The organism is Pseudomonas sp. TR47 (assembly GCF_044143025.1).
Lineage (GTDB): Bacteria > Pseudomonadota > Gammaproteobacteria > Pseudomonadales > Pseudomonadaceae > Aquipseudomonas > Aquipseudomonas putida_E.
In genome coordinates, this window is the sequence record NZ_JBHFCS010000002.1 from 224,905 (window position 1) to 340,247 (window position 115,343).

Genomic DNA, 115,343 nt, shown 5'->3' on the forward strand with positions numbered 1-115,343 from the left:
GGTACCACGATGTATCACGCCAATGCCATCGTGCTGGACGCACCGCAGGCGTACTTCATCCCCAACTCGCAGCTCAAGGCCCTGCGCCGCGAAGCCATAGAGGCGCTGACCCAGGCGCGCATCAAGGCCCACCCGCGTGGCGGGCGCAAGGCCGAGACCACGCCGCCGCCGGTGTACCCGGAGTCGCACCTGTCGTTCCTGGCCAACGTCTACAACCAGAAGGCCCGCGACTTCTACCACCGCCACGGCGTGCAATTGATCGATGCTGCGTACGAAGCGCACGAGGAGCACGGCGAAGTGCCGGTGATGATCACCAAGCACTGCCTGCGTTTCTCGTTCAACCTGTGCCCCAAACAGGCCAAGGGTGTGACCGGCGTGCGCACCAAGGTGGCGCCGATGCAGTTGATCCAGGGCGATGAAGTGCTGACCCTGAAGTTCGACTGCAAGCCGTGCGAAATGCACGTGGTCGGCAAGATGAAGAGCCACATCATCGACCTGCCGACACCCGGCAGTGCGGTGGCTCAGGTGGTCGGGCACATCAGCCCGGAAGACCTGCTCAAGACCATCCCGCGGGCACCGCACTGAGAGTGATACGCCCCTGTGCCGGCCTGTAGGAGCGGCCTTGCCGGGGCGCCGGACCGGTCGGAAAGGGCCGCGAAGCGGCCCCAGGTTTTTGCATCGCTGCCGGTGAGATGGGGCCGCTTCGCGGCCCTTTCGCGACACAAGGCCGCTCCTACGGTGACCACTGGACCTGCGCAGCGGCCGTCTTTACACCATCACAAAATTCCCAGCCCCCGCGCCGTCCGGTCCACGGCAATGCGCGTCTTGTCCACCAGCTCATCGAGCTCGCCATGCGTGGCCACCAGCGCCGGCGCCATGATCATCCGCCCCAGCGTCGAACGGATGATCACACCTTCCTCGAACCCGTAGGTGCGGCACTGCCAGGCCAGGTCGTTCTCGTTGGCGTAACGCTTGCGGCTGCCCTTGTCCTCGGCGAACTGCAACGCCGCCACCAGCCCCGCGCCCTGCACCTGGCCAATCAACGGATGGTTGGCAAACACCTCACGCAGGATGCGCTGCAGGTACGGGCCGGTATCGTCCTTGACCTGGCGCACGATGCCTTCGTCGCGCAGCGCCTTGAGGTTGGCGATGGCCACTGCGGCCGCCACCGGGTGCCCGGAATATGTCAGGCCGTGGGCGAATACCCCGCCACGCTCCACCAGCGCTTCGGCGATGCGCTTGCTCAGCACCAGGCCGCCCATGGGCACGTAACCCGACGTCAGGCCTTTGGCGATGGACAGGGTGTCCGGCTCGAAGCCAAAGTACTCGTGGGCGAACCATTCACCGGTACGGCCAAAGCCACCGATCACCTCGTCGGCGCACAGCAGCACATCATACTGGCGGCAGATGCGCTGGATTTCCGGCCAGTAGCTTTCCGGCGGGAAGATCATGCCGCCCGCGCCCTGGAACGGCTCGGCCACAAAGCCTGCGACATTCTCTGCGCCCAGCTCGAGGATCTTCTCTTCCAGCTGCAAGGCGCAGCGGCGGCCGAACTCGGCCGGCGTCAGCTCGCCACCCTCGGCGTACCAGTACGGCTCGTCGATGTGTGCCACATCCGGAATCAGCCCGCCCATCTCGTGCATGAACTTCATGCCGCCCAGCGCTGTGGCGGCCAGGGTCGAGCCGTGGTAGCCGTTCCAGCGGCCGATCATGACCTTCTTGTTCGGCTGGCCGACCACCTGCCAGTAACGGCGCACGGTGCGGATCAACACCTCGTTGGCCTCGGAGCCGGAGTTGGTGTAGATCGCGTGGCTGTAGTGCCCGGGCAGCAAGCTGAAGAGCAGTTCGGACAGCTCGATCACCGCCGGGTGGGTGGTGTGGAAGAACATGTTGTAGTACGCCAGCTGGTCCATCTGCGCGGCGGCGGCGGCGGTCAGGTCCTTGCGCCCGTAACCCAGCTGGGTGCACCACAGCCCGGACATGCCGTCCAGGTAGCGCCTGCCGTCGTTGTCCCACAGGTACAGGCGTTCGCCGCGGGTGATGACCCGTGGGCCTTCGGCGTTGAGCGCCTTCTGGTCTAGGAAAGCGTGGATGTGGTGGGCCGCGTCGCTGGCCTGGTAGTCGCGGGTGTCGCGTTGCGGCTGGAAGGGTGCGTTCATTGTTGTTCTCCGTGAGTGAGGGTCAGCGCAGCTGGAACCAGGTGGTCTTGAGCTGGGTGTACTTGTCGAAGGCGTGCAGCGACAGGTCGCGGCCAAAGCCCGACTGGCGGCCGCCGCCAAAGGGCACCGCCACATCGAGGGCATCGACCGTGTTGACCGAGACGGTGCCCGCCTTCAACTGCCGGGCCACGCGGTGGGCGCGGTTGAGGTCGTCGCTCCACAGCGAAGCGGCCAGGCCATAAACGCTGTCGTTGGCCAGGCGTACGGCCTGCGCTTCGTCGTCAAAGGCAGTGATCGCCAGCACCGGGCCGAACACTTCTTCGCGGGCCAGGGCCGAATCCGGGCGCACGTCGGCGAACACCGTTGGCGCGATGAAGTTGTTCGAGCCGTTGAAGGTCAGCCGCTGGCCGCCGCACAACAGGCGTGCGCCGTCGCCCTGGGCCTGCTCGATGGCAGCCATGACACGTGCGCTCTGGGCGTCGTCGACGATGGCACCGGCGCGGCTGGCCGGGTCCAGGGGGTCGCCGGGCAGCCACTGGCGGGCCTTGGCCAGCAGGCGCTCGACGAACTCGTCGTGGACCGAGCGCTGCACATACAAGCGCGAATTGGCAGAGCACACTTCGCCCTGGTTGAAGAAGATGCCGAAGGCCGCTTTCTCCGCTGCCAGGTCCAGGTCCTGACAGTCGTCGAACACCAGGTTCGGGCTCTTGCCGCCACACTCCAGCCATACCTGCTTGAGGTTGGATTGCGCCGAGTACTGCATGAAGTACTTGCCCACCTGGGTGGAGCCGGTGAACACCAGGCAATCCACATCCGGGTGCAGGCCAAGGGCACGGCCAGCGCTTTCACCCAGGCCCGGCACCACGTTCAGCACACCTTCGGGCACCCCTGCCTCAAGCGCCAGTTGGGCCAGGCGCAGGGCCGAGAACGGCGACTGCTCGGCGGGTTTGAGCACCACGCTGTTGCCGGCGGCCAGCGCCGGGGCGACCTTCCAGGCAGCCATGTCCAGCGGGAAATTCCACGGCACCACGGCGCCGACCACGCCCAGCGCTTCGCGCGTGACCGTGGCCAGGGCATTGCCTGCGGTTGGCGCGACCTGATCGTAGACCTTATCCAGCGCCTCGCCGTACCAGGCGAATACGTTGGCCGCGCCGGGCACATCGATGGTGTAGGCGTCCATCACCGGCTTGCCCATGTTCAGCGAGTCGAGCAACGCCAGCTCCTCGCGGTGGGCCATCATCAGTTCGGCCAGGCGCAGCAACACGCCCTTGCGTGCCGCAGGTGCCATGCGCGCCCAGGGGCCTTGCTCGAAGGCGCGACGCGCCGAACGCACAGCCTGGTCGATTTCGGTATCGCCGCAAGCGGCGACCTGGGCCAGCAACTGCCGGTTGGCCGGGTTGATGGCATCGAAGGTCAGCCCTGACTGCGCCGCCAGCGGGCGGCCGTCGATCAGCGCCGTGGTGATGAAGCTTTGCCTTGCAGCGCGCTGCTGCCAATCGCTTTTCGTATGCACGCAGGTCTCCCTTGCGGCCGCGCGGGCGGCCGGTTGCAGTTGTTGTAGGTGTGGGTGGCCGTGGCGCCGTCAGCGCCTTCGCAGGTAACTTTCCAGCGGGTCCTTGCTCAAGCCTTCCTGGGCCTGGGCCAGCGAATCGATGAACAGCGAGAACAGCTCGGACTGCTTGGCGATGTCGAGCTTGGTGTAGAGGTTCTTGCGGTGGGTCTTGACCGTGTCTTCACTGATGCCCAGGCGCTCGGCCAGCGAGCGCGTGGAGTGGCCGCGCAGCAGGTACTGGGCGATGCGGCATTCGCGCTCGGTGAGCAGCGAGGAGCCGAAGTTGTTCAGCGCGGCGTTGATCTGCCGGCCCAGGGCACTTTCGAAGCGCCCGCCCACGGCATCGACATCCAGGTGGCTCCACTGGCGCCGCACCACGGCCACCACCCAGGGCGCCACACATTTGAGGTCACTGACCTGCTGACGGTCCAGGCGGCGGGTACTGGCCAGGGCCACGGCGATGGTCAGGTGTTCATCCAGAGGAACGATGAAGTTCAGTTCGTCCTCCAGGTGTGCGTGCTGGTAGAACGACAGGTAGTACTCGCTGCGCTTGAAATGGTCGGGGGCAACGTCGCTGAGGCGAAAGCAGCCGGCAGCCACACTGTCCATGCAGGCACGGTAGAACGGGCACAGCAGGTAGTAGCCTTCCAGGTAGCGCTGCACGTTGCCTTCGGGCAGCCATGGGCCCTCTTCGTCCTTGACGAACAACGCCGAAGGCAGGCCCTTGCGTGGGTAAAGAAACACCGTGATGGCCTGGCACGGCGCAAGCAACTTGAGCGCGGCGAACAGCGCCTCGACGAAGCCCGGCGTGCCTTGGGCGTCGATGACACGGGCCATCTGCGCGTACCAGTCGGGCGATTTCAGCCGGTCTTTGCTCATTGTCGTCGTCCCATGCCGGGGTGGTCATGGTTGGGATTCTTGCATGGGATGCCGGGGGCGGCCATCACCCTTCGGGGTGAGGTTGTGGCATGCTCTGCAGCTCTTTCACTTCAGGGCCTGAACATGCTGATCGACGAAGAACTGACCCTGAAAAAACTCGAGACTTTCCTCGCCTTCATGCGCAGCGGCAACCTCGGCCGCGCTGCCGCCGAGTTGTCCACCAGCGCGGTCAGCGTGCACCGGGCCATTCATTCGCTGGAAAGCGCCCTGCGCTGCCCGCTGTTCAAGCACGAAGGCCGTCAGCTGATTCCGCTGGAAAGCGCCTATGTGCTGGAAAAGAAAGCCCGCCAGTTGATCCAGGACGCTGAGCAGATGGTGCGCCAGACCCGCGAGGCCGCCGGTTTCTACGCCGAACGCTTCCGCCTCGGGGCCCTGTATTCACTGACCGTGAAGACCGTGCCCAAACTGGTGATGGGCCTGAAGCTGCGGCGCAGCGAGCTGAACATCGACCTGACCCTGGGCTCGAATGTCGACCTGCTGCAGCGGCTAAAGAACCATGAACTGGAGGCGGTGCTGGTGTCGCTGGATGAAAGCGTGGCCGACCCTGCCTGCGAGCAGTTGCCGCTGTTCTCCGACGATATCTACCTCGCCGTGCCCACTGATTCGCCGTTTGCCGAGCAGCAGGAGGTGGACCTGGCGGACCTGGCCGAGTCCACCTTCATCACCCTGACCCAAGGCTTTGCCACCCACCGCGATGGCGCACGGGTGTTCCAGCAGGCCGGGTTCGAGCCGAAGGTGGCGATGCAGGTGAACGATATCTTCACCCTGCTCAGCATGGTCAGTTCGGGAGTGGGCTTTGCACTGTTGCCGGGGCGCATTGCTGCGGTGTACGAAAACCGGGTGAAGCTGATTGCGCTGCAGCCGCGTTACCGGCTGCAGCAACATATCGGCGTGGTGTTCCTCAAGGCCCGGGAGCGCGAGCCCAACCTGCTGGCGCTGCTGGCGGAATGCCGCATGTACAGCCGGGAAAACTGAGCGGCGCACACCGCGGCGGTTCGCCAGAACCACCGCGACAAAGCCGGCCTACGCCACCAGGCCACGCATGCAGAAATACAGCAGCGAAGGCCCCAGCAGGCAGCCCAAGGCGGTGTAGAAGGCTGCGGTCAGGCAGCCATAGGGCACCAGCTTGGGGTCGGTCGCCGCCAGGCCACCGGCCACACCGCTGGAGGTGCCCATCAAGCCACCGAAGATCACCGCAGTGCGCGGGTTGTTCAAACCGATCATCGGTGCCACGAACGGCGTCACCACCATGACCAGGATCGCTTTGACCAGCCCGGCGGCAATCGACAGCGCCATCACCTCGGAGCTTGCGCCAATCGCAGCGCCCGTCACCGGCCCGACGATATAGGTCACTGCCCCGGCGCCGATGGTGGTCAGGCTGACCGCATCGGTGTAACCAAAGGCCATGGCCACCCCTACCCCTGCGACGAACGAGGTGCCGATGCCGAAGAACAGCGATATCACCCCGGACACCCCGGCGCGCTTGAGTTCTTCGATGTTGACGCCAAAGGCCGTGGCGACGATGGCGAAGTCCCGCAACATGGCCCCGCCCAGCAGGCCGATGCCCGACAGCAGCGGAATGTCCACCAGCCCTTTCTGCCCGCCCGTCATCACCCCGCCGACGTAAGACAACGCCAGGCCCAGGAAAATAGCGATGGCAGAGCCGTGCAAACGCCCGCGGGTCAGCTTGTCGGAGAACCAGTAGGACAGCCACATGGTCACGCCGATCACCGCGAAACCACTGACCAGGCCATAACCGTTGATCACTTTCATCATGGATTCGTACATGGCGGTCACCGTTGCGCAGCAGTCAGGGGTTTGTCGGTGCCCGCCTCAGGCTTCTTTTGCCCGATGCGGTCCAGCAGCGGCACCATGGCAAAGCTTGCGACCACCGCCACGACGCCTGCCGTTATCGCCATCGGCCCACCGGACAGCGCGCCCAGCACATTCTGCTGGGCGGCCATGGCCACCACGATGGGGATGTAAATGGCGCTCCAGAATTCCACGCCCTGTTCGGACTTGGCCTTGATCAGGCCACGCTTGTTGAGGTAACTGCCGATGAAAATCAGCAGCAGCATGGCGATGCCGACACCGCCGACGTTGGCAGGTACGCCCAGGAGCTTGCCCAGGAGTTCACCGATAAACAGGCCTACAAGGGTACACAGGGCCAGAAAGGCCACACCGTAGATGATCATTGTTGTTGTCCTCGCGTTGGGTCGAAGTTGCTTGTTGTTGTCCTTCGAAAAACACGGCATTTATGGGCGCTGGCTGACCTCCTGACGCAGCAGGGCGTCCACTGTATCGAGTCGGGTTTGCTCCAGGGCAAGCACGCGCCCCTGTTCGAACACCGGGCGGGCCAGGCCGGTCAGCACGCTGCCGGGCGGTAGCTCCAGGTGCAGGCGCACGCCGCGCTCATAGGCGTTGCGCAACGTAGCACGCCAGCCGACGAGCCGGGCCATGTTGCCGGCCAGGTCGTCACGCAGGCGTTGCGGGTCGAACAGCGGCCGCGCGCTGCTGCCACTGAGGTAGGTGATGCGCGGGCGGTTGATCTTAACGCTGGCAAACGCGTGTGCCAGCTCGGCCGCCGGGCCGTCGAGCAAGCGGCAATGGGAGGGCACGCTGACCGCCAGGCGCCTGGCCACGCCCTGGCCACGGCTGCGCGCCCTGGCGGCAACCTCGGCCATGGCCGTGTCGCTGCCGGCGATGACGATCTGGTTGTCGCTGTTGAGGTTGGCCAGGTACACCTCGCCGCCCACCTGCGCCAGCAAGCGCTCGACACTGGCCAGATCCAGGCCACTCAGAGCGGTCATGCCGTAGCCTTGTGGGTAGGCACGTTGCATGAGCTCACCACGCAGTGCCACAAGGCCTACGGCATCGGTAAAGGCCAGGGCGCCCGCGGTGACGGCGGCAGGGTAGGCGCCGATCGACAGCCCTGCCACATAGTCGGGGGCCGGGCTGCGTTGCAATAACGTGCGCGCCCAGGCCACCCCGGCCAACAGCAAACACAACTGCACGGCGCGGGTCGATTGCAATGCCTGCTGGCTGTCCAGGGCCAGCACCTGTTCATTGAGGGTGTCACTGGCCTCTTCCAGCAACGCTGCCGAGCCTTCGGGCAGGCGATGCAGCATCCCCGCCTGCTGCGCGCCCTGGCCAGGGAAGGCGAACAGGCTGCTCACGCTGCGCACTCCAGCAGGTTCCATGGGTCGGCCACCAGCCGTGCGCCAAGCGTCGACTTGAGCAGCACGCGCTGCGCCACCCCGGCCCATTCGCGCAGGGCGATGCCACCTGCAGGGGTTTGCAGTTGCACGTCGATACGGCAAGGGCCGCAGTCGAGGCTATCGAGCAACTCACGCGCCTTTGCCCGGCTCATGGGCCGCGGTGTGCGTAGCAGCAGGTCGAGATCGCTGGCCGCGTGCAGCACCTCAACCCCTGTAGCCAGCTGGTAACCCACCCCACCCGTCGGCCCCCAGGCCAGCCCGCAGGCGTCGAGCACCGGCGCCACGCTGGCCAGCGCCTGTAGCGCGGCCCAGGGGCTCGCGCCCTGCCCGCGCAAGGCTTCGGGGCGCAGTTGCCGGCGAATGTCCGCCACGCGCATCTGAACACCCAGGCGCTGCGCGCGCCCCTCCCCGCGCAGCCCCACCGCCACCCAACCTGCCGCGCAGCAGGCACGGCGCACCACCACCGGCTGCCCGGCCGCCAGTACCTGCGTGGCCCAGGCAGGGGCATCGACAGGCAGCGCGGCCGGGGTCATCCCCCAGAGCAGGTCATGTGGCTGCGGCGCGCTCATCTCAGGCCTCCTGCCACTGGCTGCGCAAGCGTGCACGCACTTCGCGGGACGCACTGCGGTGCTCGCCGGCCAACCGTGACGTCAGGTCGGTCGTGTTGCCGATATCGCGCAGCGCTTCGGCCAGGCACGCACGCACCTGGGCCAGATCGCTTGCGCTCGGGGTATCCGCGTTGTCCACACTCAGGCGCCGCCACAAAAGGCCCAGCGAGGCATAGCTGGCCAGGTCGTAGGCCATCGGCGGCACCTCGGCGGCCAAGGTTTCCAATTCTTCGACGCTGCGCAAGGTGATCCGCGCCGCCGCCGCCTTGCCCATCGCGTGCACCATCACCCCGCTGTCATCCAGTGCAATCAGCCGCTGGGCCTGGTAGCCGTGGGCCAGAAACGCACCGGACATGGCCTTGCCCACCAGCAGGCCGATGACCGGGTGCCCGGCCAGGCGTGCCTGGGCATAGGCCTGCACCGCAGCGGCCAGCGCCTGGTGGATGCCCAAGGCTTCCTCGCGGCGGCCGTAGGCCTGGCTGGGCACATCGATGACCGCGACGATGGCGCGCTTCTCGCCATCGCGGTCCAGCTCAATCGCCTCGCTCACCGCCTTGGCCAAGGCCCAGCCTTCGAGCAGGCCGACTTCACCGTTGCGCGCCCGGGGGAACGGGTTGTGCGCATCCGGCACCACGGCAATGAAGCGCGCCGTGCGGTTGTCCAGCTCGCCGTCGATGACCCGCAGCGAGGCGGGATATCCTGGCAGTGCTTCGCTGCCGGCCAGGCCTGGCAGCCAGTTCAGGGCACGGTTCATGGGGCATCTCCTTGGTAAAGGGCGCGTACGGCGGCGGCGTCCAGTTGCGGGCAGTCATTGCCCAGGCTGGCAAGCCGCTCGAGGTACCAGGCGTGGCGGCCTGCACGGTTGGCGCTGGGTACGTCGAGCAACTGCAGCAGCTGCTGGCGAATGCTGTCGACGTCATCGGCCACATAACCATCCACCAGGCCGCTGGCATATCGTTGCTCGCCACCGGTCAGGCTCCAGATGAAGGGGCGGTCCTTGGCGTCGTACTCGGCGATGCCGGCTTCCTGCTCGATCACCTGCGGGCCGTTGAGGCCCAGGCGCGCCTCACGGGTCACCAGCAGGTGGCTGCACAGGCCCGCTGCGATGGACATGCCGCCAAAGCAGCCCACCGAGCCTGCGACCAGCCCGACCACCGGCTGATGGCGGCGCAGCTCGACGATGGCCGCCTGGATCTCGGCAATCGCCGCAAGGCCCAGGTTGGCCTCCTGCAGGCGCACCCCGCCGGTCTCCAGCAGCAGCACGGCGCAGGTCGGGATGCCGTTGCGGTTGTCTTCTATGGCCAGCTCCAGCGCACCGGCAATCTTGGCCCCGCCCACTTCGCCCATGCTGCCGCCCTGGAACGCGCCCTCGATGGCGGCGATGACCGTGTTGCGGCCACCGAGCAAGCCCTTGGCGATGACCACGCCGTCGTCGGCCTGGGGCACGATGCCCTGGCGCGGCAACCACGGCGACATCAGCCGCTCGAACGGGCCTAGCAGCTCGCGAAAACTGCCCGGGTCGAGCAAGGTGCGGGCACGCTGGCGCGCTCCCAGTTCGACGAAGCTGCGGCTCTGCAGCAAGCGTTCGGTGTCAGTCATGGGCGATCTCCTCGAAACCTTGCTCAAGGCGCAGGCGTACCACGCCAGGCGTGGCGCCGAAATCATGGATGTCGATGTTCACCGCCGGCCACGTGCGCCCTTGGAACAGGCGCTGGAACAGTTGCTCCCAGCGGGCGCCGCTGCCGTTGACCGAGGTCACCACCTGGATGTTCAGGCTGCCGGCCGTGCCGGGCTCCATCAGGACTTCCAGGTCGCCCGAGCTGACGCAACCCACCAGGGTGCGGCCACGGCCAGGCTCGGCGGCAGGGAATTGAAAGGTCAGGGTTTCCATGTCACAGGCTCCCGGCTTTGTCGAGGAACAGGCAGGCGGCCAGCAGGTCGGCGGCACCGCCCGGTGAGGCGTTCAGTTGCAACAGTTGGGTGTCCAGCAGGCGCAAGTGGCGGCGGCCGTCGAGGGTGGCACTGCCACCGGCTGCGAGCACATGGCGGGCGCCCTGTTGCAGCGTTTGCAGGCCCTCGGGGCCGGCGCGCCAGAGCACGCAGGTGTCACTGAGCGCGGCCATGATCGCCAGCAAGGCATCGAGGCGTGCGTGGTTTTCGCTGACACCGTTGGCGCGGCTGCGGCGCAGTTGCGGCAGGCCGTGTTCGATCACGGCAGGAAAGCCCTGTTGCGCCTGTTCGCGGGCACCGCCGGCGCCGTAACGGTGGCGCACCTGGGTGCCGTGGCTGTCGTGGGCGGTGGCGGCCGGGTCATCGATCAGGGCGATGCGCCCGGCACGGGCTGCGACGGTACTCGCGTCAGCCCGGGCATCCAGGGCCCGGGCGGCCACCAGCAAGCCAAGGGCCCATATCGCGCCGCGGTGGGTGTTGACTCCGGCGGTGGTGACCAGCATCGCAGCCTCCCCTTCACGGCCGATACGGCCCAGCTCGATGCGCAGCGCCAGGCCAACCTCGCCATGGGCCTGGGCGGCGTCGGCCATTTGCCGCAAGCAAGGCCAAAGGGCAAGCGCCGAGGCATGCATAAGGGCCAGCGTCATGTCGCTGTGCGCGCCGCTGCTGCGCCGGTCCACCAGGCCGGGCTTGGGTGACAGGTCGGCCTCGTCCAACAGGGCTTCCACGGCCAGGTCGGCCAGCCGGTCGGCAAGGGGAATGGCGTTTTCAGGGGCCGGCCTGATCGCCGGCAAGCCTGCCCCCACAGGGATCGGGCAGTTTTCAAGCGGGCGGCCGGCCCGGTGAAGGGGACCATAGGGTTGCAGATCGAATAGTTGCATCACCAGCTCCTGAACCGTGCGGGCGGGTTGTACAGGCCACCGGACCACTCCACCAGGTCGGCGATGCTGCGCGCAGCGAGCAGTTCACGGCTGGCATCGGTACGGCGGATGCCCAGGTCTTCGGGCAAGGCCACCAGGCCTTGCTGGCGCAGGCGCAGGGTGTCCTTGGGGTCATGGCGCAAGCCGATGGCGGTGACCCCGGCCACGGCGGCGATCATCTGCTGGCGCTCTTGTAGGCTGCGGGCCTTGTACAGGTACGCGATACCCTCTTCGGTCAGCAGGTGGGTGACGTCATCGCCGTAGATCATCACCGGTGCCAGCGGCATGCCGGCCTTCTTCGCCACGTCCACGGCGTCCAGGGTTCCGACGAAGGTCGGTTTGCCGCCTTCCTGGTAGGTTTCGACCATCTGCACCACCAGCTTGCGGCCGCGTTCGAGCAAGGTGTCGGGCACCGTCATGTCGAGCCAGGCCGGGGTGGCGTGGCGCCTGCCGCGGGGGTCGTGGCCCATGTTGGGTGCGCCGCCGAAGCCGGCCAGGCGGCCGCGGGTGACGGTCGAGGAATGGCCATCACCATCGACCTGCAAGGTGGCGCCGATGAACAGGTCGACCGCGTACTGCCCGGCCAGCTGGCACATCATGCGGTTGGAGCGCAGCGAGCCGTCGCGGCCGGTGAAAAACACGTCCGGGCGTTGCGCGATGTAGTCTTCCATGCCCAGTTCGGTGCCGAAGCAATGCACGCTTTCGACCCAGCCGGTCTCGATGGCCGGGATCAGCGTGGGGTGCGGGTTGAGCGTCCAGTTGCGGCAGATCTTGCCCTTCAGGCCCAGCGACTCGCCGTAGGTCGGCAAGATCAGCTCGATGGCGGCCGTGTTGAAACCAATGCCGTGGTTGAGCGACTGCACGTTGTGTTTTTCGTAGATGCCGCGGATGGCCATCATCGCCATCAGCACGTGCACCGGTTTGATGTGCCGTGGGTCGCGGGTGAACAGTGGCTCGATGTAGAACGGCTGGTCAGCGACCACCACGAAGTCCACCCAGGAAGCCGGAATGTCCACGCGCGGCAGGTCGTCGACGCGGTCGACCAGCTGGTTGACCTGGGCGATCACCAGGCCATCGCTGAAGGCGGCCGGCTCCACCAGTGCCGGCGTGTCCTCGGTACTGGGGCCGGTGTACAGGTTGCCGTCACGGTCGGCCATGAACCCGGCGACCAGGGTTACATTGGGGATCAGGTCGACCAGCAGGCGCGAATACAACTCGATGTAGGTATGAATGGCGCCGACTTCGAGCAGGCCGTCTTCCAGCAACTGGCCGATGCGCAGGCTCTGCGGGCCGGCGAAAGAAAAGTCGAGCTTGCGGGCGATACCCCGTTCGAACAGGTCCAGATGCTCGGCACGGCTGACGCTGGGCATGATCATGTGCAGGTCGTGCAGGCGCTCGGGGTCGGCCTTGGCCAGCGAACGGGAGAGGAAGTCAGCCTGCTTCTGGTTGTTGCCTTCGAGCACCACCCGGTCCCCTGGGGCGATCAACAGCTCCAGTGCCTCGACGATGCGCTCGGTTGGCAGCACCACACCGTCGGCCAGGTGACGGACCCGCTCCAGGCGGCGCTGCTTCTCGGCGCGCCGCCTGGACCATTGCGGCGGTGGATTCTTCGTTATGGTCATGGGTGACTCCACGGGTTCGCTGTCGTGGGGGCACAGTAGGACGCGGGGGTTGGGTGATCAATCAAGCTGGGGGCGTGATCGTTACGGTCAGGGTAATGGTTGCAAGGGGGTTGCCTGCAATGCACGACCCTGAAAAACTCAAAGCCGTAGCCATGGCAAAAACGCACGCCTCACCTGCAGATATATCCATTGTGCAGGGCAATTTTGCATGACAGGATCCACCGATCCTCCAGCGCACTCCAGACTTCACTTGGAAAATCAATAACAAAGCAGGGAGAACGCGATGACCGCGCACGCTCATACCTCGGCAACGGCCCATGTACTGGCCGAGGTCCGCAACCAGATTGGCCACCTCACCCTCAACCGCCCCAGTGGCCTCAACGCCCTGACCCTCGACATGGTGCGCAGCCTGCGCCAGCACCTGGACCACTGGGCCGATGACCCGCAGGTGCAAGCGGTGGTGCTGCGCGGCGAAGGCCCCAAAGGCTTTTGCGCCGGCGGCGACATCCGCTCGCTGCATGACAGCTACAAGGCTGGCGACACGCTGCACGAAGACTTCTTCGTCGAGGAATACGCCCTTGACCTGGTGATCCACCGCTACCGCAAACCGGTGCTGGTGCTGATGGACGGCTTCACCCTGGGTGGCGGCATGGGCCTGGCACAGGGCTGCGACCTGCGTATCGTCACCGAGCGCAGCCGGCTGGGGATGCCCGAAGTCGGCATCGGCTATTTCCCCGACGTTGGCGGCAGCTACTTCCTCTCGCGCATCCCCGGGGAGCTGGGCACCTACCTGGGCGTCAGTGGCGCGCAGATCCAGGCGGCCGACGCGCTGTATTGCGGGCTGGCCGACTGGTACCTGCCAAGCGAAAAACTCGCGGAACTGGATGAAGGCCTCGACCAACTGGACTTCGGCGCCCATCCGCTCAAGGCGTTGCAAAACCTGCTCGCGAAGCTGGGCAGCCAGGTGCTGGACGACGCGCCGCTGGAAAAACTGCGCCCGGTCATCGACCACTTCTTCGCCCTGCCTGATATGGGAGCAATCATCGAGCAACTGCGGGCAGTCAGCATCGGCGACAGCCACCAGTGGGCGCTGGCCACCGCCGACCAGCTGGAAAGCCGCTCGCCACTGGCCATGGCGGTTACCCTGGAAATGTTGCGCCGCGGCCGTTACCTGCCGCTGGAAGCGTGCTTCGCCATGGAGCTGCACCTTGACCGCCAGTGGTTCCAGCACGGCGACATCATCGAAGGTGTGCGCGCCCTGATCATCGACAAGGACAAGCAGCCACGCTGGAACCCGCCGACCTTGGTGGGCCTGCAACGCCAGCGCGTCGACCAATTCTTCGAAGGCCTGTGAGCCGGGGAGTACACAGATGCAAGACCTGGAACTGAGCGAAGAGCAGATCATGATCCGCGACATGGCCCGGGACTTCGCCCGCGGCGAAATCGCCCCGCATGCCCAGGCCTGGGAAAAAGCGGGCTGGATCGATGACGGCGTGGTGCGCAAGATGGGTGAGCTGGGCCTCTTGGGCATGGTGGTGCCGGAAGACTTCGGCGGCAGCTACACCGACTACGTGGCCTATGCCCTGGCCGTCGAGGAAATCTCCGCAGGCTGTGGCGCCACCGGTGCGATGATGAGCATCCACAATTCGGTGGGCTGCGGCCCGCTGCTGGCCTATGGCACGCCCGAGCAGCAGCAGACATGGCTGCCGCGCCTGGCCAGCGGCGAGGTGATCGGCTGCTTCTGCCTGACCGAGCCACAGGCCGGTTCCGAAGCGCACAACCTGCGCACCCGCGCCGAGTTGATCGACAGCCAATGGGTGATCAATGGCGCCAAGCAGTTCGTCAGCAACGCCCGCCGCGCGGGCCTGGCGATCGTCTTTGCCGTGACCGACCCAGAGCTGGGCAAGAAAGGCCTCTCCGCATTCCTGGTACCCACCGATAATCCGGGGTTCAAGGTCGATCGCAGCGAACACAAGATGGGTATCCGTGCATCCGACACCTGCGCCGTCACCTTCGACAATTGCCGCATCCCCGCCGCCAACCTGTTGGGCGAGCGTGGCAAGGGCCTGGCCATTGCCTTGTCCAACCTCGAAGGCGGGCGTATCGGCATCGCGGCCCAGGCCCTGGGCATCGCCCGTGCCGCGTTCGAGGCTGCGCTGGTCTATTCCCGCGACCGGGTGCAGTTCGGCAAGCCGATCAACGAGCACCAGAGCATCGCCAACCTGCTGGCCGACATGCAGGTGCAGGTCAATGCCGCACGGCTGCTGATCCTGCATGCCGCGCGCCTGCGTAGCGCAGGCAGACCCTGCCTGTCGGAGGCGTCACAGGCCAAGCTGTTCGCATCGGAGATGGCCGAGCGGGTGTGTTCGATGGCGATACAGGTGCATGGCGGCTATGGCTACCTGGAAGATTACCCGGTTGAGCGCTATTACCGTGATGCACGCATCACGCAGATCTATGAAGGGTCGAGCGAGATCCAGCGGATGTTGATTGCCAGGGAGTTGAAGCACTATCCGTTGTAATGTTCCTCGCTGGGGCCCACAGGTAAAGCCCTGCCCGCCAGGCTGGCAGGGCTCCTGTGGGAGCAACTGGCTTGCCAGCGATTGTGCCCGTCAAGTCAGCGCCGTTGCTTGAAGGTCTGCGAAGGCAGCTGCCCAAAACGCTCGCGGTAGGTCTCGGAAAACCGCCCCAGGTGCAGGAAGCCGTAATCCATCGCCAGTTCTGTCACACTGCGCACCGCGCAACTGCCATCGCTCAGGCACGCATGCACCCGCTCCAGTTTGCGTTGGCGTACGTACTGCTTGGGCGTGGTGCCCAGGTGGCGATCGAACAACGCATACAATGAACGCACACTCATGCAAGCCTGTTCGGCCAGCGTTTCGGCTGCCAGCTCCAGTTTGAGGTTGCGGTCGATGTAGTCCAGGATCCGCTCCAGGCTGGCCCCCGGCGTAGCCAGGCTTTCCCGGCGGATGTTGGTGCTCATCAGCGTCAACAGCTTGCTGGCGACGATCTGGCTGTAGTGCCCCTGCACCCGCGGCAGCGAATCACTCACCTCGGCCTCATGGCAGACCATGGCCAGCAGGTTGACGAAACCGTCCAGCTCTTCGAGCCGGTAGTGGTTGCGCAAAAACCGTACCCCTCCCTCAGGCCGCTGCCAGCGCTGCTCCTCGCAGATCGAGTCGAGCATGTGCGTCGGCACCTTGAGAATGAACTTCTCGCAGTCCTCGGAATAGGTTAGGTCCACCGGGTCGTCGGGGTTGATCAGCAGCAGCTCGCCCGGCACCAGGTGGTGCTCGCGCTGATGCCCGCGCCACAGGCAATTGCCGTTGAGTAGCACCTGCAAGTGATAGATGGTTTCCAGGGCTGGTGAGGTGACCCGCACGCTGCCACCGTAGCTGATGCGGCACAGGTCGAGTTCGGCGAACTTGCGGTGGCTGAGGCTGGCCTGCGGATGCGTGGTGCGCGACAGGCCAATGCAGTGCTGGCCCACATGACGGTTGACGTAATCGGATACCGCATAAGGGTCGGCGTGATGGAACACGCTACTGCGCTCGCTCAGCAGGCGGCTTTCCATAGGCAAGGCACTCGGTATCGTTATTGTTCTGGGCGCCGCACCCTACTGGCCTGGGGCCTGTGGTTGCGGTCGTTCACGGTCATTCTACCGGGCCGGGGTCGGGTTTCTAAAGGCAGCTGACCGCCGGTGGCTTGGTCCCACACTAAGCAAAAGATGGGGGTTGGGCAATGAGATGTTCGGATTGGCCGGGCGGCTATCGGACAGGCGCGAGCAGCGCTTGGGCGGTTATCGAACGAAACAGCTTGCAACCAACCTGCACGTCCACCCGGTAACTTTTCCCACATCAGAACCTGCGGATCTGTTAAAAAACCGCATGCCCACCTACTTCCTTACGCACCTGCGCCGTCGCTGGCTCACCTGGCTGTGTGCCACCTTCCTGATGGTCGGCCTGCCGGCCGGCTGCGCCGTGCTGCAGCACAAGGAACGCGAACTGGTATTCCGTATCGAGCCTGGCCAGGCCAGCTGGTTCCGCGGCCTGCCCAATGGTGTGCAGGAACTGGACCTGCGCCCGCGCAGCTTCGCCGCCAATCAGAGCCTGCACGCCTGGTGGTGGCCGGCCCGCCGCGCCGACGCGCCGGCCATCCTCTACCTGCACGGCGTACGCTGGAACCTCACCGGCCAGCTGTTTCGCATCGAACAGCTGCATGCCATGGGGTATTCGGTGCTGGCCGTGGATTACCGAGGCTTCGGCCAAAGCCGCGGCGGCCTGCCGTCCGAAGCGACAGTTTACGAAGACGCGCGCATTGCCTGGGAGCGGTTTGCCCAACTGCAACCCGATGCAGGCAAACGCCTGATCTTTGGCCATTCACTGGGCGGCGCAGTGGCGGTGGAGCTGGCTGCCGACCTGGCGCGCCAGGCGCAGAAAGACGGCGGTACAGCCCCGGCGCGGGGGTTGATCCTGGAGTCGACCTTCACCTCACTGGGCGATGTCGCCGCTGCCGTGGCTGATACCACCCTGCCGGTGCGCTGGTTGCTGTCGCAGAAATTCGATTCGCTGGACAAGATCAAGGACGTCGGCCTGCCACTGCTGCTGGTGCACGGGCTCGACGACCGTTTCGTGCCGCCGCGTTTCAGCCAGCAATTGTTCGAAGCGGCGCAGGAGCCCAAAACCTTGTTGCTGGTGCCAGGGGCCAGCCACAACAACAGCATGAGCCGTGCCGGCCAGCGCTATCAGCGTGCGATTCAAGCATTGCTGTAACGGGGTTCACTGCACCGGCAGGAAATTCATCAGCAACAGGCTTTGCGCGTAGTTGAGCCCGATTCGCCGGTAGCGCTCATCCAACAGTTGCGCCAGCAGATCCAGCCGCGCCACGATCTTGCCGAACTCCACTGCAAAACTCAGGTTGCTGCCCTCCTGCGAAATCTCGTTGGAAAATAACAGCAATACCCCATTGGCATCCTGGCGCTGGCTGAGCATCCAGGTGGCCTTTTCGATGTTGCGAGCGGCGTTGTTGACGAACAAAGGGTCGATGGTGTCCGTCATGTAGAACTCGGTTCGCCCACCGTGTGCGGTGATCAGCATGCTGCCGATGGCGTAGATGAACGCACCGACGCGGTCACCGCGAAACTCCGGGCTCAGGGCATAACTCAAGGCAACGAGGTCGCGACGGTTGCCAAGCTGCGCCAAGGGTTGACGCTGTTCGATGGCAATGCGGATCTGCCGCTCTGCAGTGGCGGCATCGAGGTAACCGGACATCTTCCACTGGCTGGGGTTGCGCAGGTACAGCTTGTTCATCAGCAGGTACAGGCTCTGCAGGTTGTCGCGCATGGCCAGCGTCGCCATGCGGTCGACACTGGTCTGGAACAGCTCGCTGGGCTTGCCGTTGCCGAACTGGTTGACGATGTCCTGGCCTTGCTGCTGGGTGCAGGCGCCCAGGCAGACCAGTGTGCCTGCCAGCAGCAGGCGCGGGAAGAATACGGGTTTGCTTGCAACCATCGGCACCGGGTCGAAATCGGCGGCCGTGCCGGGGATCGGCGCGGCCTGGCCAAGCATAGAGCCCGCAAACCGGAAAAAGTGCGATGGCGGGGCTACCGCAAGTCAGTGCACCTGCTCGCCGGCTTGCTCAGGTCTACCAGGCTGGCGCCCATGAAAGCCTTACAAGCAACAATCACATGGCGTGGCGCAGCAGCTCCACGACCTGCGCGTGCAGCACCGGATCACCGCACGCCACCACACAGCCGCCGTGCTGTGCCGAACTGCCATCCCAAGCGGTGATCACCCCGCCCGCCCCTTCGATGATCGGCATCAGCGCCTGCACGTCATACGGTTGCAGGCTCGCTTCGACGATCACATCGACAAACCCCGAGGCCAGCATGCAGTAGGCGTAGCAATCGCCGCCGTAGCGCATCAGCCGCGCCTTGTCAGCCACGGCCTGGAACGCAGCCTTGCGCTCTGGGGTATCGAACATGTCCGGCGTCGTGCACATCAAGGTTGCCGCCGCCAGGTCTGCACAGGCGCGGGTCTTCAATGGCGTGCCGCTGCGCCACGCACCTTCGGGGGTACCGACGAAACGCTCACCGGTGAAAGGTTGGTTCATCACCCCCAGCACGGGGCGGGTACCATCGTTCAGGGCGATCAGCGTGCCCCACAGTGGCAGGCCGGTGATGAAGGCGCGGGTGCCATCGATGGGGTCGAGCACCCAGGTCAATGGGCTGCTGCCGATTGCCACACCCTGCTCTTCGCCAAGAATGCCGTGTTCCGGGTAACGCGCCTGGATCAGCGTGCGCATGGCGTCTTCGGCAGCCTTGTCGGCCACGGTCACCGGGTCGTACAGGCGCCCGCCCTTGTCCTCGACGTCCAGGCTGGCACGAAAGTACGGCTGGATCGCGGCTGCAGCGGCATCGGCCAACTGCTCGGCGAAGGCGCGGAATTCGCCGGTCTGTTCAGCACTCAGGGACATGAAACGGGCCTCGTGAAATGATGGGGCTGGCATCATACCCGACAAACCCTTTGGCGGTAGACGCCTGCGTATTCGCGGGCAAGCCCGCTGCCGCCTAGACTGAACAGACCAGATCAACAGGCATGAACCGGGGGGCTGCCCACACGTGGAGGTGTGCGATGAGCCAGTTCAAGCGTTTGTTAGTCATGCTCGGCCCGCAGATGCGTTACACGCCCGCGCTGCAACGCGCGGCGGCGTTGGCCGAATCCAGCGGTGCCCTGCTGGATATCAATGTCTTCGTCGACGATGTCGACACCTTTGGCCTGATGAGCGACGGCCGTGAACGCGAGCGGCTGCTTGCCGACAACCGCCAGTGGCTGGCCGATGCCACCGAGCAATTGCGCGATGACGGCCTGGATGTGTCCACCGAACTGCTGCTCACCCGTGATCCGCTGGGCAGCGTGATCGAGCGCATCGAGCAGTTGGGCTGTGATTTGCTGATCAAGGATGTACAGCACGAACCGGTGCTCAAGCGCCTGTTGGTCACACCGCTGGACTGGCAACTGCTCAAGGACAGCCCGGTGGCCGTGCACCTGGTCAGCGACATTCGCCTGCCGCTGCCCCGGCAAATCGCCGTCGCCGTCGACCTCAACAGCCACGGTGCCGGCGAACACCTGGACGAGCAGGTGATCCACTGCGCCCATGCCTTGGCCCTGCAGTGCAACGCCGAACTGCACCTGTTGCATGTGTGCGATGCGGCCAGGACCCATCTCGCCGACTTCGGCGCCGGCACGGTGACCATGCCCGGTTTCGAGGGCAGTGTGCGCACCGCGCAACGGGCAGCGTTCAATCGCCTGGGTGACCATCACCAGGTCCCGCTGGAACGCCGACACTTTCTGGAAGGTGCAGCGATTCGGGCGATCGCCCAGTTCGTCAGCCACGGCCGGGTCGATGTGATCGTGATGGGCAACCACCGGCATGACGCCATGCAGACGTTCCTGGGCGGGACCACGGCGCATGTGCTGGAGCATCCGTTGTGCAATGTGCTGGCGGTCAAGGGGGTGCGTTGAGGCATCAGCTGAGATTTTTGGGCTGTCGGATTGAGCGCCGGCTGCGCGGTGCTTGATCTGACAGCCCAGTCAATCGCACGACCAGCACCAAACTGGTACTCCCGACCCACTTAAAAATAATGCATTTGATAATGATTCGTAGTACTTTCGCGGCGTATCAATCCCCTTCCTAGCGCCCTACTTCAGGATCGTACCGTCGATGCGTCGCACGTTCGTTTCGCTTTGTGTACTACATGCTGTCTCCCCGTTGGCTTTCGCCGAGGCTGAAACACTCGGTAACCCCGCCCAGATCGAACTCCAGGCCTTGAACATTAACGGTACCGCCGACAGCGAACGCGCCGATGGACCGGTCGAGGGCTACAAAGCCAGTCGTTCGGCCAGTGCCACGCGCACAGACACCGCGCTGCACGAAATACCGCAGTCGATCAGCGTCGTACCCAAGGATGTACTCGAAGACACCGGCGCCACGCGGCTGCAGGACGGCCTTGACTACGCAGGCGGCGTTGGCCGCGCCAACAACTTTGGCGGCCAGGGCCTGACCACTTTCACGGTGCGCGGTTTCACCACGGGCGAGTTCTACCGCAATGGCTTCCCGATCAACCGTGGCTACCCCAACGCCCCCGATGCCAACAGCGTCGAGCGGCTGGAAGTGATCCGCGGCCCGGCCACCAGCCTCTATGGCCGTGGCGACCCGGGCGGGACCTTCAACGTGGTCAGCAAGCAGCCACTGGCCGATCCCAAGGTAACGCTTGGCAGCCAGCTCGACGACCAGGGCATGCACCGGGCAACGCTCGATGCCACGGGGCCGCTCAATGAAGATGGCTCGCTCGCCTACCGCCTGAACGTGCTGGGTGAAGGTGGTGATAGCTTCCGCGACGATGTCGAGAGCGAACGCTATGACGTTGCGCCCGTGCTCAGCTGGCAGGTCAATGACGCCACGAAGATCGTCTTCGAGGGCGACTTCATGCGCAACAACCACCCGCTGGACCGGGGCCTTACCCGCCTGCCCGGCCAGCGCGGCACTGCCTCGCGTGACACCAATATCTGGGAAAAAGGCAGCGACAACCTGCTGCACAACGACAACAACATGGCGCAGTTGCGCTTCGAGCACGCGCTCAGCGAAGACTGGACCTTGGGTGGCGGCATGCAGTGGCTGGACGGCTCACTCAAGGGCAACGCCGTGGAAGCCAATGCGTTGCAGGCTGATGGCCAAACCCTTGGGCGCAACTTCAACTACCGCAAGCTCGAATGGACCGACCGTGACTACCAGCTCAACCTGACCGGCCACTTCGACACAGGTGGCTTCGCCCACACCCTGCTGACCGGTATCGAATATGAAGACTACGACTACAGCTCGATCATTCAACGTTCGGCCGCCGGTGCCGGCGCCTATCCGATCGACATCTTCGACCCGGTGCTGGGCCAGCCCCGCCCTGCCCTGACCCGCACGACTACCCACGACAAGGAAAACCTCAAGACCTGGGCCGCCTTCATCCAGGACCAGGTCGCCCTGACCGAGCGCCTGAAGGCACTGGCCGGGGTGCGCTTCGAGCGTTACGAGCATGACTACGACAACAAGCTGAACAATGCTGGTGACTTCAGCAAGGGCGAAAACGGCGTCACCCCTCGTTTCGGCCTGCTGTATGACATCACCGACACGCTTGCCGTGTACGCCAACACCGCGCGGTCGTTCAAACCCAACAGTGGCGCCAGCCTGCAAGGCAGTGGTTTCGACCCGGAGAAAGGCAAGTCGTATGAGTTGGGTGTGAAGTGGGAAGCGCCCGATCGCCAGCTAAGCATCGACGCGGCTGTCTACCACATCGTCAAGGAGAACGTGCTGACCCGCGACCCCAATGACCCTTCTGGTACCTACAGCATCGCCGCCGGCGAGGTGCGCAGCCGTGGGCTGGACATCAACATTGCCGGCAACCTCACCCCTGAGTGGCGTGTGATCGGTGGCTATGCCTATGTCGACGCCGAGGTCACCCAGGACAACACCGTGCCCAGCGGCACGCGCCTGGCGAACATCCCGCGCAACAGCTTCAGCCTGCTGAACACCTACGAGTTTCAGGATGGTCTGGCCAAGGGCCTGGGGCTGGGGGTTGGGGTGAAGTACATCGACGACCGTGCCGGGCAGACCGCCGCGACGACCTACACCATGGCGAGCTACAGCGTGGTCGACCTGCACAGCTTCTACAAGGTCAACGAGCATGTACGGCTGAACCTGGACGTGAAGAACGTGTTCAACAAGGGCTATGACGAAGGGGCGTTCAACACTTACGTGTACCCGGGTGCACCGCGCACGGTGCAAGCCGGGGTTGCGTACACCTTCTGAATGGCCGGGGCCGCTGGCGCGGCCCGCCGTTTCAGAACGCCTTGCTGTAGAACAGCGAGTAGGATTCGATGCCGTCGTTCGGCTGTTTGATACCGGCGTTGGAGTAGTGCATGGCACGGATGCCGACTTTCTGCTCGCCCGGCAACTTCAGGCCGAAGCCGATGCGGTCCTCGAAATTGACCGACGAACCCAGGTGTTGATCGCCGACATCGGTCTTGGAAAATGCTGCCAGGCCGATGCCTGCCTCGATGTACGGGGTGTAGGTGAAGCCGCTGAACTCGTAGGTGAACACCGGGCTGAACGACAGCGAGTGAGCACCGCTGGCCTCGCCACCTTCCCAGTAGGTGTAGGCCGCATCCCAATAACCGGTCACGAAGCCGGTGCTGCTTTGCAGCCATTTCTTGTCCCAGTCGAAGGCCAGGCCGATACGGTAAGTCATGTCGCCCTGGCTGGTGGCGCCCACGGCGCCGGACACCTGCGCGGCCTGGGCCAGATTGGCCCCGGCAACGGCCAATGCGGCGGCTGCCAGCATAGTGGCAAGACGGGTTTTCATCGATGACATCTCCTGATGGTCAACACGGGCAAGCGGGGGCTTTTGCCCCTCGATTTTTACGGTGGCCGGTGCATCCAACCGGTCACACGAGGTAATACTTTTCTGATTATTGTCCAATTAATCAGAAAGTTGGAAGTGAATTGCCACCAATGGCTAATGTTCAGTACGGTCTGAGCCAGCGCGCCGCTCCTCAAGCAGCTTAACGAACATGCTCAAGCTGCGCGACACGGTACCGCGGCGCCACACCAGCCAGGTCTTGAGGTAGCGAAAATCCTCCGACATGGGCCAGGCGCTAACCGTGGTGCAGCCGGGCATGTTGTCGAGCATGCTGCGTGGCAACATGGCCAGGCCGGCACCTGCGCTGACGCAGGCGAGCATGCCGTGGTAGGACTCCATTTCATGGATCTTGCCTGGTACCGCCTGGTCCTGGACGAACCAGTTCTCGAAATGATGGCGGTACGAGCAGTTGGCACGGAAGGCGTAGATACTCGCACCGTTGACGTCCTGCGCACGGGTTACCGGGGCATGGTTGAGCGGCGAGATGATCACCATCTCCTCCTCGAATACCGGCATGCCTTCAAGCGTGGGGTGCAACAACGGGCCATCGACGAATGCTGCCACCAGGCGCCCGGACAGCACGCCTTCAAGCATGGTCCCCGACGGCCCGGTGGAAAGGTCCAGGTCGACTTTCGGGTAGCGCTGGTTATAGGCGGCCAGCAATGCCGGTATACGCACGGCTGCGGTGCTCTCCAGCGAACCCAGGGCGAAGGTGCCTTGCGGGTCTTCGCCCGCCACCGTCAACCGGGCCTCGTGCACCAGGTCGAGGATGCGCCGGGTGTATTCGAGGAAGTTCCAGCCAGCCGGCGACAGGCGCAGGCGGCTTTTTTCACGGATGAACAACTCGACACCCAGGTCTTCCTCCAGCTGCTTGATGCGCGTGGTCAGGTTAGACGGCACCCGATGGATGTGCTGGGCGGCGGCGCTGATGCTGCCCTGTTCGGCCACTGCCTTGAAGATCTCCAATTGCACCAGATCCACAGTCATTCTCCAAACGTGAATGTTTCGCTCATTATTATTCAGTTTTCATTAAACCCCTAGCCCACTAGTCTGGCCTCACTGATGAACAACAACGAGTGTGCAGCCATGAGCCAGATCAGCAGCCTGACCCACGCCATCTCCATCGACCCGCACAGCGGCGAGCAGATCGGCAGCTACCCTTTCGACACCGACGCCGCACTGGAAGCGGCGCTGCAACGTGCCAAGGCTGGCTATCGCCAGTGGCGCCAGGTGTCGCTGGGTCAGCGCAGCGAGTACCTGCTTGCCCTGGCCGACACCCTTGAGGCCAAGGCCGAAACCTTCGCGCAGATGATCAGCCGCGAAATCGGCAAGCCGATCAGCCAGGCCCGAGGTGAAGTGAGCAAGTGCGTCGGCCTGTGCCGCTGGTACGCCGAGCACGGCCCGGCGATGCTTGCGGCTGAGCCGACCCAGGTCGAAAAAGCGCGTATCGAATACCGCCCGCTGGGCCCGATCCTGGCCGTGATGCCGTGGAATTTCCCGATCTGGCAGGTGCTGCGTGGCGCCGTACCGGCGATCCTGGCGGGCAACACCTATGTGCTCAAGCATGCGCCGAACGTCATGGGCAGCGCCTATCTGATGGGCGACCTGTTCAAGGATGCCGGCTTGCCCGAAGGCGTGTTCGAGGTACTCAACGTGACCCCGGACGGTGTCACCCGCGCCATCAACGACCCGCGCATCGCTGCCGTGACGTTGACCGGCAGCGTGCGTGCCGGCATGGCGATCGGCGCCCAGGCCGGTGCCGCGCTGAAGAAATGCGTGCTCGAGCTGGGTGGCTCCGACCCGTTCATCGTGCTGGCCGACGCCGACCTGGATGCTGCGGTGAAAGCCGCCGTGGTCGGCCGCTACCAGAACACCGGGCAGGTCTGCGCCGCGGCCAAGCGCCTGATCGTGGAAGAGAGCATCGTCGAGGCGTTCACACGCAAGTTCGTCGAGGCGACGCGCCAGTTGAAGGTCGGCAACCCGCTGGAAGATGACACCTACATCGGCCCGATGGCGCGCTACGACCTGCGCGACGAGCTCGATGGCCAGGTCCAGGCGACCCTCGCCGAGGGCGCCACCTTGCTGTTGGGCGGCAACAAGGTCGAAGGGGTGGGCAACTTCTACGCACCGACCGTGTTCGCCAACGTCACCCCGGACATGACCGCGTTCAAGCAGGAGCTGTTCGGCCCCGTGGCTGCGATCATCACTGCCCGCGATGCCGAACATGCGGTGGAGCTGGCCAACGACAGCGAATTCGGCCTGGCATCGACCATCTACACCGCAGACTATGCCCTGGCCGAGCGCATGACGGCAGCGCTGGACACCGGTGGGGTGTTCATCAACGGCTATTGCGCTTCTGACCCCCGCGTGGCCTTTGGTGGGGTGAAAAAGAGTGGCTTCGGGCGTGAGCTGTCGCATTTTGGCGTGCGCGAGTTCACCAACGCGCAAACCGTGTGGCTGGATCGCAACTGATTTCGTGAGCCGGGGCTGCTTTGCAGCCCCGGCACGCTCAATCGCGGACCTGGTCCTTGACCCAGTCCAGCATCCCCCCCGGCACGATCAGCTCGTGCCGCGCCCGCGAACATGCGGTGTACAGCCCCGCCAGCATCCGTGCCCGCTCATTGCGGTTGCCGGCCGTTACCGGCGCAACCATCAGCTCCGGCGAGACCATCACCCGGGCGAACTCCATGTTCTTCACATCGCGTACACGGCCAAGGAACAGCTTGGGCGCCTTGTCCCAGCGGTAGCGGCTCTTGGCCTTGGCAAAGTGCTCCGGGGTGTAGCCCTTGCGCAGCATATTGGCCACGGCAACGAACGCCTTGTCGTCCCCCTTGTCTTGCTCAAGGGCCTGCCAGCTTGGGTATCGGAACAGCATCGGGTGACGCGGCCGCGTGCCATAGCGGTACAACTCGATGCAATCCTCGACGAACAGCTCGAAATCCTTGCGTGCGCTTTGCAGCAGCACGAACGGCACACCCTGGTGGGTCAGGCGCTGGAACCAACCGAACAACCCCCACTCGTCATCGACGATCAACGCGGTGGGCTGCTCGGGCACCGTCACAGCATCGAAGAAACTGACCCGCGTGTAATGCTCGGCACTGCCGCTGAAGGCTGCCTGGATGGCCGCCGGGTGGGCCTGGATCAACGGGTTGAGTACGCTGTCCATGGCAGGCCCTGCGCGTAATGAATGGTCGATATAACGCTGGCGGATGAAGCCGCCATGGTGCGGGCTCAAGCCATTGAGGTTCTGCAGCTCATCGCCCAGGGCAATGACAGATTGCGGGCTGCGGTCCAGCACGGCGACCATGGGTGCGGACAACTCGTGGGCTTCATCGACGATCACATGGGTATAGCGGCTGTCGATCAGTTCGGCCGTCAGCGACAACAGTTTGACCCGATGGTAATCGCGCACCGGCAACTGGATCTCGCGCGACGATGGGCGGATCAGTTCCTGCCAGTACAACCTGGCCTTTTCCAGCAGCACTTCCTGATCCAGCGGCGAGGTCCCCGGGCCGGCCCAGGGCAAGTGATGCAGCTGCAACTGGTTGTCGCCGCTGCGGCAGAAGCTGCGCACGGCCTTGATGCACAGGGCGACCACGTCCCGGGCGGCCAAGGGGCCGATATCGGGGATGGCCAGCCATTTCACCACCTGCGCCTCCTGCGGGCGCCATGACAACTTGGTTCGGTACGGATCGCGCAGGCGCCAACCGTTGCTGGTGAGGTCGCGGTTGAGAATCTCGTCGGCCAGTTGGCCAAAGGTCATCGCCGTGTACGCCTCAGCATCCTTGACCCGTGCCCGCAGTGCCCGGAGCTGGCCTTCGGTGAGGGCCAGCAGCAAGGTGCGTTGCGGGTCGAGCAGGCGCGCGAACTGGTGGATCAGGAAGGTTTTGCCGGTACCGGCGAACCCCTGCACCGCCACCGACTCGTCCACCCCGGACAAGAACTCGCGCAGCAGGCGGTTCTGCTGGTCGCTGAGCATGAGGTCGCTGGCCAACGACGGCAGGTACACCGGGTGCAACGGCGTGACCCGCTGCCGGTAGCTGTCGGCGAACTGGAAGTTCCACTGGCCTTCGGCGTCCTGAAATTCCTCTGCCGGGTAGTCGACTTCGGGTGATACCAGCGCGACGCCGTTCTCACCCAGCATGCCGAGCCCCATGGCAAACGCCTCGCGGTCGAAATGCTGCGCTACCTGGCCCTGAAAACGGCCAGGCGCCGCCGTTTCGACCTCATTGGCAATACGCACGATTTCAGCGAAGCGGCGTTCCTGTGCGTCAGCCGAAACGCTGGCAGGCTGGCGCGGCAGGTTCTGCACGAACAGCACGGAGGCCGCCTGCAGCACGCTGGCGCCAGGGAAAAAGTCGGTGGCTGGGGGGGCGCTGGCGAGGCGCTCGGCCTGGTCGCTGGGCAAAGGCAGGTAGAACATCGGGACCTCGGGTGAACACTGCCGGGCACGATAGCAACTTTTCCGAGGCAATGCTGGGTTTAACCGCGAACCGGCCGGCCCCGCTTGAGCGTCTCGCTGGGCAGTTCCCGGAACAACTGCCGATAGCTTTCGGAAAAGCGCCCCAAATGCCAGAACGACCAGCGCATGGCCACTTCGGCAACCGTCACCTCGCCACCGCGCAACAGGTCGCGCCGCGCCCCATTGAGCCGGCGAAGCCGCAGCCAATGGGCCGGCGGCATGCCGGTAAACGCCTTGAATGCCTGCTGCAGCTGGCGCAGGGAAACGCCGGCAACGTCTGCCAACTCCAGCAGGTTAAGGGTTTCTTCGGGGCAGTCGGCAGCCCACTCACTGACCCGCTGCATGATCGCCCGCTCCTCTCCCCGCCGCCCCAGCGCTCCGCCCTGCAGCTGCTGGCAGGCGTTATCCAGGATGAACAGGCAGTCTTCCAGCAACTGTTCGGCCAACGCTTGCCCCGCAAGTGGGCAATCGGCTTGCCCCAATCGCGTCAGGGTAGCGCTGAGCCAACTGCCGAACAGCGCATTCTGGCCGCTGCCCAGCGGCACCATGAACAAGCCGTCAAGGCGCTGCGGGTCGAGGGCGTGGCTGGCCAGGAAGGCCTGGTCGAACACCACCGCCACCTCCTGGTAGTTCTCCGGTGTGATCCAGATATTGCGGCTCTGTTCGTTGAGCAGGTACAGGCTGTTTTCGCTGCGGTCGAAGCAAAACGCCAACGCGCCGCTGGGGGCACGGAAAAACTGCTCGACCCGGGTGTTCAGGCGCTCTTCGTACACCTGCACGCCATCCAGGCCCAGGCAACGCAACTGGCCGCTGAAGTGGCCGGGCGACATCTGCCGGTACTGCTGCTGCCAACCGGGGGTGGCGCGCACCTGTTCGGTCACATCGGTGGTGTGGAAGGCCTGGACCTGCAAGGCATTGGGCGTTGTCACGCTGCGTCCTAATTGCACTCTTTTGGTGCATTCATTGCCGAAGAAAGTGGATAGATTGCCCCTGGGGGCTGCGCCCAAGATAGCCCTCAGCACGGCATGTGGGAAGGCTCCTGCACACCAGTGCCACAAAAACCCAACCAAGAGGTCTGTATGAACGCCCCCTTCGATCAGCTTTCCACCTGGCTGAAAGAACACCGGATCACCGAAGTCGAATGCGTGATCAGCGACCTGACCGGCATCGCCCGCGGCAAGATCGCACCGACCGCCAAGTTCCTCCATGAGCGTGGCATGCGCCTGCCCGAGAGCGTGCTGCTGCAGACCGTCACCGGCGACTACGTCGACGATGACATCTACTACAGCCTGCTCGATGCCGCTGACATCGACATGGTCTGCCGCCCCGACCCGACTGCGGTGTATCAGATCCCCTGGGCCATCGAACCGACCGCCATCGTGATCCACGACACCTTCGACAAACAGGGTAACCCCATCGAACTGTCGCCGCGCAACGTGCTGAAGAAGGTGCTCAAACTCTATGCCGACAAGGGCTGGCGGCCGATCGTCGCTCCGGAGATGGAGTTCTACCTGACCAAGCGTTGCGAAGACCCGGACTTGCCACTGCAAGTGCCACTGGGCCGCTCCGGCCGCGCCGAAAGCGGGCGCCAGTCGTTTTCCATCGATGCCGCCAACGAATTCGACCCTTTGTTCGAAGACGTCTATGACTGGTGCGAACTGCAAGGCCTGGACCTCGACACGCTGATCCACGAAGACGGCCCGGCGCAGATGGAGATCAATTTCCGCCATGGCGATGCGCTGGACCTGGCCGACCAGATCACCGTGTTCAAGCGCACGATGCGTGAGGCGGCGCTCAAGCACAACGTGACGGCCACCTTCATGGCCAAGCCGATCACCGATGAACCGGGCAGTGCCATGCACCTGCACCAGAGCGTGGTCGACATCGCCAGCGGCAAGCCGGTGTTCGCCAACGACGATGGCAGCATGAGCGCGCTGTTCCTGCACCACATCGGCGGCCTGCAGAAGTACATCCCCAAGCTGTTGCCGATGTTTGCCCCGAACGTCAACTCCTTCCGCCGCTTCCTGCCGGACACCTCGGCGCCGGTCAACGTCGAATGGGGCGAGGAAAACCGCACCGCCGGCCTGCGCGTGCCGACCTCGAGCCCCGACGCCATGCGCGTGGAAAACCGCCTGCCGGGTGCTGACGCCAACCCCTACCTGGCGATCGCCGCGAGCCTGCTGTGCGGCTACCTGGGCATGGTCGAGAAGGTCGAACCCAGTGCGCCGGTACAAGGCCGCGCCTACGAGCGGCGCAACCTGCGCCTGCCGATCACCATCGAGGACGCGCTGCAGCACATGGAGGACTGCCAGACCGTACAGCGTTACCTGGGCAAGCAGTTCGTCCAGGGCTACGTGGCGGTCAAACGTGCCGAGCATGAAAACTTCAAGCGTGTGATCAGTTCGTGGGAGCGTGAATTCCTGCTGCTCAGCGTCTGATCTGCGGGGGCTGCCGTGCAGCCCCTCACACCCAACCCAAAGAACAAGACCAACGAGGTGTCGACATGCGTCATCTGCAAGCCCTGATTCCTGCAGCATTCACCCTGCTGTTCGGTGCAGCCGCCCAGGCTCAGCCCACGGTCAGCGTGTACAACTGGACCGACTACATTGGCGATACCACCCTGGCCGACTTCCAGGCCAGCAGCGGGATCAAGGTGGTCTATGACGTGTTCGATTCCAACGAAACCCTGGAGGGCAAGCTGCTTGCCGGGCGCACCGGCTACGATGTGGTCGTGCCGTCCAACCACTTCCTCGCCCGCCAGGCGCAGGCCGGTGCCTTCCTGCCACTGGACCGCAGCAAGCTGCCGAACTGGAAGCACCTGGACCCGAAACTGCTCAAGCAACTTGAGCAGAACGACCCCGGCAACCAGTACGCGGTGCCCTACCTGTGGGGCACCAACGGCATTGGCTACAACGTCGAGAAGGTCAAAGCCGCACTGGGCATCGAGCGTATCGACTCCTGGGCGGTGCTGTTCGAGCCAGAGAACCTGAAGAAACTCAAGCAGTGCGGAGTGGCCTTCATGGACTCGCCCGACGAATTGTTCCCGGCCATGCTCAATTACCTGGGCATGGACCCGCGCAGCGAAAAGCCGGCTGACTACGCCAAGGCCGAAGCGCACCTGCTTGAACTGCGCCCCTATATCACCTACTTCCACTCGTCCAAATACGTTTCGGACCTGGCCAATGGCGACATCTGTATTGCCTTCGGCTACTCCGGCGATGTGTTCCAGGCCGCCAACCGCGCTGTCGAGGCGAAAAACGGCGTGAAGATCGCCTACAGCATCCCCAAGGAAGGCAGCAACCTGTGGTTCGACCTGCTGGCCATTCCCAAGGACGCCAGCAACCCCGAGCAGGCGCTGGCCTTCATCAACTACCTGCTCGAACCACAGGTGATCGCCAAGGTCAGTGCCACCGTCGGCTATGCCAATGCCAACCCCGACGCCAAGGCCTACATGGATGAGTCGCTGGTCAACAACCCCGAGATCTACCCACCCCAGGAGGTGCTGGACAAGCTGTACATTTCCAGCACGCCGAGCCCGAAGATCATGCGGGTCATGACCCGCTCCTGGAGCAAGATCAAGTCCAACCGCTGAGCCGAGAGCGCGCCATGCCATTCGACACCCAACACACTGCGTCGTACTACGCCGCTACCGCGCGTGATACCGCGCCCTACCCCAGCCTGGACGGCGAACTGACCGCTGATGTGTGCGTGGTCGGCGGTGGCCTGACCGGGGTCAATACGGCGCTGGAACTGGCCGAGCGTGGCCTGTCGGTGATCCTGCTCGAAGGCCGGCGCGTCGGCTGGGGCGCCAGCGGGCGCAACGGAGGCCAGTTGATCCGCGGCATCGGCCATGACGTCAGCGGTTTTGCGCGCTATGTCGGCCAGGACGGCGTGCGCTACCTGAAACAGGCCGGCATCGACTCGGTGGCCCTGGTGGCCAGGCGTATCGAGCAGTACGGCATTGCCTGCGACCTGCGCTGGGGCTTCTGCGAACTGGCCAATACACCTGCCCAGTTCGCGGCGTTCAAGGACGAGCAGCGCGAGCTGGCGGAGCTTGGCTATGGCCATGAAACGCGCCTGGTCGGCCCTGAGCGACTGCATGAGATCGTTGCCAGCGATCAGTACGCCGGCGGGCTGGTGGACATGGGGTCGGGCCATCTGCACCCGCTCGACCTGGTCCAGGGTGAAGCGCGCGCGGCCCATGGCCTGGGGGTACGCATTTTCGAGCAGAGCCCGGTGCTGCGCATCGAGCATGGCACCACGGTCACCCTGCACACCGCTCGGGGCAAGGTCAGGGCACAAAGCCTGGTGCTCGGTTGCAACGCCCACCTGGACGAACTGGAGCCACGCCTGAGCGGTAAAGTGCTGCCTGCCGGCAGCTACGTGGTGGCCACCGAGCCACTGCCCGAGGCTGTGGCCAAGGCGCTTATCCCGCAGAACATGGCGATGTGCGACCAGAAGGTCGGCCTGGATTACTACCGCCTCACCGCAGATCGTCGGCTGTTGTTCGGCGGGGCCTGCCATTATTCAGGGCGCGACCCGAAGGACATCGCCGCCTACATGCGGCCCAAGGTGCTCAAGGTGTTCCCGCAACTGGCCGACGTGCGCATCGATTACCAATGGGGCGGGATGATCGGCATCACCGCCAACCGCTTCCCTCAGGTCGGGCGGCTGAGCCAGTACCCGAATGTCTACTACGCCCAGGGCTACTCTGGGCATGGCCTGAATGTGACGCACTGGACGGCCAGACTGCTGGCTGAAGGGATCGCTACCGGGCACAGCCAGGGGCTGGATGTCTTCAGCGCCGTACCCCACCTTACCTTCCCGGGCGGCAAGGCGTTGCGCTCGCCGCTGCTGGCGTTGGGGATGCTGTGGTATCGGGTGCGCGAGGTGCTGGGTTGACTCAGCACTCGACGAACGCCACCGCCAAACCACCACGCGAGGTTTCCTTGTAATTGGCATGCATGTCGGCACCGGTATCGCGCATGGTGCGGATTACCCGATCAAGCGAGATGAAGTGCTCGCCATCACCGCGCAGGGCCATCTGCACGGCATTGATCGCCTTGACCGCGGCAATCGCATTGCGCTCGATACACGGCACCTGGACCAGGCCTGCGACCGGGTCACAGGTCAAGCCCAGGTTGTGTTCCAGGGCAATTTCGGCGGCGTTTTCCAACTGCGGCGGTGTAGCGCCCAGCACTTGGGCGAGGCCTGCCGCGGCCATCGAGCACGCCGACCCCACCTCGCCCTGGCAACCCACCTCGGCACCGGAGATCGATGCATTCTTCTTGCACAGGATGCCGACAGCGGCAGCGGCCAGCAGGAACGCCACCACATCGTCGTCACAGGTAGCGGGGTTGAATTTCATGTAGTAGTGCAACACCGCGGGGATGATGCCCGCCGCGCCGTTGGTCGGCGCTGTGACCATGCGCCCGCCAGCGGCGTTCTCTTCATTGACCGCCAGGGCGAACAGGTTCACCCACTCCATGGCACTCAGGGTCGAGCCGATCACATTGGGTTTGCCCAGTTCCTGCAGGCTGCGATGCAGGCGTGCAGCGCGGCGCTTGACGCCAAGCCCGCCAGGCAGGATGCCCTCATTGCGCAGACCGTTGTCGACGCATTCACGCATCGCCGCCCATATCCGCAGCAGCCCTTCGCGCACCTCGGCTTCAGGGCGCCACGCGCATTCATTGGCCAGCATCAGCTGGGCAACGCTCAACTGGTGGGCCTTGCACAGCGCCAGCAACTGGGCGGCACTGGAGAATTCGTAGGGCAGCGGGACTGCAGCCGCCTGGTTCTGGGGCGCGTCGATTTCACCCTGTTCGAGAATGAAGCCGCCACCAACAGAGTAGTAGGTCTGGCTGAGCAGGCTGCCCTGCTCGTCCATTGCCTCCAGGGTCATGGCATTGGGGTGGTACGCCAGGTTTTCCTCCAGCAGCAGCATGTCGCGTGCATAGATGAAAGTCAGCGGGTGGCTGGCGTCGAGCATCAGGCATTGCTCCTGCATCACCTGGCCAATGCGTGACTCGATGGTGGCCGGGTCGATCCGGTCCGGCCACTGCCCCATCAGGCCGAGCAGGCAGGCGCGGTCAGTGGCATGGCCCACACCCGTGGCGGAAAGCGAACCATAAAGCCGTACTTCGATACGCCTTACCTGGCCCAGCAAGCCCTGGGTGCGCAATGCCTGGGCAAAGGTGGCGGCTGCCCGCATGGGGCCGACGGTGTGGGAGCTGGATGGGCCGATGCCGATTTTGAAAAGGTCGAAAACACTGATAGCCATGCTAATGCCTGACCGCGCCGGGCTGTATCACCGTTACGCGGCTGTCTGGATAAATTGAACGCTATTGCGGATTTGCGCGATACTGCCGCGCTCACCTGTTGATGACCAACGAAACTTTCTAAGCAAGGCTTTAGCAGAACTAAACGATGCGACGACAAATGAACGGCCAGATGTTCGTCTGGCTGCATGTTTTTTCCTGTGCGGCACGGCATCTCTCTTTCACCCGCTGCGCCGAGGAACTGCACATCACCCCCGGTGCGGTCAGCCAGCAGATGCGCCAGCTGGAGGAGCGCCTTGGTTACCGCCTGTTCCTGCGCCGGGCGCGGGGGGTAGAGCTGAGCGCCGAGGGGCAGCGCCTGGCGCAGACCGTGGCCGAGGCCTACGGCAGTATCGAAGCCGAACTGCTGCGCCTGGACGCCGGCGAGATCCGCGGCACCTTGCGCGTACGCTCGATTCCCTCGTTCCTGGCCAAGTGGCTGACACCGCGCCTGCCGCGCTTCCAGCAGCGGTATCCGGATATCGAATTGCGCCTGGTGGCCGAAGACAGTGCGCAGGCGTTGAACCCGGGCGACTTCGACCTGGCCATTGACCTGAATGATGGCAGCTACCCGGGCATGCTCTCGACCCCGCTGCTGGACGAACAGATCTTCCCCGTCTGCTCGCCAGCCCTGCTGCGCGGCCGCCCGCCACTGCACGGGCCTGCGGACCTTGCCCACTATCCACTGCTGCACGACATCACTGCCTGGCGCGGCAGTTCGGACTTTGCCGAATGGGAGTTCTACCTGGAGGGCATTGGTGCGCCACGGCTGGATGTGCGCCGGGGGCATACCTTCAACCGCAATCACCTGACGATAGAAGCGGCGATTGCCGGGATCGGCGTGGCCATAGCCCGTCGCACCTTACTCAATGATGAACTGGAACGGGGTGCGCTGATCGTGCCCTTCGGTGTGCCGATCGCCAACCACAAGCGCTATGTAGTGCATTACCCGCCAGGCGGGCTGAACCAGCCGGGCGCTCGTGCGGTACACGACTGGCTGGTGGAAGAGGCCAAAAGCTTCCTCCTGCAGCACCCTGTTCAAGCCCGTACCGCGTCCACCCGCACACCCGCGTAGTCATTCGACTGCAACGCGTTTCACATCGAAATCAAACGAGGGAACGTACTCACCGGCCAGCAAATGTGGGCATTTGGACGAGACAAAGTTGTCGCTCAACAGGTCTTGGGCGCTGTCATAACCCGGCATGGAAATGCCAGTGATGTTCAACAACGTATGCGGTAGGGAGGAAATGCTGATGGTCTGCCCTTCCCGCTGCTTGAGCTTTTGCAGCGTTTGCGCCTGCCGCTGCAGCAGGCTGCCTGAAGCCCAGAAAAACGCCGCGACCGAAAGGTCATACTCATTGCCCATACCGTGCCCTAGCAGGCCGCGGCTGTCATCCAGCAAATTCTCGCCATGGTCTGACGAATAGACCAACAGCGCCTTGCGCTGGCTGCTTTTGAGTTGATCGATGATCCTTCCCAACAGCCAGTCGGTGTACAAGATGGAGTTATCGTAATCTGCGGTGATCCGGTCCTTCGCGCTGTCGGTCGCAGGCTTGAATGTGCCGAACTCGCGTGGGTAGCGGCGGGCGTAATCGAAATGGCTGCCCTTGATATGAATAAAGATCGCCTGTTTTTGCGTGCCGCCTTGCTCGACGATGTTTTCGTAGGCCGACATCAATGCACCGTCGTAGCTGCGCTCAAAGTACTGCCGGCTCTGGGCCTCGGCAGCAATTTGCGGAATGATCCCGCCAAAACTGTCGACTTCCTGGGAAGACAGCCAGTACGTCTTGTAGCCGGCGGCGCGGTAGATGCCAACCAGCGATTTGGTCGAGGCGATCAGGTCCCAGTGCTCGATCGGCTCCAGGCTGAGCATCGAGGGCACCGCGACCGACGTATGCGGCGCCGTGGTGCACATGCTGTTGAACTTGAACACCCCCGACTCTTTGTCAAGGTTCGGCGTGGTGGAATGGTGGTAACCATACAGCGACCAGTTGTGTGGCCGTGAAGACTCGCCGATGACGAACACGAGGGTCTCCACGTCAGCGGCGTCCGATACTGCTGTTATTTTTACCTCGGACTCCAGGCGCTGTTTGATATAGCGCTTCGACTCGGCATACAACGTTACAGTCAAGCCGATTTGCGACAAATAACCCACAGGGGTACTTTGGTCCTTCGCTGCCAAGTCCAGGACTGCACTCCTGCCCAGCGAGTTGAGCTTTACGGTTTTATAAAAATAGGCGCCATACCCCAACACCAAGGCACTTATCGTCAAACCGAAAATTGCCTTGTTCTTGTAAAACGTGCGCCCGTGCAACCCTGCCAGCCCAACGCCGTAGCACAGCACGAATACCAGCAGCACCGCGCTGATCGAATGCCAGTAGGTACTGAGGAAATCAGTAGCCTCTTTGTAATTGGTCAGACCGATAAAAAGATAGGCCGCCGTCAAGCGTGAACCGAAGTTCAGCACCAGAAACAGGTCCACGCTGGCCGCCAGATAAAATGGCAACAACAGAAGATGAACCTTGAATTGATTGGTTGAAACGAAACGCGTGGCCAGCAGCCATAACATTGAAATGGCAAACGTATAGATAACCAGCAAATCCGTTTTCGAGCAATTGCACTCAGCCAAAAGCCTTACAAACAACGGCGACAGCAGAAACGACCATAACAGCAGAACCGGCCACTCTGCCTTCACTACCCTCGAGGCAACACCGCCCAGCCGAGACATGGTTTTCATTGATCACTGACCCTCTGGATGGCGCTCGGTCGAGTACCGGCCTTCAATAAGCCTGCTTGCCGGTAAAGGCATTGAGCGTTCGTACCAGAATCACGAAGTCGAGCCAGAGCGACCAGTTGTTGATGTACTCGATGTCCGAGTTCACCCGCTGGATCATCTGTTCGATGTCCTTGGTTTCCCCCCGGTAGCCACGTACTTGCGCCAAGCCTGTCATGCCGGGCTTGATGTTGTGGCGGGCGAAATAATCGACGATGTCCTGGGAGTACAGTGTGTCGTGTTGCAACGCATGCGGGCGTGGGCCCACCAGCGACATCTCGCCGGTTAGCACATTGAAAAGCTGCGGCAATTCATCCAGGCTGGTGCGTCGGATGAAGGCACCGACCCGGGTCAGCCTGGGGTCATTCTTTTGCGCCTGCTGGACCACGCCACTGTCGGGTTGGTGAACGCGCATGCTGCGAAACTTCCAGATGCGAAAAGACTCCCCCGTCCACCCGGTACGTTCCTGGCGGAAGAACACCGGCCCGGGGCTGTCGAACTTGATGACGGCGGCGACCACCAGCAGTACCGGCGACGCACACAGCAGAATGAACGCGGCCAGCACGCGGTCTTCCAGGTTCTTCAGGAACAGGCTCATGCCCGTGAGCGGGGTTTCAGACAACGTCAGTACCGGGATGCCGGCAATTTCACGGACGCTGTGGTTGATCAGGCGCAGCGAGAAAATGTCGGGCACCCAGTTGACCGCAATGCACTTGTCCAAAAGTTTCAGGTAGACATCGTTGATCAGCTCAGAGCCGCCGAGCGGCGTCACCAGGTACACCGTTCGGATAGCCTGCTTGGCGATGATCTCGTCCAGGTCGGCAATACGGCCCAATACAGGCAAGCGCAATTTTGCATCGGCAGTGCCCTGCCCATCGAGCTGTTCATCGATCAGCACACAACCCACCACCCGCTCTCCGAACCAGGGGTTATTGCTTATTTTCTGGTAGAGGAAGTTGGCCAGGTCACCCCCACCGATAATCAATGCGTTGTCCTGGCGAGCATGGGCAGTAAAACGCTTTTGCAGTTCGCGCACCACAATATGCAACAGCAACTGCACAGCGTAACCAAATATAAACAACTGCCCCACCAACAGCCGCGAATACGTTTCGCTTTGTTTGGTAAGAAAAGCGATAACCACCAGAAAACAAAACGTCGCAGACCACGCCTTGAACAGCCTGAAAGCTTTGACGGAAAGGCCAACGTTACTTCGATAAATGGCATAGTGGTCATAAATGACGGCCAGCGCACCGATCAGCAACAGCAGCATGATGACGTAGTCTGAAGTAATATAACCAAACTGATCGTAAATCAGATACCACGCGACACTGGTGACCGCTATGCCATCGAGGCCGGCTTGAATGGCGTTACTCACGCTACTTCTTCGCTGGAGCAAGGAACGGCTGCTTCTAGGCTCGAATACCATTATGAGGCCTCTTTTTATGTGCGTGACCCACGCGTCGCCATTACACCCGTGCGATAAAACCAACCTTAGGTTCAATACCAAATCATTAAAAAGCTGCCACGCCACCCCACGCCGCTTGATATCACTGTAGCAGTACCCGGCAGCCCGTGCGGGGCTGAATCCTCCTCGCTCAGGGTTCTGGCAGGGTCGCTTTGCTGCACAGCAGCGCCCGCAGCAGGAACAGTGGGTTGCCGACCACATAGCGCACGAACAGACGCCTGGGTTCCCTGCTCAGCCTGTACACCCATTCGCCGCCCAACCGGCGTAACCAGTCCGGGGCCCGGGTGACCTTGCCGCCCATGAAGTCCAGGATCGCTCCGCCGCAGACGATCAGGCAGGGCCTGCCCAGTTCAGCCAGGCGGGCCGCGACGTTCTCCTGCTTGGGCATGCCCATGCCCAGCACGATCAGCTCCGGCTGCTGCTGCCGCGCCAGATCAATGTAGGTGTCGATACTGGCGAAACCGTCATGCAGCGACACGACATTAACCCCGTAAAGCGCTTCACCCTGTTCGGCTGCCTGGCTCAGATACGGCTCCTGGGTGCCCCAGAACGCTACCCGCCTGCCGTTGTAAGCTGCGAGCAGTTCGGGAATGAAGTCGGTGCCGTTCATGTTCAGCCCGGGCGCCAGCCCCAGGCGCCGATACAGTATCGCGATGCCGGAGCCGTCGCGCAGCAGCACGTCCGCTGCCGCCAGCGCTGTGCAATAGTCGGGGTTGGCAGCCACCAGGTTCATGGCATGGGCATTGACGAAGCCGAGCACCGTTGCCGTTCGCGGAGCGCTCAGTGCCTGCAGCACCTTCTGCTCATCAGCCGCGTCATCGACCACGCGCAGCTTGCCGATGATTGTCTTCCAGCGTTGCAACCAGGGCCATGCGTCCATTCAGTTGTCATCCCGTTTCGAGCGCACCCATTCAACCTGGCGCTTGAGCAGAAAACCGAGGTACAGGGGAATCTTCTTCGCCGCGTAGAACGGGGCATACAGCAATACGGAAAACGGGATCACCTCACGCGAGAAGCGCCACCAGGCCAACAATACCGCGGCCACCAACAGCACCAGGTTGACGGTGGCAAGCACTGCCGGCAGTAAAATGCCGAAGAACAGAAATGCCAGCCATGCCACGCTGAAGACCACCATCATGGCCAATGCCAGCAACGCCAGCGGCGGTACCAGCAGGTCCACGGCCATGGCCAGCAAAGGCCAGTTACCCTGCGCCAGCGAGCGGCGAATCAAACCGGGGCCCTCCGTCAGCAGCAGCCCCAGATGGCCATGTTCCCAGCGGGTGCGCTGGCTGGTGAGGCCTTCCTGGCTGGTCGGGAACTGGCTGGTGACCGTAGCAGCCGGGCAGAACAGGGGCGGTTTACCATCGCGGCACAGCTCCAGGCCCAGCTTGATGTCTTCGACCAGGTGGCCGGTCGCCAGGTTGGCCGCGGTCACATCCTGCCAGCTGAACGCCATGCCCGCCCCCATCAACTGGCACGGCAAGCCTGCCCGAGCCCATCCACGCGGGCGCACGAGATTCTTCACGCGCCAGGCGAATTCGGCGACCTGCACTTTCAGCCCGGCGCCTGCAGGCGCATGCATCAGGTACAGGGACTGCACAGGCCGGCCGGCCTCGATGCAACAGTGTGCCAAGCGCTCGACGGCACCGGCACTGACCTGGCAATCGGCGTCGATGATCAGCACCACGTGCGGCGGGTTGTGCGCCAGATGCCGTACACCGTAGTCCAGCGCATAGCCCTTGCCCCGCAGGTGCGCGTCCTGGCGCTCGATCACCTGCGCACCGGCAGCACGCGCCAGTGCGGCGGTATCGTCGGTGCAGTTGTCCGCCACCACCAGCAACTGGTCGCCCTCGCGCAATTGCGCGCCGATGGCCGCAAGTGCCGACTCGATGACCAGCGCCTCGTTATGCGCCGGTACCAACACCGCCACCCGTGGGCGTGCGCCCTTGGGCTGTGGCACCGGCCGCGCCGGCAGGCAGGCCAACAGCACCTGGACCAACAGCACCAGTACCGGCAGAAGCACAAGCAGTGCCACGATGCCCAGCAGCCAACTCAGTAAAGTAATCATGCAATTGCCTTGAAATAGCGAACCAGCCTGGCCGCTTCGGTATCGATATCGTGGCGCTGGAGCACGCGCTCGTAAGCCGCTTGCCCCATACGCTGCAGGGCTTCGGCAGGTTGCGCCAGGCAATCGGCCATGGCCGCAGCCAACTCCTGCACTTCGCCTGCCGGGAACAGCCAACCGTTTTCCCCCTGCCGAACCAGCTCGGGTATGCCGGCCACATAGGTAGTCAATACCGGCCGACGCAGGGCCATGGCCTCCATGATGACCACCGGCAACCCTTCGGCGAAACTCGGCAGCACCAGGGCGCGGGCGGCCAGGATTTCTTCACGTACCTGGGCGCTGCTGATCCAGCCAGTGACGCGCACCTGTGCCTGCAAGCCATGGCGGGCGATCAACGCGTCGATCTGCTCACGCATTTCACCGTCGCCGGCCAGCACCAGTTCAAACGCTACGCCCTTGGCCAGCAGGATCCGGGCCGCTTCGAGCAGTAGCAGCTGGCCCTTCTGCTCGCACAGCCGCCCTACGCACACCAGCCGCGGCGTTGCCGGGGGCGCAATGGCAGAGCCTTCATGGAAACTGCGCTCCAGGCCGCAATGCACCACCTTCACCTTGACCCAGTGCTCATGTGCCACCCAGCGAAACAACTGGCTGCGCCCGTAGGAGCTCACCGCAGCGACGAATGCTGCGCGGCGGACCTTCTCATCCATGTGCAGGAATTGCGGCTTGTCGAACTCCTCGGGCCCATGCACGGTGAAACTGTAACGGGGGCCACCGAGCGCGTTGGCCAGCATGACCACTTCGGTGGAGTTGGTGCCAAAGTGCGCGTGCACGTGCTCAGCAGCAGCGCCTTGCAACCACTGCACGACACGGCAGGCTTCCGCCAGGTAGACCAGGTGATAGGGCCAGGGTCGGTCGGCGCGCACCCCCATGCGCAACGCCAGGCGCAACGCTGACATGAAACGCCGCGGCTCGGCGCGCGCTACCTGCAGCATCGGTTTGAGCAGGCCCTTGACGCCCCCTTGCAGCACGTAGCGGGTCTTGCCACGCTCGGCGATGTCTTCATCGTCCTGCAACTCGGCGTCCCAGCCCCGCAGGGCGATGCGTTGAACCTCCATGCCTTGACGTTCGAGCGCCAGAATTTCGCGACGAATGAAGCTGTGACTGACCTTGGGATACTGATTGATGAAATAAGCAATGCGCATACGCCCCCAAATCGAAATCCGTTTACTGATAGGGTCGGGCCGCTTCGGCGACGCCCTGACCTTTACCTCATGCTGCGGCTCACTGACTACAGGCTAGCTGAGGATGCAACGGCAGCTCTGTTTGCGCGGCGGTGCCGGGCAGTGCTGCTTCTATCTTGGCGAAAACGTCGTCCAGTAGCGCGTTGCGGCGTCGGTACATGGCCCGTTTCTTCGGCGCGATGTCCTCCAGGTTACGCCTGGCAGCTGCCAGGGGGAGCACAAAGAAGTCCTCACGCACCGACGTTTCGGCACCGCTCTCCTGCCATATCACATCATAGTTGGCTGCCAGGTCCTGAGCCTTCTCAACCCCGAAATACGGGTGGCGGTGGTGCCGGCACTGATCGCCGACAGCATAGATGCGGGCGACCCCGGTTGTTCTGGCCAGGCACTTGAGGGCTTCTAGCAGAAAGCTTCTGGGGCGCAACCCTTCGAAATCCTTGGTCAGGTCGCGGTAGATGTTCAGCGAGGTTTCGCTGTCGATGCCTTTATGGATGCCCTGCACGGCACCAATGAACAGGCACAGCTCGCCCTCTGTGCGGCACAGCGTGAACGCCAGCGACGCCACACGCAGGTCAGCCTGGAACAGGTTGATCACCAACTCCCCTTCACGCTTGAACCACATGGGCCGATCCAGCACCAGGGTGCACCCGTTGGAGTAGGCGGACAGGTCGCAGACAACCTGGCGCTCCTCGCGCTCCAACAGCAACAGTGCCGGGCAATGGCTGGCGACCACTTCATAGTGCGATGCCACCACATCGAGCCGTTCACGGGCGTCCCAGCATTTGCTGATGTAGGGCCACTGCACCACCCCGATGCAGTCCACGCCCAGCCTGGCGAAGCGCTCGTTGCCCAGCGCACCTGACATGCGCTGCATGAACGTGCGCAAGTCCGGCCACTGCCTGATCATTGCTGTGGCCAGCTTGTACTTGTTGTTAAGCGCCCGCAGCGAATAGCCGGGTTGCAAGGTGAATACGCTTCTGGCTAACGATCCGAGCATCTTAGGCATCTCATTTGTACTCGATCAACGCCGGGTTACCGGCCGTGAACCTGTTCAGCACAAACCTCATCTGGCCCAGCATCTCCGGGAATTTGCCCAGCACCAGAAATACCGCCTGTACTGCGTTTTCACGCGCCGACCTACCGCCACGGCGCGCCAGGCGCAGCATCTGCAGCGGGTAGACCAGCAGCAGCACCAGTGCCCACAGGCCCATCCAGATGCTTGCTAACGCGACCAGCAGTGGAATGCCCAAGCCCCAAACCCAGGCACGGCGCGACTCGCGCAGCCAATGCCGCTCCGGCGGTGCGCCATGCAGTGAGGCGCCCTCGGCATAGGCATAACCTGCGCGTACGCTGCGCCGCCACCACTGGCCGAAGCGCGTCATGGCGGCATCGTGCAGGGTCATTTCAGCAGCCAGGCGCCAGACCTTCCAGCCGGCCGCCCTCAGCCGCACGCACAGTTCGGGCTCTTCCCCAGCGATCAGTGCAGAGCGATAACCTGCGACGGCCACGAAGGCATCGACACGCATGAGCGCATCACCGCCACAGGCCTTGGTTTCCCCCAGCGGGGTATCCCACTCCAGGTCACACAGCCAGTTGTAGACAGAGTGCTGGGGAAAGCGCTCGCGGCGCCGCCCACACACCACCGCCACCTGCGGGTGGGTGTCGAGAAAGGCTTGCGCCGTGACGAGCCAGCCGGCATGCACTTCGCAATCGCCATCGACGAACTGCACATGGCGTACTGCAGGCAGGGCCTTTTGCAGGCAGGCAAAACCCTCATTGCGTGCACGCGCGGCGGTGAAAGGTATGGTCATGTCCAACGTCAGCACCTCGACGCCCAAGGCCGATGCTCGTTGCACGGAGCCGTCCGTGGAGCCTGAGTCCACGTACACCACCTTGTCCGCACGCCCCGCCAGCGACGCCAGGCAGCGTTCCAGGCGAAGGCCTTCGTTACGGCCGATAACCACCACTCCAATGCCTGTCACCTTGAGCCTCACTCGCAGCGCTTGAGGGAACCACCCCGGGTACGGTCAGCCATTGCCTGGCTCATGTGAACTCCATCGCTTCGCTGGGTTTTCGGGCCTTGATGGTCGCAGGCACGCCCACAGCCAGTGAATTGTCCGGCACATCGATCAACACTACAGCGTTGGAGCCGATCGACACGTTGTTGCCGATGCGAATGTTGCCCAGCACCTTGGCCCCGGCGCCGATATCGACGTTGTTGCCAAAGACGGGAGCAATCGGTTCATTGACATTCTTCAGGCCGACCACCACACCATTGCGAATCCGACAGTCATCACCGAATCGCGCATAGCCGCTGATGACGATGCCGCCGAAATGGTCGATGACGAAGTTGCGACCGATCACCACTTCACACGGTAACTCGACGCCGGTGATGATCTGTACGAACTTGAACAGCACCTTGTAGACGAACGACAGCACTTTACGCAAAGGTGCCGGCCGCACGCCGTAGCGCCAGCGGCCAAAACGATAGACCAGCAGTACCCAGAAGCCCTGGGCACCCCAATCTCCACCGTGTGCACGCAAGTCCGCGCGTATGTTCTGGAACATGGCTTCACCTACCGTGTGGGTTGGCTGGCAAACTGGGTCTTGAGCAACAGTGACCAGGTGGCGCGCGTGTGCAGCCAACAGGCCTTGATCGCGCCCCAGCCTCGCCCCTTGAGCAATGCCTTGAGCGCCAGCACCAGGTCACCCAGGCTCACCAGCAGCATGTGCAGGATCAAGCCCGGCACGCCATGGTGCTTGCGAAAGTACAGCAGCTCGCTCTCGATCTGGTAGCTGGAGATCTGCCGGCTCGCAGCCTCCAGTTCGGCGACCGACTTGGAGCTTTCCCCGCCAATGTGCACCACGGTGGTGTGCGGGTAGAACACCACCTTCCAACCGGCCTCCTTCACTCGCTTGCAATGGTCGACTTCCTCGTAATAAAGAAAGTAGCGCGGATCGAACAGGCCCACCTGATCGAGCACCTCGCGGCGCACCAGGTAAAAGCAGCCCGGCAACCAGTCGCATTCACGCACCGAGGCATGGTCCCAGGCCATCTCGTCGACCATCTTCAGCCCGGGGAAAAAGCGCCCCAGGCCGGTACGCGCGACAAACACATTCAAGGGCGTGGGGAAGTAGCGGCAACTGGGTTGCAGGTCACCGTCGCGCCCCACCAGGCGCACGCCCAGAACGCCACAGTCCGGGTGCGCGTCCATGTAATCGACGGTTTTTTGCAGGCTGTCAGCAGCGACAAAGGCGTCGGTGTTGAGCAGCAGCGCGTACTTGCCCTGCAGGTGCGCCAGCAACTGGTTGTTGGCGCGGCCAAAGCCGACATTATGCGTGTTGCTCAGCAGCACAGCTTCCGGGCAGACCTCGGCCAGGCGCTGCACCGAATCATCGACGGATGCGTTGTCCACTACCAGATAGCTGGCCAGCCGTTCACTCCCGGCCTGGCGCAGCGCATCGAACATCGGCTGCAGCAACGATGCGGTATTGAAATTGACGACCATCACGTCGACGGGTTTGCTATCCATTGCTGCCGTCTCCGAAGAAATACTCGCTGCGTTGGCGTGCCAGCGCAGGTTCCACGGTCGGGTCGTAAGCGCCTTTGCGTTGCTTGACCGTCTCGATCCAGGGGTAGGCATTGCAGCGCGCCTCGACCCGGCTGATCAGTTCTTCAGTCGTACAGATGACTTTTGCCGGGTTGCCCCCGACCACCGTGCCGGGTGGAACATCCTTGGTGACGACAGCGCCTGCAGCGACCACAGCGTTCGGCCCTATGGTCACGCGCGGCATGACGATCGCACCATGCCCGACAAAACAGTTGTCCTTGATGTCAATGTAGCCGACCGAATCAAGGTGTTTGCCGTAACAGATCTCGATCAGCGCAACCACACCGTCGTGGCCGATCAAGGTGCAGTCCGACAGGCCCACATTGCTACCGATGCGTACCAGAGTGGGGTCGGTGACATTGCAGCCGCAGTTGATATAGACATTGCTGCCCACCGAGTGGAATTTGCCCCACCGTGCCAGGTAGGTACCCCACTCCAAGGGCGTCGGGTTGCAGAACTTCTTGTAAGCCGAGCCTCCCCGTCCTGTTGAGTAGACATACTGCGTCATGGCATTGCGTATCCATCCAATCATTCTGCTACCCTCGCACGTCAAGCGGTCCTGGACTGTCCCTGAGGCGAACCGGTCTCGTTCTTCTTTATGCTGACCGTATCGCGCTCAACCCTTTCCCCACATTGCTCATCCCTTCGAACAACTGCCCCACTGGCCGCCTTCATCTTCGTATCGAGGTGGTCGGCCAATCTGAGTGCGAACTGCAACAGCGGCATCGTCGGGTTCGAGGCGCCACCTGTGGCAAAAATGCTGCTGCCCGCTATATAGAGGTTTTCACTGCCGAACACCTTGCAGTTGGCGTCGACCACGCCGAACTCGGGGGATGCCGCCATGCGTGTGGTGCCCATGTGATGGGCATGGGGCGACAGTTTCAGGGGCAACTCGGTGTCATAGACAAAATCGTTGAGCTTGACGAAGCCGAGCCCCGCCTGGGCGAACTGCTTGGCCAGTTCAGCGCCGATGCACTTGATGGTATGCCTGTCGGTGGCACTGAGTACCCAATTGACATTGACCTTGGCCACGCCCAGCTCATCTGTTTCGTTGAGCAGCGAAATACGGCTTTGTGCATCCGGGAACTGTTCGATCATCGTGGTCATGACGCCATCGCCGGGGCAACTGAACTTGGCGACGAACTCGATCTTGCTGGCCAGCCCCATCTGACACGCCAGGGTTTCCAGAAAGTATTTGACCTCGGCCGTTCTGCCGTAGGTCTGCACATCGGAGAGCACCGTAGCGGAAACATTGCCCTTGCCGGCATGGTACTCAGCGACGAATGCATCGGTGGTGTAATACTGGCGCGGCTCGGTGCCCAAGCCATCTTTGAGTATGAAGGTACCCAAGTCGATGTTCAGGTGTTCCATCAGGCAACGCCCGGTCAGGCCCTCCTTTTTCACCACGCCAGCACCCACCAGCGAAGCGCTGTTGAGCAATTGCCTGGCATTCTCGATCGCCCCCATCGCCAGGACGAACTGATTGGCCGCGACACGCTCGCGATGCTGGTCGTAATCGGACACCACCGCTGCCTTCAATTGCCCTGAAGCCTGATCGAATTCGAGGTCGACACAGTTGCAGTTGATGAACACCTCCAGCCCGGGCGTCTCGTTGAGCGCCGATGCGTACTTTTGCGCGAACCGTGTTGGCGGGCTCAGCAGAAAACAGTCAGCATCGAATTCGCCACCGTTCAAGCCGGTGTTCACGGTTTTGAAGCCAGCCCCGTTCGGCAGGTCAACGATCGCCATGGCCGCCGGCAGGTAGCGCTCGATCTGCGCATAGTCGATCGGCCAGCCCGGCAGGCCGACAGGCGGCGCTACGGCAAAATCGGACGAAGTGAAGGGGCGACAACGGCCTGCCCAATGATTGGAGGTGCCGCCCAGGTAACGCAGGCGCGTCTGTTCGGCATACAGCTCAAGGCCGGTCGAGGTGCACGCGTAGAGCTCCTGCGAGCGCGGCTCATACTCACGCCCTCCCCCCTCGAGCAGCACCACACTCCACCCCGCCTGCGCCAGCTGCAGGGCCAGGGTGATGCCGGCCGGGCCGGCACCGATGATGCACACGTCGTAGGCTTCGCGCAGGGTTTTCTCAGCCTCGAAGTCCTTGATCATGCTCGACCGTCCTTGAAGTATTCCGAAGGCAAGACCCAGCCGTTGATCACAACGAACCCGCCCTTTTCCGCCGGTTTGCGCCCAGCGCCAGGGACGATACCGAAAACAGCTACGCCGACGCCCAGCAACACGCCATTGCGAAGAAAGCCGCGGCGACCCGATTGCCGATCAAGAAACTGTAGCTTCCCCATGATCACAAGACCTATGCCGTTGATTTTATCCAGCCCGGTATCGTTATGTGCAGCCTGCCGGGAAGGCTTCAGAGCCAGTCGAACAAACGCGTGATCAGGAAGCCACACAATGCGCCGACCGCAATCATCGGTAGCACCACAAGTTCACGCTTCATACTCCAGATATTCAGCTTGGAATTGACATAGACGATCAGTACCAGCGTCGGAAAGGTATGCAAAGCGGCCCCCCAGATGGCGTATTTCACTCCGCCAATGGCCAGCAACAACGGTATCAGTGCCCACAAAGAGACGAGCCGGATGATGTTGTCCATCGCCTGGTACTTGGTATGGCCCAAAGCGATCCACAACTGATGAGCCAAGGTATAGCGCAAGGTGAAGAACGACAGCGACAGGATGGCCAGCATCGGGCCTGCGTCGGCATAGCGCTCATCGTACATCCAGCCGATCAGCAGCGGGCTGGCAGTCAGGAAACCGCCACACAGGAACAGCATGACCAGATCGACCAGCAGCCTGAAGTGGAAGTAGAGTTTTTTCAGGCGCGCCTGGTCACCGGCCCTGGCCGCTTCGCTGAAGGCTGGAAGCGCCACTGACCCGACCAGTTTGAGCAAGCCGGTCTGGATCGACCCGAGAATCAGCACGGCAATGGAATACACCCCAAGCTGCGCCACCGTCATCGTGCCGCCGAACCAGATGCGGTCGCCATACATGGCCAATACCCCGACCATCGAAGACAGCAGTATCCAGCGACCGAACACGATCAGTTCGGTGAGCGCTGCGCGGTCCCATTGCAGGCGGTTGTGCGGGCCATGCAAGGCGAAATGGCCCAGTAACGTGCCAACCAGCGCCGAGGCCAGGCCGGCGACCACCAGAGACCAGATAGACCGGGTGAAATAGCCGATCACCAGCATCGTGACCAGCCCGACGACCTGCGATGCGAGCTCTATCAGCACCACGCGCTTTTGCTGGAAGGCGCGTACCGCGACGTCTATCTTGGTGGACTGGAAACCCCAGATGATCGCTGAAATGCCGGTCACCGCCAGCACCAGCGGCAGCTCTGGCGCTGCATAAGTGGAATGCGCCGGCCACAGATCGGCCAGTTGCGCCCACCAGGCGCCGAGGGCCAGCAGCAGCGTCAGCGCGAACAGCACAAAGCCGCGCACGATCTGCACCGTCCAGGCGGTGTTGAGGAACAATGGGTCGTCGCCGCGGTGGCTCTGGATGATGTTCTGCCGCAGGCCGACATCGGACAGCAGGTGCAGCAGCACAGAAACGGTGGTGGCAATGACCATCACCCCAAACATTTCCGGCAGCAGTATCCGCGCCATGATCAGGTTGCCGCCCAAGCGCAGCACCTGCGAGGCCACCAGCGAGACCAGGTTCCATGCGCCTGCGCCCATGGCACGCTTGCGCAGACTGGCAGGTGCTTGCACATCAATCGACGGCATGACTTGAATCTCTGACTGAATGGCTAGAAGTCACTATAGTTTCAATTAGCCATGATGCTAGTGCCCATCCACCCAGGGACAGGTGACCTCTCCCATGCCCGAACATTTACGTGCGCTGATCGTCATTTTGTTCCTGGCTTGCGTGGTGTTCTTTCTCGCACGCAGCCCGGCAAAGGACCTGATTGCCGAGAGCGATTTCAAGCGCCGCCGCAACCTGTGGTTCGCGTTGACACTGGTGGCCTTTTTTGCCCACAGCTACTGGATCTACACCGCCGTTGCCGCCGTCATGCTGCTCACGGCCAGGCGCCGCGAGCGCAACCCCATGGCGCTGTTCTTCCTGTTGCTGTTCGTCATACCGCCCGCGTCGAAAGAGGTGCCCGGCTTTGGCGTGGTCAACTACCTGATCGAGCTGAACCATCAGCGCATCCTGACCCTGTGCGTGCTGCTCCCCGCCGCACTGGTGCTGAGCAAGCAGAGCGATACGCTGCGTTTCGGCCGCCTGTGGGCCGACAAGCTGCTGGCCGCCAGCCTGTTGCTGATGGGGCTGCTGTACCTGCGCGAGACCACGATTACCGATACCCTGCGCCAGGCGGTGTACTTGTATGTCGACGTGTTCTTGCCCTACTACGTCGCCAGCCGCGGGTTGAGGGAGCTGAGCGACTTCAAGGACGCGATGCTGGCCTTCGTCATTGCCGCTTTGGTCTTGTCGCTGCTGGCCGTCGCTGAGTACGCGCGCCACTGGCTGCTGTACAACGCGTTGCTCGACGCCCTGGGTGTGGAGTGGAGCATGAAAGGCTACCTGAGCCGGGGCGGTTCGTTGCGCGCCAGCGTAACCGCCGGCCAGGCCATTGCCCTGGGCTATGTGATCACGGTTGCGATTGGTCTGTTCCTGTTCGTGCAGGGCTTCGTGCGCAGCCAGCTGCAGCGCAACCTTGGGGCCTTGCTGCTGGCCGCCGGCCTGTTTGTGCCACTGTCACGCGGCCCATGGGTGGGCGCGGTGGTGATGATTGTCGTGTTCATCGCCATGGGCAAGCGTGCAGTCACGCGCCTGTCCCTGCTCGCACTGGCAGGGGTGCTGAGCATTCCGCTGCTGACCATCGTGCCCGGCGGCGAAAAGATCCTCGACCTGCTGCCGTTCATCGGCAGCGTGGACAATGAGAACATAACCTACCGCGAGCGTCTGCTCGACAATTCGTGGATCGTCATTCAGCGCTACCCGTTGTTCGGATCGTTCGATTTCCGCAACACGCCGGAAATGCAATCGATGATCCAGGGCGAGGGCATCATCGACATCGTCAACACCTACATCGGCCTGGCGCTAAGGATCGGCCTGGTAGGGCTGGCGCTGTTCGTGGGGTTCTTCGCCTGCGTCCTGATGGGCATCAACAAGAGCATGCGTACCTTCCCCGACAAGAGTGACCCTTACCGCCAGCTCGGCAGGGTGCTGTTGGCGACCTTGCTGGGCATCCTGGTGACCATTTTCACGGTAAGCAGCATCACGGTAATCCCGGTGGTGTACTGGTCGATTGCCGGGCTCGGCATCGCCTACATCCAGATGGTCCGCAGGCACGCTTTCGCTGATGCCGAACACCCTGCCAACGCCAGCCTGCAACCGAGGTAGTTCAATGACCTGCACTTCATTCTGCCCCTTGACCCGGGCAACGGCACTGGTTGGCCTGCTGATGCTGCCGCTGGCCGGCATGGCCTCGGAGTGGGTCGTCAGCGTCGACGAACAGAACGGCCTGCCCAACCTGACGCGCGGCGGCGGTCCGGCCTTTGCCTCAAGCTTCGACTTCTGGGGTGAAGACTGGAGCTGGACGGGCTTCTACCCGACACTCAAGGTTCAGGGGCCTTACCGCTACACCTTGACGGGGCGGAACAAGGACCTTGATTTCGACCTGAAAGCCGATATCCAGAAGGACCAGGGGCAAACCCTGACCTGGCACTTCGACCTGCAGGCACAGAGCAAGCAGGCCGATGTGATGGGCGGCGGCATCGTCTGGCGCTTCGACCCGGCGCTGATAGCCGGGGAAATGGGCGACCCTGTGCTGTTGCCAGACAACCGCGGTTGGGCCTGGGGCAAGAACAGCGTCGGGCCACGTGTGCAAATGCGCTTCGATCCCCCGTTGGCCAAGGTCTATTTCGAGCGGGGCGATACCAGCCAGGTGCGAACCTTCTTCTACACCGACCCGATTCTGCCTGGCCGCCAACAGATCAAGGCGGTGCTGACCGTTGCCGGGGATATTGCCATAGGCCCCACGCCCAGCGAACGCTTCGGCCTGGCCGACCCCACGCAATGGCCGGATGACCAGTTGGACTGGCGCACGTCACCTGTGGACCTGTCGTTCCTCAACGCGGGGGAAATACCAGCCGGCAAACGTGGTTTCGTCAAAGCATCCGGTGAGCAACTGGTGTTTGCCGACAACACCCCGGCGCGCTTCTGGGGCACCAACCTGTCGGCTTATGCCCTGTTCAAAACGCCTGACGAGGAAATCAAGGCGCAGGCCAAGCGTCTATCGGCACTGGGCTTCAACCTGGTAAGGCTGCACCACCACGACTCCCCGTGGGTGAGCCCGAACATCTTCGGCGATCTCACCCAGCTCAACAACACCGAGCAACTCGACGCCGAAGCGCTAAGGAAGATCGACTGGTGGATCAAATGCCTCAAGGACGAAGGCGTGTATGTCTGGCTCGACATGAACGTGTCACGCATCCTGACCGCCAACGACAACATTTACGCCTTCGATGAACTGCCCAAAGAGCAAGGGGTTGCCGCTGTAAAGGGCTATGCCTACGTCAACGTCACCATTGCCCAGGCCATGAAGCGCTTCGCTGAACGCTACATGACCCACGTCAACCGCTATACGGGGCTTGCCTACAAGGACGACCCGGCAATCGCGGCCATTTTGCTCACCAACGAAAACGACATCACCCAGCACTTTGGCAACGCCCTGTTGCCGGACAAGGGCGTGCCACGCCACAGCCGGCTGTACATGGACGAGGCCAAGGCTTTCGCCGCCCGCCAGGACCTGCCGGCGGACAAGACCTGGCGTGCCTGGGAACACGGGCCCTCCAAGCTGTTCCTCAACGACCTGGAACACCGCGTTTTTGCTGACATGATCAAGGACCTGCGCAACATCGGGGTCAAGGTACCCATCTCCACCACCAGCACCTGGGGCGGCAACGGCTTGTCCTCGCTGCCGTCGCTGACCACGGGTGACGTCACGGATGCCCACAGCTATGGCGGCATCGGGCAGCTGGAGAAGAACCCGTTGACCAGCGACAGCATGATCGACTGGCTCGGCGCCGCTCAGGTGGTGGGGCTGCCGATGACGGTCACCGAGTGGAACGCCGAACCCTTCCCGCTGCCTGACCGCCACTCACTGCCGCTGTACGTGGCAGCGACGGCCAGCCACCAGGGCTGGGACGCAATCATGCAATACGCTTACAGCCAGCAGGGCTTCTTCAGCCAGTGGCGCCGCGCAGACAACTGGAATGCCTACAACGACCCGGCGCTGATGGCCACCCTGCCCGCCGCCGCCCTGCTCTATCGCCGCGAGGACGTGCAGTTGGCAAAAACCCGTTACGTCTTCGCACCCACTCCAGACACCTTGTTCAACAGGCCGATCACACCCAATACCTCGGTGCTGCTGCGCACCGCCATGGAAAAGGGCCAACTGCAGATCGCCATGCCCCAAACAGCGCAATTGCCGTGGCTACAGGCCAGCGCCATCCCGGCCGATGCGCAGGTGCTGCGTGACCCAGACCACTCACTGCTCGATGCCAACGCCAGCGAGTCGGTCACCGATACCGGGCAACTGCGGCGCAACTGGCAACAGGGCGTCTACACCATTGACACGCCCTCGACCCAGGCCGCGACTGGCTGGCTGGGTGGCCAGGCAATGGACCTTGGCGACATCCAGCTGCAACTGAAAACCGCGTATGCCAGCGTGGTGGTACAAAGCCTCGATACCAAGCCGCTCAACCAGTCGCGCAGCCTGCTGATTTCACTGGGTACCCGTGCTGTGCCCCGCCCCGACGACATGACTCCGTTTCACGTCGAGCCGCTCGAAGGCACCCTGAGCGTCAAGGCGCCAGCAGGCTTGAAACTCTACGGCCGCACGGCCGATGGGCAGGAGCAGGTGCTGGCGTCGTCCTACCAAGAGGGGCGCTACATCATCCGTTTCGACGGGCGCAGCATGACCAACTGGCTTTTCTTGAAATAGGGCATATCGCCATCTAGAGTCAATTCAGACCTGTATTCCAGGCATTCGACGCTGCTTCTGTTCCAGGAGGATTGGATGAAGTACTTGGTTGTCGGGGGTTCAGGCTATATCGGCTCACACATGGTCAAGCACCTGTTGGCCGCCGGGCATGAAGTGGTGGTAGCGGATACCGTGGCCACTGGCCCTGATATCGAATGGGTCGAGCTGGATATCGCTGATGCGCTCGCGCTAGATGCACTGTTCGACGACTGCCACTTCGACGCCGTTTTCCATTTTGCCTCGTTCATCCAGGTGGCAGAATCGGTCACCGCCCCGTGCAAGTACTACCAGAACAACGTCGCCGCCACGCTGACCCTGCTCGATGCCATGGTGCGAGCCGGGATCAGGCACTTGGTCTTCTCCTCTACAGCAGCCGTTTACGGCGACCCACAGTACATCCCCATCGATGAGCAGCACCCCAAGGCGCCGATCAATCCCTACGGGCGCAGCAAGTGGATGGTGGAGCAGATCCTCCAGGACTTCGACCGTGCCTACGGATTGCGGTCGGTGTGCCTGCGTTACTTCAATGCCGCGGGCGCCGACCCGGAAGGTTCGCTGGGTGAATGCCACGAACCGGAAACCCACCTGATCCCGTTGATCCTGCAGGCCGCCTCTGGCCGGCGCGAGGCGATCACCGTGTTCGGCCATGATTACGACACACCCGACGGCAGCTGCATTCGGGATTATGTGCATGTGGCCGACCTGGCGTCGGCACACGCGCTGGCGGTGGACTACCTGTTGGCCGGCGGCGCAAGTACGGCGTTCAACCTGGGCAATGGCCTTGGGTTTTCGGTGCAGCAAGTGATCGATACCGCACGCGCCGTGACCGGGCGGCAGATCAACGTAGTCGAGGCAGCGCGGCGCGATGGCGACCCGGCCAGGCTGGTTGCCGATGCTGCCCGGGCCAGGGGGGTGCTGGGATGGCAGCCACGGTTCGATTCACTGGAGCAGATTGTGCGGCACGCCTGGGACTGGGAGCTTCAGTACCCCTGGCAATGACGTGAGCGCAATAGCAAGCAAGGAGCAAGCATGGCTAGCCAGCTCCTTGCATCAGCAATCAAAGGCTCAGTAGTAAGGCCGCGGTTGCTCATCCGCCTTGTTCAATACCGCCCCGATCAAATTCGCCGTCGCCAGATGATGCAGGCAGTCTTCGATATCCTTCTTGCTGTTCACCCCGTTGGCCACTACCAGCAGCACACAGTCGAACTTCGGCAAGACGGTCAATGCATCGTCGGAACTCAACAGCGGTGGCAGATCGAAAATGCAGATACGCGAGTCGTAGCGGTCGCGCAGGTCGCTGATCAGGCTGTTGACCTTGGGCGATGACAACATCTCGGTAGACATCGGTATCGGTTCACGCGTGGGCAGCACCACGAACCGCGGCAAGGTCGGGTTGACCAGTACCTCTTCCAGCCAGGCCTCGCCTTTGAGCAGCTCGTTCAGCGCTTTGTCCATGGGCAGGCCAAGGCTGCTGCCAACCCTTGGACGACGCAGGTCGAAGTCGACCAGCAGCGCGGTCTTGGTGGTGTGGTGGGCGATGCTCATGGCCAGGTTGACCGCCAGCACTGTCTTGCCCGCCTCGGGTGTCGGCGAGGTGATCGCCAAAGTCCGCCAGCCGTTTTCTTCCATGGCCTGCAGCACTTGCGTGCGCAGCAGGTCGATGGCCCCGCTCATGTTCGAGTTCTTGTTGTAGGAGACGATCCGGTTGCGTTCCAGATGCTCCGCACGCAGCGGCACCACCTTGGTCTGCACGTAATCGAATTGCCCCAAGGCTTCGGGCTGCTCCGACACAGGCGCCGCCTTTGGCGTTTCAGCGGGAGTGGGAGAAACCTGATGAATGTTCTTTCCGATAGCCGGCGTAATTCTGTCCATCGCTGCGCTTCCCTATTCAAACCGAGCCATAGCTTTAAACAGCAAGAGGTCCAGTGGCATGTAGAACACATGGACGACCACCATCAGCATAGCAACCAGCAACAACCCGCCGATGACCAGCAGCACCCGCCACTTGCGGCGCCTGGCCACATCGGCCTGCGTGGAAATGTACGGCACGGCCACCAGCACCCGCTTGCCCAGCACGCTTTCCAGCGCACCGACACCCCGTATACGCTGGTTCAGCATTTCCAGCAGCATCACCAGCGCGCCGCCCACTGCCGGCGCCAACACCAGGCCAAGGGCGACAATTTTCTTGCGGTTGGGCTTGACCGGTTTTTCCGGCATCAAGGGTGGCTCCAGCAGCACAAAGCGCTCAGCCTTGTTTTCCTGCTCCAAACTTTCGGTAATCTTCGCGCCCATTTCCTTGTCGCGGATTTCTTCATACTTCTTGCGTGCGTTGTCATGGTCACGCATCAGTGTTACCAGGCCGCGCTCCACTTGCGGAGCTTCGAGGATATCGGCCTCATAGCCTTCCATTTTGGCCGTCAGCTGACGTTTCTGTTCAGCAAGCGATGCGATGCGCGACTGCGTAGCCGCCATTTTGGTACGTACCCTGGCCGCATCGAGGTTCATGGCCGCCGCAGCGGCGATGCCCTTCTCGCCCGAGGCCTTGAGCAAGTCGATCTTGCGCTTGACGGCCACCACATCGGGGTGCGCCGGGGTGTATTTGGTCAACAGCCGGGCATACTCGGCCTTGAGGCTGGCCAGGTCCTGTGGTTGGTCCGCCGAGGCAGGCCTGCCGCCAGCCGCCTGCGCGGGCACCCCCGCATTGGCGGCCGCCAGCTCCAGTTCGAGGTAACGCAGCTCTTCCTGGGCGGCCTTGTAGTCGCGATCGACCTCGCGGAACTCCAACTCCGAACGCGACAACATGCTCATGCGCAACTGCTGGTTCTCAGGCAAGGCATTGGCGTGCGCCTGCTTGAAATCCGCCAGCTTGTTCTCGAGCGCAGCCAGCTCGGCGCCCAGCTTGTTCGCCTCCTGGGTAAGGAATTCGGTGGTCTCGGTTGCGCGCTCGGTGCGCTGTTTCATGTTTTCGTTGAGAAACAGCGTCACCAGTTCGTCGGCCACTTCCTTGGCAACTTCAGCGCGCTTGTCCTCGTAGGAAACCGTGAACGCGACCGTCGCCTCGCCACGCCCTTTGACGTAGGTACTGAGCGTGGCCACGACGATTGCACTGCGCATCTGCTCGATCTTGTCGGTCTCACTGAACCGCCTGCCCTTGTCGGCGAACAGGTTGTACTTGTCGATGATCTTCAGCAGGTTCTCGCGGGTCATGACGCGCTGACGAATGACCTCGATACGCTCATCGGCAAAACTGTTGTTGTTGGCCGAGACCAGCTCTGGCGAAATCTGCTGCGACTCCACCAGGATGGTGCCGGTCGACTGATAAAGGGGCGGCACCGTGACGGCGACCCCGACGGTTGCCGCAATCACGACCACGATGCTCACCCCCAGCAACAAGGCGCGGTCCTTGATGATGGCGATGTAATCTTTAAGGGAAAGCTCGTAGTCCGTTTTCATGGTGGCCACCCGTGCGAGAGTCAGATGTCGGGATATCTGTACGTCAGCGTCAATCCGGCAATGGTCGCGTCAGCATCGGGCAAGCCGTCTTGCTGGCGCTGCTTGTACATCAACGAGAAGCGCAGGTCCCAGGCCGGTGAAAATGCGCGGCTTGCCCAGATGCCATACGTTTGTAACGTGTTTGGCGAGACCCCTTTGCTGTCCTGCCAGGACGCATCGACGCCCACGCGGTCGACCTCGGTGACCAGGTAGCTCCAACTGCCGCGTACCATATCGAGTTCGGCAAAGCCGCCCTCGGCGTTGGCAAAGGTGCTGCGCTCAGCGCTGAAGGTGGCATCGGCACGATCGCCTCGGTAGAACAGCGACATGCCACCTTCACCGCGGCGCCCGCCGCCAGAACCCGTGGTCTTGTTCACGCCGATATGCATCTGGCCTTCAAACCGTTCGGAAAACCGGTGCCTGACACCGATATTCGGGCTGTAGCTGTTGGAGGACACCGCGGTGGTATCGTCCTGCGGTTCATAACGCCTGGCGTCGAAACCGGTGATGATGTCGGTGCGCTCGCTCCAGGCGTAGGTCCATGTCGATGTGTTGTACAGCTCGTCGTAACCGGTCAACGAACTGATGTCATAACGGGCATGTGAGTAGGTCAGGACGTTGGCCAGCGTGCTGCGCTCGGTCACCGCGCTGCTCCAGTTGGCCTCGAGCGTGGACATCTCCTGCGTGCCGTCGGTGGTGACAACACCGGTGTCCTGCACAGCACCGGACAGCGTGGAACTCTCCTCGTAGCGCGCCAGCAAGCCAAAGCCACCGGTCTCGGTCTCGCGCTGCCACCCCAGGCTCACCTTGGGGTCTTCTCGGTCATCGACGATCGACCGGTCGGATGAGCGCAGCACGTTGACACCCAGGCCCAGGCGCAACTGGTCGCGGTCGAACTGACCGATCAGGCTGTAGTCGGGCGCAATGATGGTACGCGTCACACCTTTCTCCTCGGACGTCAGGAGCAATGGGTTGCTGTCGTACTCGACAGACGTGGGCACCACGACTGAAGACTGCCAAATGGCGGCGTGAACCACCCCAGACAACGGCAACATCATGATTGCCGTCGCAATATTCGTTGGTCGGAAAATAGGCACTAGAGATTCTTATATATTGGTAGGGTCAAGGTACGACCAGCGTATCGCCAGCCTGAAGTTGGAAGTTGGTGGACATGTCGCGCCCGGAAACCAGATCCTTGTAGCGCACCGGCAATACCTTTTGTGAAGGGCCGCTGCCGCGGATGACCTTGATGGCACTTTCGTCGGCGAATTTGTCCATTCCACCCGACATGCTCAGCGCCTGAAGCACCGCCGTAGGGCCTGCCATGGGCACCGGGCCTGGCTTGATGACCTTGCCTTGCACATACACAAGGTTGCCCGCCGTACCCGTGACGACGACGCTTACATTAGGATCTGCCAGGTAGGGTTTGAGGCCGGCAGTGACCTTGTCGGCAACCGCTGTGACGTCCAGCCCGGCCACATCGATTCGACCTGCCAGCGGGAAGGTGATGCTGCCATCGGGAAGTACGACGGTTTCCTGGCGAAGGGTGTCCTCTTGCCAGACCGAAATCAGCACCCTGTCACCGGGGCTGAGCAGGTACGCCGGGTTGCCTTGATCGGCCACGCTGGTGCCGGACCAAGTCACGAATACGCAAAGGATGGAAATCAGCAAACGCGCCATGAGGGATCCCTCCGGCCTTGCGGCCCAGGTTCAAGAGCACTGAATGAGAACGACACTAAACCTCTCGCTCCACTTCGCAGCCGTTACAGCGCTGCGACGGCCTCAAGCATCCAGGAGGCCCTTTACCGCAATGCCGCTTCGCCTGCCACTGCCAATTTGCGTCTGGGGCGTCAGCTACTGGAATATAGCAACAGCTGTAAAATTGACAAGCGGCTAATCCCGTCTTCGACGCAAACATCCATTATTTAGCGTCAATTCACTGGCAGTACGGTTAAGTTGATCGTAATGGTAACAACAGCGTCCTCAAATTTTCTTTCTGTTGGCAACTGCGACAAAGCCGATCACCGCAAACGCAAACACCCAGCCTGCCGTTGCCAAGGGAACAATATTTGCCTGGCTCATATAAGAATCAGCCGCCCGTGCCGCACCACTCAATAACACCAACAGAAAGATGGATTTGATGAACAGTGTTGAGCGCATGGTCCCCTCCTACGAAGAGGAAAATTTATTATGGGTTTTTGGCGGAGGAATGAATCGCTGTTGATTGGAGCTTATGGGCACGATGCCATTACGTCAACGTTCCGACACCATAATAAATCTCAATCGACTGCCCCTCGACTCGTCAAATTATCGACATGCAGAAGATGCAGGCACTTCTCACCCGCTCGCGCTTCAAGCAACTCATTGATATGCCATAAAAATAAACTGTCATCAGCGCCCCACCCTGGCCAGCATGCGGGTAGTCGAACCGGGGCACGACTTGAACGATGTGTTTCATAGGCGAGAAACATTGAGAATCATTGCGCTTAGCGTCACGCTTATGACGGAAAAAGATCGAGGGTACGTTCGACCTCATCAATATCGATCGTGAAGCCATCACCCTGCGGCGTGCCGACGACGAAGCCAAAATGCTGATGGTCACGGTCCGTCAGGTACTTGTAGTAGCTGACGAAGCGGTTAGGCGGCTGCAGCGCCAGCAGCGAGCCGCCTGAACGCAGCACATTGACACCGTGAACCAACTGGCTGCCTTCCACGCCAATCACCGTCCTGGCCCCCGCGCATGCCGCGACGATGGTCGGCACATCGCACCTGAGTGGGTCGATCACGCGAAAGCCACGGTACTTGCGCAAGTGTTCGGCGACCTCAAGTTCGTTGCGCATCAAGCGCAATTGGCCTTCACAGCCGCGCAGAATGAACACGCCAGGGTGCGTTACTGGGTCCACATGCGACAGCAACTTGTCGCCCATGGCACGGTAGCGCTGATGCCGGCTGCGGTTGTTGCTCACGTCGTCGAACAGCACCAGCTCCTTGAAAAATGCGCTGCGCAAGCGCAAGGGTTGCATGTCCAGCCACGCCTCATAGCCGGGGGCCTGGGTAAACAATGGAAACCTGGCCGATGGTGCCGTGGTAACAGGGATGCCCTCGTTGCAGGCCAGTGCGTAGGTCGGGCAATCTTCCATCAACCAGGTACCAAACCAAGTGTTGCCGTTTTGCGTGCAATACACAGCACCCCGCTCTATCTCGTAGTCCACCGTTACCCGCGGGAAAGTGCTGGGCTTCAACGACAGCCAATGGCTGGCGTCGTCTTTGTATAACGCCCCGTCAATCAGCCAGACATCCTTTAGCAGGTAGCCGCGCGTCGGGCCTTGCTGCGCACGGATACCGCCTTCCATGGTGAGCGCGGGGTGAACATGGGGGAAAAAACGCTTGGCCTCCCAACCGGTCACGCGTTCCAGCTGGTTGGGCAAGAAATACGCCGGTGGAGAGACGGTGGTTTCGCCGGGCGCGATGTCCCAGGTTTTAACCGCCCGACTTTTTATGTCGATATCGGCTTTACGGGCAAGCCGCTTTCTGGCCATGTGTTTGTAGGCGGCCAGTGTCCAGACAGTTTCGCTGGTGATCAGCGTCGAACTGAACTTGGATATATCGCTACCCATGGAAAGCCCCCTTATAATAAGCACGCCAAAAAGCTCGCAAGCGACGTCCTTATCCAGGCCGGCCCTGACGCTAAGTTAATTGGACAACACCCTTTCCATCGTGGGCGGTGATTTCAAGTTGGCATACCGTTCGCGCAAGTTCTCGAAAAACAACTCACCCGAACTTCTATTTCCATAGAGGTATATCTTGTGCAGGCCGCCAAACACCATTTCGTGGTAGCGGCTTGCAAGCGCTTCATCACTGGACCCTTCCGGTAAACCCAGGTGCAGCGTCAACTTGTTGCCCTCGACCGCAAACAGCGGCGTGTCCCAAAGAAACCGGGCCACTCCCGTCTTGGGTAGCCGGATGAACATGTAAGCGTGGTTGCCCAGCGAGTCGATATCACCCCCGCGCCGCCGCTTCCACTTCAGTAACCCGTCATCCGGGCGCGCCAGACAAAGACCGATGTCGTAATAGTCGTAGCCATTGGCCAAGGCCCACTCCAACGCCATGTAGGTGGTGATGGAGTTGACCTCACGCAGTTTCTTGGCATCGGAAAACACGGCTTCGCAGTAACCGAAACGCAAGGTGCTCCAGTAGCGCTTGCCAGCCCGGGTTATCTCACAACCAAGGTGACAGGCCACCACCTCGCCATCCAAGGTGATCAAGTCCAGGCGGCCTACCCCCTTGGCCAAACGAAACACCTCCTCGGTGGGAAACTGTGCCGCATGAATGCCTTGCCGTGCGCTGGCATAAGGCCGAAGCAGGTCACGGTCGGCCATGGCAATTTCGTCATCCGAGAGCGTTTGCCTCATCTGGTACAGCGGTCGGTTCTTGCGGATACTGCGGCGCAACTCACTGTCATAGCGTGCGGTGATATCGTCCAGCGAGCGCCCAAGCGGTACGACGGCACTCAGGTAGTGCGGTACGGACAGTGCCCCGAGGGTGGGTAACTCACTGACTACTACGCGGCTGGGTACGCTGCCCGCCGGGCCCTCGGGTGCTGGTGCCTGCTGTTGCGCTTTGCCGCCTATCAACAGCTTGGCCATTTCGCGCTGTTGCTTCCTGCCGATGTAGAGAATTTCGTAGGGGCTTTGCTGCTGCAGCCTGAACCGGGCGACCTCCCAATGCCAGAAGCACGCCCGCCCAAGCATGTCGCGTAACACGTTTGATACGGTTCTGATCTCGTAACGCAGCGAAGGTGAGATGAGTTTTCGAGCTATGGCCATCATGTGCGCTTTCATTTCTTCTTCGACGTCCTTTGAATTCAAACGGCCTTATCGGAAGAGAAGCGGGTTATTGCTCAAGACAATGACGTAAGCGACTGATAATCCGACAACATTGCCCCTTGCCGGCCTAACATTCAGTAACAATTTAAGATGCAAGCTCGCGTATTAGCAAGCGGCGTTTTGCAATCGCCTACCTTCATTTCATGACGTCAATTTTCTTTCCTGTACGCGTTGGGTCATTGATTGTTGCAATGGGTAATTAACTACCTCACCGCTACGATGCAAACGGCGCCTGCTATCGGCTCTTTCTCTCATGCAGGTACCGACGATGACTGATTTCGCCCTTCACAACCCTCATCAGCAACTGATCCAGGAACAGCTACCGGCCTGGGCCAGAACGATGCAACCTGAGCACTGGCGGCGCTTGCGCGAGAGCGTGCAGCCCGAGCAAGGCCTGGAGGGTCAAGCGCCATGGTTCGCCAATGCTGCACCCGATCTGCGCGAAGCAGTGCTTGCCAGCCAGCGCCGCCTGGACGACTCGCAGTACCAACTGGCGCGCGCCATGGCGGGCCTGCAGAACGTTGCTGAATTCGCCGAAGCCTTGCTTGAGCAACGACTGAAGGCCGAGCACCAACTGTCGGTGCCGCTGCGCAGTACCCAGCTCATCCATATTCAACACAGGTTCAGTTTCGGCACCTACGTCACCGGCCACAAAGCGACCAGCCTGCTCGAAGCCGCCCTGCACAACTTCGAAGAGCAGCCCACGTTCAGCCACGACAGCGCCCTGGTACTGGACGGTGATGCGCAGTTCGAAGCCACCACGGTCGTCGGCCAGACCACATTGGGCGACAGCGAAACGCTGGTCGATATCGACCTGCCGTCCGAGTCATACCGTATCAACCCGCTGCCGCTTGCTCCCAGCGGCTACGCCCGCAGTTGCCGGGACCTGGACATTGGGCAGCGTTATCAGGAACACCTGCAGGCGATCTTCGAAACGCCCTCAAGCCCGGTACGCGCGGCCTTCATGACGACCCTGCGTGACCGCCTGCGCCTTGCCGCCGACATGGCCTTGCTGCGCCACACCATTACCGGCGCCGGCCGTGATGTCATTGAACAACTGCTGGCACAGGCCCCCGTACGCTGCTGGCAGCCATCGCTGTTCGGCATCGCACTGCACGAAGTGCTGATCATCGACGCCGGCACGGCGGGTTTGTTGGTGTACCTGCCCGGTGATGAGCAGCGCCTGCTGCAGTTTCCCGACCGTGCCGGCGTACATGCACATCTCGCCACCCACTTGCTGCAAGCGGATTACCGACGGGGTTTCCAGCGATACGTCTCATCGTTGCAGTGCTATCGTTTCCTCGACCTGTTGCACCAGAACCTCGACGCCGCAGGTAACAGCCCCGCAGATCAACGGTGGTCGATGCGCGAGGGCGCCGACCTGCACCTGACCCTTGCCCCCATCGAGGCGCCACTGCTGGCTTTCCTCTATGGCGATCATGTGGCACGCCTGAAGGCCGAGGCCGCAGCCGTGGCAGTGCCTACCGCAGAGGTCGACAGGCAAGCGCACCAACGGCGCATCGCCCAGTGGCAAAGCATGGGGCTGGACGCACTGATGGTTGCAGGTTTCTTCATACCCGGGGTTGGCACCCTGTTGACAGGGGTAATCGCCTGCCAGTTGCTTGGGGAGGTGATCGACGGTTACCAGGCTTGGAGCATCGGCGACCGCCACCTGGCCTTGCAGCACATTGAGGCGGTAGGCCTGAACCTTGCTGCGATCGGCGGTCTGCATGCGGCAGGCAAGGTGCTGCCCAGGCTGTTCAACAGCGCGCTGATGGAAAGCCTTGAACCGGTGAAACTGCGGGACGGCAGCCGACGGCTCTGGCGTGCAGACCTTAAGGGCTATGCGAGCAACGTGCAGTTACCAGCAGAACTTGAAGCCAACCCGCAAGGGTTGCGAACCCACCAGGGCAGACAATTCATCCACCTGGATGGCCAACACTATGAAATTGCCCTGGACGGCACCGACCAACGCTGGAGGATCGTCCACCCCAGTGACCACGAGGCCTACCGGCCGCTGCTGGAACACAACGGCGAAGGCGCCTGGCGCGCGGAACACGAGGCACCTCAGGGCTGGTCCGACAGCCAGTGCGTGCGCCGCCTGGGCTTGCCTGTGGATGCACTGGACGATGCGCAACTGCAACAGGCCATGGTCATCAGTGGTGTGGACCGGGCACGTTTGCAGGCAGTACACCTGGCCGGTGAAGCCACCCCTGCACTGCTTGCCGATACGCTGGAGCGTTTGACGCTGGCGCAGCAAATGCCCGAGCTGGACGGCGCAGCACTGACGCGTATTTACGGGCGTACGGCAAGCGCCGCCGAGCAGCGGATGTGCGATACCTACGCGCCATTGACCCCACCGCTTGCCAGGCGTCTGCTGGCTCGGCTCTCACCGGAGGCGTTGGCCAATTGGCAAGCGCAAGGAGCGTTACCGGCCTGGCTGCACCTGGAAGCCGAACAGATCACCCGGGATCTGCCATTGGTCCGTGCCCTGGAAGGCCTGTATCAGCCGCGCCTGGCCAACCGCGACAGCGAACGCTTGCTGCTCGCCTGCATGCAACGGTACTCCGGCTGGCCACAGCAGTTGCGCGTTGAGATCCGCGAGGCCACGCCAGAGGGCACCGTGCTGGCGGCCATCGGCGACGAACAGGCCAGCGAGCGTTGCCTGTTGCTCAGGTCGGGTCAAGGCTACGAGGTCTTCAATGGCGAACGCCCGGTTGCCAGGCCAGTGCATGCCGATGCGTACCAGGCGCTGTACGCCGCAGCGCCACCAAACCTCAAGCGCGCGTGGGGCAGTGCTGGCGCGCTGGGCGAGCGCACGCAGCGCCTGGCCGCTGCCGAGCGGCGCAAGTGGCCGATGCGCCTCTGGGGGCCACAGGCCAAGCGCCCTACCCCGCGTCACAGGTTGCGCGGTGGCGCACCTGTCACTCCACTGGCACCCGCCTCACCGTTCTTCAACCAAAGCGTGCCGGCGCGCTTGCGCAGGCTCTACCCCAGCATCACCCAAGAGCAGGTCGAGCGCTTACAGGCAGACTGGCGTAACACGATGCGCTCTGCAGAGACAGAATTACGAATGCGTGAAGACACCTTGAGCCAGTTGCGCACCGACCTCGATCGATGGGCAGCGGCCGCTCCCCGGCGCCAGCCCGCCGTGCGCAGGATTCTCAACGCCTGGCAGCAAAATTCGATACGTGTGCTGTCCACCGGCCAACGCATCCACTCCCTGGACCTGAAAAACTTCGAACTGGAAAACAGCGACTTGGCTACCCTCACGCTGCCAGCAGGTTTTAACCACGTCGCGGACCTTGACCTCAGCGGTAACAGCGCACTGAGCGAGTTGCCCGCACAATGGCTGCAGTGCCTGCCCGAACTGCAGCGCCTGACCTTGAGCCGTTGTCGCTTCGCCGCGGTTCCAGAGGTTCGGGTACCTGGCAACCTGCAATGGCTTGACCTTGAACATAACCGCATCAGCTGGGACGCACGCTCACAGGCAGCACTGGAACGACTGGACGGGTTGAGGGTGCTGGATCTCTCCGAGAACCCGTTGCTCCACGCGCCGAACCTGCAGAACCTTCCAGGGCTCGGCTCGGTGTTCATGGTCAACTGCGGCTTGACCGAACTCCCACAAGGCCTTCAACGACTGGAGTCGGTATTGATCATCGACCTGTCCGAGAACCAGTTCCAGCGCCTTCCACAGGGGTTCACCCTGCCCGCGGCCAGCGCCAATGCCTTGGCCCTGGAAAGCCCGGCGCTAGGGCTGCCCATTCGCGAGCAGATTGAGGATTATTTCCAGCTTCATGGAGCTGACCTTCTGGTATCCGATATCGACTACCAGCCGCTGTTGGCCAATGCCAGCGCACAGCGACTGCGCTTGTGGGCGCGCGTGCCGTTGCACTACCGGCGAGAGCTGCGCCAGCTGATCGAGGACATCGCCGATTTCGATGACTTCGATGCAGGCCTGGAGGCACTGTGGCGCTGCCTCGAACGCATGGACGCAGACCCCGCTTTTCGCGATCTGGCGCTAGACTCGCCGGCTACCTTGCTGCTGGATCTCTGAGCCGCTTCAGGCACTGCCCTGGCGGCCCCGCTCGGCCCGGGTCGCCAGCCAGCGCGCAAGGTCCGCCGCCGGCATTGGCCGGGCCAGCAGATAGCCCTGCCCCTGGTCGCAACCGGCGTTGCGCAAGAAGTCATACTGTTCCTGGGTTTCAATGCCCTCGGCAGTGATCCGGAAGCCTAACGCATGGCCCAGGTCGATGATGGCCCGGGCCACGGCCACTGCATCGTCATCGTCCGGCAGGTCTTTGATGAACGCACGGTCGATCTTCAGGTGATCGATCGGCAGCGCTCGCAAATAAGCCAGTGACGAATAACCCGTGCCGAAGTCGTCCACCGCCGTGGTCACGCCCATGGCCTGTAATTGGGCCAGTACCTCACAGGCCTGTTGCTGGCTTTCCATCAGCAGACTTTCGGTGATTTCCACTTCCAGCAGGCTCGGCGCCAGGCCATGACACTCCAGCGCCTGGGCCAGGCTGGAGACATAGTCGCTGCGCTCGATCTGCAGCGCCGCCACGTTGATCGCCATTGGCCCGGGTACGCGGTCCTCGTCGCGCCAGGCGGCCATCTGCGCGCATGCCAGCGCCAACACGCGCTCACCCAGCGGAATGATCAGGCCCGTGCGCTCTGCCAGCGGGATGAACTCGGCCGGTGACACCAGGCCATGAACAGGGTCCCGCCAGCGCAGCAATGCTTCGACACCCTGCAGGCAGCCGCTGAACAGGTCGACCTTGGGTTGATACCACAGCTCGAACTCGTTCGCCTGCAAGGCACGGCGCAGGTTGCGCTCAAGCTCCAGGCGCTGCTGCAGGCGGGCAGTCATGTCGGTGTGGTAGGGGCGCCAGGCGTTGCGCCCGCTTTCCTTGGCTGCATACATCGCCGTATCGGCGTGACGCAGCAGGCTGCCGACATCCTCGCCGTGCTGCGGGCACCTGGCCAGGCCGATACTGCCGGTCACCAGTGCGGTACTGCCATTGAGATCGAACGGGCGTTGCAGGCAGCGCAGCAGGTGAGCCACCTGGTGGCTCACCTGGCCCTGGGTGCCGCGCAACATGAAAACGAACTCGTCGCCGCCAAGGCGGCACACCCGGTCAGGCGCGTCCAGCTCCTGCAAAAAACGCGCGGTGGCTTGCTGCAGCAACAGGTCGCCCATGGCATGGCCGAGGCTGTCGTTCACCTGCTTGAAGCCATCGATGTCCAGCATCAACACAGCCAGACCATCGCCCTTGAGAATGGCATCGGCCAGTTGCTGCTGGAACAACACGCGGTTGGGCAAGCCGGTGATGGTGTCGTAGTGGGCCAGCCGCTCAAGTTGCGCCTGGGAGCTGCGCAGTTCTCGATTGCGTTGCTGCAGCTGGCGTTGCTTACGGTTGATCAGGGCCAGGAACAGGCTGGTCAAGCCTGTACAGGCCAGGGCGAACCAGAGCAGCGGCGAGACCAGAGGGCTGGCCATCAGGCCGTCAGGCTGGCGCTGCACGTCCAGATGGCCCAGCAGCACCGACAGGGCGATCCCGGCCAAGGCAAAGCCCACCGGCATCAGGCTGCCAAGGGAGCGGCGCAGCTGGCCGGTGGGCGGCGGTTCATCAGGTAGTGGGGTATTGGACGGGGTCATAGGCCTTCGTATGCGCTCGATTGCTTATGTATCGGCGCACTGCGGGCAATATTGAGCCAGACTGGTATTTTTCTTTCGCCGGGTGCATCCTCGAAGCTGAAGCGATTCACCTACCCAGACTTGTGAGGTGCAGTACACATGGACCACCTGCTCGATTCGCTGTTCCCTGCTGCCGGGGATGTCCCCACCCCTTGGCAGCTGGGTGAACCCCTGGAGCAACGCGATTACCTCGTCAATGGCGAACTGAGGCGCTGGGACGGCCCGCTGGCCACCGTGCGCAGCCCGGTTTGGCTAAAGGAAGGTGACGGCGAGCGACAGGTCATCCTCGGCAGCGCCCCGCTGCTCGATGCTGATACGGCACTGACGGCACTGGACGCCGCCGTGCAGGCTTATGACAAAGGCCGCGGCGCTTGGCCGAACATGCGTGTCGCCGAACGCATCCAGCATGTCGAAACCTTCCTTGCGCGCATGCGCGAACAGCGCCAGGCCGTGGTAAAGCTGCTGATGTGGGAGATCGGCAAAAACCTCAAGGACTCCGAGAAGGAGTTCGATCGCACCTGCGACTATATCGTCGACACCATCAACGCCCTGAAAGACCTCGACCGCCGCTCCAGCCGCTTCGAACTCGAACAGGGCACCCTCGGCCAGATCCGCCGCGCACCGCTTGGCGTGGCCTTGTGCATGGGGCCTTACAACTACCCGCTCAATGAAACCTTCACCACGTTGATCCCCGCGCTGATCATGGGCAACACCGTGGTGTTCAAACCGGCCAAATTCGGCGTGCTGTTGATTCGCCCGCTGCTCGAGGCGTTCCGTGACAGCTTCCCGCCGGGGGTGATCAACGTCATTTATGGCCGCGGCCGCGAAACGGTCAGTGCCTTGATGGCCAGCGGCAAGGTCGACGTGTTCGCCTTCATTGGCACGCACAAGGCCGCCAGCGACCTGAAAAAGCTCCACCCGCGCCCGCACCGCCTGCGCGCCGCGCTAGGGCTCGATGCCAAAAACCCCGGCATCGTGCTGCCCCAGGTAGACCTGGACAATGCGGTCGAAGAAGCGGTCACCGGCGCGCTGTCGTTCAACGGCCAGCGTTGCACCGCACTGAAAATCCTGTTCGTCCATGAAGACGTGGTCGAACCGTTTCTCGACAAGTTCCAGCGCAAGCTCGCCGCGCTCAAGCCTGGCATGCCCTGGGAGCCGGATGTGGCCCTGACGCCGCTGCCGGAGCCGGGCAAGGTCGATTACCTCGACGCCCTGGTGGCCGATGCCACGGCCAAAGGCGCGCGGGTGGTCAACGAGGGTGGCGGGAACAGTCGCGGTTCGTTCTTCTACCCTGCCCTGCTCTACCCGGTAACCGGTGACATGCGGGTGTACCACGAAGAGCAATTCGGCCCCGTGGTACCGGTGGTGCCCTACCGCGACCTGCAGACGGTGATCGACTACGTGCTCGATTCCGACTTCGGCCAGCAGTTGAGCCTGTTCGGCAACGACCCCAAGACCATCGGCAGCCTGGTCGACATCTTTGCCAACCAGGTGGGCCGTATCAACCTCAATGCCCAGTGCCAGCGCGGGCCGGACACCTACCCCTTCAATGGTCGCAAGAACAGCGCCGAGGGTACCTTGTCGGTGCATGACGCCCTGCGCGTTTTCTCGATACGCACCTTGGTCGCGACCCGCTTCCAGGAAGCCAACAAGGAACTGATCAGCGAGATCATCCGTAATCGGCAGTCGACGTTCCTCACCACCGATTACATCTTCTGAACGGGCCCTGCTTATAGACAAACGATCTACCTGAGCTGTCGATTTTCGAGCTGCCTGACCGACTTTATGCAACAGGGGCGCAACCTGCCCCTTTCGCATTCATTTCAGAGGAGTGTCGAACATGGCAGCCCGCCCCATTCCCGAAGGCCAGCACAGCATTACCCCGTATTTGGGCATCAAGGATGCCGCCAAGGCCATCGACTTCTACAAGCAAGCCTTCGGCGCGGTCGAAATGTTCCGCCTCGAAGGCCCGGACGGCCGCGTAGGGCACGCCGAGCTGAAGATCGGCGATTCGTCGCTGATGCTCGCCGACCCGTGCGACATGGCGGGCGGCCTGACCTCCAGCCAGTCACTCAGCGGTGTCGCCATTGGCCTGCACCTATACGTGGAGGACTGTGACAAGGTCTACGCCCAGGCCATTGCCGCCGGGGCCACCCCGTTGCATGAGGTAAAGGACCAGTTCTACGGCGACCGCAGCGGCACGTTGAAAGACCCGTTCGGCAACATGTGGTTCGTCTCTACCCACAAAGAAGACCTCAGCCCCGACGAAATCCGCGCCCGCGCCGCCAAACTGTTCGCAGGCAACCAAGCGACTGGTTGAAAGCGGCGCGACTTTGCCTGAAGCTTGTGGCTCGTAGCTTGGAGCTGCTTCATGCGAATCATCGACAAAACCGCCGCGCAGGTACGTAGCCTGACCCAGGCCGAAGAGGAACTGCTGCAGGCATTCGCCACAGGCACTCTCATTGGCCCCGGCCTGTTACAGGCCAACCAGCTACTGATGAAGGTGCGCAGCGCCAACCAGTGGCTGGCCTGCGATTGCCGCAAGGACGCCCTGCCGGTGCTCAACGTCACCCTCAATGGCAGCACCGGCACGCTGTTTCTCAAGAACAACCCCGGCACCGCCGAGCATGCACCCGGCTGCCCGTTCAGCAAAGATGAGCGCGAGGCCGCCGAACGCGAGGCGGACCCCGCCCCGCCCGCCGCCTGGCTGGCCCCTGACACGCCACTGCGCCTGCTCGGTGACTTTCGCAAGGCCAGCGAAAACAGTGGCGCTGCCCAGGACGGCAGCGAACGCCGAGAGCAGCAGCGCCTGCTCTCGCTGCTGCTGACCTGGATCGAAACCAGCGGCCTGAACCTGTATGCCACGCACCTGAAAAAGGACCTCACCGCGCAGTTTGCCGAATTGCGCAGTGTCGCCAGCCGTTACCCCCTGCTCGAACGCGTGCCCGCCAGCAACTACCTTGAAACCCGGCTGGACATGAAGCACATGATGATGCTCAAGGCCCGCCTGCGCGAAGCTACCGTATTCGGCAACCATCGCCGCCATGGCCTGTTGCTGGACTGCGTCGAGCAGATCAAGGGGCGCAAGCTGTTCAACAACCGCAGTGAGGATGGCTTCGACTTCCAGGGGCATCACCTGTACTGGGGTGGCAGCCGGGTGTCTGGGCCGCTGCTGGCGCTGATCCTGTACTCGCCCACCAGCGCAGGCAGTCACTTCTACGAGCTGATCCACGTGGCCAGCGTGCCAGTGTTGTCGCGCGCTCACCTGTTCCCGGTTTACCGCGACGAGGAACGTGAACCGCTCAAGGCCTTGGTGTCGTTGATCGACTGGATGGCCAGCAAGGGGGTCAAGGTGCAGATGCGAAGGCCCGTGATCGGTGGCCAGGTGATGGATGAGCTGGTGCTGACCTCCGACCAGGACCGCGTGCTGTCGGTATCGCTGCTGGAGCAGCCGGTCGGGCCGGAACCGGATGCCGAGAATTTCAAGCGGTACGCCGATTTCAAGAGCCTGGAGACATTCCGCAAGTTTGTGGCCGGGTTCTTCATGCGCGAGCGCTGAGCTAGCAGTCGAGGCGGGCCGGCCTATGGCCAGGATGTTGCTGGGCTGTTGCGATCGAGCGCGGCCCGCGCGGCGCTCGATCGCAACAGCGCCCGATCACCCAAGAAACAGCTTGTAAGCAGGATTCTCGGTCTCATCCCAGTACCGATAGCCCATCTCATCCAGCGCCAGCGGCAGCCCTGCCTGCTCATCCTCGGGCACCTCCAGCGCGGCAAACACCCGGGCTTCGGCCGCGCCGTGGTTGCGGTAATGGAACAGGCTGATGTTCCAGCGCTTGCCCAGCCGCTCCAGGAAGCCCAACAACGCTCCTGGACGCTCCGGGAACTCGAAGCGCAGCACCCGCTCATCGGCTCCCGGCGCCGCATGGCCACCCACGGTATGGCGCACATGCAGCTTGGCCAGCTCGTTGTCGGTCAGGTCGAGCACGCTGTAACCCTGCTCGGCGAGGTGTGCCAGCAGTTTCTCCCGGGGGTCGTGCAGCGGGTGCGTTTGCACCCCGACAAACAGGCGCGCTTCCTTGCCGGGGTAGTAGCGATAGTTGAACTCGGTGATCTGGCGCTTGCCCAGCGCCTGGCAGAAGGCCCGGAAGCTGCCTGGCTGCTCGGGGATGGTCACGGCAATGATCGCCTCGCGCTGCTCACCCAGCTCGGCACGTTCGGCCACATGGCGCAGGCGGTCGAAGTTGACGTTGGCACCGGAGTCGATCGCCACCAGCGTCTGCCCCCGTGCGCCTTCGCGGGCCACGTACTTCTTGATGCCAGCGACCGCCAGCGCGCCGGACGGCTCGGTGATCGAACGGGTATCGTCATAGATGTCCTTGATTGCCGCACACAGCTCATCGCTGCTGACGGTCACCACCTCATCGACGAAATGCCGGCACAGTTCAAAACAGTGCGCACCGACCTGGGCGACCGCCACGCCATCGGCGAAGGTACCTACCTGCGGCAGGATAACCCGCTCCCCCGCAACCATGGCGGCCTGCAGGCAATTGGAGTCTTCCGGCTCGACACCGATCACCTTGACCTCGGGGCGCAGGTACTTCACGTACGCGGCGATCCCTGCCACCAGGCCACCGCCCCCGACCGGCACGAAGATGGCATCCAGCGCACCCGGCTGCTGGCGGAGGATCTCCATGCCGACCGTGCCCTGCCCGGCGATCACGTCGGGGTCATCGTAAGGTGGCACGAAGGTAGCGCCTTCGCTGTCGGCCAGGGTCAGTGCATGGGCCAGGGCGTGGGGGAAGCTTTCACCGTGCAGCACCACATGCCCACCCCGCGAACGTACACCTTCGATTTTCAGCGAAGGCGTGGTGGTCGGCATGACGATGGTCGCCTTGATGCCCAGATGGGAGGCCGCCAGCGCCACACCCTGGGCGTGGTTGCCTGCCGATGCGGTGATCACCCCACGCTCGCGCTGAGCGGGGGTCAGGCGCGCCAGCCGGGTGTAGGCACCGCGGATCTTGAACGAGAACGTGGGCTGCAGGTCTTCGCGCTTGAGCAATACCTGGTTGCCCAGGCTGGCGGACAACGCCGGCGCCGCTTGCAGTGGGGTCTCGATGGCCAGGTCGTACACCGGCGCAGACAAGATGCGCCGCACCTGCTCCGACAGCAGCTGCTGAGGGGTAAGCGGGGTACGGGGGCTGACGTTGAGGCTGGTCATCGGGTGCAACTCCTTGGCTGTTTTCACGTTGCCCAGGAGTCGAAGAGTAGAAACCCGCCTCCAGGGCGGGTTCGGTGCACGTACGCGCTAGCCCGCCAAACTGATAATGGCGGTAATAATAATGGCGTTCACATGCGGGAAAGTGTTCATGGGGAGGGAACTTATCCCGCTGTACCTTGGCGTGTCAACACTTGGCTTGCTGTGCCGAGAGCGGCACATCGAACACCTTGTCGAAACCCCACTGGAACACGAAGGCATAGACGAAGAAGAACACGAACAACGCCATGTTGGTGAGCAACGCTGCCCACAGGCTGACATCCAGCCAGTACGCCACCAGCGGCAGCAGGATCACCACCAGCCCGCCTTCGAAGCCCAAGGCATGCAGCAGCCGGCGCATGAAGGTACGTTCACGCTGGTGCTGGCGCGCCTCCCAGCGCTCGAAAGCCCAGTTGAAGCCCATGTTCCAGCTCATCGCAATGCCCGACATCAACGCTGACAGCACGGTCGACTGGGCCATGCCGGCACCGAACGCCAGTTCCAGTGCCGGCGCCACACAGGCCACGGCGATGGCTTCGTAGAGGATGGCCTGGACGATCTTGCGTGCCTTGCCTTGCATCTTCAGCTCCCTGTCGAAAAGGCCTACCACGTTACTAGAAGCCGCTGGCAAGCAAAAGCCTGAATACCTGGCCCGGCCACGCACAACCGTGCATTGGACAACCCGGCACCTGACTGCTTGTATCTACCCATTGCAAGTGGCGCGAGGTCGTACACCTTCGTCCAGGGAATCGTACGAGGAACAACACGATGGCCAACACCGTCATGATGGTATTCGGTACCCGCCCAGAAGCGATCAAGATGGCCCCACTGGCCAGGGTCCTGCGTGAGTGGCCCGATATCGACCTGCACATCTGTTCCACCGGCCAGCACCGCGAGATGCTTGAACAAGTGCTGACCGCCTTTGGCCTGAGCGTCGATCAGGACCTGAAGGTAATGACCCAGAATCAGACCCTGAACGGCCTTGCCCGTGACCTGCTGGACTCGATCGACAAGGCCTATGAACGGGTCAGGCCAGAGATCGTGCTGGTCCACGGCGACACCACCACCAGAGTCATCGCCGGCCTTGCCGCCTTCCACCGGCACATCCCCATCGGCCACGTCGAGGCCGGGCTGCGCACCGGCAACCTGCAGCAACCCTGGCCTGAGGAAGCCAACCGGCGCCTGACCGGGGTGATCGCCGACCTGCACTTTGCCCCCACCACCAAGGCCCGCGACAACCTGCTGCGCGAAGGCGTGCCGCTGGAACAGATCGAGGTCACCGGCAACACCGTCATCGACGCCCTGCTGTGGATGCGCGAATACCTGATGGAAACCGCGTGGCAGCCCGCCGCCGACTCCCCCCTGCACAAACTGCACGACGATCAGCGCATGGTGCTGATCACCGGCCATCGTCGGGAAAACTTCGGCGCCGGTTTCGAACGTATCTGCCTGGCCCTGGCCGAACTGGCACTGCGCTACCCCGATGTGCAGTTCGTCTACCCCGTTCACCTCAACCCGCAAGTGCAGAAAGCGGTCTACGGCCTGCTCTCGGGGCGTGACAACATCCACCTCGTAGCCCCGCAGGACTATCAGCACTTCGTATGGCTGATGAACCGCGCCCACATCATCCTCACCGACTCCGGTGGCATCCAGGAAGAAGCCCCGGCACTGGGCAAGCCGGTGCTGGTGCTGCGCAAGGTCACCGAACGGCCGTCGGTGCTCGAAGGCGGCACGGTGAAGCTGGTCGGCACGCAGACCGAGCGCATCGTCAAGGAAACCAGCCAATTGCTGGACGATGGCCAGGCCTACGCGCGCATGGCCCGCGTATTCACCCCCTTTGGTGACGGCCACGCCAGCGAAATCATCGCCGAGCGCCTGAGCCGCTGGTTCGAGGAAAGCGTAACCAAACGGGATGACGCATGAGCCTGGCTTTCATCGATTTCGTTACTTACGTACTGTTTGGCCTCAAGATCCTGGCGATCATCCTCGCCGCACTGATGTTCCTGCTCGGCCTGGACGACCTGTTCATCGACCTGTGCTACTGGTGCCGCAAGCTGTTCCGTCATTTGCGCATCTATGACAAGTACGCCAGGGCCGACGAGAAGCGCCTGTTCGAGGTGCCGGAAAAACCCCTGGCGATCATGGTCCCGGCCTGGAACGAAGTGGGCGTGGTGGGTGAAATGGCGCGCCTGGCGGCCTCGACCATCGACTACGAAAACTACCAGATCTTTGTCGGCACCTACCCCAACGACCCGCAAACCCAGGCCGACGTCGATGCCGTGTGCCTGCACTACCCCAACGTGCACAAGGTGGTCTGCGCCCGCCCCGGCCCCACCAGCAAGGCTGACTGCCTGAACAACATCATCGATGCCATCCTGCGCTTCCAGGACGACGCACGTATCGAGTTCGCAGGCTTCATCCTGCATGACGCCGAGGACGTTATCTCGCCCATGGAGCTGAGGCTGTTCAACTACCTGCTGCCCGCCAAGGACATGATCCAGATCCCGGTGTACCCCTATGCGCCGGAGTGGAAAGGCTTCACCGCCGGGCACTACGTGGACGAGTTCGCCGAGAACCACGGCAAGGACGTCATCGTCCGCGAAGCGCTGACCGGCCAAGTGCCCAGTGCCGGTGTCGGCACCTGTTTCAGCCGCCGCGCCATCAGCGCCCTGCTCGAAGACGGTGACGGCATCGCCTTCGACGTGCAGAGCCTGACCGAGGATTACGACATCGGCTTTCGCCTGAAGCAAAAGGGCATGAAGTGCATTTTTGCCCGCTACTCGGTCACCGACCCTGCACTGGCCCTCAAGCACGAGTGGCGCCCCGGCATGAGCCGCGAGTTCGCCCAGGTGATCTGCGTGCGCGAGCACTTCCCGCGTGACTGGCAGCATGCCATCAGGCAAAAGTCCCGGTGGATCGTCGGCATCGTGTTCCAGGGCACCAGCAACCTGGGCTGGAGCCGAACAGGTGCGCTCAACTACTTCCTCTGGCGGGACCGCCGGGGCCTGTTCGCCTACCTGCTGGGTTTTTTGGTCAACCTGTTGCTGCTGGTGCTGCTGGCCATGTGGCTGGTTACGGTGATTGCGCCGCAGTCCTGGCGCTTCATGTCGATCCTCAGCGACAGCCAGCTGCTGACCACACTGCTCTGGCTAAACGGCCTGATGCTGATCAACCGCCTGTTCCAGCGCGGCTGGTTCGTCACCCGCTATTACGGCATCGGCGAGGGGCTGCTGTCGGCCCCCCGGATGATGTGGAGCAACTTCGTCAACTTCTTTGCCAACCTGCGCGCCCTGCGCCAAGTGATGGAGATGGGCGATTCACGCCGGGTGGCCTGGGACAAGACCACCCACGAGTTCCCCGCCATCGCCTCACCGGCCCGCACTCCGCTGGGCCACCGCCTTGTCGCCAAAGGCTACATCAGCGAAGCGCAGCTCGAGCAGGCCATCACCAGCCCGGTGCGGCGGCGCCTGGGCCGCGAGCTGCTGCTGCGTGGCTGGCTGACCAGCGAACAGCTGGTGCAGACCCTGGCCGAGCAACTCGACCTGCCATGGGCACCGCTCAACCCGTTCAAACTCGACCCGCAACTGATCGCCCTGCTGCCGCGCCGGCTGGCTACGCACTACGGCGTGCTGCCGGTGGCCGAAGACGGCAATACGCTGGTGCTGGCCAGCGAGAGCCCGGTCAGCCAGGTCTCGCTGGGGGTGATCAGCCGCCAGCTCAAACGCCCGGTCAGCTGCCGCCTGGCCCCCCAAGGCCGGGTAACCCTGGGCCTGCGCTACCACTACCCCAGCCCCTGGCAGACAGACCAGACCCGGCAGATGCTCGACGTGCTCGAACGGCACCAGGACAACGCCGAACTGATCGAGCAGGTGAGTATCCACCAGGTCATGCTCGGTGCGTTGCTGCAGGTGCGCGGCATGGTACCGGTGACCCTGTTCAACCAGGCCCTGATCGATTTTGATCCCGAGCGGCAGAGCCTTGGCGAACACCTGATCGCGCGCGGCATCATCACCGAGCTCGTGTTGCAACAGGCGCTCGAAGAACAGGCCAGCGAACAGCAGGCCGCCTTTGACCTGATCAGGGAGGTGGCATGAAGCCGCGCGTTACCCTCACACTCACCGGCCTGTTGTTGTGCACCACCGCCCTGCCTGCCCTGGCCGCGCCCATGACCGATTTCCAGCGGTTCACCAGCTACCCGTTCATGGAGCGCGGTTACCGCGAAGCAAAAAAGGACAATTGGGCCGAAGTCGAGCGCCTGACCCGCCATGTACTCGGGCGGGTGCCGAACAACGACGAAGCGCGCGCGCTGCTGGTCGAGGCCCTGGCCCACCAGCGCCGCTACAAGGAAGCAGAAGCACTGGCCGAGCAGCTTGGCAGCGGCACGGAGCATGCCGACGCCCTGCTTGAACTGCGCCTGATCTGGATCGAGCAGGACCCACCCGCGGCCAGCCAGGTGGAGGGCTGGTTGGCCACAGCTGACGGCGCACACCGGTTACGCCTGTGGCAGGCCTACAGCCTGAGCCTGGCCAAATTCGGCGGCGCCGGCAGGGCCCTGGACTGGCTGAACCAATTGCCACCACGCGGCGATGGCCAGGTGCTGCGCCTGGCCAGGGCCAATTTCGCCGAGCAACTGCGCAACTGGAACGCCACCATCGATCAGCTGCAGCCTCTGGCCGACAAGGGGCAATTGCCGGTGGATGCCTGGCAGCGCCTGGCCAACGCCTACGTCCAGCAGGTCGATGAAAAAGGCCTGACCCGATTGCTGCAAAGCGCGCCTTCCCCCGAGATGGCCACCCAGACCCGGCTGGCCATGGCCAACCGCGCCATCGCAATGGGCTACAGCAAGCAGGCCCAGCGCTGGCTGCAAATGCTGCCCACCGAGCAGTTGCAACAGCCCGAACAGCGCCAGCAGCTCTGGGAGCTGGCCCGCGAAGGCAACGATGCGCCGCTGCTCAGGCGCCTGAGCAACGAGCTGCAGCGGCCCTGCCTGGAAACGGTCGACTGGCTTTCACGGCACGACCCGAACATTGCCCGAGAACAGTTAAAGGACTGCTCTGCAGGCGCCGAGCCACGCGCCTACGCAATACTCAAGCAGCGCCTTTACGGCGACCCGGCAGCGCCGCCACAACCGCGCACCGCCGCCGAGTGGGAGCAACGTTACCGGCGCACGGGCGAGCTGGCCGCGCTTGAGCAAGCGACCTTCCTGCTGGTGCGCCAAGGCCACGACGAGCGCGCCCGAGCCTTGTTGGAACAGGCCTACGACCGGCGCCAGGGACGGCTGACACCCTCACTGCTGCAGCGCCTGGGCAATCTTTATGCTCGCCAGGACGGCCAGCTGGACAGCCGCAGAATGCTCAGCCTGATCCCCCAGGTGGATGCCAATAGCCGTGCCCAACTGCTCGGCCGCTTGGCCGAGGCCGGGCAATGCGACACCGTGCGCCAGGCCGTACCGGCAAGCCCCAGCGAAGCCGGGCAATACCGTGCACTGGGGCGCTGCGCCATGCCTGAACAGCCGGGTGAAGCGGTGGTCTATTACCAGGCCGCCGAGCGCCTGGGCGACAGTGGCAACCGCCTGCCACTGGCCTATGCCCTGGAGGCTGCCGGCGACTCCACAGCAGCCCTGTCAATCTGGCGCAGCCTGCCGGACAGCGCCTGGAACGACAACGCCCGCCTGACCGCCGCCGCCGGCGCGCTGAACGCGGGCGACCCGCAAGCCGCCCGCCGCTACTGGGACGCCGCTGCGCACACCCGCGCTGATGACTGGGCACTGGGCGCCGCCATCGCCCAGCGCCAGGGTGACCTGCAGGCCGCCCTTGGCTTTCAGCGCCAGGCACTGGCACACAACCCGCGCGCCGACCACTACTACGCAGCCGCCAACACCGCACAACAGGCCGGCGACAGCGCCCAGAGCACTGCCTGGCTGGCCGAAGCGGTGCGCCTGGCCCCCGACCAGCCACGCTATCGCGCCGACTACGGCATGCGCCTGGCCAGCTCGCCAGACAAGACCGACCGCCGCCAGGCGATCCCGTATCTGCAGCGCGCCACCCGCGATTTCCCCGAGGACTACCGCCTCGGCGAAACCCTGGCCGTGCGCTACGACGAAACCGAAAACAGTGCCTCGGCGCGCCGCGAGCTGCGCCGGGTGATCGATGTGGAGCAGGACCTTGTCGACGGCGATGATGAATACGGCAGCCTCGATGCCCGTAAATACCGCCAGCGGCGCGCCCACGAAACCTTGGCGCGGCGTGACACCGTGACACTGGCCAGCACCTGGTCGCCAGCCGGCATCTCGACCAACGACAGGTTCCTCGACGACGGCGTGCGCAGCGGCAGCTCGCGCCGGGCACAGTCGCAGAACGTGCAACTGGCCATGTGGGACCATGCCTTGGGCGAAGAGCCCAGCCGCAATGGCAGCACGCTGTCGGTGTACGGCCGCGTGCTGTTCGGCGGGCAAAGCCGTAGCGACTACGCGCAAAGCATGGGCACCGGTGTCGGCCTGCGTTACAAACCGATAGGCCAGGCCAACCTCAACCTGTACGCCGAGCTCTACCACCAACGGCAGATCGACACCGAGCACTACAGCGGCCTGAGCCTGGGTGAGCTGCTCAGCCCGGCCAAGGTCGGTGGAAACTGGGGTGACCTGCGCCACAACGCCGAGTCGAGCAACGACCTGCTGCTGCGCGCCACTGCCTCGTTTCTCGACCAAGGCGACTGGCGCAACGACTGGCGGGTAGACGAGGACGACTGGAACGAGCGCTTCCTCTACCTCGACGCGGCCTGGTGGACCCGTGCCGGCGACCATGCCTGGCTGTCCCGTTACCAGCAGGGCCATGCCTGGAAATTGCCCGGCACTTCGCCGCAAACCCTGATGCCCTATGGCTTCCTCGAGTTTTCCAGCCAGGACCCCAGCAACGACTGGCGCCAGGATGCCCGCGCCGGCGTGGGCGTGCGCTGGCAATGGTGGTTCGACGATGACCGCTACAACGCCTACCGCGGCTCGCTGAAAGTACGCGCCGAGTATCAGCAGTCGTTGGGTGGCAACCTTTACCAGCGCGCCAATGGTGTGCTGGTCGGCGCGGAGATGAACTTCTGATGCGTACCTTTCTGGCCATCTGCCTGTTTGCGTTGAGCCTGCCGGCCGTGGCCGACCAGCACCTGTTCTATCAACCGCTGAACCGCGACGCCAGCGTCAGCCCCGCCCAATGGCAGCAACTGTGGCGTGCCACCGTGGCCCAGGGCGGCAAGACCGTGATCGTGCAGTGGAGCGCCTATGGCGACAGCGATTTCGGGGGTGCCCAAGGCTGGCTGGCCAACAGCTTGCGCGAGGCGCATGCCCAAGGCCTGCAGCTGGTGCTCGGGCTGTACATGGACCCGGCCTATTATCAGCGCATCGAAGCACTCGACGGTGATGGGCTGAGCAGCTACTGGAAAGCCCAGCTGGGCAGGTCCCTGAGCCAGTACCGGCAGGTGCGCCAGCACTGGCAAATAGAGGTGGCTGGCTGGTACCTGCCGATGGAGCTGGACGACCTGCACTTTCGCGACACGGCCCGTCGTCAGGCGCTGTACAGCCAGTTGCAGGCGTTCAGCCGGCAGTTGGACAAACCGCTACACATCAGTGCCTTCAGTGCCGGCAAGCTGGCGCCGCGGGTCAACGGCGCCTGGCTGGACCAGCTCGCAGGCCTGGGCGTGAGCGTCTGGTGGCAGGACGGCGCTGGCACCGGGCGGCTGCCGGCGCTGGTGCGCCAAAGCTATGAACAGGCCTTGCCTTGCCGCGTGGGCGTGGTGCGTGAAGCATTTCGCCAGGTGAGTGGGCCGGGGCAGGCTTTCAAGGCGCAGGCTGCGCAACCGAAGCTGACCGGCGGATGCCATGCCGAGGCGGTGTTTGCCCTGCGCTACCGGCCCTGGGCGCGGGGTGTTCTGACGCAGAATTGATACTGTCTGCACCGGCCTCATCGCCGGCGAAGCCGGTGCCATGGACTAACCTGCTGGCAAGCGAATCATGAACTGTGCACCACCCAGGGCTGACTGCGCCACCGTCAGCGAGCCACCCTGCCCCTCGATGGCTCGCCGGCTGATCGCCAACCCCAGGCCGAACCCGCCGGTATTGCGATCACGGCTGCGGTCCAAGCGGTAGAACGGCTGGAAGATGCGCTCACGCTCTTCGACCGGAATGCCGATACCGTCATCCTCTACCGTCAACAGGCAAGCACCGCTCTCTTCCAGACGCAAACGCAGCAGCAGGCTCTGATCGCAATAGCGCATGCCATTGCGCACCAGGTTCTGCACCGCGCGGGCCGTCAGGCGCGGGTCAAGCACGAAGCGCGGCAGAGAACCTTCGGCGCGTACCTCCCACTCAATGCCACGGCTGTCGAGCTCTTCGGCAAAGCCGCCGAGCACACTGTCGACCAGCTCAAGCAACGACACCTCGACCCGCTCACGGGCTTGGTCGGCGTTGTACAGCCGGCTGTAGGACAGCAGTTCGAGCACCAGTTCGTCCAGCTCGCGCACGTGCCCGACCAGTTCCAGCAGGCGCTTGCGGCTGGTGGGCGGCACTTCGTCGAACAACAGCACCAGGCCGAAGTCCAGGCGAGTGAGCGGCGTGCGCAACTCATGGGACACGGCGTTGAGCAGCTCACGCTGCTGATTGACGTGGCGCTCCAGGTCGCCGGCCATGGTGTCGAATACACCGGCCAGTTCACCGATGTTCGAATGCGGGGAAATGTGCGTACGCTCGGCCATCTGCCCCTGGCCCAGACGCCTGGCCGTTTCCTTGAGCCGCTCAAGGTCGCGCCAGTGCGGCCACACCCACAACAGCAGGCAGCCAAGCATGGCGGCGCCGATCAGCACAGTCACGCCCCAGGACAGCACGTTGATGTCCAGCGGGTCCGGTGGCGAGTGCAGGCTCACCAGCCAGCCCTCTTCCAGCGGCGCCAGCACCGTTTCGTAATAGCCCCACTCGCCGATGCGCACTGCGTACAGGCCATGCGCCAGACGCGCCTGCTCCGGCGCGCTCAAGCTGGCCTGATCGGTACGCAACAGGGTCACCTGCAGCGGCGCGAACGCCTCGGCCAGCTCCTGTTCCACCGCAGGCCATTGCTCGCGCGGGGCCTGGCGGAACTGGCGCACGATCAGTGACTGCACGCCTTTGGCCTGGTCCAGGTTGTAGGCCACGAAGCGGTCATGGAACAGGCCGACGATGGCGTCAGGAATCAACAGCAGCGCACCGGCGTAGGCGACGATGATCACCAGGTAAAGGCGCACCAGAATCTTCAGCATATCGCTTCAGCACTCCCATTCGACGCGGCTGAACAGGTAACCCTTGCCCCACACGGTCTTGATCTTGCGCGCTTCGCCGGCACTGTCATCGAATTTGCGCCGCAGCTTGGAAATAGCCACATCCACCGAGCGGTCGGTGCCGTTGAACTCGATACCGCGCAGTTGCTGAAGGATGCGGTCACGGCTCAGCACTTCCCCGGCGTTGCGCGCCAGCACCACCAGCAGGTTGTATTCACCGCTGGACAGTTCCACCTCTTCGCCGCGCCAACAGACCAGGCGCTCGGCCAGGTCGATGCGCAAGCCACCGATCAGGATCTGCTCACTGTCCAGCCGCGGCTCATGGACGCTGCTGCGGCGCAGCAAGGTTCGCACCCGCGCCAGCAGCACCCGCGGCTCACACGGCTTGGTGACGTAGTCGTCGGCGCCCATCTCCAGTCCCAGTACCTGGTCGTGGCTGTCGTCGCGGGCCGTCAGCATCAGGATCGGCAGGCTTTGGGATTCCTGGCGCAGCAGGCGGCACACCTGCAGGCCGTCGATACCCGGTAGCATCAGGTCAAGGATGACCAGGTCGGGTTTGTCTTGCCGGAACGCGTCCAGCACATGGTCGCCCCGGGCGATCACCCGCACATGGAAGTCGTTGCGTTGCAGATAGCTGGCAATCAATTCAGACAGGGCGCTGTCGTCTTCTACCAGAAGAATGTTTGGCATAGGGCTTGGTACGAGCTGAGGGAGGCCAATACAGGCATGTAGCGGCAAGAATATAGAATCCCCACCTGTGCAGGATTTTTCTTCACACTTTTTCACACACGTCCTACAGGTATTAACAGGCACCCGTGCCCTGCCTGCCTTAGCATACGGCCGGTCATCATCGGAAGATCCGTATGCCTATCATCCTTATCCATCGCCTGCGCCCCGTGGCGCTCGTGGCGCTTCTGGCACTGTCCGTAGCCGGCTGCAACGACACCGAAGAGCAGGACGCCAAGCCCCCCGTACCCCAGGTCCGGGTAGAAACCCTGCAGCTCCAGCCCCTGGCCATCAGCACGGAACTCAGCGGGCGCCTTCTCGCCCCGCGTACCGCAGAGGTGCGCGCGCGGGTGGCGGGCGTGGTGCTCAAGCGGGTCTACCGCGAAGGCAGCGACGTCAAGCAAGGCGACGTGCTGTTCCTGATCGACCCGGCACCGTTCAAGGCCGACCACGATAGCGCCCGCGCCACACTGGCCAAGGCCCAGGCCAACCTGTACCAGGCCCGCTTGCAGGAGCAGCGCTACCGCGAACTGGTCGACGACAAGGCCGTCAGCCGCCAGGAGTACGACAATGCCCGCGCGGCGTTCCTTCAGGCCGACGCCGAAGTGGCCGCTGCCAAGGCAGCGCTTGAACGGGCGCGCCTGAACCTGGGCTACGCCACGGTTACCGCACCGATCTCCGGGCGCATCGGCCGCGCCCTGGTCACCGAAGGCGCGCTGGTGGGGCAGAACGAGACCACGCCACTGGCGACCATCCAGCAGCTGGACCCGATCCACGCCGACGTCACCCAGTCGACCCGCGAGCTCAACACCCTGCGCCGTGCGCTGCGTGCTGGCGAGTTGCAGCAGGCAGGCAATGGGGAGGCAAGCGCCACGTTGATCCAGGATGACGGCAGTGCCTACCCGTTGCCCGGCAAACTGCTGTTCTCGGACATCAGCGTGGACCCAAGCACCAACCAGATCACCCTGCGCAGCGAGTTCCCCAACCCTGACCTGGACCTGCTGCCCGGCAGCTACGTGCGCGTGCGCCTGGAGCAGGCCGTACAGCCCAAAGGCATCAGCGTGCCGCAGCGCGCCATCCTGCGTGACAGCGCCGGGGTGCCGAAAGTGCTGGTGGTCGACGCGCAGGCACGCATCAGCGAGCGCCAGGTGGTACTGGGCAACGCCCAAAGCGACCGCTGGATCGTCAGTGAAGGCCTGGCCGCCGGCGAGCGTGTGGTCATCGAGGGCCTGCAACACGTCAAGGCCGGTGACCAGGTCCAGGTCGACACTGCCCAGGGCAGCCAACCCATCGCCCAGCACAACGGCCAGTGAGGGCCTGACCCATGCCGCAATTCTTCATCGACCGCCCGGTATTCGCCTGGGTGGTCGCGCTGTTCATCCTGCTGGCCGGCGCCCTGGCCATCCCGCAACTGCCGGTGGCCCAGTACCCCAACGTAGCCCCGCCGCAGGTGGAAATCTATGCCGTGTACCCGGGGGCGTCCGCAGCCACCATGGACGAGAGCGTGGTCAGCCTGATCGAGCAGGAGCTCAACGGCGCCGACAACCTGCTGTACTTCGAGTCGCAGAGCAGCCTGGGCAGCGCCACCATTACCGCCACCTTCGAGCCGGGGACCCACCCGGACCTGGCCCAGGTCGACGTGCAGAACCGCCTCAAGGTGGTCGAGTCGCGCTTGCCGCGCCCGGTGACCCAGCAGGGCCTGCAAGTGGAAAAAGTGTCCACCGGTTTTCTGCTGCTCGGCACCCTGACCTCTGAAGACGGCAGCCTCGATGAAACCGCCCTGTCGGACATCCTTGCCCGCAACGTGATGAACGAAATCCGCCGCCTCAAGGGCGTCGGCAAAGCCCAGCTGTACGGTTCCGAGCGTGCCATGCGGATCTGGATCGACCCGGGCAAGCTGATCGGTTTCAGCCTCACGCCCAACGATGTGGCCAACGCCATCGCCGCACAGAACGCCCAGGTGGCGCCCGGCAGCATTGGCGACCTGCCTGCCCGCAGCACCCAGGAAATCACCGCCAATGTGGTGGTCAAGGGCCAGCTGAGCACCCCGGAAGAATTTGCCGCCATTGTGCTGCGGGCCAACCCCGACGGCTCGACGGTGACCATCGGCGATGTGGCGCGGGTCGAGATCGGCGCCCAGGAATACCAGTACGGCACACGCCTGAACGGCAAGCCGGCCAGCGCCTTCAGCGTGCAGCTGGCGCCGGGCGCCAACGCCATGGAAACCGCCACCCTGGTACGGGCGAAGATGCAGGAGCTGTCGGTTTATTTCCCGGAGGGAGTCAAGTACGACATCCCCTATGACACATCACCGTTCGTCAAGGTCTCCATCCAGCAGGTCATCAGCACCCTGTTCGAAGCCATGCTGCTGGTGTTCGCCGTGATGTTCCTGTTCCTGCAGAACCTGCGCTATACGCTGATCCCGACCCTGGTGGTGCCGGTGGCGCTGATGGGTACCTTCGCCGTGATGCTGGCGCTGGGCTTCTCGGTCAACGTGCTGACACTGTTCGGCATGGTCCTGGCCATCGGCATCCTGGTCGACGATGCCATCGTGGTGGTGGAGAACGTCGAGCGGATCATGGCCGAGGAAGGCTTGCCGCCGAAGGAAGCAACGCGCAAGGCGATGGGCCAGATCAGCGGCGCCATCATCGGTATCACCCTGGTGCTGGTGGCGGTGTTCCTGCCCATGGCCTTCATGAAAGGCTCTGTCGGGGTGATCTACCAGCAGTTCTCGCTGTCTATGGCGGTTTCGATCCTGTTCTCGGCGTTTCTGGCCCTGAGCCTGACCCCTGCCCTGTGCGCCACCCTGCTCAAGCCGCTGGCCAAGGGCGAACACCACGAACGCAAGGGTTTCTTCGGCTGGTTCAACCGCAGTTTCGAACGCATGAGCAACGGCTATGAGCGCTGGGTGGTGCAGGCCCTCAAGCGCAGCGGCCGCTACCTGCTGGTGTATGGCGTGCTGCTGGCGGTGCTCGGCTACGGCTTCAGCCAGTTGCCCACGGCGTTCCTGCCCACTGAAGACCAGGGCTACACCATCACCGACATCCAGCTGCCACCAGGTGCCAGCCGCATGCGTACCGAGCAGGTAGCAGCACAGATCGAGGCGCACAATGCCCAGGAGCCCGGGGTGGGCAACACCACGGTGATCCTCGGTTTCAGCTTCTCCGGCAGCGGGCAGAATGCGGCGCTGACCTTCACCACCCTGAAGGACTGGTCCGAGCGTGGCGCCGACGACAGCGCCCAGTCGATTGCCGACCGCGCCAGCGCCGCATTTTCCCGGATCCGCGATGCGGTAGCGTTCTCTGTGCTGCCGCCGCCCATCGACGGGCTGGGGGAGTCCACCGGTTTCGAGTTCCGCCTGCAGGACCGCGGTGGCATGGGCCATGCCGCGCTGATGGCGGCGCGTGACGAACTGCTGGCCGGCGCCGGGAAAAGCAAGGTCTTGGTGAACGTGCGCGAAGCTTCGCTGGCCGAAAGCCCGCAGGTACAGCTGGAAATCGACCGCCGCCAAGCCAATGCATTGGGCATATCGTTCACCGACATTGGCGCGGTGCTGGACACCGCCGTGGGCTCCAACTACGTCAACGACTTCCCCAACCAGGGCCGCATGCAGCGGGTGGTGGTGCAGGCCGAAGGCGACCAGCGCAGCCAGGTCGAGGACCTGCTGAAGATCCACGTGCGCAACAGCAGCGGCAAGATGGTGCCATTAGGCGCCTTCGTACAGGCCAAATGGGTCAGTGGCCCGGTGCAACTGACCCGCTACAACGGCTACCCGGCCGTGTCGATTTCTGGTGAGCCGGCGGCCGGCTATAGCTCGGGCGAGGCCATGGCCGAAGTCGAGCGTCTGGTCGCGCAATTGCCGGCCGGGGCCGGCCTGGAATGGACCGGCCTGTCGCTGCAGGAACGCCTGTCCGGCAGCCAGGCACCGCTGTTGATGGCGCTGTCTCTGCTGGTAGTGTTCCTGTGCCTGGCGGCGCTGTACGAAAGCTGGTCGATCCCCACTGCAGTGCTGCTGGTGGTACCGCTCGGCGTGCTTGGCGCAGTGCTGGCAGTGACCCTGCGCGGCATGCCCAACGATGTGTTCTTCAAGGTCGGCCTGATCACCCTGATCGGCTTGTCGGCGAAGAACGCCATCCTCATCATCGAATTCGCCAAAAGCCTGGTGGACCAGGGCGTGGATGCCGTCGACGCCGCCGTGCAGGCCGCCCGCCTGCGCCTGCGGCCGATCGTGATGACCTCGCTGGCATTCATCCTCGGCGTGGTGCCACTGGCCATCGCCACCGGCGCCAGCTCGGCGAGCCAGCAGGCGATCGGCACCGGGGTGATCGGCGGGATGCTCAGCGCTACATTGGCGGTGGTGTTCGTGCCGGTATTTTTTGTGGTGGTGATGCGTTTGGCGCAGCGCCGTCACAAGCGGGACGCGGTCGACGCTAAACATGTAGTCGTGTGATAAAACCCCGCGAGGTCTGGCCTGCAGGACTGGCAACAATGTCAGGCCAGACCTAGTACTATCCGCGGCTCGCAGACCCGTCGGTGTTAAACGGCACGCTGCAATGAAGCACCCCATGCGCTTGAAAGTCGCTATGTTAATATTGCTTGCATCGCTTGCATCGGTGGAGGACCTGAAATGAAACAAGCTCACGATATCAGTATCAGAAGCCAAATCCAGGAACTCGCAAAGCAGCATGGCGTGACTGGCGACAAGGATCGCTTCAGCGACTTGGCTAGCACGGTTACCCGGCTCTCTGGCGATGTCGTTGCGCTCGATACCATCGAAAGAATGCTCGTCTCCCTCAAGAAGCAAGGCATTTTGACCAAACAGCAGATTCTGCAGCTGGAAGCCGGTTACCTGCGCGAACAATCGTGTTCTGGCAGCGGACGTAACCTCAGCGCATGATTTTCGACCCCTTTGATGACTATGAATCCGCAGGCTACCTGCGTAATGCTTTCAAGTTCAAAGACCCCGAACAAATCAAGAAAATGGAGCATCTGGCCTTCGAGGCTAGCCTCGAGGAGGCCATTGCCCTGCTCGCTGCGCCCACGCGCATTACCTATGAAACCCTGCTTGAACTGCATGCACTGCTGTTCTGCGACTTCTATCCGTGGGCCGGCAGGGACCGCGCCGAAGTTGCGCCCAGGCTCGCGGTATTCAAGGGAACCGATTCCGACCCACGCCACACAGCGTTTTGCCCTCCTGATCAGATCAGGCATTGGGCCTCCCACGCCTTGAGACTCGGTCAGGATAGCGAGCGGTTCAGACAGCAACCCGGGGAAGTGCTTGGCTTGCTCGCCGATGCCCACCCTTTTCTGGATGGTAATGGTCGGGCCATCCTGCTGGTGTTCATGGAGCTTTGCCACAGGGCCGGGTTCGCCATTGATTGGTCTCGAACGACCAAAGAGCAATACCTGGCCGCCTTGAGCGCTGAGATCAACCAACCGTCCAAAGGCCATCTCGACCATTGCTTGAAACCCTTCGTGATAGAGGTTTCAGACAGAAGCCAGTGGCCAGAAATCCTTGGCACAATCAAAGGACTTGATGGCCTGGACACGGAAAACATCAGGTACGAAAGCCTGGATGATCCCGAGGTGCAGAAGCTATACACAGCTTATCGAGCGGTACCGATGCCTCTCCTATCTATCCTGATCCTCGCCGGCGGTCGCGGCCAGCGCATGGGCGGTCGTGACAAAGGGCTGGTGCGATGGCGAGACGAACCGCTTGTGGCGCATGTACAGCAAGTGGTGCGGGCACTGAGTGACGATGTGGTGATCTCCTGCAATCGCAACCAGGACCTTTATCGGCCGTTTGCCGATCAACTGGTGTGCGACGCCGTGGCAGACTTCCCTGGGCCAATGGCCGGGGTGATCGCCGGGCTGGCAGCGGCGAGGCATGAATGGGTAGTGGTGCTGGCTTGTGATGCGCCACTGATTGAGCGAGGGTTGATCGAGGATTTGCTGCAGTTGGCAGTGGCCAATGACAGTGCGGCCATGGTGCGTCAGGGTGGGTATTGGCAGCCGATGTTCAGCGTGCTGCCGCGCAGGCTGCTGCCGCTGCTGGAGCAGGCCTGGGCGGCTGGGGAGCGGAGCTTGCAGAAGGCCCTGTTGCAGGCGCCGGTCCAGGCCCTGGAATGCCCCGAAGGTGACCCACGCTTGAGCAATTTCAACAGCCCAGATCTACTGCAGGACTAAGTCAGGCCGCTTGAGCCGGCGATGCGCAAGCGACCTGATTGCTCTCTACACTGCATACACGCCTCATTCAACCCAAATCTTCCAGGCCAAGCAGCCCCGTCGCCCCCAACCCTGGGGAACAGCACCCAACCCACCTCGCACCTCCAGGCGCCTCGCGCTGCACTAGACCCCTTGTGTTACTTGCGCTGCAGCCCACTCTCACGCACTTGGCACGACAGTTGCCGATGTCCTCCCAGACGCCCCAAGTCCATGGGCCCGTTTGCAGGAGGAATGACTCATGCACCGACCGATACCCACACCGCTGGCCGTGGCGATTTTCGCCAGCATGCTCCAGCTCCCGGCCCAGGCAGCGCTGTATGCCGTCGACACCGGTCCCTATGACCCCGCCAATGGCAACTTCGCCGCCTGGTACCAGGACACGCACGGGCGAACCCTTGACCTGTGCCTGACCAAAACCGTCAGCTCACGTGTTGCTGGCGCCCCGGGGGCACCGGCGTACATGTGTACGCTGCTGCCCACGCCTGGCGTATTCGACGACACACAACCCATCGTTTTCCCCAGCAACTTCCCTGACGAAGCCTTCTGGTTCACCGCCGACGCCGCCATCGTCGATGCCGCCCGCGGCATCGACCTGAGTTACGGCACGGCCATCGAAGCGGCGTTCGCCGCTGAGGAGCCCGTCGAAGGCGATCAGGTCAGCTTCGCCCGGGTCCGTATCCGCGTCGATGTGCCGACCGCCGGCACCTACATCGTCACGCACCCCTACGGCGTCGACGTGTTCGACGTGCCCGCCGCCGGTGATCGGGCGATCAACATGACCCGCGACATCGGCATCGCCGGCGCCGGTGACTTCAGCGGCGCGCTCAAAGGTGACGTGGGGCCGTTCCTGCGCAGCGTCAACGGCCCCTACACCGAGGGCAGCGAGCGCTTCATCGGCGACCCGAACCTGGAAGAGCCTGTCACCGGCAGCCCGTACAACACCAACTACGTGCGTATCGAGGGCCCCGGTGGCATCGACCTGCGCACCGAGCTGTTCTCGATCTCCGGCAAGCTCTCCGACGTTGCCCGGCCAACCCCGTTGATGCCACTGCGCAGTACCTATTCGCGGCACACCGAGGACGGCGACCTGCGTGCCCAGCAGGACGTCTTCGTGATGGCCCCGCCGCCTCCGGCCACCGTCACCCTGACCAGCCAGACGCCAAACCTGAGCCTGACCGAAGCCAACAGTACCGGCGCCTGGTATGCCCAGTCAGTCCTCAACCCGCTGTTGCCGGCCTCGTTGACATTGACCGCTGACAACAGTGTGGCGATCCCCACCAGCAGCCTGGCCACCGTCAACCTGCCGTTGACCGACCTGGTGACCATCACCCGTGCCGAATTCAGCCTGGCCAGCGGCCAGTTGACCCTGGTGGCAAGTACCAGTGACGAGACCAGCCCACCGGTCCTCACCGTCCACACCGGCAACGGCGCGCTGATCGGTGACCTGGCTGGCGGCGGTGCAGTGAAGACGTTGAGCACCTCCCTGTCACCCATCCCGCCGGCCAAGGTGCAGGTCACCAGTGCCAATGGCGGTAGCGACAGCGAAGACGTGGTGCTGGTGCCATGAACAGACAAAGGCTCCGCCTTCAAGGAGGCAGCATGAACACTTGGCAACGCCGTGCGCTGTTGGCCGCCGGTTTCTCCCTCACTGTGACCAGCGCGGCCTGGGCCGCACTGTCGGAGGTCGATCCGGGCCCCTACACCTTTGCCACCGGTGGATACCCGATGTGGTACAAGGACACCGACAACCTGTCCCTGGAGCTGTGCCAGTCGCGCGCTACCAGCACCCGGTTCCCTGGTGCGCCGGGCGCACCGGCTTACATGTGCACCCTGCTGCCTGAGCCGGGTGTCTATGACGACGCCTTACCGTTGGTGTTCCCAGACAACTGGCCGCCAGAGATGTTCTGGTTCCTGGCTGAAACCTCGATCCCGCAGGTGGGCAACAGTGGTTATGAACTGGAAGTCTACGTAGCAGGCATAGAAGCCGCTTTCGCCGCGGAAAACCCGGTAGACGGTGACCAGCAAAGCTTTGCCCGCATCCGTATCCGCGCCTCGGTACCGACGACCGGCACCTATGTCATCACCCACCCTTACGGTGTAGAAACGGTCAACGTGACCGCAGCCGGTCGGCGGGCGATCAACATCACCCGCGACATCGGCATCGGCGCCCCGGGCGACTTCAGCGGAGCGCTCAACGGCAACATCGGGCCGTGGCTGCGCGGGGTCGGCGGCCCCTATACCGAAGTCAACCCGGACACGGGAGCCAGCGAAACCTTCATCGGCGACCCGAACCTCACCGAAGCGGTGACCGGTAGCCCGTTCAATACCAACTTCGTGCGCATCGAAGGGCCAGCCGGGGCCATCCAGACCAATGTGTTCACGGTGTCGGGCAAGGTGCTTGACCAGCGTGCGCAAACGCCGGTAACCCTGGAGCGCGCCACCTACTCGCGCAACGGCGCCGGCACCCGGGTCGAAGTCTTCGCCAAGGCGCCGAACGATGCTGATGTATGCATGCGCAATGGCCTGGCCCTGGTCGGGACTCCACCCTCGCCCTGCCAGTTCAGCCTGCTTGCGGATAACAACGGGCTGTTCTTCACCCAGCAGTTGAGCCAGACCGCGCCGCCGCCGGTAGTGGTGGTCACCGGCAGCACGGCTACCGGCGGCACCCGCCCTACTTCACTGTCGAGCAAGCTGACAGATGTGGTGAAAGTGGACACTGCCCGCTACGACTGGACCAACAAGCGCCTGGTGATCGAAGCACGCTCCAGCGACGAGGTGGTAGTCCCCGACCTGGTTGCCCAAGGCTACGGCCGCCTGTCCAAATCCGGCACCCTGCAGAGCCTGACCGTCAACGACCTCAGCCAGCCGCCAGCCACTGTCACCATCAAGTCCGCCCATGGCGGCAGCGATGAGGAGCCGGTGATCGTGGTCGGCAACGCACCGATCGAAGCCGAAAACCAGGCGCCGCTGGCCCAGGCCGATTCCGGCAGTACCAGCGTCGGTGTACCGCTGACCCTCAACCTGTTGCAGAACGACAGCGATCCGGACGGTGACGTACCGCTGACCATCAGCGACCTGACCCAACCGGGTACCGGCCTTGGCGGTGTTGTGCTAAACGGCACCACGTCGGTCACCTACACCCCGCCCGCCGGCGCCACACAACCCCTGGTCGCCACCTTCAGCTATCAGGCGGTGGACGCCAAGGGCCTGAAGTCCACACCGGCCACCGTGACCGTGAACGTTGCGCCGAACCAGCCGCCAACCGTGGCTGCCCAGACCGTCGCGACACTGGGCGTACCCCTGAGCATCAACGTACTGGCAGGCGCCGCCGACCCGGAAGGCAACGCACCACTGGTGGTCGACAACGTCACGCAACCCGCTGCCGGCCGCGGTACGGTCAGCACCGACGGCAGCACGGTGACCTACACGCCACCGGCGACGGTCACCACAGCGTTCAGCACCACCTTCACCTTCCAGGTGCGTGACTCGCTCGGTTCGCTTTCCAACCCCGGCACCGTCACCGTCAACGTGTCGCCACGCCCGGCCGCAGAAACCTTTGCGGTCACCGCGGCAACGGTCACGGCGCGCTCCAATAACCGTTTCAACTGGGACATCAGCGGCACCTCGTCGGTCACCACCGGCAACACCGTTACCGTGCGCGTGACCACCACCACGGGTGAGCAGACCCTCGGCACCGTCACGGTACCGATAACCGGACGCTGGCGCCTGGCAGTGGGCAACAGCACCACGATGATCCCGACTGCCGCGCCTACGGCAACCGTAACCAGCAGCCAAGGCACCACACGCACCATCAACGTCGTTGTGCGCTAAGGCCAGGAGAACGTCATGAAACGCCTTCACCCACTGCTGCTGAGCCTGGCCCTGGCTGGCCAGGCTCAGGCCGACGACCTGATGGACAACGCCGACCTTGCCGCCGGCAGCGACCTCGGTGACCCGGTGATCATCCGCCTGTTACCGGCAGGTGCCGGCCAGGTGGCGGTGATCGAGCAACTGGGTTCGGGCAACCGCGCCGCCCTCGACCAGAACGGCCAGGCCCTGCTGGGCCGCATCGTCCAGGCCGGGGGCGCACAGGAAGCGTACATCCTGCAAGAAGGTAGTGACCTGATGGCCAGCATCAGCCAACAGGGAAATGGCAACAGCGCGTCGATCCGCCAGAGCGGCACCAGCAACAACGCCAGCATCGAGCAGATCGGCAACGACAACAGCGCCAGCATCGTGCAGGCCGGCTCGGGCCTGAACAGTTCCGTGACCCAGGCCGGCAATGGCCAGCATGTTCAGATCACTCAATACCGATAGACCTGGAGGCACCACCATGTTCAAGCTCGCTCCCCTAAGTGCCGCTATCCTCCTGGCCGTGGCCGGCCAGGTCATGGCGGACGACAGCACCTCGACCCAGTCGCAGACCGGCAACCAGAACATCGCCGAAGTCAGCCAGACCGTCGCGCCCTTCGCCGCCGCCACCCAGAACCAGACCGGCAAGGGCCACAACCACCTGGCGGTGCAGGACACCAGCACCAGCTACATCGACCAGACCGCCAGTGGCTCGTACAACGCCGGCTACGCCGAGCAGTTGGTCGAAAATGGCAGCCAGATCACCCAGCAAGCCGAAGGCACCTACAACGACGCCTTCGCCAGCCAGTCGTTGGGTGAAAACAACCAGGCGCTGCAGATGCAACAAGGCGCCGAGAACCGCTCGACCGTGTGGCAGGATACCCAGCTGGGCAGCCAGGCCACCACCCAGCAGAGCGGCCAGCGCAACGAAGCCTTCGTCGAACAGCTGTTCGGGGGCAGCAACAACAAGAGCCTGGTGAACCAGGACGGCCAGGACAACTATGCCGCTGCCGAACACCTGACGCACAACGACGGCAATATCGAGATCTACCAGCAAGGCAAGCAGAACTGGGCCTATGGCGACCAGCGCGACGGCACCGGCGGCCTCATAGGCATCGATCAGAACGGCACGGGCAACTCGGTGGAAGTCTGGCAGGACACTCAAGTCGGCAGCCAGGCCACCGTCAACCAGAATGGCCAGCTCAACGAAGGCTACATCGACCAGAGCCTGGGCCAGGACAACACTGCCAGCCTGTATCAACAAGGCAAGTCCAACGCCAGCTGGTCCGATCAGTTCGAGACCACCAACTCGACCACCAGCATCTCCCAGACCGGCACCAGCAACCTGCACTTCACCTACCAGACCGGCGACAACCAGAGCCTGACCGTGACCACTCAAGGTACCGGTAACAAGGTCATGGCCAGCAACTGGAAAGGCGAGAAACTTGGCGGGCAGTTCGGCAGCGACCAAACCGCCGTAATCAACCAGAGAGGCACGGAAAACAGCGTCAACCTGACCCAGAACGGTACCTTGCAACTGGCCACCCTGGGCCAGAAAGGCACCAACAACTCGATGGAAACCAAGCAGGCCGACAGCAACAACGAGCTGTACTTCGAGCAGAACGGCACCGACAACATCCTGATCGCTGACCAGCGCGGCATCGACAACTATGCCACCGGCGACACCACCGGCACCGGCAACACCATCACCCTGGACCAGTCCGGCTACGCCAACCAGAGCTTCACCACCCAGCTGTACGGCAGTGGCAACAGCGCCACCATCAAGCAGGCCGATACCGCCAACGTCGCCTACGTGACCCAGGGCGGCGCCGGCAACATGGCGTTCGTCGACCAGAGCGGGGCCAACCAGGCCGCCACCATCACCCAGATGGGCAACGGCAACACGGCCACCGCCACCCAGCGCTAAGCAGCTCCCCCTTGAACCGCAGCGCTTCTCTCCCTGGCGTTGCGGTTCCTTTTTTTGTGCTTCGCACGTTATCGGGGCGCGGATGTTTTTGACTGCCGGCTGCAACAACGTTTTATGCACTTTTCGCTGCCTGATCTAGACTTTTCGCGACAACCCAGCAAGTTCAAGCCTGCGACAATCAGACTCAGAACATTATGTACCAACTTGTTAATTAGCTTGCTAAGGGCTTAAACTGCGCACATTCCACCTGCTGAGATCCCTGGCATGAACGAAACACCGCGCGCCTCTGGCGCCACAAACATCATCCTGGTCGGCTTGGGCGTGATCATCGCCCTGCTCGGCCTCCTCCTGGCTGCCGGCGGCGTCAAGCTCGCGGGCCTTGGCGGCTCCTGGTACTTCCTGATCGGCGGCCTGGCCATGGCCATCGCCGGCGTACTCATTGCCCGACGCAAGAAAGCCGGTGCCTGGCTGTACGCTGCATTCCTGATCGGCACCGCACTGTGGGCACTGATCGATGCCGGCCTGGTGTTCTGGCCGCTGTTCTCGCGCCTGTTCATGTTCGGTGCTATCGGCATGGTGGTGGCGCTCGTCTACCCGCAGCTGGTACGTGCCAATGGCGGTAGCACTGGCCGTGGTGCCTACGGCATCGCCGGCGTGCTAGCCGTGGTGCTGGTGATCGCTGCGGGCAACATGTTCGTTGCCCATCCAAGCGTCGCGCCTACCGGCAAAGGCCCGGGCATGACCCCGGTCGAGGCCGGCAAGGAGCAGAAGGACTGGGCCCACTATGGCAATACCGAAGGTGGCAGCCGCTTCGCTGCACTGGACCAGATCAACCGCGACAACGTCGACAAGCTCAAGGTCGCCTGGACCTACCGTACCGGTGACGTCGCCGTCAGCGATGGCAACGGTGCCGAAGACCAGCTGACCCCGTTGCAGGTTGGCAACAAGGTGTTCATCTGCACCCCGCACAACAACCTGATCGCCCTCGATGCCGACACCGGCAAAGAGCTGTGGAAAAACGAGATCAACGCCCAGTCCAAAGTGTGGCAGCGTTGCCGTGGCATGGCCTACTTCGACGCTACCGCGCCAGTGGCCCAGCCAACTCAGCCAAACAGCTCGCCGGTAACCGTCGGTAGCGTACCGGCTGGCGCCAACTGCCAGCGTCGCCTGCTGACCAACACCATCGACGGCCGGCTGATCGCAGTCGACGCCGACACCGGTGAGTTCTGCCAAGGCTTCGGCAACAATGGCCAGGTCAACCTGATGGCCGGCCTGGGTGACGTGCCAAACTCCTACTACCAGCTGTCGTCCGCACCGCTGATGGCCGGTACCACCGTGGTGGTAGGCGGCCGTGTCGCCGACAACGTTCAGACCGACATGCCAGGCGGCGTGATCCGTGGCTTCGACGTGTTCACCGGTGCCATGCGCTGGGCGTTCGACCCGGGCAACCCGCAAGACCGCAACGCTCCGGCCGACGGCAGCACCTATGTGCGCAGCACCCCGAACAGCTGGGCGCCGATGTCCTACGACCCGGCGATGAACACCGTGTTCCTGCCGATGGGCTCCTCGTCCACCGACATCTACGGTGTCGAGCGCAGCAAGCTGGACCACACCTACGGCGCTTCGGTGCTGGCCCTGGACGCCACCACCGGCAACGAGAAGTGGGTGTTCCAGACCGTGCACAACGACCTGTGGGACTTCGACCTGCCGATGCAGCCAAGCCTGATCGATTTCACCAAGGACGACGGCAAGTCGGTACCTGCGGTGGTGATCGGCACCAAGGCCGGGCAGATCTACGTGCTCGACCGCGCCACCGGCAAGCCGCTTACCCAGGTTGACGAAGTTCCGGTCAAGCCAAGCAACATCCCGAACGAGCCGTACTCCCCGACCCAGCCTAAATCGGTGGGCATGCCACAGATCGGCGCACAGACACTGACCGAGTCGGACATGTGGGGCGCCACGCCATATGACCAACTGCTGTGCCGTATCGACTTCAAGAAGATGCGCTACGACGGCCTGTACACCGCACCGGGCACCGACCTGTCGCTGAGCTTCCCCGGTTCGCTGGGTGGCATGAACTGGGGCAGCATTTCCACCGACCCGGTCCATGGTTTCATCTTCGTCAACGATATGCGCCTGGGCCTGTGGATCCAGATGATCCCGTCGCAGAACAAAGGCCAGGCCGCTGGCGGTGGTGAAGCGCTGAACACCGGCATGGGCGCCGTACCGCTCAAAGGCACCCCTTATGCGGTGAACAAGAACCGCTTCCTGTCGGTCGCCGGCATCCCTTGCCAGGCACCACCGTTCGGCACCCTGACCGCCATCGACATGAAGACCCGCCAGGTGGCCTGGCAGGTACCGGTCGGCACCGTCGAAGATACCGGCCCGCTGGGTATCCGCATGCACCTGCCGATCAAGATCGGCCTGCCAACCCTGGGCGGCACGCTGTCGACCCAAGGCGGCCTGGTGTTCATCGCCGGCACCCAGGACTTCTACCTGCGCGCTTATGACAGCAGCAACGGTAACGAGATCTGGAAAGCCCGCCTGCCAGTCGGCAGCCAGGGTGGCCCGATGACCTATGTCTCGCCCAAGACTGGCAAGCAGTACGTGGTAGTCACTGCCGGCGGCGCCCGCCAGTCGACTGACCGTGGCGACTACGTGATTTCTTACGCACTGCCGTAAACCGCGTCGCTTTCATCGCCGGCAAGCCGGCCCCCACAGGTTCGTTGAAAGACCTTGTGGGGGCCGGCTTGCTGGCGATGAGGCCCTGAAAGATCAATTCGAGACCCCGCAATGCCATCCGCTATTCGCATCACCTCCCCCCTTCTGCTGGCCCTGGCCAGCACCACCGCCCTGGCCGACGGCGACCTCATGACCCGCAGCACCATGACCGGTGACTGGGGCGGCCTGCGCCACCAGCTTGAAGAAGACGGCATCAAGGTCACCGGCGACTACAGCGGTGAGACCGCGTACAACGCCCACGGTGGCCTGCACCGCTCGGCGCGCTATTCGCAGAACCTCAAGTTCGGCGTGCAGTTCGACCTGTCGAAACTGTATGGCCTGGATAACGGCGGCAAGGTCCAGCTGACCATCAACGACCGTCGCGGCAACAGCGCCTCGGAAGACCTGGTGGGCAACCGCCTGCCGATCCAGGAAAACTACGGCGGCCTGTACACCCGCCTGACCGAACTGAGCTACGAGCGCACCCTGTTCACGCCGGCGCTCAACGTCAAGCTCGGCTACATGGCCATGGGCAACGACCTCGGCGGCCTGGACAGCGGCATCCTGTGCAACTTCATGAACGCCGGCTTCTGCGGTCACCCGCTGAACATGTCGGGTGGCAGCGGTTGGGCCAACTACCCCAACGCCCACCTGGGCGTGCGCGTGAAGTACGACCTGTCGCCATCTTGGCAGTTGCGCGTGGCGGCGTTCAACGTCGACCCCGAAAGCAACGGCAACTCCAGCCGCGCCTGGCACCTGGGGCCCAAGCACACCACAGGCACCGTGGTGCCGGTCGAGCTGATCTACAAGCTGCAGGGTGAATTGCCGGGTGAATACAAGCTGGGCTACTACTACGACAGCTCCGACGTCAAACGCATTGGCAGTGACGACGAAGTGTCCGGCCGTGGCGGCCATTACCTGCTGATCGACCAGGCGGTGTGGAACGATGCCGGGTTGCCGGGCCGCAGCCTGCATGCTTTCGGCCAGTACTCGGCGTCGAGCAAAGCAGCCTCGCCGTTCACCAAGTGGTATGGCGCCGGAGTGGTGCTGTACAAGCCGTTCGAAGGCCGCCCGCGTGACACCGTGGCGCTGGGTTATGGCCGCGCCGTGCCGAACCCGCGCAGCCGTGACGTGCTGGAAGATGCCGCGTTCGATGCCGGGCAGCAGTTCCCGGACATCGACAGCGCCGAGCAATTGATCGAACTGAGCTACGGCTACCAGGCAACGCCATGGCTGAACCTGCGCCCGGATGTGCAGTACATCATCGAGCCTGGTGCCTTCTCCGGCCAGGACATCGACAATGCGCTGGTGGTGGGGCTACAGGTCAAAGCGACCTTCTGATCCCCCGGGGCCGCTGTGCGGCCCCTTTTCAATCCTGCCTGAGGTAATCCACCAGCCTCGACAGCATCGCATCACACCCCTGCAACTGCTCGACACTGACAAACTCATCCGGCTTGTGCCCTTGCTCCATGCTCCCCGGGCCACACACCACGGTGGGGATGCCTGCCTGATCGAACAACCCGCCTTCGGTGCCGAACGCCACCGTACCGAATTCATCCGACCCGCTGAGTAATGCCACCAACCGCGCCGCCTCGCTGTCGGCAGGTGTGGCCAACCCAGGATATGCACTCAAAGGTGCCAGATGAATGGCACTGGCCGCGTTCACGCTGCGCATGCGCGGCAACAATTCGGCCTCGGCATAGGCCTGCAACTGATCGGCCACCGTCTGCGCTTCAAAGCCTGGCAAAGCGCGCACCTCAAAGTCGAATGCACATTCTTCGGGCACGATATTCAGCGCCCTGCCGCCCTTGATGGTGCCTGTCTGTACCGTCGAGAACGGCGGGTCAAAGCGCTCGTCGTGCTGTTCGGGCAGCGCCAGCGCGTCACCAATCTCGCCCAGTTTGCCGATCAGCCTGGCGGCATATTCGATGGCATTCACACCATACGGCGCATAGGCCGAATGGCACGCCGCGCCGTGCACCTGGCAACGCATGGCCAGCTTGCCTTTGTGGCCGAGCACCGGTTGTAGCTCGGTAGGCTCGCCAATCAGGCAAAGCCGCGGCTTGTCAGGCCGCTGTTCGAGCGCGGCGAGCATCGAGCGCACCCCCAGGCAACCCACTTCCTCGTCATAGGAAAACGCCAAATGCACCGGCATGCGCAGCGGCTGCGCAAGAAATGCGGGTACTGCCGCCAACACCGAGGCAATGAAACCTTTCATGTCCGCCGTACCACGGCCATACAGGCGCCCATCGCGTTCACTCAAGGCAAACGGTTCGACCGTCCAGGCCTGGCCATCCACCGGCACCACATCGGTATGCCCGGACAGCACCACACCGCCAACATCAGCGGGGCCGATGGTAGCGAACAGGTTGGCCTTGGTGCCTTCAGGGTTATGGAACAGTTCGCTGTCCACGCCCTGTTCGGCCAGATAGTCGCGGATGAAGCCGATCAGCTGCAGGTTGGAGTCGCGGCTGACCGTGGCATAGCCGATCAGCCGGGCCAACAGGGCGCGGCTGGTGAACTCACTCATCACCCGGCACCCCATAGCTCGGTGCAGTCGTCGGGTTCAGCGCGCGGGTAACGTAGTCCTGCATCTGCGGGCGGTACGCCTGCCACAGACCATCGAGCACGCCGATCGGGTTTTCATCGGCCCAGTCCACGCGCAGGTCCACCAGCGGCCAGGTCAGCTCGCCCGCGATCTTCAGCGCCGCCGAGTGCACCGGGCCTGCCTCGCCACCTGCAGCCATTGCCGCATGCATGGCCGCCAGCAGGCGATCAGCCAGGTGCCCGCCGGCCTGTTCGAAGGCTTGCACCATGGCTTCGATGACCTGTACCGAAGACAACAGGTTGCCGGCCGCCGCGCATTGCTCACCGGCCACGGCGTTGTGCACACCCAACGCCTGCTTGCCGGTGAACAACGCCACCTGGCCGTTACTGTCGATCACCGTGACCTGGCGGTACTCGCTCCAGCCATTGGCGCTGAGCACCCGGTCCAGCGCTGCCGCAGGCGGCAGCTGGCCCTGCTCCAAGGCATCGAGGATCTGTGGGCCAAGCGCCGGCAAGGTGATGTTCTGGGTGGCAACGGCGCCGACGCCTGCACGTACCCAAGGGCAACGCGCCCCTACGGCGATGCTCGACGAACTGATGGCGATACCGACCTGGCCGGTTTCCTGGCAGCGTCCGATGATGGAGAAGGTCATGAAAAGGCTCCTGTTGTTCTGGGCGATTGCAGGCATTCTGGGCAGAACCTTTTAGTGAGCGAAACCACCTTTTTCCTGTGCCTTGAGCAGGAAAAAACTAAGGCCGCGCACAGCCACGCAAAACAGCCCGAAACCCCTGCCACCCTTCCTGTAGCCCTTGTGCAGCAAGGCCTTCGCCGTTTTATCGGCAAGTACTCGTTAAATACTAATTTCGCGATTTTCCGTGCATCCCTAGTCTGGCCCCAGGTAACGGCGGTCCTCCAAACCGACCTGACAAAAACCGCCTGAACAAGGGCTCGGACATGACACTGAATACAATCGAAATCGACACCCTCGTCGTCGGCGCCGGCCAGGCCGGCGTGGCCATGAGCGAACATTTGAGCAAGCTCGGCGTGCCGCATCTGGTGCTGGAGCGCAAGCGTATCGCCGAGGCCTGGCGCACTGGCCGCTGGGATTCGCTGGTCGCCAATGGCCCGGCCTGGCATGACCGCTTCCCCGGCCTTGAATTCAACCTCGACGCCGACGCCTTCGCCGGCAAGGACCAGGTTGCCGACTACTTCGAGCAATACGTACGCAAGTACAACCTGCCGGTGCGCACCGGCATCGAGGTGAAGAAGGTGGTGCGCAATGCCGACCGCCCCGGCTTCACCATCGAAACCAACGAGGGGGTGATCCGGGCCAACCGTGTGGTGGCCGCCACCGGCCCGTTCCAGCGCCCGGTCATCCCGGCCATCGCGCCCAAGGACGAGCACCTGCACCAGATCCACTCCGCCGCCTATTTCAACCCCGGGCAACTGCCTGAGGGCGCAGTGCTGGTGGTAGGTGCCGGCTCTTCCGGCGTGCAGATCGCCGAAGAGCTGATGCGCGCCGGGCGCCAGGTGTACCTGTCGGTCGGCGCCCACGATCGTCCGCCACGGGCTTATCGCAACCGCGACTTCTGCTGGTGGCTGGGCGTGCTGGGCGAATGGGATGCCGAGATCGCCAAACCTGGCCGCGAGCACGTGACCATCGCCGTCAGCGGTGCCCGGGGCGGCCACACCGTAGACTTCCGCGCCCTCGCCCATCAGGGCATGACCCTGGTCGGCCTGACCCAATCGTTCGACAACGGTGTTGCACGCTTCCAGGACAACCTGGCCGACAACATCCGCCGCGGCGACGAAAACTACCTGGCCTTGCTGGACGCTGCCGATGCCTATGTCGAACGCAACGGCCTGGACCTGCCGCAAGAGCCCGAAGCACGCAAGCGCCTGCCGGACCCGGCTTGCGTCAGCAACCCGCTACTGGAATTGGACCTGGCCAAGGCCAATGTCACCAGCATCATCTGGGCCACCGGCTACGGCGTGGACTTCAGCTGGCTGCAGGTCGACACCTTCGATGCCAATGGCAAGCCCCAGCACCAGCGCGGCGTGTCCCGCGAACCGGGTGTGTACTTCCTCGGCCTGCCCTGGCTGTCGCGCCGCGGCTCCTCGTTCATCTGGGGCGTTTGGCACGACGCCAAGCACGTCGCTGGCCACATCGCCACCCAGCGCACTTACCTGGCCTACCGCGACCGCGAACAGCGTGAAGCGGATGAGCAGCAAACTACCTCGATCAGCAACGTCAGCACCCTCGGAGCCCACTGATGCCTACCCATACCCGCATCCGCATGTTCAACACCAAGGTCACCTACCCTAACCAGACCCTGGACAACGACCTGTGCCAAGCCGTGCGCGCCGGCAACACCATCTATGTGCGCGGCCAGGTCGGCACCGATTTCGAGGGCCGCCTGGTGGGCCTGGGCGACCCTCGGGCGCAGGCTGAGCAAGCGATGAAGAACGTCAAGCAACTGCTTGAAGAAGCAGGCTCCGACCTGTCGCATATCGTCAAGACCACCACCTACATCACCGACCCGCGCTTCCGTGAGCCGGTGTACAAAGAAGTGGGCAAGTGGCTCAAGGGCGTGTTCCCGATTTCCACCGGGCTGGTAGTGGCGGGCCTGGCCCAGCCTGAATGGCTGATGGAAATCGATGTGATTGCGGTGGTGCCGGATCACGCTTGATTGAGTGAGGTGCTGGGGCGCGCTGCGCCCCGGTCATCTACATCCTGCCCAGTTCTTCCCGGCAAAACTCCACGAAAAGCTGCGCCGGCTTGGTCAACTGCACCCGCTTCAAACGCGCCGCAGCCAACCCCGACAACGCCACCGGCTCGGCAATGTCCACCGTCACCAGCTTCTGCCCGTCATACGTGCATTCTGAATGCGGCCGGGTCACCAGCAGTGAAAAGCCGAACCCCTGCCCCACCATCCCGCGCACCATCTCGATCGACGGCGAACTGAAGACAATGTTCGGCGTAAGACCCATCTCGTTGAACAGGCTGACGAAGTAGGTACGGCTCGGCGCCACATCCAGAAGGATCATCGGCTCCGGGCACAAGTCACGCAGTGACACCTGCGACTGGCCGGCAAAGCGGTGCTTTTCAGGAAGCAACACGTAGGGCTTTTGAGGAGGCATCAGCGGCTCAGCCTCGATGGTGCCATCCAGGTCATGATCGTAGAGAAACGCCAGGTCGAACGTACCCGCCGTCAGGCCCTGGATAAGCTCCTGCTGCTCGCCGTCGCGCAAACGGATGTCTACGCCCGGGTAGCGTTCGCGAAAACCGGCAATCAGGCGTGGCAGGTACAACGGGGCCACGGTTTCGAAGCAGCCAATATCGATCTGGCCGGCCACGGTATCGTTGTCGGCCAGCGCGTTCTGCTCGAACTCGTGGGCCATCTGCAACAACGATTTGGTCTTGGCGTAGAAGCGTTTGCCGCTGGGGGTGAGCGAAACACCTTGGGCATGGTGGCGGATGAACAACTGCACGCCAAAGCTCTCTTCCAGGCTCTTGATCGCTGTGGAAATGGACGGCTGCGCGATGTACAACTGGCGCGATGCCTCAGCGACGCTGCCGGCCTCGACGGTGGTGACGAAGTATTTGAGTTGTCGCAAGGTATAGGAAGCCACAGGCACCTCTCTGGCGCCGGTTGGGGCGCCCTTTTGAATTATCCTGCCACTTTACCGTGCCGTTGCAGTGGCGGGCGGCGCGGTGATGAAGGATTTGCCTATGGCTTGAACATATTCTTGCTTTGCCACGCCCGGCTGCAAAACGTCTTTACTGGAAGGTAAACAGCCGCAGGAACGGTGTGAGCCTATGAAAATCGTTGTCACCAGCATCCTCGTCGACGACCAGGCCAAGGCCTTGGCTTTCTACCACTACGTACTGGGTTTCGAGCCCAAGGACGACATCCCCATGGGCCAGTACCGCTGGCTGACCCTCACGTCTCCCAACGAGCCCAACGGTGTTCAGCTGGTACTGGAACCCGATGCCCACCCAGCGGCCAAGACCTACAAGGCAGCGCTTCGCCAGGACGGTATCCCGGCGACGTCGTTCGGCGTGCGCGACATTCAGGCCGAGTACACGCGCTTGTGCAAGGCAGGGGTCAGGTTCACCAAACAACCCACCGACCTGGGCCCGGTCACCGTCGCGGTGTTCGACGATACCTGCGGCAACCTGATCCAGATCGCTCAGAAACATTGACCCTGGCCCATGGCAGGCCAGGCTGCCATTGGCTAAAGTTGCCGCTATTCCCGGTGCGCTAAAACAAGGAAAAACAATGCGCCACGAATTCAGCGAAGTGCTCAACGACCTGATCGATTACTTTCTGGTCGGGGACATTCAGTTGCTCGACCGCTTCAAGCACGACAATGACTTGCCCGATGACCTGGCCAGCGAATTCACCCACACCGACAGCGGCGACAGGGCCGTGCGCGAAGGCATCGTCATACCCTTGGCCGGCATCGACAACCTGCCCTACCACATCATTTTCACCCTCGAAGGTGACACTCCCGCCTTGCTCGAGCCCGGCAGCCGCCTGAAACACCGGCGCGAGGGTTATGTGCTACAGGTCGAGAACCGTGCGGTGATGGTGTACACCTGGCGCATCCTCCAGCATTTCACCAACAAGACCCTCGGCGACCTGCTCGCCCGCTACCAAGTGCCGGGGCGGCCGATCATCGAGCTGGATAACGGCTGGTATGACGTCGAAGTACTGGGCGGCGCGGTCGTGCGTGAGGGGCTGTACGAGCCGGCGTTCGAATTCGTGTTGACCAAGCGCTCAAGCCGCTGTGAGGCCAAGGACGTGGATATCGGGTATGCCTTTACCCTGCGTGGTTACTTCGACTGATTGCTCTCAAGCTTGCAGCGCAGGTAAGCAGGGCGAAAGTGATAGCAAAATATTCCAGGCAGAATCGGCTGGTACGGGATAGCCAGGTTGTCAGCATCGGCGGATATCATTTCCTCACAGCCCGGTCATGCGCCCTGCTGCATTGGCACTGGCCCTTTGAGCTCGACCTGGTTGCCATCGGGGTCATAGCAGTATAGCGACAGCCCCTCGCCCTCGGCGCCATAGCGCACTTGGGCAGGCTCCACCGCTACGCCGGCCGCTTGCAGGTAGGCGGTCAGCGCTTGTTCATCGAACGGTTCTATACGCAGACAGAAGTGGTGAAGGTTACGCCCTTGAGCCCCGGGTGCAGCACCACCGGGGCGCCCAAGCGGGCCATCGAGGGTAACCAGGTCGATCATGGCCGTACCGGTTGCCAAATGGACCATCCCCAGGTCCTCGCGCTCCCTGCTGACCGTGCAGCCCAGCAGGTCACGGTAGAAGGCCACGCTGCGCTGCAGGTCGCTGACGCGCAGCACCAGGTGGTCGATGTGCTTGATGGCGAATGGTCTCATGCCGGCGCTCCTTGAGGCGATTGCACAAAGGTCCCGGCCACCATAGCCCAGCAGCGCATGCCCCGCTACTCGTTCACCAGGCGCTGAAGCAGGCCGGCATCATGGCGGGCCAGGGTGCGCAGTATCTGCTCGACCACTGTTCGGTCCGGCGCTTCCAAGTGGAAGTGATGCCCACCTGGGTGCCAGGAGACCCGGGCATGGCTGGGCAGTGCAGCCTCGCGCTGCGCGAAGGCACCGCCAACAAACGCCCCCTGCCTGCCCAGCATGAGGTAAAGCGGGCAGCGGATTTCCCGGAGAAGGTCACACGCCTCGCGCTCGGTCAGTGGCATCGGCTCGGGCAACACCAGCCGTGGGTCATGGCGCCAGCAGTAGCCGTGCGCCAACTGCAGCAGGTCACGCATGGCCAGCAACCGTGCGGCGTCGTCGGCAAGTTCGCCATCGAGACGCTTGCGTCGCTGCTCCAGGGCAGTTTCCAGATCGTCGAAGCGACTCCCGGCGACGTCGGCAAAGCCGTGCAACTGGCTGCGTTGCACCATACGCTTGAGCCGATAGGCACGGGCCAGGTGCTGCACGCGATCATCCTCGGCAACCGTGAACGGCGCTCCCATGCCGTCGAGGAAGGTCATACTGGCGATGCCGCTGGTCATGGCAGCCAGCAGCGAGGCAATGCCGGTGCCCATGCCATGGGCTAGCACATGAAACCGCACCAGCCCAAGGCTTTCGACCACCGCCAGCATGTCCTCGGCATGCTCCCACAGGTAGTAGCCGCTGTCGTGGCGCCGGTGATCGGAGCGACCGTGACCGATCAGGTCAGGGGCGACCACGAAGCAACCATCGAGCAACGGGCCCAGCCGCTCGAACGAGGCGGCATTGTCCAGCCAGCCGTGCAACGCCAGCACCGGTATACCGTCTTCGGCTCCCCACGTGCGTACCGCTATTTCAATACCGTCGAGGTCAAGCAGGTGATCCTTTGGACTGCATAGCGAACGCATCGAACTCTCCTTCGCTGAACACTGGCGCCATGCCTTCACCCCACCATCTCGCAGCGTGGCCTGCCTTGCTGGCCTCTTACCGACCCATGCATGCACGAGACCGACCCTTGCGGGCAACTATCTACCGCACGCCCGCTTCGCCAGCAGTGTCGACTACCGCCTCCACTCATACGAGGCTCATCCCATGCACAATGCGATTGCCCTGCACCAAGACCTGATCACTCAAGCCCTGCCCGAATGGGCCCGCACCCTGCATCCCACGCATGCCAGAGGCATCGTGCAACGCGCACGCGCGCCCTACGTGGATGAAGATGGCGCGCCTTACAGCTGGTATGCGACCGCGCAGCCAGAGCATCGTGAGCAGTTGCGCATGCTCATCGGGCGACGTGACAGCTGCGTTACCCAACTGAGCAACGCACTTGTCGGTTTCAAGGACATCACCACGTTCTGCAGCCCTTTGCTGAGCAGCCGGCTGGGTCTGAAAGTGGCCGTGGACAAGGCCCAGTACAACTTCCAGCCTTTCGAGACGGTCATCAACTACGGGCCGGGCACCGGCAGCCCGGAAGTACCGCTGGGTGCGCAGCTGCAGGAAGAGACCTTTGTGACCCGCCCCGTAGGCCCTCGTCAGTCGCGCAGCTTGCTTGAAGCCGCCCTGCACAACTTCGAAGGCATCGAACAAGTCGGGCCTTACAGCGGGCTGACCTGCGCGCCCGGCGACGACACGCCCTTGGCCGGCTTGTCCCTGGCGCAATTCGTGCGGCATTGCCGCACACTGGACCTTGGCCAGCAATATCAGGATCACCTGCAGGCCATCTATGAAGGCCCGCACAAGGCGCAAATCAGTCAGCTGTCGATGCGGGCCAGCCAAGAGGAACTGCGCGTTCAGGCGTACATCGCCTCGCTCAAGGGCCTGCTGAGCGCAAAAGGCCTCGCCGCGATCAACGACCTGTGCAATGACGTACCTCAGCCCGCCTACGACGGCCATCGCCTGCATAGCTGGCGTTTGAGCCTGTTCGACATCCCGTTGCACGAGATGCTGTTCATCGGCGCCGATATACCGGATGCAATCACCCCCTGCATCGTCCACCTCCCGGGCGACGAAGAACACCCTGTGCGCGAATACCCCTCCCGTCAGGCTGCTGCCAAGCATTTCCGACAGCGGCTGCTGCACAGCACGTTTCGCGAAACCGTTATCGGGCTTGCCTATAAACGCGACCAGCCCGTGCTGGCGGGCAAGCTACGGGACGCACTGTTCGAGATCGATGAGCAAGGCAGGCAACGGCCACGCAAGTCGCCGAGCTTCCACGTCTTGCCATCGCAAACAAGAACCGAGTTGTGGCCAACCCTTTACCGCGCCCACCTTGCCCGCCTCAAGGCCGACGCCAGGGTCCTGGCAGTCCCCACAGCCGATGTCGACGCCGAGGTTCATCAGAAGCACCTGCGGTACTGGCTAGATATGGGCATGAACGTGCTGAACATCGCCGCCTTCTTCGTGCCCGGCCTGAACGCGGTCATGACCGGCGTTTTCGCTTATCAACTGATGGATTCGGTGTTTACCGGCTTTGAGGCCTGGGAAGAAGGTGACACTGCACAAGCACTGGCCCAGGTTGAATCACTGGTAATCAATGCTGCCGCGATCGCCGGTTTTGCCGGCGCAGCCAAGGTCATCAAAGCGTCAGGTTTCGTCGATGCCATGCAAGCGGTATGGCATGAAGACCGCCTGCAACTGTGGCATCCGGACATGGGCCCCTATGCCAGTCCGGTCACCCTGCCAACAGAAGGCCAGCCCGATGCACTGGGGCATTACGAGCTTGAGGGCAAACGCTACCTCGTGCTGGAAGGCACGCCCTATGAAACGTTCCAGGATCCTGACCAGCAATGGCGCATCCGCCATCCCAGCGCCCCAGCAGCCTACGCGCCCCTGTTACACCATCAGGGTGACGGGCGCTGGCAACTGGCCCATGAGCAGCCTTTGCAGTGGGACGATACGCAGTTGCTGCAGCGGCTTGGCCACTCAAGCCAGGGGCTGGACAGCAGCGAGCTGATCACGGCGATGCGCAGTACGGGTACAGATGCCAGTGTGCTGCGCCGCATGCATGCCAAAGGGCTGCGCCCGCCGGCTCTGCTGGAGGACATGCTGCTGCGCATACGCCTGGACAACGAGGTGCAGAACCTGATCCACCGTGTGCGGCACGGCCTCTCAATGGCGGCCTACAAGAACTATGCGCTACCGGAACTGGTGCGCCTGCCAGGTTGGCCGCAGGATCACGTGCTCAAGGTATTCATCGGCCCCGAACCGTGGGGCGATGCGGTGCGGTATGGGGCGCTCGACACCCCAGGCGAGATTGAAATCAGCATGACCCGCTCGGATCTGGAGAATGGTCAACTAGGCCATGCAGTCGTAACGCTGCTGGACGAGCGACACGTGCGAGCCATGCTCGGCGACCTGCCTTCCGACCTGTGGGCATCGGCCCTGAACACCAGGCTGGGTGAACAGCTGCAGAGCCAGCGCGAGGCGATATACCACAGTATGCTGCGCAACCATGCCCAGCCTGCAAGTGACGCGACACAGCCATTGCGCAGGCAGTTCCCCGGTGTACCACCTGGTGCCTTGGAAGAGGTCATCCAGGCGGCCAGCCATACCGAACGCGCACGCCTGGCAACTGGACGTGTGCCGTTACGGATAGCCGAAGAAGCGCGCCAGTTGCAAGCGCGCACACGGCTGGACCGCGCGATCATTGGTCTTTACCGTCCGCATCTGGCCAATAGCGACAGCCAGCAATTGACCGAAGGCCTGCTGGGCCAGCATCCGCAGGCAAGCGCCGCGCAACTGTTTGAGGTTGCGCTCGCCGACCGCGAAAACTGCGCCGCGCTGATTGGCCAGCAGCCCATCGAACCTGGCTACCGTTCACCTTTGCGCCTTGCCGCCGGCCGTATCGGCTACCCGCTCAGTGGCCGCGGTACCGGGCGCGCGACGCAGCGCCTGCGCGCGCTCTACCCAGAGCTCGACCACAGAGAACTCGGCACGTTGCAATCCGAACTGGCCCAGGCGGGCAACCTGGGTATTCAGATCAGCCGACTGGAAGCCGAGCAACGCACCTTGCGCCAGGACCTGCACAGGTGGGTTGGCGGCGCGAATGAGCTGGACGAGCGGTTCGATCGCTCACACGTTGCCGAGCGGATGCTGGCCGCCTGGGGCCGCGAAGGTGGCGCTGCCCGCGAGACGCTGACGCTGGACCGCATGCAGTTACGCACGCTGCCAACGCTCACGGCACGCTTGCCGCATATTCGCACCCTTACACTGGAAGGGCTCAGGCTCGAGCGCCTGGAAGGGGATTTTCTGTCATGCTTTCCTGGCCTGCGCACACTCGAGGTGGCCGGCAACCCGGACATGGACGCCGAGGCCTTGTTCCAGGCACTGAAATCGGCACCTGGACTACAAACGCTCAAGCTGAACGGCAATGCTTTGCCGGCCCTCTCGCCCCTGGCTCATGAGGCCCTGGCGGCCATGCCCGGCCTGCGCAACCTCAACCTGCGCAGAAACCGGCTGCAGCTGGACGCTGCCAGCCTCGCCTTGCTGGCTGGCCTACGGCTGGATGTACTGAACCTGGGCAGCAATGCCATTACCCTCGACCAAACCCTGGCCTCGGCCTTCCAGGCCATGATCCATCCCCAGGAACTGCTGCTGGATTTCAACAGACTGGGCCATGCTCCCGACGTCAGCTACATGGGCCGCCTGCGCACCCTGAACCTGAACAACTGCGACCTGCGGCAATGGCCCGAGGGGTTGACGCGGCTGATGAGCCAGCATCAGTACCAACTGCGTCACCTGGACCTGTCATTCAACCGCATTCGCACCCTGCCCAATCTCGCGGACATCCTGCGCACCCCGTTCGCCCGGGACGTCGCTGCGCGAGTACCCGAGCGGCGCTGGCACCTCAACTACAACACGCTTGAAGCGCAAACCCGTGCGCAACTGCGCGCCAGCGGCGTCCAGGTCTTTGAACACGCACCCGATATGCCTGAATGGCAGACACTGTGGCGCAGTACCGCCTCCACCCACCAGGACCAGCTCTGGACCGATCTGTTCGACCAGGGGGAAAACGGTGAATTGCTGGGGATTCTCGAACGCCTGGTACAGTCAGCCGAGGCGCGGCATGAGCCAGACAGCCTGGGCCGCCGAGTCTGGGCCCTGCTGGAGAAAGCCGGCCAGGACACGGCACTGCGCGAACGCCTTGCCGACGTGGCGCATGCGTATCCGCCAACCTGCGGTGACGCAGGTGCCGACGCCTTCAGCGCATTGGAGATCGAAGTGCTGGCGCACGAAGCCGCAGGCCATACCGGCGAGCAGGCCAAGACCCTGCTCGCGCTATACCGCAAGCTTTATCGCCGGGACATCGTCAACGAACTGGCCGATCGCATCAGCCTGAGAAGGACATTACGCAAGCAGGCGCTGCAAGAGGGTATGTTCGATGCGGATCTGCCACAGTACGACTCACTGGATGATCCGGCCGCGTTTCCTGACGTCGAACTGGAAACCGGGCTGGTCGACGATATCGAAGTCCGCCTCGCCTTGCGCCAGTCCCTTGCAACCCGGCTGGACTTCCCTGAACCCAGCCGCGGCATGCTCTACCGGGACACGGCCAGGATCAACAGCACCATCATCGAGAAGGTACACAGCGCAGTGCTTGCCCAGGATGCCAGAACCGATACTCGGCAGGCGTGGATACTTGGGCAGGCCGGCTGGGTGCACTACCTCAAGCGTCACAATGCCGAAGCATTCAACCTGCTCACCGATTTCTGGCGAGTGGGCCATGACTACCTGTTCCATTGCCTGGACGGCAGCCATGAACCGGTAGCCCGCCTGGACAGTTCGGTACTTGAAGCCCTGTTGCCTGTGCTGCCGCAGAACCCGCTGGACGAAAACGGACTGCTGCGGCGTGTGCCGCTCAATGACGGCCAGTTCGACCACGCCATGCGCGCCTTGAACGAGGAGCAGCAAAAGGTCGAGCACGGCCTGCTGCTCAGCCTCACCCGGCAGGCCGAAACCCTCGCTGGCTAAGCCGCGATCATTGGCCGCGCAAGTCTTCGAAGAAGGCCTGCCGGCCATCCACCTGGCTCGAAGCCCGTGGCGCAGCGGCCGCTTCGCCGCTGGCTGCCTCGACATGCCAATAGCAGTGTCTGGCGGCGCGAGTGACCGCCACGTAGGCCAGGCGCTGTACCTCTTCCTTCTGCGCTGTATCGAACGGCTGGGCATCACCGGCACGGCCAAGGCCGGCCTGGCGATACACCTGGTTCTTGTACGGCGAGCTGGTCAGGTACTGGCAGTCGCCGAGCATGAACACTGCATCGGCCTGCAGCCCCTTGGCGCTGTGGTACGTCAGCTGACGCAGACGCCTTTGTTCGGGCGGCAATGCCGCTTCGCCTTGCAGCACGCCGGCCAGATGCTCGCTCATCAAGGCTTTATCGGCGCCCTTGCGGTACAGCATCATCACCGATTCGCCACGCTGGTAATGCTCGATCAGCGTCTGGCCAAGCACCGCTTCGTCACGTTCGCACACCTTGACTGCCGACACCGGCAACTCGGCAGCAGGGCCCGCGGCCCGGGCCTTCTTGCCAGTGATCGATGGCGCGCCCTTGACCAGATGCTCGGCAGCATCGATGACCAGTTGCTGACAACGGTAATTGTCGACCAGCATCACCCGGGTATTGGCCGGCGAAGGGAAGGTCTTGGTGAACTCCATGAAGTACTTGGGCGAACTGCCACGCCAGCCATAGATCGACTGCCAATCGTCACCCACACACAGCAGCGAAGAGTACTGGGCGTTACGGCCGGTGTGCATGGCCGGTCCGCGGCGGCGGATCTCCGCGAGGCTGGCGCGCAGCCAGCTGACGATCTGCGGCGATACATCCTGGAATTCGTCGATCATCAGATGCGCCAACGGCCTGAGCATCGGGTCTGGCAGCAATTGCAGGTTCTCCGGGTTGTTCTCACCGAACAGGGCGAACATGCGGTTGTAGCTCATCACCGGCGGAGACTGGTTGAGCAGGTGCGCCTCGAGGGCTTTCCAGTACAGTGCCAGGGCCTCGAAGAACAAGGCATCGCTGTCGCCGGACGGGAAACTCATCGCCGCCACGGCGCTGTTGACCTCAAGGCCCAGGTTTTCGATGAAGTTGGCGGCACCGACGAAAGCATCGAGCAACGGTGCCGGGGCCAACTCGCCCTTGACCTTGTATTCGAACCCAGGGCCCGCGACCGCGTCGCCTGCCAGCGAGGCGGCCAGGCGCCGGGCCATGGCATAGTTGTCCAGCCAGATCAGCGGCCTGTCGCAGAACGCCTGCAGCAACGTGCGCTTGACCGCCCATTCGGCGCGCACCGCAAGCTTGGCCCCCGGGCGCTGGTACTGTGCGCTTTCCGACGGGTCGAAACCGAGCACAACCCAGGCATCCAGGCCTTCCAGACGGCCATGCACATGGAAGCGGCTGCCCCGGATGTCGACCGTTTCACGGCACGGCTCAATGCCTTTGATCGGCCAAACGCCCGCCGCGAACCACAGGTCCTCGATCACGTCGCACAGCTCTTCGTCGCGCTGGGCAGCCAGTTGCGTCACCTGCACGCGCTTCTGCACATCGGGGTGGTCCGGGTCCAGCGGTTTGAGCTGCAGGGCTTCACGTCGCAGGGTCGCGATGATTTCGGCAAAGCGCGGGTTTTCGGCGAGCAGGTCGCGATAGCAAAGGTTGAGCTGCTGGCGCTGGGCGTCGTTCAGGCGCAGGTCAAACGGGTTGCTCTCGGCGTCCGCCTCACGCCCCTCTGGCATGTCGTTGCCCAGGGTCTCGAATGCTCGCACCTGGCCGAAACCCGGCAGGCTGCGGACCAGCGGCAGAATGCGCGAGTGAAAGGTACGTACCAGCTCGCGCGCACGCGCCGGTGGCAGGTCGAGCTGCCAGAGCGAGAACACCTGCACCAGGCGCTTGATGAAGTCCTTGCGTGACTCACGGGTGAAGGTGACCACCGTCATCGCGTCCAGCTCATAGCCAAGGTAATGGCGCAACAGCAGGATGCGCAGCACCAGCGAAGTGGACTTGCCAGCCCCGGCCCCGGCCACCACGCAAGTGGACGGCGTGTCACTGAATATCAGCTTCCACTGGGCGGCACTGGGCTGCGCCTCGGCGGGCAGGCGCTGGGCTACATCGGCCTTGAAGCGCTTCTTGAGCTCAGTGGTCAGTGGTAGGCGCCAGTCGTCGAACAACCGGTCATCCTGACCGGGTACGGCGGCGGCATCAGGGCGTGAATCGCGAATCACCAGTACCTGGCGACCCGCCTCGTAGCCTTCCACCCGTCCACGCTCGAAACCTTCGCGCATGCCATCAGCGTGGCCGCTGCGCTGGCCGGTGGCATGGCCCAGGAACCAGGAGTCGCGGTGTTGCGCCTGCAAGCGGCTCAGCCCACGGCCCAAAAGCCGTGCAGCCAGGCGGCGAAGCCAGGGCAATTGCGCGGGCGGGGTCAGTTCGGCAGGGGCCTGGGGTTGCTCGTGGGCCACGGTCACTCCGTTGAAAATCGAATCAGCGTGCATGTTCGCCGCATCGGCAAAAAATCGCCAGCGAATGCTTGCAGATCAGTAGATTAGGCGATGAATCGCACACTTCACATCGCCCAAAACAATCTAATTAAACGATTATAATTAGCCGATATTTACGCTTATTTTCGATCTTTCTTTGAAGCATCATAAGGCCATTCCACCCATTCAAGGAGCACGATCATGCTGCAACTGCGACCTTTCGAAGGCCTTGGCCACGCCAATCACGGCTGGCTCGATGCCCATCATCATTTCTCGTTTGCCGAATACCATGACCCGGCGCGTATGCACTGGGGCAACCTGCGGGTATGGAACGATGACCTGATCGCCGCCGGCAGCGGGTTCCCACCGCATCCACACCGCGACATGGAAATCATCACCTATGTGCGTGAAGGCGCTATCACTCACCAGGACAGCCTGGGCAACAAAGGCCGCACCGAGGCCGGCGATGTACAGGTCATGAGTGCCGGTACCGGCATCGTGCACAGCGAGTACAACCTGGAAGACATCGATACCCGTATTTTCCAGATCTGGATCGTGCCGGAACGCGTTGGCGATGCGCCGTCATGGGGGATCAGGCCGTTCCCCAAAGGCGAGCGTGGTGAAGGCTTCGTGACCCTGGCCAGCGGCCGGGCGGGCGATGAAGAAAGCTTGCAGATCCGCACCGATGCGCGCCTGGTAGCGGCAACCCTGCGGGCAGGCGAAACGGCCGAGTACCGCTTCGATGCAGGGCGTCGAGGGTATCTGGTGCCGGCCAAGGGCCTGGTCGAGGTCAATGGGCTGCGGGCCAAAGGCCGCGATGGCGTGGCGATCGAGCAGGAAGACGTGCTGCGGGTGACCGCAATCGAGGACAGTGAGATCGTGCTGGTCGATGTGGCTTGAACAAGCAGGGCCGCGCTGCGGCCCTGCTTCACAGGTCAATCAGGCAATCGCGGCATCCACCAGTACCTGCGCCTCTGCCACCAGGCGTTGCAGGTGCGCCTCGTCGATAAAGCTCTCGGCGTAGATCTTGTAGATGTCCTCGGTGCCCGAAGGCCGCGCGGCAAACCAACCGTTGGCGGTCATCACCTTCAGGCCACCGATGGCTTGGCCATTGCCGGGTGCGTGGCTAAGGATCCGCTCGATGGGCTCTCCAGCCAGCTCGGTCGACTTGACCTGCTCCGGCGCCAACTTGCTCAGCAATGCCTTCTGCCGCGCATCGGCCTTCGCTTCCACACGGGTAGCGAACGGCTTGCCCAGCGCCGCCGTGAGGTCGGCATAGGCCTGGCTTGGATTACGGCCGGTGCGTGCAGTCATCTCGGCGGCCAGCAGCGCCGGAATCAAGCCATCCTTGTCGGTAGCCCAGACCGTACCGTCCT

Annotated in this window: 91 protein-coding genes and 2 pseudogenes (2 of these 93 only partly in view); 41 read left to right on the forward strand and 52 right to left on the reverse strand. The window is 63.1% G+C overall.

All coding sequences use genetic code 11. The annotated features are described in order from the left end of the window. Positions 1–585: the 3' end of a U32 family peptidase gene (locus ACEWE8_RS03615; RefSeq protein WP_046786025.1), read on the forward strand. It extends 1,416 nt beyond the left edge of the window; 585 of the gene's 2,001 nt are visible here — the last part of the coding sequence; its start codon lies beyond the left edge, outside the window; its stop codon occupies positions 583–585. 191 nt (positions 586–776) lie between these two features. Here the strand turns inward: ACEWE8_RS03615 and ACEWE8_RS03620 are convergent, their stop codons facing one another. From ACEWE8_RS03620 to ACEWE8_RS03630, 3 genes are all read right to left on the reverse strand, one after another. Then, positions 777–2,159: an aspartate aminotransferase family protein gene (locus ACEWE8_RS03620; protein WP_012314721.1), complete on the reverse strand. Its 1,383-nt coding sequence runs from the start codon at positions 2,157–2,159 to the stop codon at positions 777–779. Between the two features lie 22 nt (positions 2,160–2,181). Continuing rightward, positions 2,182–3,672: an aldehyde dehydrogenase gene (locus ACEWE8_RS03625; protein WP_046786024.1), complete on the reverse strand. Its 1,491-nt coding sequence runs from the start codon at positions 3,670–3,672 to the stop codon at positions 2,182–2,184. Between the two features lie 69 nt (positions 3,673–3,741). After that, the gene (locus ACEWE8_RS03630; protein ID WP_046786023.1) at positions 3,742–4,590 is read right to left on the reverse strand and encodes a helix-turn-helix transcriptional regulator; all 849 of its coding nucleotides are present in this window, start codon (positions 4,588–4,590) and stop codon (positions 3,742–3,744) included. Positions 4,591–4,713: 123 nt separating this feature from the next. Between ACEWE8_RS03630 and ACEWE8_RS03635 the strand changes: the two genes are divergently transcribed. After that, positions 4,714–5,625, forward strand: coding sequence for a LysR substrate-binding domain-containing protein (locus tag ACEWE8_RS03635; RefSeq protein WP_012314724.1), 912 nt, complete (start codon positions 4,714–4,716; stop codon positions 5,623–5,625). A gap of 48 nt (positions 5,626–5,673) precedes the next feature. Here ACEWE8_RS03635 and madM read toward each other — a convergent pair whose 3' ends face one another. From madM to mdcA, 9 genes are read right to left on the reverse strand one after another with little or no spacing between them, the layout of a single operon-like run. Then, positions 5,674–6,438 carry a malonate transporter subunit MadM gene (gene madM / locus ACEWE8_RS03640; RefSeq protein WP_012314725.1) on the reverse strand — a complete coding sequence of 255 codons (765 nt, stop codon included), beginning with the start codon at positions 6,436–6,438 and terminating at the stop codon, positions 5,674–5,676. A 5-nt stretch (positions 6,439–6,443) separates the two neighbouring features. Then, positions 6,444–6,845 (reverse strand): malonate transporter subunit MadL, encoded by a 402-nt coding sequence (gene madL / locus ACEWE8_RS03645; RefSeq protein WP_046786022.1) that lies wholly within the window; start codon positions 6,843–6,845, stop codon positions 6,444–6,446. A 60-nt stretch (positions 6,846–6,905) separates the two neighbouring features. Beyond that, positions 6,906–7,826, reverse strand: a complete 921-nt coding sequence (gene mdcH, locus ACEWE8_RS03650; protein WP_395589224.1) for a malonate decarboxylase subunit epsilon — start codon at positions 7,824–7,826, stop codon at positions 6,906–6,908. Next, positions 7,823–8,437, reverse strand: a complete 615-nt coding sequence (locus ACEWE8_RS03655; protein WP_046786021.1) for a malonate decarboxylase holo-ACP synthase — start codon at positions 8,435–8,437, stop codon at positions 7,823–7,825. Before ACEWE8_RS03655 ends, mdcH begins: the two co-directional genes overlap by 4 nt. Position 8,438: 1 nt before the next feature. Continuing rightward, positions 8,439–9,230 carry a biotin-independent malonate decarboxylase subunit gamma gene (mdcE, locus tag ACEWE8_RS03660; protein WP_046786020.1) on the reverse strand — a complete coding sequence of 264 codons (792 nt, stop codon included), beginning with the start codon at positions 9,228–9,230 and terminating at the stop codon, positions 8,439–8,441. Beyond that, positions 9,227–10,075 (reverse strand): biotin-independent malonate decarboxylase subunit beta, encoded by an 849-nt coding sequence (locus ACEWE8_RS03665; RefSeq protein WP_046786019.1) that lies wholly within the window; start codon positions 10,073–10,075, stop codon positions 9,227–9,229. Before ACEWE8_RS03665 ends, mdcE begins: the two co-directional genes overlap by 4 nt. Then, positions 10,068–10,367 carry a malonate decarboxylase subunit delta gene (locus ACEWE8_RS03670; protein WP_012314731.1) on the reverse strand — a complete coding sequence of 100 codons (300 nt, stop codon included), beginning with the start codon at positions 10,365–10,367 and terminating at the stop codon, positions 10,068–10,070. The genes ACEWE8_RS03665 and ACEWE8_RS03670 overlap by 8 nt, the downstream gene beginning before the upstream one ends. A gap of 1 nt (position 10,368) precedes the next feature. Continuing rightward, a complete protein-coding gene (locus ACEWE8_RS03675) occupies positions 10,369–11,307 on the reverse strand; it encodes a triphosphoribosyl-dephospho-CoA synthase (protein WP_046786018.1) in 939 nt (312 codons plus the stop codon). Continuing rightward, complete coding sequence (mdcA, locus tag ACEWE8_RS03680; RefSeq protein ID WP_046786017.1) at positions 11,307–12,968, reverse strand: malonate decarboxylase subunit alpha; 1,662 nt, start codon at positions 12,966–12,968, stop codon at positions 11,307–11,309. The genes ACEWE8_RS03675 and mdcA overlap by 1 nt, the downstream gene beginning before the upstream one ends. Positions 12,969–13,251: 283 nt before the next feature. Here mdcA and ACEWE8_RS03685 point away from each other — a divergent pair, with 283 nt between their 5' ends. After that, positions 13,252–14,322, forward strand: a complete 1,071-nt coding sequence (locus ACEWE8_RS03685; protein ID WP_046786016.1) for an enoyl-CoA hydratase/isomerase family protein — start codon at positions 13,252–13,254, stop codon at positions 14,320–14,322. Positions 14,323–14,338: 16 nt separating this feature from the next. Continuing rightward, complete coding sequence (locus tag ACEWE8_RS03690) at positions 14,339–15,490, forward strand: acyl-CoA dehydrogenase family protein (RefSeq protein WP_046786015.1); 1,152 nt, start codon at positions 14,339–14,341, stop codon at positions 15,488–15,490. Positions 15,491–15,585: 95 nt separating this feature from the next. On the opposite strand, the gene ACEWE8_RS03695 is transcribed toward ACEWE8_RS03690, so the two are convergent. After that, positions 15,586–16,542, reverse strand: coding sequence for an AraC family transcriptional regulator (locus ACEWE8_RS03695; protein ID WP_046786014.1), 957 nt, complete (start codon positions 16,540–16,542; stop codon positions 15,586–15,588). Positions 16,543–16,855: 313 nt separating this feature from the next. Between ACEWE8_RS03695 and ACEWE8_RS03700 the strand changes: the two genes are divergently transcribed. Then, positions 16,856–17,740, forward strand: a complete 885-nt coding sequence (locus ACEWE8_RS03700; protein ID WP_046786013.1) for an alpha/beta hydrolase — start codon at positions 16,856–16,858, stop codon at positions 17,738–17,740. A gap of 6 nt (positions 17,741–17,746) precedes the next feature. On the opposite strand, the gene ACEWE8_RS03705 is transcribed toward ACEWE8_RS03700, so the two are convergent. Both ACEWE8_RS03705 and hisN read right to left on the reverse strand, forming a co-directional pair. After that, a complete protein-coding gene (locus ACEWE8_RS03705) occupies positions 17,747–18,478 on the reverse strand; it encodes a hypothetical protein (protein ID WP_046786400.1) in 732 nt (243 codons plus the stop codon). A gap of 172 nt (positions 18,479–18,650) precedes the next feature. Beyond that, positions 18,651–19,442, reverse strand: a complete 792-nt coding sequence (gene hisN / locus ACEWE8_RS03710) for a histidinol-phosphatase (protein ID WP_046786399.1) — start codon at positions 19,440–19,442, stop codon at positions 18,651–18,653. A 158-nt stretch (positions 19,443–19,600) separates the two neighbouring features. Here hisN and ACEWE8_RS03715 point away from each other — a divergent pair, with 158 nt between their 5' ends. Then, complete coding sequence (locus ACEWE8_RS03715) at positions 19,601–20,491, forward strand: universal stress protein (protein ID WP_046786012.1); 891 nt, start codon at positions 19,601–19,603, stop codon at positions 20,489–20,491. Between the two features lie 199 nt (positions 20,492–20,690). Then, positions 20,691–22,826, forward strand: coding sequence for a TonB-dependent siderophore receptor (locus ACEWE8_RS03720; RefSeq protein WP_046786011.1), 2,136 nt, complete (start codon positions 20,691–20,693; stop codon positions 22,824–22,826). Positions 22,827–22,857: 31 nt separating this feature from the next. Here ACEWE8_RS03720 and ACEWE8_RS03725 read toward each other — a convergent pair whose 3' ends face one another. After that, positions 22,858–23,379, reverse strand: coding sequence for an acyloxyacyl hydrolase (locus tag ACEWE8_RS03725; protein ID WP_046786010.1), 522 nt, complete (start codon positions 23,377–23,379; stop codon positions 22,858–22,860). 153 nt (positions 23,380–23,532) lie between these two features. After that, positions 23,533–24,417 carry a LysR family transcriptional regulator gene (locus ACEWE8_RS03730; RefSeq protein WP_046786398.1) on the reverse strand — a complete coding sequence of 295 codons (885 nt, stop codon included), beginning with the start codon at positions 24,415–24,417 and terminating at the stop codon, positions 23,533–23,535. A 105-nt stretch (positions 24,418–24,522) separates the two neighbouring features. Between ACEWE8_RS03730 and ACEWE8_RS03735 the strand changes: the two genes are divergently transcribed. Beyond that, entirely contained in the window at positions 24,523–25,908 is a 1,386-nt protein-coding gene (locus tag ACEWE8_RS03735; RefSeq protein ID WP_046786397.1) for an aldehyde dehydrogenase family protein, read from the forward strand. Positions 25,909–25,945: 37 nt separating this feature from the next. Here the strand turns inward: ACEWE8_RS03735 and ACEWE8_RS03740 are convergent, their stop codons facing one another. Together ACEWE8_RS03740 and ACEWE8_RS03745 are read right to left on the reverse strand one after the other, a co-directional pair. After that, on the reverse strand, positions 25,946–27,859 hold the full coding sequence (locus ACEWE8_RS03740; RefSeq protein WP_046786009.1) for an AAA family ATPase: 1,914 nt from the start codon (positions 27,857–27,859) through the stop codon (positions 25,946–25,948). 59 nt (positions 27,860–27,918) lie between these two features. Further along, positions 27,919–28,827 carry a helix-turn-helix domain-containing protein gene (locus ACEWE8_RS03745; RefSeq protein ID WP_046786008.1) on the reverse strand — a complete coding sequence of 303 codons (909 nt, stop codon included), beginning with the start codon at positions 28,825–28,827 and terminating at the stop codon, positions 27,919–27,921. 150 nt (positions 28,828–28,977) lie between these two features. Here ACEWE8_RS03745 and ACEWE8_RS03750 point away from each other — a divergent pair, with 150 nt between their 5' ends. The 3 genes from ACEWE8_RS03750 to ACEWE8_RS03760 all read left to right on the forward strand — a co-directional run bounded on the left by ACEWE8_RS03750 (position 28,978) and on the right by ACEWE8_RS03760 (position 32,800). Next, positions 28,978–30,336 carry a glutamine synthetase family protein gene (locus ACEWE8_RS03750; protein ID WP_046786007.1) on the forward strand — a complete coding sequence of 453 codons (1,359 nt, stop codon included), beginning with the start codon at positions 28,978–28,980 and terminating at the stop codon, positions 30,334–30,336. A 65-nt stretch (positions 30,337–30,401) separates the two neighbouring features. Beyond that, positions 30,402–31,490 carry a polyamine ABC transporter substrate-binding protein gene (locus ACEWE8_RS03755; protein WP_046786006.1) on the forward strand — a complete coding sequence of 363 codons (1,089 nt, stop codon included), beginning with the start codon at positions 30,402–30,404 and terminating at the stop codon, positions 31,488–31,490. A gap of 14 nt (positions 31,491–31,504) precedes the next feature. Next, positions 31,505–32,800: an FAD-binding oxidoreductase gene (locus ACEWE8_RS03760; protein ID WP_046786005.1), complete on the forward strand. Its 1,296-nt coding sequence runs from the start codon at positions 31,505–31,507 to the stop codon at positions 32,798–32,800. 1 nt (position 32,801) lies between these two features. Here ACEWE8_RS03760 and ACEWE8_RS03765 read toward each other — a convergent pair whose 3' ends face one another. Continuing rightward, positions 32,802–34,178 carry an L-serine ammonia-lyase gene (locus tag ACEWE8_RS03765; RefSeq protein WP_046786004.1) on the reverse strand — a complete coding sequence of 459 codons (1,377 nt, stop codon included), beginning with the start codon at positions 34,176–34,178 and terminating at the stop codon, positions 32,802–32,804. A 146-nt stretch (positions 34,179–34,324) separates the two neighbouring features. Between ACEWE8_RS03765 and ACEWE8_RS03770 the strand changes: the two genes are divergently transcribed. Next, positions 34,325–35,290, forward strand: coding sequence for a LysR substrate-binding domain-containing protein (locus tag ACEWE8_RS03770; protein WP_046786003.1), 966 nt, complete (start codon positions 34,325–34,327; stop codon positions 35,288–35,290). On the opposite strand, the gene ACEWE8_RS03775 is transcribed toward ACEWE8_RS03770, so the two are convergent. The 13 genes and pseudogenes from ACEWE8_RS03775 to ACEWE8_RS03835 form a co-directional block, all read right to left on the reverse strand. Next, a complete protein-coding gene (locus tag ACEWE8_RS03775) occupies positions 35,291–36,952 on the reverse strand; it encodes a phosphoethanolamine transferase (protein WP_046786002.1) in 1,662 nt (553 codons plus the stop codon). It lies immediately after the preceding gene. A gap of 43 nt (positions 36,953–36,995) precedes the next feature. Continuing rightward, positions 36,996–38,414, reverse strand: coding sequence for an undecaprenyl-phosphate glucose phosphotransferase (locus tag ACEWE8_RS03780; RefSeq protein WP_046786001.1), 1,419 nt, complete (start codon positions 38,412–38,414; stop codon positions 36,996–36,998). Positions 38,415–38,583: 169 nt separating this feature from the next. Then, the gene (locus ACEWE8_RS03785; RefSeq protein WP_046786000.1) at positions 38,584–39,333 is read right to left on the reverse strand and encodes a WecB/TagA/CpsF family glycosyltransferase; all 750 of its coding nucleotides are present in this window, start codon (positions 39,331–39,333) and stop codon (positions 38,584–38,586) included. Beyond that, positions 39,334–40,521 carry a glycosyltransferase family 2 protein gene (locus ACEWE8_RS03790; protein ID WP_046785999.1) on the reverse strand — a complete coding sequence of 396 codons (1,188 nt, stop codon included), beginning with the start codon at positions 40,519–40,521 and terminating at the stop codon, positions 39,334–39,336. Beyond that, complete coding sequence (locus ACEWE8_RS03795; protein WP_046785998.1) at positions 40,518–41,720, reverse strand: glycosyltransferase; 1,203 nt, start codon at positions 41,718–41,720, stop codon at positions 40,518–40,520. Before ACEWE8_RS03795 ends, ACEWE8_RS03790 begins: the two co-directional genes overlap by 4 nt. A 79-nt stretch (positions 41,721–41,799) precedes the next feature. Continuing rightward, complete coding sequence (locus ACEWE8_RS03800; protein ID WP_046785997.1) at positions 41,800–42,756, reverse strand: VirK/YbjX family protein; 957 nt, start codon at positions 42,754–42,756, stop codon at positions 41,800–41,802. Positions 42,757–42,766: 10 nt separating this feature from the next. Beyond that, complete coding sequence (locus ACEWE8_RS03805) at positions 42,767–43,741, reverse strand: glycosyltransferase family 2 protein (RefSeq protein WP_046786396.1); 975 nt, start codon at positions 43,739–43,741, stop codon at positions 42,767–42,769. A 61-nt stretch (positions 43,742–43,802) separates the two neighbouring features. Next, positions 43,803–44,327, reverse strand: a complete 525-nt coding sequence (locus tag ACEWE8_RS03810; protein WP_046785996.1) for a serine O-acetyltransferase — start codon at positions 44,325–44,327, stop codon at positions 43,803–43,805. 8 nt (positions 44,328–44,335) lie between these two features. Beyond that, positions 44,336–45,292, reverse strand: coding sequence for a glycosyltransferase family 2 protein (locus ACEWE8_RS03815; protein ID WP_046785995.1), 957 nt, complete (start codon positions 45,290–45,292; stop codon positions 44,336–44,338). Beyond that, entirely contained in the window at positions 45,285–45,902 is a 618-nt protein-coding gene (locus ACEWE8_RS03820) for an acyltransferase (RefSeq protein WP_046785994.1), read from the reverse strand. The genes ACEWE8_RS03815 and ACEWE8_RS03820 overlap by 8 nt, the downstream gene beginning before the upstream one ends. 122 nt (positions 45,903–46,024) lie before the next feature. Continuing rightward, a pseudogene (locus tag ACEWE8_RS03825) lies at positions 46,025–47,482 on the reverse strand (FAD-dependent oxidoreductase); the annotation flags it as partial. Next, positions 47,479–47,673 (reverse strand): hypothetical protein, encoded by a 195-nt coding sequence (locus tag ACEWE8_RS03830; RefSeq protein ID WP_046785993.1) that lies wholly within the window; start codon positions 47,671–47,673, stop codon positions 47,479–47,481. The pseudogene ACEWE8_RS03825 and the gene ACEWE8_RS03830, both read right to left, overlap by 4 nt. 68 nt (positions 47,674–47,741) lie before the next feature. Beyond that, complete coding sequence (locus tag ACEWE8_RS03835) at positions 47,742–49,118, reverse strand: oligosaccharide flippase family protein (protein WP_046785992.1); 1,377 nt, start codon at positions 49,116–49,118, stop codon at positions 47,742–47,744. Positions 49,119–49,212: 94 nt separating this feature from the next. Between ACEWE8_RS03835 and ACEWE8_RS03840 the strand changes: the two genes are divergently transcribed. The 3 genes from ACEWE8_RS03840 (at position 49,213) to galE (ending at position 54,382) form a co-directional block, all read left to right on the forward strand. Continuing rightward, positions 49,213–50,739 carry an O-antigen ligase gene (locus ACEWE8_RS03840; protein ID WP_046785991.1) on the forward strand — a complete coding sequence of 509 codons (1,527 nt, stop codon included), beginning with the start codon at positions 49,213–49,215 and terminating at the stop codon, positions 50,737–50,739. A 4-nt stretch (positions 50,740–50,743) separates the two neighbouring features. Next, positions 50,744–53,344, forward strand: a complete 2,601-nt coding sequence (locus ACEWE8_RS03845) for a hypothetical protein (RefSeq protein WP_046785990.1) — start codon at positions 50,744–50,746, stop codon at positions 53,342–53,344. Positions 53,345–53,419: 75 nt separating this feature from the next. Next, the gene (galE, locus tag ACEWE8_RS03850; protein ID WP_046785989.1) at positions 53,420–54,382 is read left to right on the forward strand and encodes a UDP-glucose 4-epimerase GalE; all 963 of its coding nucleotides are present in this window, start codon (positions 53,420–53,422) and stop codon (positions 54,380–54,382) included. Positions 54,383–54,448: 66 nt separating this feature from the next. Here galE and ACEWE8_RS03855 read toward each other — a convergent pair whose 3' ends face one another. The 7 genes from ACEWE8_RS03855 to ACEWE8_RS03885 form a co-directional block, all read right to left on the reverse strand. Further along, entirely contained in the window at positions 54,449–55,255 is an 807-nt protein-coding gene (locus ACEWE8_RS03855; protein ID WP_046785988.1) for a CpsD/CapB family tyrosine-protein kinase, read from the reverse strand. Between the two features lie 12 nt (positions 55,256–55,267). Then, entirely contained in the window at positions 55,268–56,836 is a 1,569-nt protein-coding gene (locus ACEWE8_RS03860; protein ID WP_046785987.1) for a Wzz/FepE/Etk N-terminal domain-containing protein, read from the reverse strand. Between the two features lie 20 nt (positions 56,837–56,856). Further along, positions 56,857–57,972: a hypothetical protein gene (locus ACEWE8_RS03865; protein ID WP_046785986.1), complete on the reverse strand. Its 1,116-nt coding sequence runs from the start codon at positions 57,970–57,972 to the stop codon at positions 56,857–56,859. 25 nt (positions 57,973–57,997) lie between these two features. Next, positions 57,998–58,555: a polysaccharide biosynthesis/export family protein gene (locus ACEWE8_RS03870; RefSeq protein ID WP_046785985.1), complete on the reverse strand. Its 558-nt coding sequence runs from the start codon at positions 58,553–58,555 to the stop codon at positions 57,998–58,000. A gap of 303 nt (positions 58,556–58,858) precedes the next feature. Then, a complete protein-coding gene (eppA, locus tag ACEWE8_RS03875; RefSeq protein WP_168216558.1) occupies positions 58,859–59,035 on the reverse strand; it encodes an EPS-associated small membrane protein EppA in 177 nt (58 codons plus the stop codon). A gap of 338 nt (positions 59,036–59,373) precedes the next feature. Then, complete coding sequence (locus ACEWE8_RS03880) at positions 59,374–60,492, reverse strand: glycosyltransferase family 61 protein (protein WP_046785984.1); 1,119 nt, start codon at positions 60,490–60,492, stop codon at positions 59,374–59,376. A 75-nt stretch (positions 60,493–60,567) separates the two neighbouring features. Then, positions 60,568–61,716, reverse strand: coding sequence for a hypothetical protein (locus ACEWE8_RS03885; protein ID WP_046785983.1), 1,149 nt, complete (start codon positions 61,714–61,716; stop codon positions 60,568–60,570). Between the two features lie 313 nt (positions 61,717–62,029). Between ACEWE8_RS03885 and ACEWE8_RS03890 the strand changes: the two genes are divergently transcribed. Then, on the forward strand, positions 62,030–65,818 hold the full coding sequence (locus ACEWE8_RS03890) for a leucine-rich repeat domain-containing protein (protein ID WP_046785982.1): 3,789 nt from the start codon (positions 62,030–62,032) through the stop codon (positions 65,816–65,818). Between the two features lie 6 nt (positions 65,819–65,824). Here ACEWE8_RS03890 and ACEWE8_RS03895 read toward each other — a convergent pair whose 3' ends face one another. After that, on the reverse strand, positions 65,825–67,426 hold the full coding sequence (locus ACEWE8_RS03895; RefSeq protein WP_046785981.1) for a bifunctional diguanylate cyclase/phosphodiesterase: 1,602 nt from the start codon (positions 67,424–67,426) through the stop codon (positions 65,825–65,827). Positions 67,427–67,564: 138 nt separating this feature from the next. Between ACEWE8_RS03895 and ACEWE8_RS03900 the strand changes: the two genes are divergently transcribed. The 3 genes from ACEWE8_RS03900 to ACEWE8_RS03910 all read left to right on the forward strand — a co-directional run bounded on the left by ACEWE8_RS03900 (position 67,565) and on the right by ACEWE8_RS03910 (position 71,024). Next, positions 67,565–69,184, forward strand: coding sequence for an NADP-dependent glyceraldehyde-3-phosphate dehydrogenase (locus tag ACEWE8_RS03900; protein WP_046785980.1), 1,620 nt, complete (start codon positions 67,565–67,567; stop codon positions 69,182–69,184). A gap of 121 nt (positions 69,185–69,305) precedes the next feature. Further along, positions 69,306–69,785 (forward strand): VOC family protein, encoded by a 480-nt coding sequence (locus ACEWE8_RS03905; RefSeq protein WP_046785979.1) that lies wholly within the window; start codon positions 69,306–69,308, stop codon positions 69,783–69,785. A 51-nt stretch (positions 69,786–69,836) separates the two neighbouring features. After that, positions 69,837–71,024 carry a hypothetical protein gene (locus ACEWE8_RS03910; protein ID WP_046785978.1) on the forward strand — a complete coding sequence of 396 codons (1,188 nt, stop codon included), beginning with the start codon at positions 69,837–69,839 and terminating at the stop codon, positions 71,022–71,024. A 96-nt stretch (positions 71,025–71,120) separates the two neighbouring features. Here the strand turns inward: ACEWE8_RS03910 and ilvA are convergent, their stop codons facing one another. Next, on the reverse strand, positions 71,121–72,683 hold the full coding sequence (gene ilvA, locus ACEWE8_RS03915; protein WP_080952106.1) for a threonine ammonia-lyase, biosynthetic: 1,563 nt from the start codon (positions 72,681–72,683) through the stop codon (positions 71,121–71,123). A gap of 184 nt (positions 72,684–72,867) precedes the next feature. Beyond that, the gene (locus ACEWE8_RS03920) at positions 72,868–73,299 is read right to left on the reverse strand and encodes a PACE efflux transporter (protein WP_046785977.1); all 432 of its coding nucleotides are present in this window, start codon (positions 73,297–73,299) and stop codon (positions 72,868–72,870) included. Positions 73,300–73,487: 188 nt separating this feature from the next. On the opposite strand from ACEWE8_RS03920, the gene wecB reads away from it, so the two are divergent. The 4 genes from wecB to ACEWE8_RS03940 are packed head-to-tail and all read left to right on the forward strand — an operon-like array spanning position 73,488 to position 80,651. Then, the gene (wecB, locus tag ACEWE8_RS03925) at positions 73,488–74,642 is read left to right on the forward strand and encodes a non-hydrolyzing UDP-N-acetylglucosamine 2-epimerase (protein ID WP_395589220.1); all 1,155 of its coding nucleotides are present in this window, start codon (positions 73,488–73,490) and stop codon (positions 74,640–74,642) included. Continuing rightward, a complete protein-coding gene (gene nrfB, locus ACEWE8_RS03930) occupies positions 74,639–76,813 on the forward strand; it encodes a cyclic di-3',5'-guanylate-activated glycosyltransferase NrfB (RefSeq protein WP_046785976.1) in 2,175 nt (724 codons plus the stop codon). Before wecB ends, nrfB begins: the two co-directional genes overlap by 4 nt. After that, entirely contained in the window at positions 76,810–79,812 is a 3,003-nt protein-coding gene (locus ACEWE8_RS03935; RefSeq protein WP_046785975.1) for a phage receptor, read from the forward strand. The genes nrfB and ACEWE8_RS03935 overlap by 4 nt, the downstream gene beginning before the upstream one ends. Further along, a complete protein-coding gene (locus tag ACEWE8_RS03940; protein WP_046785974.1) occupies positions 79,812–80,651 on the forward strand; it encodes a DUF4434 family protein in 840 nt (279 codons plus the stop codon). The genes ACEWE8_RS03935 and ACEWE8_RS03940 overlap by 1 nt, the downstream gene beginning before the upstream one ends. 45 nt (positions 80,652–80,696) lie before the next feature. On the opposite strand, the gene ACEWE8_RS03945 is transcribed toward ACEWE8_RS03940, so the two are convergent. Further along, complete coding sequence (locus ACEWE8_RS03945; protein ID WP_046785973.1) at positions 80,697–81,995, reverse strand: ATP-binding protein; 1,299 nt, start codon at positions 81,993–81,995, stop codon at positions 80,697–80,699. Positions 81,996–82,001: 6 nt separating this feature from the next. Further along, positions 82,002–82,703: a response regulator transcription factor gene (locus ACEWE8_RS03950; protein ID WP_039601547.1), complete on the reverse strand. Its 702-nt coding sequence runs from the start codon at positions 82,701–82,703 to the stop codon at positions 82,002–82,004. A 173-nt stretch (positions 82,704–82,876) separates the two neighbouring features. Here ACEWE8_RS03950 and ACEWE8_RS03955 point away from each other — a divergent pair, with 173 nt between their 5' ends. From ACEWE8_RS03955 to ACEWE8_RS04005, 11 genes and pseudogenes are all read left to right on the forward strand, one after another. Beyond that, entirely contained in the window at positions 82,877–84,052 is a 1,176-nt protein-coding gene (locus tag ACEWE8_RS03955; RefSeq protein WP_046785972.1) for an efflux RND transporter periplasmic adaptor subunit, read from the forward strand. 11 nt (positions 84,053–84,063) lie between these two features. Further along, on the forward strand, positions 84,064–87,189 hold the full coding sequence (locus ACEWE8_RS03960) for an efflux RND transporter permease subunit (protein WP_046785971.1): 3,126 nt from the start codon (positions 84,064–84,066) through the stop codon (positions 87,187–87,189). Between the two features lie 177 nt (positions 87,190–87,366). Beyond that, a complete protein-coding gene (locus ACEWE8_RS03965; protein ID WP_046785970.1) occupies positions 87,367–87,636 on the forward strand; it encodes a hypothetical protein in 270 nt (89 codons plus the stop codon). Positions 87,637–87,719: 83 nt separating this feature from the next. Then, positions 87,720–88,073: pseudogene (locus ACEWE8_RS03970) on the forward strand (Fic family protein); the annotation flags it as partial. Between the two features lie 288 nt (positions 88,074–88,361). Next, positions 88,362–88,925, forward strand: a complete 564-nt coding sequence (gene mobA / locus ACEWE8_RS03975) for a molybdenum cofactor guanylyltransferase MobA (protein WP_052750440.1) — start codon at positions 88,362–88,364, stop codon at positions 88,923–88,925. Positions 88,926–89,202: 277 nt separating this feature from the next. After that, the gene (locus ACEWE8_RS03980) at positions 89,203–90,531 is read left to right on the forward strand and encodes a hypothetical protein (protein WP_046785968.1); all 1,329 of its coding nucleotides are present in this window, start codon (positions 89,203–89,205) and stop codon (positions 90,529–90,531) included. Between the two features lie 32 nt (positions 90,532–90,563). Then, positions 90,564–92,795, forward strand: a complete 2,232-nt coding sequence (locus ACEWE8_RS03985) for an Ig-like domain-containing protein (protein WP_046785967.1) — start codon at positions 90,564–90,566, stop codon at positions 92,793–92,795. Between the two features lie 15 nt (positions 92,796–92,810). Next, positions 92,811–93,281, forward strand: a complete 471-nt coding sequence (locus ACEWE8_RS03990; RefSeq protein WP_046785966.1) for a curlin — start codon at positions 92,811–92,813, stop codon at positions 93,279–93,281. Positions 93,282–93,297: 16 nt separating this feature from the next. Next, a complete protein-coding gene (locus tag ACEWE8_RS03995) occupies positions 93,298–94,743 on the forward strand; it encodes a curlin (RefSeq protein ID WP_046785965.1) in 1,446 nt (481 codons plus the stop codon). 264 nt (positions 94,744–95,007) lie between these two features. Next, on the forward strand, positions 95,008–97,425 hold the full coding sequence (locus ACEWE8_RS04000; protein ID WP_046785964.1) for a glucose/quinate/shikimate family membrane-bound PQQ-dependent dehydrogenase: 2,418 nt from the start codon (positions 95,008–95,010) through the stop codon (positions 97,423–97,425). A gap of 111 nt (positions 97,426–97,536) precedes the next feature. After that, positions 97,537–98,805 (forward strand): carbohydrate porin, encoded by a 1,269-nt coding sequence (locus ACEWE8_RS04005; RefSeq protein WP_046785963.1) that lies wholly within the window; start codon positions 97,537–97,539, stop codon positions 98,803–98,805. A 28-nt stretch (positions 98,806–98,833) separates the two neighbouring features. Here ACEWE8_RS04005 and argE read toward each other — a convergent pair whose 3' ends face one another. Further along, positions 98,834–99,994, reverse strand: coding sequence for an acetylornithine deacetylase (argE, locus tag ACEWE8_RS04010; RefSeq protein ID WP_046785962.1), 1,161 nt, complete (start codon positions 99,992–99,994; stop codon positions 98,834–98,836). Next, entirely contained in the window at positions 99,987–100,664 is a 678-nt protein-coding gene (locus ACEWE8_RS04015; RefSeq protein WP_012314808.1) for a DUF1028 domain-containing protein, read from the reverse strand. The genes argE and ACEWE8_RS04015 overlap by 8 nt, the downstream gene beginning before the upstream one ends. A 54-nt stretch (positions 100,665–100,718) precedes the next feature. Here ACEWE8_RS04015 and ACEWE8_RS04020 point away from each other — a divergent pair, with 54 nt between their 5' ends. The 3 genes from ACEWE8_RS04020 to ACEWE8_RS04030 are packed head-to-tail and all read left to right on the forward strand — an operon-like array spanning position 100,719 to position 102,702. Next, entirely contained in the window at positions 100,719–100,952 is a 234-nt protein-coding gene (locus ACEWE8_RS04020) for a hypothetical protein (RefSeq protein WP_144415454.1), read from the forward strand. 14 nt (positions 100,953–100,966) lie between these two features. Continuing rightward, a complete protein-coding gene (locus ACEWE8_RS04025; RefSeq protein WP_046785961.1) occupies positions 100,967–102,286 on the forward strand; it encodes an NAD(P)/FAD-dependent oxidoreductase in 1,320 nt (439 codons plus the stop codon). After that, positions 102,286–102,702, forward strand: a complete 417-nt coding sequence (locus ACEWE8_RS04030) for a RidA family protein (protein WP_012314810.1) — start codon at positions 102,286–102,288, stop codon at positions 102,700–102,702. Before ACEWE8_RS04025 ends, ACEWE8_RS04030 begins: the two co-directional genes overlap by 1 nt. A gap of 37 nt (positions 102,703–102,739) precedes the next feature. Here ACEWE8_RS04030 and ACEWE8_RS04035 read toward each other — a convergent pair whose 3' ends face one another. Beyond that, complete coding sequence (locus ACEWE8_RS04035; RefSeq protein ID WP_039602016.1) at positions 102,740–103,645, reverse strand: LysR family transcriptional regulator; 906 nt, start codon at positions 103,643–103,645, stop codon at positions 102,740–102,742. A 187-nt stretch (positions 103,646–103,832) separates the two neighbouring features. Here ACEWE8_RS04035 and ACEWE8_RS04040 point away from each other — a divergent pair, with 187 nt between their 5' ends. Next, on the forward strand, positions 103,833–104,219 hold the full coding sequence (locus ACEWE8_RS04040; protein WP_046785960.1) for a VOC family protein: 387 nt from the start codon (positions 103,833–103,835) through the stop codon (positions 104,217–104,219). A 76-nt stretch (positions 104,220–104,295) separates the two neighbouring features. Next, positions 104,296–104,865, forward strand: a complete 570-nt coding sequence (locus ACEWE8_RS04045) for a hypothetical protein (RefSeq protein WP_046785959.1) — start codon at positions 104,296–104,298, stop codon at positions 104,863–104,865. A gap of 125 nt (positions 104,866–104,990) precedes the next feature. Here the strand turns inward: ACEWE8_RS04045 and ACEWE8_RS04050 are convergent, their stop codons facing one another. Together ACEWE8_RS04050 and ACEWE8_RS04055 are read right to left on the reverse strand one after the other, a co-directional pair. Further along, positions 104,991–105,416: a VOC family protein gene (locus tag ACEWE8_RS04050; protein WP_046785958.1), complete on the reverse strand. Its 426-nt coding sequence runs from the start codon at positions 105,414–105,416 to the stop codon at positions 104,991–104,993. A gap of 65 nt (positions 105,417–105,481) precedes the next feature. Next, positions 105,482–106,408, reverse strand: coding sequence for an alpha/beta fold hydrolase (locus ACEWE8_RS04055; RefSeq protein WP_046785957.1), 927 nt, complete (start codon positions 106,406–106,408; stop codon positions 105,482–105,484). Positions 106,409–106,592: 184 nt separating this feature from the next. On the opposite strand from ACEWE8_RS04055, the gene ACEWE8_RS04060 reads away from it, so the two are divergent. Beyond that, positions 106,593–111,470: an NEL-type E3 ubiquitin ligase domain-containing protein gene (locus ACEWE8_RS04060; protein ID WP_080952105.1), complete on the forward strand. Its 4,878-nt coding sequence runs from the start codon at positions 106,593–106,595 to the stop codon at positions 111,468–111,470. Between the two features lie 7 nt (positions 111,471–111,477). Here ACEWE8_RS04060 and ACEWE8_RS04065 read toward each other — a convergent pair whose 3' ends face one another. Beyond that, positions 111,478–113,982: a UvrD-helicase domain-containing protein gene (locus ACEWE8_RS04065; protein ID WP_046785956.1), complete on the reverse strand. Its 2,505-nt coding sequence runs from the start codon at positions 113,980–113,982 to the stop codon at positions 111,478–111,480. A 186-nt stretch (positions 113,983–114,168) separates the two neighbouring features. On the opposite strand from ACEWE8_RS04065, the gene ACEWE8_RS04070 reads away from it, so the two are divergent. Then, positions 114,169–114,867, forward strand: coding sequence for a pirin family protein (locus ACEWE8_RS04070; RefSeq protein ID WP_046785955.1), 699 nt, complete (start codon positions 114,169–114,171; stop codon positions 114,865–114,867). Positions 114,868–114,906: 39 nt separating this feature from the next. Here the strand turns inward: ACEWE8_RS04070 and pgm are convergent, their stop codons facing one another. Continuing rightward, positions 114,907–115,343, reverse strand: partial view of a phosphoglucomutase (alpha-D-glucose-1,6-bisphosphate-dependent) gene (gene pgm, locus ACEWE8_RS04075; protein ID WP_046785954.1) — the 3' portion only. It continues 1,201 nt past the right edge of the window; 437 of the gene's 1,638 nt are visible here — the last part of the coding sequence; the start codon falls outside the window, past its right edge — the gene reads right to left on this strand; it ends in the stop codon at positions 114,907–114,909.

Excerpts from the sequence above, each read along its gene's own strand:
- ACEWE8_RS03620 (WP_012314721.1), bottom strand. The coding sequence starts at position 2,159 with ATGAACGCACCCTTCCAGCCGCAACGCGACACCCGCGACTACCAGGCC.
- ACEWE8_RS03630 (WP_046786023.1), bottom strand. The coding sequence starts at position 4,590 with ATGAGCAAAGACCGGCTGAAATCGCCCGACTGGTACGCGCAGATGGCC.
- ACEWE8_RS03635 (WP_012314724.1), top strand. The coding sequence starts at position 4,714 with ATGCTGATCGACGAAGAACTGACCCTGAAAAAACTCGAGACTTTCCTC.
- madM (WP_012314725.1), bottom strand. The coding sequence starts at position 6,438 with ATGTACGAATCCATGATGAAAGTGATCAACGGTTATGGCCTGGTCAGT.
- madL (WP_046786022.1), bottom strand. The coding sequence starts at position 6,845 with ATGATCATCTACGGTGTGGCCTTTCTGGCCCTGTGTACCCTTGTAGGC.
- ACEWE8_RS03655 (WP_046786021.1), bottom strand. The coding sequence starts at position 8,437 with ATGAGCGCGCCGCAGCCACATGACCTGCTCTGGGGGATGACCCCGGCC.
- mdcE (WP_046786020.1), bottom strand. The coding sequence starts at position 9,230 with ATGAACCGTGCCCTGAACTGGCTGCCAGGCCTGGCCGGCAGCGAAGCA.
- ACEWE8_RS03665 (WP_046786019.1), bottom strand. The coding sequence starts at position 10,075 with ATGACTGACACCGAACGCTTGCTGCAGAGCCGCAGCTTCGTCGAACTG.
- ACEWE8_RS03670 (WP_012314731.1), bottom strand. The coding sequence starts at position 10,367 with ATGGAAACCCTGACCTTTCAATTCCCTGCCGCCGAGCCTGGCCGTGGC.
- ACEWE8_RS03675 (WP_046786018.1), bottom strand. The coding sequence starts at position 11,307 with ATGCAACTATTCGATCTGCAACCCTATGGTCCCCTTCACCGGGCCGGC.
- mdcA (WP_046786017.1), bottom strand. The coding sequence starts at position 12,968 with ATGACCATAACGAAGAATCCACCGCCGCAATGGTCCAGGCGGCGCGCC.
- ACEWE8_RS03685 (WP_046786016.1), top strand. The coding sequence starts at position 13,252 with ATGACCGCGCACGCTCATACCTCGGCAACGGCCCATGTACTGGCCGAG.
- ACEWE8_RS03690 (WP_046786015.1), top strand. The coding sequence starts at position 14,339 with ATGCAAGACCTGGAACTGAGCGAAGAGCAGATCATGATCCGCGACATG.
- ACEWE8_RS03695 (WP_046786014.1), bottom strand. The coding sequence starts at position 16,542 with ATGGAAAGCCGCCTGCTGAGCGAGCGCAGTAGCGTGTTCCATCACGCC.
- ACEWE8_RS03700 (WP_046786013.1), top strand. The coding sequence starts at position 16,856 with ATGCCCACCTACTTCCTTACGCACCTGCGCCGTCGCTGGCTCACCTGG.
- ACEWE8_RS03705 (WP_046786400.1), bottom strand. The coding sequence starts at position 18,478 with ATGGTTGCAAGCAAACCCGTATTCTTCCCGCGCCTGCTGCTGGCAGGC.
- hisN (WP_046786399.1), bottom strand. The coding sequence starts at position 19,442 with ATGTCCCTGAGTGCTGAACAGACCGGCGAATTCCGCGCCTTCGCCGAG.
- ACEWE8_RS03715 (WP_046786012.1), top strand. The coding sequence starts at position 19,601 with ATGAGCCAGTTCAAGCGTTTGTTAGTCATGCTCGGCCCGCAGATGCGT.
- ACEWE8_RS03720 (WP_046786011.1), top strand. The coding sequence starts at position 20,691 with ATGCGTCGCACGTTCGTTTCGCTTTGTGTACTACATGCTGTCTCCCCG.
- ACEWE8_RS03725 (WP_046786010.1), bottom strand. The coding sequence starts at position 23,379 with ATGAAAACCCGTCTTGCCACTATGCTGGCAGCCGCCGCATTGGCCGTT.
- ACEWE8_RS03735 (WP_046786397.1), top strand. The coding sequence starts at position 24,523 with ATGAGCCAGATCAGCAGCCTGACCCACGCCATCTCCATCGACCCGCAC.
- ACEWE8_RS03740 (WP_046786009.1), bottom strand. The coding sequence starts at position 27,859 with ATGTTCTACCTGCCTTTGCCCAGCGACCAGGCCGAGCGCCTCGCCAGC.
- ACEWE8_RS03750 (WP_046786007.1), top strand. The coding sequence starts at position 28,978 with ATGAACGCCCCCTTCGATCAGCTTTCCACCTGGCTGAAAGAACACCGG.
- ACEWE8_RS03755 (WP_046786006.1), top strand. The coding sequence starts at position 30,402 with ATGCGTCATCTGCAAGCCCTGATTCCTGCAGCATTCACCCTGCTGTTC.
- ACEWE8_RS03760 (WP_046786005.1), top strand. The coding sequence starts at position 31,505 with ATGCCATTCGACACCCAACACACTGCGTCGTACTACGCCGCTACCGCG.
- ACEWE8_RS03765 (WP_046786004.1), bottom strand. The coding sequence starts at position 34,178 with ATGGCTATCAGTGTTTTCGACCTTTTCAAAATCGGCATCGGCCCATCC.
- ACEWE8_RS03770 (WP_046786003.1), top strand. The coding sequence starts at position 34,325 with ATGCGACGACAAATGAACGGCCAGATGTTCGTCTGGCTGCATGTTTTT.
- ACEWE8_RS03775 (WP_046786002.1), bottom strand. The coding sequence starts at position 36,952 with ATGAAAACCATGTCTCGGCTGGGCGGTGTTGCCTCGAGGGTAGTGAAG.
- ACEWE8_RS03780 (WP_046786001.1), bottom strand. The coding sequence starts at position 38,414 with ATGGTATTCGAGCCTAGAAGCAGCCGTTCCTTGCTCCAGCGAAGAAGT.
- ACEWE8_RS03785 (WP_046786000.1), bottom strand. The coding sequence starts at position 39,333 with ATGGACGCATGGCCCTGGTTGCAACGCTGGAAGACAATCATCGGCAAG.
- ACEWE8_RS03790 (WP_046785999.1), bottom strand. The coding sequence starts at position 40,521 with ATGATTACTTTACTGAGTTGGCTGCTGGGCATCGTGGCACTGCTTGTG.
- ACEWE8_RS03795 (WP_046785998.1), bottom strand. The coding sequence starts at position 41,720 with ATGCGCATTGCTTATTTCATCAATCAGTATCCCAAGGTCAGTCACAGC.
- ACEWE8_RS03800 (WP_046785997.1), bottom strand. The coding sequence starts at position 42,756 with ATGCTCGGATCGTTAGCCAGAAGCGTATTCACCTTGCAACCCGGCTAT.
- ACEWE8_RS03810 (WP_046785996.1), bottom strand. The coding sequence starts at position 44,327 with ATGTTCCAGAACATACGCGCGGACTTGCGTGCACACGGTGGAGATTGG.
- ACEWE8_RS03815 (WP_046785995.1), bottom strand. The coding sequence starts at position 45,292 with ATGGATAGCAAACCCGTCGACGTGATGGTCGTCAATTTCAATACCGCA.
- ACEWE8_RS03820 (WP_046785994.1), bottom strand. The coding sequence starts at position 45,902 with ATGATTGGATGGATACGCAATGCCATGACGCAGTATGTCTACTCAACA.
- ACEWE8_RS03830 (WP_046785993.1), bottom strand. The coding sequence starts at position 47,673 with ATGGGGAAGCTACAGTTTCTTGATCGGCAATCGGGTCGCCGCGGCTTT.
- ACEWE8_RS03835 (WP_046785992.1), bottom strand. The coding sequence starts at position 49,118 with ATGCCGTCGATTGATGTGCAAGCACCTGCCAGTCTGCGCAAGCGTGCC.
- ACEWE8_RS03840 (WP_046785991.1), top strand. The coding sequence starts at position 49,213 with ATGCCCGAACATTTACGTGCGCTGATCGTCATTTTGTTCCTGGCTTGC.
- ACEWE8_RS03845 (WP_046785990.1), top strand. The coding sequence starts at position 50,744 with ATGACCTGCACTTCATTCTGCCCCTTGACCCGGGCAACGGCACTGGTT.
- galE (WP_046785989.1), top strand. The coding sequence starts at position 53,420 with ATGAAGTACTTGGTTGTCGGGGGTTCAGGCTATATCGGCTCACACATG.
- ACEWE8_RS03855 (WP_046785988.1), bottom strand. The coding sequence starts at position 55,255 with ATGGACAGAATTACGCCGGCTATCGGAAAGAACATTCATCAGGTTTCT.
- ACEWE8_RS03860 (WP_046785987.1), bottom strand. The coding sequence starts at position 56,836 with ATGAAAACGGACTACGAGCTTTCCCTTAAAGATTACATCGCCATCATC.
- ACEWE8_RS03870 (WP_046785985.1), bottom strand. The coding sequence starts at position 58,555 with ATGGCGCGTTTGCTGATTTCCATCCTTTGCGTATTCGTGACTTGGTCC.
- eppA (WP_168216558.1), bottom strand. The coding sequence starts at position 59,035 with ATGCGCTCAACACTGTTCATCAAATCCATCTTTCTGTTGGTGTTATTG.
- ACEWE8_RS03880 (WP_046785984.1), bottom strand. The coding sequence starts at position 60,492 with ATGGGTAGCGATATATCCAAGTTCAGTTCGACGCTGATCACCAGCGAA.
- ACEWE8_RS03885 (WP_046785983.1), bottom strand. The coding sequence starts at position 61,716 with ATGAAAGCGCACATGATGGCCATAGCTCGAAAACTCATCTCACCTTCG.
- ACEWE8_RS03890 (WP_046785982.1), top strand. The coding sequence starts at position 62,030 with ATGACTGATTTCGCCCTTCACAACCCTCATCAGCAACTGATCCAGGAA.
- ACEWE8_RS03895 (WP_046785981.1), bottom strand. The coding sequence starts at position 67,426 with ATGACCCCGTCCAATACCCCACTACCTGATGAACCGCCGCCCACCGGC.
- ACEWE8_RS03900 (WP_046785980.1), top strand. The coding sequence starts at position 67,565 with ATGGACCACCTGCTCGATTCGCTGTTCCCTGCTGCCGGGGATGTCCCC.
- ACEWE8_RS03905 (WP_046785979.1), top strand. The coding sequence starts at position 69,306 with ATGGCAGCCCGCCCCATTCCCGAAGGCCAGCACAGCATTACCCCGTAT.
- ACEWE8_RS03910 (WP_046785978.1), top strand. The coding sequence starts at position 69,837 with ATGCGAATCATCGACAAAACCGCCGCGCAGGTACGTAGCCTGACCCAG.
- ilvA (WP_080952106.1), bottom strand. The coding sequence starts at position 72,683 with ATGACCAGCCTCAACGTCAGCCCCCGTACCCCGCTTACCCCTCAGCAG.
- ACEWE8_RS03920 (WP_046785977.1), bottom strand. The coding sequence starts at position 73,299 with ATGCAAGGCAAGGCACGCAAGATCGTCCAGGCCATCCTCTACGAAGCC.
- wecB (WP_395589220.1), top strand. The coding sequence starts at position 73,488 with ATGGCCAACACCGTCATGATGGTATTCGGTACCCGCCCAGAAGCGATC.
- nrfB (WP_046785976.1), top strand. The coding sequence starts at position 74,639 with ATGAGCCTGGCTTTCATCGATTTCGTTACTTACGTACTGTTTGGCCTC.
- ACEWE8_RS03935 (WP_046785975.1), top strand. The coding sequence starts at position 76,810 with ATGAAGCCGCGCGTTACCCTCACACTCACCGGCCTGTTGTTGTGCACC.
- ACEWE8_RS03940 (WP_046785974.1), top strand. The coding sequence starts at position 79,812 with ATGCGTACCTTTCTGGCCATCTGCCTGTTTGCGTTGAGCCTGCCGGCC.
- ACEWE8_RS03945 (WP_046785973.1), bottom strand. The coding sequence starts at position 81,995 with ATGCTGAAGATTCTGGTGCGCCTTTACCTGGTGATCATCGTCGCCTAC.
- ACEWE8_RS03950 (WP_039601547.1), bottom strand. The coding sequence starts at position 82,703 with ATGCCAAACATTCTTCTGGTAGAAGACGACAGCGCCCTGTCTGAATTG.
- ACEWE8_RS03955 (WP_046785972.1), top strand. The coding sequence starts at position 82,877 with ATGCCTATCATCCTTATCCATCGCCTGCGCCCCGTGGCGCTCGTGGCG.
- ACEWE8_RS03960 (WP_046785971.1), top strand. The coding sequence starts at position 84,064 with ATGCCGCAATTCTTCATCGACCGCCCGGTATTCGCCTGGGTGGTCGCG.
- ACEWE8_RS03965 (WP_046785970.1), top strand. The coding sequence starts at position 87,367 with ATGAAACAAGCTCACGATATCAGTATCAGAAGCCAAATCCAGGAACTC.
- mobA (WP_052750440.1), top strand. The coding sequence starts at position 88,362 with ATGCCTCTCCTATCTATCCTGATCCTCGCCGGCGGTCGCGGCCAGCGC.
- ACEWE8_RS03980 (WP_046785968.1), top strand. The coding sequence starts at position 89,203 with ATGCACCGACCGATACCCACACCGCTGGCCGTGGCGATTTTCGCCAGC.
- ACEWE8_RS03985 (WP_046785967.1), top strand. The coding sequence starts at position 90,564 with ATGAACACTTGGCAACGCCGTGCGCTGTTGGCCGCCGGTTTCTCCCTC.
- ACEWE8_RS03990 (WP_046785966.1), top strand. The coding sequence starts at position 92,811 with ATGAAACGCCTTCACCCACTGCTGCTGAGCCTGGCCCTGGCTGGCCAG.
- ACEWE8_RS03995 (WP_046785965.1), top strand. The coding sequence starts at position 93,298 with ATGTTCAAGCTCGCTCCCCTAAGTGCCGCTATCCTCCTGGCCGTGGCC.
- ACEWE8_RS04000 (WP_046785964.1), top strand. The coding sequence starts at position 95,008 with ATGAACGAAACACCGCGCGCCTCTGGCGCCACAAACATCATCCTGGTC.
- ACEWE8_RS04005 (WP_046785963.1), top strand. The coding sequence starts at position 97,537 with ATGCCATCCGCTATTCGCATCACCTCCCCCCTTCTGCTGGCCCTGGCC.
- argE (WP_046785962.1), bottom strand. The coding sequence starts at position 99,994 with ATGAGTGAGTTCACCAGCCGCGCCCTGTTGGCCCGGCTGATCGGCTAT.
- ACEWE8_RS04015 (WP_012314808.1), bottom strand. The coding sequence starts at position 100,664 with ATGACCTTCTCCATCATCGGACGCTGCCAGGAAACCGGCCAGGTCGGT.
- ACEWE8_RS04025 (WP_046785961.1), top strand. The coding sequence starts at position 100,967 with ATGACACTGAATACAATCGAAATCGACACCCTCGTCGTCGGCGCCGGC.
- ACEWE8_RS04030 (WP_012314810.1), top strand. The coding sequence starts at position 102,286 with ATGCCTACCCATACCCGCATCCGCATGTTCAACACCAAGGTCACCTAC.
- ACEWE8_RS04040 (WP_046785960.1), top strand. The coding sequence starts at position 103,833 with ATGAAAATCGTTGTCACCAGCATCCTCGTCGACGACCAGGCCAAGGCC.
- ACEWE8_RS04045 (WP_046785959.1), top strand. The coding sequence starts at position 104,296 with ATGCGCCACGAATTCAGCGAAGTGCTCAACGACCTGATCGATTACTTT.
- ACEWE8_RS04050 (WP_046785958.1), bottom strand. The coding sequence starts at position 105,416 with ATGAGACCATTCGCCATCAAGCACATCGACCACCTGGTGCTGCGCGTC.
- ACEWE8_RS04055 (WP_046785957.1), bottom strand. The coding sequence starts at position 106,408 with ATGCGTTCGCTATGCAGTCCAAAGGATCACCTGCTTGACCTCGACGGT.
- ACEWE8_RS04060 (WP_080952105.1), top strand. The coding sequence starts at position 106,593 with ATGCACAATGCGATTGCCCTGCACCAAGACCTGATCACTCAAGCCCTG.
- ACEWE8_RS04065 (WP_046785956.1), bottom strand. The coding sequence starts at position 113,982 with ATGCACGCTGATTCGATTTTCAACGGAGTGACCGTGGCCCACGAGCAA.
- ACEWE8_RS04070 (WP_046785955.1), top strand. The coding sequence starts at position 114,169 with ATGCTGCAACTGCGACCTTTCGAAGGCCTTGGCCACGCCAATCACGGC.